A 115,343-nucleotide genomic window follows, 5' to 3' on the forward strand; every position below is an offset into this window, starting at 1 on the left:
TCATCAATGTGCCGAAGCGCAACATCGGGGATACGACGGTTGAAAAGCTCCAGTCTTTTGCCAACCAGCAGGGACAGTCGCTTTACAAGGCGATTCAGGAAGCTGGCTACATGGGACTTCCGGCGCGCACGACCAATGCTATCCTCGCATTTAACGACCTGATCACCAACCTGATCGAAATGACCGATTATCTGAGTGTGACGGAGCTGGTCGAAGAAGTATTGAAGCGTACAGGCTATCGCGAGTCGCTACAGGTGGAAAAGACGCTTGAAGCACAGGCGCGACTGGAGAACATTGACGAGTTTCTCTCCGTCACACAGGAATTCGAGCGTAAAAACGAAGATAAGAGCCTTCTGGCTTTCCTGACGGATTTGGCCTTGGTTGCAGACATCGATTCACTGGGTGACGAGGATGCACCGGAAGAGGTTTCTGCAGACGGACAGGTCGTACTGATGACCTTGCACAGTGCCAAGGGCCTGGAGTTTCCTGTCGTCTTTCTCATCGGTATGGAGGAAGGTGTCTTTCCGCACAGCCGCTCGATTTTCGATGAGTCGGAAATGGAAGAGGAACGGCGTCTGGCTTATGTCGGCATCACCCGTGCCGAGGAGCAGCTGTATCTGAGCTGCGCACGCATGAGAACCTTGTTCGGGCGCACCAATGCCAGTGCCCCGTCGCGCTTCTTGCAGGAGATCCCTGCTGAGCTGCTGGATGGCAACCTGTCACAAGACCGCGGCTACGGTGGACAGGGGGGAGGGTTCACCGGTCAGCGAGAGTCCTCTTTCCGTTCATTCGGCACGACCACTCAAACGGGGATGGCGAGACCCGGAATGGCTTCCCGTCCTGCTGGTGCCACTGCTTCGCCATTTTCACGTCCTTCTGCCCAACAGGCTGGCGATAAATTGCCAGGCCACGGTGGCGGTGCAGGGATAAACTGGAAGGTGGGCGAAAAGGTTAAACATGGAAAATGGGGCACAGGTACCGTGGTCAAGGTGAAAGGAGCGGGTGACGATATGGAGCTGGATATTGCTTTCCCAAGCCCTGTCGGAATCAAAAAGCTGTTGGCCAAATTTGCTCCGATTGAGCGTGAATAGAAGAGATACTGTCAAATAAAGGGTGGACGGATGAAATGGATCGATTGACGGCTGTAACGAAAATCGCGGAATTAACGAATAGTATTGAACGGCATAACCGTCTCTATCATGAAGAGGATCGGCCGGAGATTAGCGATCAGGAGTATGATCAGCTGGTGCGGGAATTGATAGAGCTGGAAGCCCGTTTTCCTGAGCTTGCCCAGCCTGATTCTCCGACCAAGCGAGTGGGCGGAGCGCCGTTGCCTTTCTTTGAAAAGGTCGTACATAAGACGCCGATGCTCAGTCTCGGCAATGCCTTTGGAGAAGACGATCTGCGCGATTTTGACCGCCGTGTACGTCAAGCGGTGGGCAGCCAGGCGGTGCGTTACGTCTGCGAGCTGAAGATCGACGGGCTTGCCGTGTCGCTTCACTATGAAAACGGACTGTTCGTCAAGGGAGCGACTCGCGGGGACGGCACGACGGGTGAGGACATTACCCAAAACCTGAGGACGATTCGCTCGATCCCTTTGCGCCTGAGCCGACCCTTGACACTGGAGGTGCGCGGAGAAGCGTATATGCCCAAGCCTGCCTTTGAAAAGCTGAACAAGGAGCGGGAAGAGCGTGGCGAGCCGCTGTTTGCCAATCCGCGCAACTCGGCTGCGGGTTCTTTGCGTCAGCTCGACCCCAAAATCGCTGCGTCCAGACAGCTGGATACATTTATCTACGGAATAGGCGAGTTGCAAGGGGAGAGTGTGGATTCGCACAGCGAAGGACTGGATTTGCTGGAGACGCTCGGCTTCAAGGTCAATCAGGAGCGCCGTGTTTTTGCGGATATCGAAGAAGTGATTTCCTTTATAAATACTTGGACTGAAAAGCGTCCGACTCTTCCCTATGAAATCGATGGCATGGTCATCAAGCTGGACAGCTACGCGCAGCAACAGGAGCTGGGCTTTACCGCGAAAAGTCCACGCTGGGCCATCGCCTACAAGTTTCCGGCCGAGGAAGCCGTGACCGTTCTCGAAGGAATCGAGGTTTCTGTTGGCCGTACGGGCACAGTCACGCCGACTGCTTTGCTCAAGCCTGTCAGTCTGGCTGGTACGACCGTGAAGCGTGCCTCCTTGCACAATGAAGACATCATCCGTGAAAAAGGATTGTTGATCGGTGATTATGTAGTGGTAAAAAAAGCCGGAGACATTATCCCGGAAATCGTTGCGGTACTGCCAGAGCGGCGAACGGGTAATGAAACACCGTTTTCCATGCCGACTCATTGCCCGGAGTGCGGCAGTGATCTGGTGCGCCTGGAGGAAGAAGTGGCCCTGCGATGCATCAATCCGATGTGTCCTGCCCTGATTCGGGAAGGAATGATCCATTTTGTTTCCAGAACGGCCATGAATATCGATGGCCTTGGAGAAAAAGTGGTGGCACAATTGTTTAACGATGGTATTATTCACAGTGTCGCGGATCTGTACTATTTGCACCAGCAGCGCGACGTGCTTTTGGGCATGGAGCGGATGGGTGAAAAGTCGGTCGACAATCTGTTGGCTGCGATTGAGGCGAGCAAGGAAAACTCGCTGGAGCGTCTCTTGTTCGGCCTGGGTATCCGTTTGGTCGGAGCCAAGGCTGCGCGGGTATTGGCCGAGCACTTTGGACATATAGACGCCATCATGCAAGCGGAGGAAGCCGATTTTACACAGATTGACGAGATCGGACCTAAAATGGCGGCCAGTCTGATCCACTATTTCCGCCAACCGCAGGCAGAGGCTGTGATCGAGAGGCTGAAGGCAGCCGGAGTGAATATGACCTATAAAGGCATCCGGATAGAGAGTGGCGATGACCTGCCATTCGCTGGAAAAACGATTGTGTTGACCGGCACGCTCGCTCAGATGTCGAGGCAAGAAGCGGAAGAAGCGATTGCCCGTCTGGGAGGCAAGGTGACTGGAAGCGTCAGCAAGAAGACCGATCTGGTCATCGCAGGAGAAAAAGCAGGTTCCAAGCTTGAAAAAGCGGAAAAATTAGGCGTGGCTGTGATGGACGAGGCTGGATTTTTGCAAGTTCTGGAAGGCAACGGATAATCTCGAAAGAAGCTGCGCAAGACAGGAAACGGAAGGAATGGTGATGGAGTATGAAAAAGTTCCAGCGATGGGGAGCTGTCTTGATTGCGATGAGCGTCATGACTGGCTGCAGTGAGAGCGGACCGAATAAGCCATCTTCTTCATCTGTTACAGCAGCAGCAATGCCGGGAGATCTGACCTATCAGGAGGTACTGGAAAAGGGAGGAACGGTTCACAACCTCTCCATGCGTGCGTCGGATCAAATATGGGTCGGCACCAATTCCGGTTTGTACTATTCGGCGGATCGCGGAGGCTGGGGACTGCTTTCATCCCAGATCGAGTATCAGGATATCGTAGGCTGGTACATTGATCCGAATGATCCCGATCACATCATTATTGCCGGACATACGGGAGTCATGCGCTCTGAAGACGGAGGCAAGCATTGGGATTCGATCGGCAAAGGGCTCCCTTCTCCAGCTAATATCCGCAGTTTTGTCGGTATTCAGGAGGAAGACCAACTTCGACTGTGTGCCTTTGTATCCGGTGAAGGCATCTATCATTCGGTAGATGGCGGCGAAATCTGGAGCATGTGGCTGCCGATGGATCAGGAAGTCTATGCCATGGACTTCAATCCGGTGGAAAACCGTTTGTACGTAGCCGCGCAATTCAGCCTGTTTTATCATGAGGATGGCCAATGGAAGTCGGAAGTGGTGCCACAGGCCCAGCAGACGTATTCGCTGGCTGTAGACCCACGCTCAGGTGTATTGGCAGTCGCTACGGAACAGGGCGTATTTGAAAAAGCAAATGGCGAATGGCGCCTGCTGAATGCCAAAGCGCCTGAAAGATTAATTGTAGTTGCCCCTGGAGAAGGAAAAACGAAGTGGATTGGAATTGGCGAATCCGCGCTGATCTACTCGTTAGCCAACGACAGGTGGACAAAATGGAACTGACGAGCTCAACTTCCAGACAGATAAGGAGTAACGTATGAAAGCGAAGTTTTTGGCACGATGCAAGCTGGCGGCGGCAGGACTTCTCGCGATCGTAGCAACGGGATGCTCGCTGCTTCCCACTGACAAGGAGCGTGTAGTGGAACCGACCGAGCCATCTCTGTCTCCGGTTATTGAAGTGTCGGAGGATTACTATGGAAGTATTCTGCCCTACAAACCCAACCAGACACGGGGAATGTTAAGTGAGAATAAATTCCGGATTGATTTCAGCCATCTTGAGCTGGGCATGATGGAATTTGCCAGGGATACCTACCCGACGTCCTCCTTTTTGTTCCAGGAAGGACAACAGATCCAGAAAGAGCAGGTACGTGCATGGATTGCCGAAGAAAAGGCAGGGGCTGCGACCGGACAGCGTAAAACGGGCTTGCTCGTTCACGTCATGGAGCACAATTACCTGAACAAGGAAACACAGCAGCTCGCCGGAATGGCATTGGGCCTATCTCTGTCGCCTGTGTATCAAGATGCTACAGGCCAGGAAAAACGGTACACAGTACAAGAGCTGCAGGAACGAGGTCAGCAATTAGCCACCAAGATTGTTCAATCGGTTCGGGGAAAAAATCTGCAGGTACCGCTCCTGATCATGCTGTACCAGGTGCCTGATGTCAGTTCATCGCTGGTTCCAGGGAACTTTATTATGTCCGGAACCGTGAATGCGAATGAATCGGCAATCTCAAAATGGCAGGCGATCGAAGAAGAGTTTTTCCTTTTTCCTAGCCCTGAAGTTGCAAGCAAATATGCCCAACAATCCCTGCAATACGACAAGTTCATGAGGGAGTCCCAGTCTTTTTTCCGGGATTTTATCGGTATGACTGGCGTCGGGCGTTTTATGGGCGGAAACCTCACAGAATTGACCATAACGGCTACAGCTGAATACGATTCTCGTACAGAGGTTCTGCAGTTTACCCAATTTGCTGCGAATAACATCGACCAGCTTTTTGACAAAAGCGTGCATGTCAATATGTATGTACAAGCGATGAACAAGCCGCTCGCGGTCTATATTCGTCCTGTAAAAGGTGAACCTTACATGCATATTTATCGATAATTAGATGGTAAAGGCTCGTAATGGGCGCTCTCGAAGCGTGTCCGTAACGAGTCTTTTTTCTTGCACAAAACCGTTCATTATGTGCAATCTTTGAACATATGTGTGCAAGTCATTCCCTTATTCCGGTTTGTTGTTTTGAGGTGAAATAGTAAACACTAGCGGGGTAGGGAGACGTATGTAATGGATTGGTACGATCATTGCATATGTATGTGGATGAATGGGTATGGAAGAAATTGATAAGGAGGCGTCATCATGCAAGTAGAATTTAAAAACGAGGCGTTTACCAATTTTGGCTTGCCGGAAAACAAAAAAGCATTTGAGCAAGCACTGGCAAAAGTGGAGAGTGAACTAGGAAGAGAGTACGACCTGATCATTGGCGGGGAGCGTATCTCGACCGAAAGGAAATCCCGCTCCATCAACCCTTCTCATACAAATCAAGTGGTGGGAATCGTTTCCCAGGCAGACCAGGAGTTGGCTGAAAAGGCCATGCAAACAGCAGCGAAAACGTTTGAAACCTGGAAAAAGGTGCCTGGCACCGATCGCTCCCGCTATCTGTATAAAGCGGCTGCTATTCTGCGTCGCCGCAAGCATGAATTCTCGGCATGGCTGGTAAAAGAGGCAGGAAAAAGCTGGAATGAGGCAGATGCGGATACGGCTGAAGCGATTGACTTTATGGAGTATTACGCTCGTCAAATGGATAAGCTGTCCCAGCGTCATGAATTGCCGCGAATTCCGGATGAAGACAACGAGCTGTACTACGTTCCACTGGGTGTAGGTGTCGTGATTCCGCCTTGGAACTTCCCATTGGCGATCATGGTAGGGATGACAACAGCTGCCCTTGTAGCAGGAAATACCGTTGTTTTGAAACCAGCATCCACTACACCGGTCATCGCTGCAAAATTCATGGAGATTTTGGAAGATGCAGGCGTACCGGCAGGCGTTGTCAACTTCGTGCCAGGCTCCGGCAGCGAGATCGGTGACTATCTGGTCGAACATACATTGACTCGTTTCATCAGCTTTACGGGTTCCCGCGATGTGGGACTTCGTATCAATGAGCTGGCAGCCAAGCATCGTCCTGGCCAAAAATGGATGAAGCGTCTCGTCGCTGAAATGGGCGGCAAGGATTCCATCGTAGTAGACAGCGAGTGCGATATTGAATTGGCTGCTCAATCGATCGTCGCTTCCGCGTTTGGCTTCTCTGGTCAAAAATGCTCGGCATGCTCACGTGCAATCGTGCATCAGGACGTGTACGATCAGGTGTTGAATCGCGTAGTCGAACTGACCAAGCAGCTCACTGTGGGAGATATCGCATCGAACGAATTCTACACCGGTCCGGTAGTGGACGACAAAGCGTTCAATAAAATTCTCGAATACATCGAGATCGGGAAAAAAGAAGGCAAGCTGATGGCTGGCGGAGAGAAAGGGCCAGAAGGAGGATATTTCATCCTACCGACTGTCTTTGCAGATGTAGATCCACAAGCGCGAATCATGCAGGAAGAAATCTTTGGACCTGTGGTGGCTTTCTCCAAGGCAAAAGACTTTGATCATGCGATGGAGATCGCGAATAATACCGAGTACGGCTTGACTGGTTCTGTGATCAGCCGCAATCGTGAGCATCTGGAGCGTGCGCGTGAAGAATTCCACGTAGGAAATCTGTACTTCAACCGCAAGTGTACAGGAGCTTTGGTAGGTGTCCATCCGTTTGGAGGCTTTAACATGTCTGGTACTGACTCCAAAGCTGGCGGACCTGACTATCTGCTGCTCTTCACGCAAGCCAAATTGGTTTCGGAAAAAATGTAATTTCGATTCAGGTATGAGAGCTGCCTCTGCAAAGGGGTGGCTTTTTCGTTGTACTATCGGAAAGTTTAAGTGCGCTAAAGCGCTAAAAAGATTAGCGGAAGATAGTATAAGTGCAACTAAGGCTCCGCCAAAAGCTTGGCGTAGCCAAGTATTCTAATGTCTGGTGAATGATTTTTTGGCAGCAGTGCCAAAAATAGTGGCAGTAGGCGGAGAGGCAGCGGAGAAATTTTTGTTGAATCATTCGTTCGGAAACCTGTAAAACTGATTACGCCCCGTTTCTTTAGCTAGATAAAGTGCTTCGTCTGCACGGTTCAAGAGTTCATCCACTGTAGTAGCGTTTAGCGGATACAGGGCAATCCCAATACTGGAGGTCACGGTAAAGGTTGCGTCTTGCACCTGCCAGGGCTCCTCAATGGCTTTCAAAATGCGGGCTGCAACCTCCTCTGCTTGAGTTGGGTGCTGCACATGGCGAATGACGACGACGAACTCGTCTCCACCAAGCCGGGATACTGTATCTTCGTCTCGTACACAGGCTTGCAGACGTTCCGCCAGCATTTGCAGGAAGGCATCGCCTGTGGCGTGACCCCAGGTGTCGTTGATTTGTTTGAAGTAATCACAGTCTAGAAAGAGAACGGCGACCATCTCATCATCGTCTTTGGTTTCGTGCAAAGCGCGCTCCAACTGGAGTTCAAGCAGGCGGCGATTGGGCAGCCCTGTCAGGACATCGTGGTAAGCCATGAATTCCAGCTTTGCTTCCAATTGCTTGCGCTCGGTAATATCGCGAGTGACGGCAAACACGTGCGTGCAAACCCCGTCGGTATTAATGACAGGAGTAAGAATGGACTCGCCAATGATGTCGTCTTCGTTCGTTTGATGCACGGGGTTTCGGCTTGTAACGGCTTTCTCGTACATGTGCACGAGCGCTGCTGCTTTTTCTGCGGGATAAACATCTTCGAATCGCTTGCCGTAGGCGGTTTTGTCCAACTGAGCGTATCGCATGGCTGAAGGATTCATCAAGACATAGCGGAACTGGTACTCTCCCTCGGACACCTCTTCGACCGACATGAGGAAAAGCATGTCCGATATATGTTCAAATAAGTCAGACAAAATGTCCCCGTATTGATTGATCAGAGTGGTGATGTTCCGCTTCCCGATCTCATTGGCTCCGAAGTTCATCATACTCATAGCTGATTATCTCCCAAGTTAGGCTTAATCTCTTTATTATAGTACACACAGCTAGGGAATGAAATGATCCAGGATGATGGAGAGCAGGCTTTACTGGAAGCAACCGGAAGTGGTAAAGTGGGTTTATCCAATTTTTTTGTACTATCGGAAAGTTTAAGTGCGCTAAAGCGCTAAAAAGATTAGCGGAAGATAGTATAAGTGCAACTAAGGCTCCGCCAAAAGCTTGGCGTAGCCAAGTTTTCTAAACGTGTAAGAATTTATCATCCATACAAATGCCTCGATCGAGGTTTGTTTTCGAAGAATATCAAGGAGTTGTCTTATGCGAAAAAAGCTACTGCCAGGTCTGATTCATCGTTTGCCTCAAAATGCGATGTCACGGACGATGGGAAAAATTACCGCGACAAAATTTAGCCGTCTGGCGATTCAACGATATATTCGGCACTACCAGATTGATGCTTCCATCGTGGAAAAACCAGTGAAGGAATACAAAACACTCAAGGAGTTCTTTACCCGCCGTCTGAAGTCGGGTGCTCGTCCGATTGCCGAGGGAGCGGATGTGGTAGTCAGTCCTGTGGACGGAACCATTTCCCAGCTCGGGGATATTTGTGAAGGCACACTGATTCAGGCCAAGGGCAAAGGGTACAGTGTCGAAGAGCTCTTGGGGGGCTGCGCCCATGAGGCAGAGCGCTATTACGGAGGCAAGTTTATCACGATCTATCTGAGTCCGCGTGACTATCACCGGATTCACATGCCTGTAACCGGGAATCTGATGGGGTACAGCTATCTTCCAGGCAGACTGTATCCGGTCAATCAACTGGGCGTAGAGCATGTGGATCGCCTGTTTGCCCGCAATGAGCGTCTCGTAACCTACATCCACACGGAGAATCAGGGAGAAGTGGCGCTGATTAAGGTAGGGGCTCTTTTTGTCGGCAGCGTAAAGGTCGTCTACAACACCGCGACGACCAACGTGAAGAAAGCAAGACAAATGGAGGGGCCGATTGACGGAACGCCGGTATATGAAAAAGGAGATGAGGTGGGCTGGTTTGAATTCGGCTCCACTGTGATCCTGCTCTTTGAATCCGGTCAGCTGGAATGGGCATCAGGTGTGGAGACAGGTGCTTCCCTGCTGATGGGCCAAAAATTGGCGACCATCCCGATCAAGTAAAAATGGACTGGCAAAGACCTAAGCCTAAGATCCTCGGACTTGGGCTTTTTTTAATGGTATGTTAATCCAGCCGTAGTGGTGGGCAGGAAACAGGAGAAAACGCTCCAGCTTCTTGGGCTACCCGCACAGGAGATGCACTGCCCGACTCCGTGAAAAAAACGAAACCGCGTCCAAACACGCTTAAGAGCGTGTTTCGTTTTTTTCACTCCGTCTCGGTAGGTAGCCCAAAGATCTTCGCTTATTTCTCCTGTTTCCTGTGGACAGCTTTGTTTATTCCCGTCTTTTTCAAGAGCGTGTGAAATACCATCTACGAAGCTGAACTTGAACAAGGTTTAAGCTTAGAACAAGCACCCAAGCTGGTGAGAGAAAAAAGAAGAAAAAAGCGAAAGTCTTTGGGATTCCTACCGAAGCGGAATGAAAAAAGAGAAACCTGCCTTTAGCGTCCACCCATGAGATCCATCCTGAACCGGCTGCTTTGGACGCGGGTTTCCCTTTTTTCATGGAGCTGGGCAGGAATACCCCCAGCAGGAATCCCAAGAACTTGGAGCGTTTTCTTCTTTTTTCTCTCCTCCACCACAGCGCGGTCGATAACCAAAAGGGTCTAAAGTTCTATTCCACTAAAGCGATAATGGTCAAAAGCGTGAGAAAAACGAAGGCTTTGCCAGTAGCCCTGTCGACATGCCGAGTTTTTCTATGCAGGATGGGGGAGGGGAAATTGACTCAACCAGCCTCTTTCAAGTAAGATCAAAGTTATGTGATACGATTCGGAGGTGGAAAACATGAGTGCCATTACTCGCAAGGAAGTGGAGCACGTAGCCAATCTGGCTCGCTTGCAATTAACCGAAGAAGAGGCGGAGCGTTACACGAAGGATTTGAACGCCATTCTTGATTTTGCCGCCAAACTGAATGAGCTGGATACGTCCAGCGTTCAACCGACCAGCCATGCGACGGATGTGAAAAACGTCATGCGTGAAGACGTGAATCGTCCATCCTTGCCGATCGCGGAAGTACTGAAAAACGCACCTGATCACGAAGACGGGCAATTCAAGGTGCCTGCCGTGTTCGAATAATTCGACTGGAGAAAGAGAAGGGAGGAACTTACTGTGTCGCTGTTTGACAAGCGATTGTCGGAGATACATAGCGCCTTGCGCGCGAAGGAGTTGTCCGTTACCGATCTGGTACAAGCCTCTGTAGCCAGCATCAAGGAACATGATGGAGAAATCAAATCGGTTCTGGAAGTGGATGAGGAGGGTGCCCTTGCCCATGCCCGCAAGCTGGACGAGCAGCTAGCCGGGGGAGAAGAGCTGGGGCTGTTGTTCGGTCTGCCAGCGGGAGTGAAAGACAACATCGTGACAAAAGGGATTCGCACGACATGTGCAAGCAAATTTTTGTCCAATTACGATCCTGTGTACGACGGTACGGTATCGCAAAAGGTGAAGGAAGCCGATGCGGTAATAGTCGCTAAGCTGAACATGGACGAATTTGCGATGGGCGGCTCCAATGAAAATTCTGGATTTTTCCCTGCAAAAAACCCATGGAACACCGATTATGTACCGGGCGGCTCCAGTGGTGGATCGGCTGCAGCGATGGCGGCGCGCCATTTTTACTTTACACTCGGGTCTGACACAGGCGGATCGATTCGCCAGCCAGCGGCTTTTTGCGGCGTTGTCGGCTTGAAGCCTACATATGGCCGTGTCTCCCGCTTTGGTCTGGTGGCCTTCGCATCCTCGCTGGATCAGATCGGACCGATTACGAAAAACGTGGAAGACTCGGCATTCGTACTCCAGGCCATTGCTGGACACGATGCTTATGATTCCACTTCTGCCAATGTGGAAGTGCCTGACTTCCTGTCCGCACTGACAGGCGATGTCAAAGGGCTGCGCATTGGTGTGCCCAAAGAGCTGATCGGGGAAGGGATCGATCCGGAGGTGCGCGAAGCGGTTCTGGCTGCATTGAAACAGCTGGAGAGCCTGGGCGCGACCTGGAGCGAGGTCTCCATGCCGCATACGGAATACGCGGTACCTGCTTATTACCTGCTCGCTTCCTCGGAAGCTTCATCCAACCTGGCTCGTTTTGACGGTGTGCGCTACGGCGTACGTGCGGACAATGCGGAAAACCTGATCGACCTGTACAAGGAATCCCGCAGCCAAGGCTTTGGACCAGAGGTAAAACGCCGGATCATGCTCGGCACCTACGCGCTTTCGTCCGGTTACTACGACGCGTATTACAAAAAAGCACAGCAAGTAAGGACCCTGATCATTCAGGATTTCAATAACATCTTTGCAGACTTTGACGTCATTCTCCACCCGACCACGCCGACCACCGCGTTCAAGATCGGCGACAAGGTAGATGATCCGGTGAAAATGTACCTGGAGGACATTTGCACCGTTCCCGTCAACCTGGCGGGTCTGCCAGCGATCAGCGTACCGTGCGGCTTTGCGAAAAGCGGTCTGCCAATCGGCTTGCAGATCGTCGGCAAGGCGTTTGACGAATCCACCGTGCTGCGTGTGGCACATGCCTACGAGCAATCCGTCGGCCATCACCTGCGCAAGCCGGAATGGGTGAGGGGGTAAGGAATATGAGCAAGTACGAAACCGTCATCGGCTTGGAGGTCCATGCCGAGCTGTCTACGAACAGTAAAATCTTCTGTGGCTGCCCGACCGAGTTCGGTGCACCGCCGAATACCCACACCTGCCCGATTTGCTTGGGTCATCCCGGTGTGCTCCCGGTAACCAACAAGCAAGCCGTGGAGTTTGCGATGAAAGCGGCGCTTGCGCTCAACTGCGAGATATCCCGCGAGACCAAGTTTGACCGCAAAAACTACTTTTATCCCGATTCTCCGAAAGCGTATCAAATCTCTCAGTTTGATCAGCCAATCGGCTACAACGGCTGGATTGATATCGAAGTGAACGGAGAGACCAAGCGCATCGGGATCACGCGTCTGCATCTGGAAGAGGATGCGGGCAAGCTGACGCACAGCGATTTTGGCGGAGAGTCCTTGGTAGACTTCAACCGCGTCGGGGTACCTTTGGTGGAGATTGTCTCGGAGCCGGATATCCGCACACCGGAAGAAGCGCGTGCGTATCTGGAAAAGCTGAAAGCGATTATCCAGTACACGGAAGTTTCCGACGTACGCATGGAGCAAGGCTCGCTGCGTTGCGATGCCAACGTCTCGATTCGCCCTTATGGTCAAGAAGAATTCGGTACCAAAGCTGAGCTGAAAAACATGAACTCATTCCGCAACGTACAGGCTGGACTGGAGTACGAGGTGAAGCGTCAGGCAGAGGTGCTCGATTCTGGAGGCAAGGTCGTACAGGAAACACGCCGTTGGGATGAAGCCAACCGCAAGACCTTGTCCATGCGCTCCAAGGAAGAAGCGCATGACTACCGTTACTTCCCGGACCCGGATCTGGTGCGTATGCAGATTTCCGAAGAGTGGATCGAGGCTGTCCGTGCAACCATTCCAGAGCTGCCAGATGCGCGTAAAGCTCGCTATGTGAATGAATTCGGACTGTCGCAGGCGGATGCCGAGGTACTGACAATCTCCAAGGAGACGGCTGATTTCTTTGATGAAACCGTGAAGACAGGTGCCGATCCGAAAGCGGTAGCCAACTGGCTGATGGTGGACCTGCTGGCTCATTTGAACGCCAATGACATGGAGTTTGCGGAAGTGAAAATGACGCCGCATGGCTTGGGTGAAATGATCAAGCTCATCGCAGACGGCACGATCTCTTCCAAAATCGCCAAAACCGTCTTCAAGGAAATGATCGAAACAGGCAAGGAGCCGAAACAGATCGTCGAGGAAAAAGGACTGGTGCAAATCAGCGACGAGGGTGCGCTGCGCCAAATTGTCGTCGATGCGGTCAACTCCAACCCGCAGGCTGTCGCCGACTACAAGGCGGGGAATCAGAAGGCTGCTGCTTTCTTCGTCGGACAAGTGATGAAGCAGACCAAGGGAAAAGCAAATCCGCCGATGGTCAACAAGCTCATTGCGGAAGTTTTGAAAGATATGTAACGGTTTTCATATGACAAAGGCGGGGCTGTCCTAAGGGATGGCCTCGCCTAACTATTTTCGATGAGAAGTTGCCGTGGTGAGGAAAAGAAGGTTTCCGATCTTCGCTTGGTTCTACGTCCGCAGGGAGGTAGAGACTGTCCGCTCCGCTGGGCAGGACTTCGCCATAAGCTACGCCTGGAAACCTTCTTCTCCTGCGTAGCCGGAGACTTTCAATACATCTAAAAAAGTCAAAGGAACTTGCTTTCAGCACCCCTTTGTGGTGTGAAAGGCAAGTCCCTTTGTTTGTTTAAGAGACCATTACTCGGACAAAGTCTCCAGCATTTGTTCCAACAAGACAACAGCTTCCTTTTCCACTTGTTCAATCGATTGCAGGATGGCAATTGCCTGTTGTCCATGAACAGGATTATTTGGCTCCCCACCAGCAGGGAACGGGAAGAGTCGGCTCAGCTCGGCGAATTGTTCTGAGATGCTCTCATACAGTGCAGCAGATTTGCGGAGGTTGGGACGAATGGCGTCAAAAGTCGAGTCTGTCCATGTATCGGCGATCTCTCCCCAGAAAAGTGCGGCGTTGCGTCTTGCGTCGAGAGCTACAGCGGTCGTGTAGGCATTGCCGTTGGGCTCGATGCTGCCCTTTTCATAGGCTTCCTTCCAGGCTGTATACGCCGCCAGTCCATTGACCACCTCATCACAGTTGCTGTCTTCCTGCTCGCGATAATGATGGAGGGCTATATGGATGGCTTGCTTGAGCATCGAATGCTGGTCGGTTTGAATAGGCTCACGAATCGACAGGACGAACAGCTCCTCGATCAATCCGCGTCCCAAATCCTCGTAGGCAATCGTCTGATCATGCCCGCAGTTGTCGGCTGCATGGAGAAGCTTTTGCTCATCATCGTAGCCGTAAATCAATCCGAACTCGGGGATGAAGAGATCCCAGGCAAGGACGGGATGACCGCGATCGATCGAGCGATGAATGAGTTCGAGCGCCTCAGGGAGGGATTGCGCGATTTCACGTTTTTTCCGAGCGCTGGCGCTGAGGAGGGCGGGATCGACGAGATTGGCATTGAGGGCTGGTCCATCTGCTGCCTTGCCTTCATTGATAACGTTTGATTCAAAACCAATATTGCGCAGGCCCTGCTGCAGCACTTTTGTAAAGTCAAACATGGTGGGACCGGCGATGTGTATACCATCAGGCACGACAGTTAGGCGAAACGCGTGACCACTTACGCCCATCACCATCGGGAAAGACATTTTTTTGCCTGTATTTTCGATCATTCCGTACAAAGCCATCGCGCAGGTCACCCACGTTGGCTGCCTCAGTGCTGCCGGTTTATCCAAGATCACTTTTTTCATCGTACCCGCTTCCTTTCGAGAGTTTACGTATTGGTCAACCACGACGCGCGTTTTTTCCTGAATCAGCTTTCTTCGAGAACGGGACAGGATCTGATAGACATTGCCCTGGGAGATCTGGAATAGCCGGGCTATCTCAGCAGGAGAGAGGTGATCGAAAAAATGCGACTCTACGATCTTACGCTCCCGGGCATTGAGACAGCTCAACAGATCCATGATGGTCTGGAGCAGCTCCCGGCGCATGAGGACGTCCTCAGGATTGGTGAGATTATCCGAGGCTTGTGACCAGGATCTGCCCAGCCTGCGCAAAATACTGTCCAGGTCTTCCCAATCGGTCGCTTCCACTTCCGATGCCTCACGCTGTATCCCGGTGAATACCTGCTCTCTTTTCTGTGGTCCTTTGGACAACCGCGTAAAGGCTTGATTGCGGACGATCCGGTGCAGCCAAGGCAAAAAACGGCGGCTGTCTGAGAGCTTACCCAGATGCAGGAAGGCGCGGATCAGGGCGTCCTGGACGATATCCTCTGCGAGAAAGGACTCCTGTGTGTACGAGCGCGCATACCCGTATACCTTTGCCCGATGACGCCTGACCAGCTCGCCAAACGCATCGCGGTCTCCAGTCTTTGCCCGTTCGACCAGGACTTCATCCTGTTCACCCTGATTTTCCTGTCTCGATCGCTGATTGAACATGGTTGTTTTCATTGCAAAAACTCCTCATCGGTAAGTTGACCTGAAACATAGACTCCTGAAGAGCAGGTTTCCTGACAAAATTGTAAAAAAATATGACCTCCCCTATAATGATACTGACATGATCGTGAGGAGGAAGAAAATGATGAAGCTGATTTCGGTGACAGGTGAACAGGTTCCTGCTAGCAAGGGTGGATCTCCTGCGGATACGTTTGACCGCTCGATTGCCACATGGGAAGTGGAAGGCAAACAAAAGACCACAACCGTCACGTATGTCCGTTACTTTGCCAAGGTATTGGCGGAGCAAGGCGTGTACGATCAGGAGGCACAGGGAGTTCCGGTCAGTCATCTGGTCGCCGTACTATACAAGGAAAAATACCCGCAAGCCACTGAAAGTCGTCATTATATCAATAATACAGCTGATTTTTTGGCTTTGTTTGCCGATTTTTCCCTCGCCGCCTTCAAAGAGCGCTACCCTGGTGCCGCTGGCTTAGCTCACGTATAAGAGCTGCGGGGAAGGGACGGAGGGAAAAGTCCAAAGATTCTGATGGACACCATGATGCAGTTTGCATAGCTCCCGGAATTTGAACATCTTGGAAGGCGAAGAGGGGGAAGCTGATTGATTGAGGTTCGAAAGGTAAGTAAAACGTTTGGAGCTTTTACGGCCCTGGAGGACGTTTCGTTTCGCGTGGAGGCTGGAGAGGTATACGGACTTTTGGGTGAGAATGGCGCCGGCAAGACGACGATGATGCGGATGATGGCGACGATCCTGAAGCCGACAGAGGGCGAAATCGAGGTGGCGGGCTATTCGGTCCGCATAGAGCCCGATGAAGTGCGCCGCCGGATTGGGATCTTGTTCGGCGGGGACGTGGGCTTGTACAGCCGATTGACGGCGAGAGAGAATATCGCATATTTCGGGAGCATGTACGGCATGGAGAAGCAAGCGATTGGGGAGCGGATCGAGCGGCTCAGCCAGATGTTTGAAATGGGAGCTTTTCTCGACAGGCGCGTTGGTCCCTTTTCTCGAGGGATGAAGCAAAAAGTGGCGATTGCCCGTACGCTTGTGCATGATCCTGATGTCATTTTGCTGGATGAACCGACGACAGGTCTGGATGTTACGGCCGCCAATATCTTTCGCCGGGTGATCGGCAGGCTTCAGGAGGAGGGGAAAACGATTCTCTTTTCCAGCCACAACATGGGGGAGATCGACAAGCTGTGCAAACGGATTGCCTTGATACACAAAGGCAGGCTCCAGTTTGCCGGAGCCTTGGAGCAGCTGCGCGCGCAATACGGAAAAGAGGACCTGGATGAGCTGTTCATGACGGTCGTGGAAGGGAGCGGTCGCTGATGCGCAATACGATCATCTGGGCCGTCTTTCAAAAAGAGATGCGGGATTTGTTCCGGGATCACAAGACGTGGCTCGGGACGTTTCTGATTCCGCTCGTGCTCGTGCCATTTGTCTTTTTCCTGATGGGCTCCTCCTACAGCAGTCAGGAGCAGGAGGCACGCGCCCACGTTCCGATTGCCGTCTACGGTTCTTCCGACTTGCTGAAACAGCTGGAAGCCATTCCTGGTGTCAGCTTTCATCAGCCAAGTGATCCCAATCAAGCCCTGCAAGCAGGTCAGCTGCGGGCCATCGTCAGGATTCCGGATCGCTTTGATGAGCGTTTGGAGGCAGGAGGTACGGCACAGCTGCACGTCGAATACGACAGTACCAATCAGAAGTCCGTTTACGCACGAGATGTGATTGAGGAGCGAGTCATGGCGTACAGCAAGCAAATCGCTGCTGAGCGTCTACAAGCGGCAGGGCTTTCTGAGACAGCTATCGAGCCGATCGAGGCTGTCTACGAGCAAGTCGCATCAGAGGAAAAGCGTTCGGGCGGCATGCTGGCAGGTATCATTCCGTTGATGCTGGTGGTGTCGCTAGCTTCCGGGGGGATCGCCGTAGCGAATGATCTGATTGCTGGGGAGAGAGAGCGTGGTACATTGGAAGCGTTGATGAGCGCCCCGATTCCTGCGAACCAGCTGCTGACGGCAAAGCTTCTTACGGTGATGATCATGAGCTGCACGAGTGCTACCGCTTCCCTGGTGTCCCTGACATTGATCCTTCACTTCGGACCGATTGCCTCTCAGGGTTTTGCGTTATCCCTTTTCACTCCTGTGACCTTGCTGGTGCTGATCCTGACTCTTTTGCTGCTTGCCGCTTTCTTTGCAGGGCTGGAGCTGATGCTGAGCATGAAGGCCAAGTCCGTGAAGGAAGGTCAGACCTACATGAGTGCGGTCATTTTTCTGGCGATGATCCCTTCGTATATGCTGATGCCGATCCATCCGGTGGATATTCCGCAGCATTACTACATGATCCCTGTATTCAACGGTGTATCGCTGGCCAAGGAAGTGTTTTACGGGAAAATCGACCCGATGCATGGGGTGATCGGATTGGGCACTTCCCTGTTGTATGTGGTTCTCATCATTGCCTGGACAGCGAGGTTGTTTCGCCGTGAAGGTGTGGTCGTCAAGCCCTGATCGGATGGTTTGATTATAGGGAAAGCTGGTGAGTGGTCTTGAATCCGCTCTATTTAGGGGTCATTTATGTCATCGTCTCTGCAGTCGGTTTTGGAGTCATGTCTATTTTTGCGGTCTATGCCTATGGAGCGGGCGCTTCCGTCTCCAGCTTGCTCTTCCTGCGTTTTTTGCTGGCTGCTGTCCTCTTTTTTGGACTGATGCTCCTGCGACGCGAATCGCTTGGCATCAACAAAAAGCAGCTGCTGTCCCTGATTTTGCTGGGAGGAGTGCTCTATACCCTGCAATCGCTCAGCTTTTTTTCGGCTGTCCAATACATCCCGACATCGTTGGCAGGGCTTGTACTTTACACCTTCCCCGTCTTCGTGGCGATCCTGAGCTTCTTCGTGGACAAGGAAGTGCTCCGTCTCAAGACCGTGGCGGCCATGCTTCTCTCTTTGCTGGGTCTGGGGCTGGTACTCGGGCTTTCCTTCGGTGGTATTCAACCGCTCGGTGTCGTGCTTGCTTTTGCTGCCGCACTTTTTTACTCGGTCTATATCGTGGTGGGCAATCGCGTAGGCAAAGGTCTTTCGCCGTATGTGACCTCCGGCTATATTGCGCTGTTTGCGTCCTGCTCCAGCTTAGTAGTGGCACAAGTGGATGGAGGCGTCGACCTTTCCTTTTTGGCGCAAGGCTGGTGGGCATTGGCGGGCATTGTTGTCTTTTCGACAGTCATGGCGATTAGCTGTTTTTTTCGCGGTCTGCAGCTGATCGGCTCGACCAAGGCTTCTGTCATCAGCATGGTGGAGCCTGTCGTGACGATCCTCTTTTCGGCTGTCTTGTTTGGCGAGCTGCTTGGCGGTTTGCAGTGGATTGGTGCCTGTGCCGTCATCGTGGGCGCTGTCCTGATTGTATTAGGCAAGCAGGAGACGCAGGAAAAACCGCTTGAGACTCAATATGAAACAGTGACTGTTCGGGGAGAATAATGAATGGAGGAATCGAACGCAAAAACCTCATTCATAGCAGAATGCACTGCACGCTAATTATTAGACCTTCCTAATAGTTGGGGTGCAGTTTTTTGTATGTGGCAAGAGTTCAATACAATACAGCAGTTTAGTATCAATAATTTCAAACAGATTGTTCGGGATTTTCAATTTTACTAATGGATTTTGGCCATTTATGATACTTCTATGGAAATCACCTTGGCTTGGACCGAAGGGGTTGTATGGGTAGAGACAGCATGATTTCGACGAAATAAGCTCTGGATTTCTTGCCTTGATTCAGAACCGCTACTTTTGAAAGAATCAGCTTTGATGGAAAGCTGTATCTCGCGGAGGATATTCATCACATGGCTCTGGTTAGCTTGCATGATGAATTTGCAACTGTGATAGATACGAATGGAGTTTTACAATTGCTAGAAGGGTAATCAGAGCTAATAAAGCGAGGAATGGGGAGGGGATTTTTCGTCTTGGCTGGTTGGAAAAGAAGGAATGATGGATGATTTCCTATTTTGGTATAATAAAAGTCAAAGCGCTGCTGTCCGGCATGAGATCACCGTGACAGAGCGCTTTTCTCGTTTATTTGTCCATTTGAGAGCGGATCAACCAACCGGCACCGTAGACTCCCGCGTCGTTACCCAGGCTGGCAGGGACGATTTGCGTAGATTCGACCACATAGGGAAACGGGATGAAACGGCTGAAGGCATCACGGATGCGGGTAAAGAGGAACTCACCTGCATGGGCGACGCCGCCACCGATGACGACCCTGGCTGGATTGAGCACCATACCGAGGTGAGAGAGGGCAAGCCCAAGGTACATGGCGGCCTGATCGACGATGACGAGTGCAGCAGTATCCCCAGCCTTGGCGGCATCCAGGACGTCCTTTGCCTGAATTTCACCTTGTGAATCCAGGATGTGTGCCAGCATCGGGCTTGCTCCGTTCAAGGCAGCCAGGCGACCTTCACGAATCAGGGCGGTGGCAGAGGAATACGTCTCCAGGCAGCCTGTTTTGCCGCAGTTGCACAAGGAACCGCTGTTGGGCGTCATCGTGATGTGACCGATTTCTCCCCCTACACCATTGATCCCGTGTACGACCTGACCGTGCAGAATAACGCCGCCGCCGATACCCGTGCCGATGGTCAAGAGGATCAGGTCCTTAGCGCCTTGACCGGAGCCCTGCCACATTTCGCCCAGTGCTGCGGTATTGGCATCGTTGTCCACTTCGACCAAGAGACCTGTGAGCGCTTCCAGCTTGGCTTTTAGCGGAACGGGCGATCTCCAATGCAGATTGACGGCTTGCTGGACGATGCCTGGTTTGGGATCGATGGGCCCTGGTACTCCGACCCCGATCCCGCCAGCCTGTTCAAGGGAAAAACCGTGCTGCTGCAAGAGGCTGCGCGTCATGTCGGCCGTTTTTTGCAGGATGCCGTCTTCTCCGGAAGTGAGAGGAGTAGGCTCCTGTGTCTTGGCTACAAGCTCCCCATCCGGTGTGATCAGAGCGATTTTAATCGCAGTTCCCCCTATGTCTACTCCCACGATGATTGGTTTCACAGCTCTCCCTCCCAGCTTTTGGAACATCATCTTTATTATCTTATCACGCGTCACCTAGCATAGCGATTCCCAAAATTGGCTATACAGGATATGATGAGAAGAGAGTATACCCGTGAGCTTATGGGAAGGAAGAAGGGATCTGCCTTGAAAAAAGCCAGATTAATCTACAATCCAAGCTCCGGCCGAGAGATTGTACGTCGGCGTTTGCCGGATATCCTGGATTTGATGGAGTCGGCCGGATACGAGACGTCATGTCATGCGACAAAAGGGAAAGATGACGCGACGAAGGAAGCGGCCCGCGCAGTGTCGCGTGGTTATGATTTGATTGTAGCTGCTGGTGGAGACGGTACCATTTATGAAGTAGTGAACGGAATGGCTGGGCAAAAAGCACGCCCGTCCTTAGGGATCATCCCTTGTGGAACGACCAATGACTTGGCCAGAGCGATTGGCATCCCGAAGTCCATCAGCCGTTCTTGTGAAGTGATCAAGCAGGGGAAGAAAAAGCGTATTGACCTGGGCAGGATCAATGATCGGTATTTCATCAATATTGCAGGCGGGGGGTCTCTGACCAATCTCACCTACGAAGTCCCAAGCAAGCTGAAAACCATGATGGGTCAGATCGCCTACTACGTCAAAGGACTGGAAAAGCTGCCTTCGCTGCACCCAATCCGGGTCAAGATGGAGAATCGCAAGGAAGTGCTGCTGGACGAGGAGATCATGATCTTTTTAGTCGCAAACAGTCATTCTGTCGGCGGCTTCGAAAAGCTCGCGCCCAATGCCGATTTGTCAGATGGAAAGCTGGATGTTATTGTGGTGAAAAAGGCGAACATCGCCGAATTTATTCGTATCGCGACCCAAGCGGTGCGTGGAGAGCACCTCAAGGATCCGCTTGTGAAATACTTCCAGACCGATTACCTCAAGGCTACCTCTTATGGCGGGGAGCTGGTTCAGATCAATCTGGACGGAGAATTGGGTGGACAGCTGCCATGCGTCATCGAGGCGTTGCCAGGGCACATCGAGATGTTTGTCCCATAGGACTTGAGAACAAAGGGGATGCCATCAACTGCATCCCTGTATACATAGCAATCCGGATATTAAAGGAGAAAAGATCGTGGCAAAGACAACAAAGAAGCGGAGAGGACCGCAACCGACAGCTAAAGCAGAGCTGGATGTACCTGTACGCGTCGGACAAACCGTGGAAGTGGAGATGACCGGGCTCAATCATGAGGGAGCGGGCGTCGGCCGCATCGAGGGCTATACGCTGTTCGTGGCAGGCGCCTTGGCTGGGGAGCGAGTGCGCGCGCGGGTAGAGCATGTCAAAAAGAACTTTGGCTTTGCCAGGCTGGTAGAGGTCGCCCGGGCCAGCGCTCATCGGGCGATGCCGCCCTGTCCCTTATACGATCGCTGCGGAGGCTGTTCGCTGCAGCACCTGAATTATGAGGAGCAGCTTCGTCACAAGCAGCAGATCGTTCGGGACAACCTGCGGCGGATCGGAGGCTTTCAGGTGGAGGGAGAAGGGGCGATTACCGTACTCCCGACACTGGGCATGAGCGAGCCGTGGCGCTACCGCAACAAGGCACAGGTGCCGATCGGGGAAGAGAATGGCGCCCTGGTAGGCGGCTTTTATGCGGAAAAATCGCATTCCATCATCGATATGAGCGAATGCCTGATCCAGCATCAGGCCAACGACGAGGCTGTCAACGTCGTAAAGAAGCTCGCGACAGAATTGAATATCCGGGCGTATGATGAGCTGCACCATACTGGACTTTTGCGTCACGTAGTCGTCAAGGTAGGCGTGAAGACAGGCGAAGTCATGGTGGTGCTGGTGACGACCGAGGAATCGATTCCCCAGCGGGATCGCCTCATCGCAGCGATTCGGGAACAGCTTGCTGGCGTGACCAGTATCGTGCAGAACATCAATCCGGATAAGACCAACGTCATTTTTGGCAAGAAGACCGTCACTCTGTGGGGCAGTGATGTCATTTACGACTACATCGGCCCGATCAAATTCGCGATATCGGCCCGTTCGTTCTACCAGGTGAACCCGACGCAGACCGAGGTTTTGTACAACAAGACCTTGGAGTATGCAGGTGCGACCGGAACCGAGACGGTCATCGATGCGTATTGCGGAATCGGGACCATCTCGCTTTTTTTGGCCCAGAAGTCGCGTCATGTCTACGGCGTGGAGATCGTGCCGGAAGCCATCGCGGACGCCAATCGCAATGCTAAGCTGAATGGCGTGGAGAATGTGACGTTTGAGACAGGCCCTGCTGAGGTGGTCATTCCGGCTTGGAAAGAGAAAGGGATACGAGCGGATGTCATCGTGGTCGATCCGCCGCGCAAGGGCTGTGACGAGGCGTTGCTCGCGACGATTCTGGAGATGCAGCCTGAGCGTGTGGTGTATGTGTCCTGTAACCCATCCACGCTGGCGAGGGATTTGAAGATGCTGGCTGAGCTGTATGAGGTGAAGGAAGTGCAGCCGGTGGATATGTTTCCGCATACGGGGCACGTGGAGTGCGTAATATTGATGGAATGGAGGGGCGAGCCTAAATAGGCTACGCCCCCTTTTTAAGTGGGTTTTGGAAGTTATAACTGATTTCACCGACTATTTGCTGTAGCCATTTCGACTATTTCCAGTATGGTCACCGTCGGAACTATGTTTGCTGTAGCCTAAGTGATCATCCATTTCAGCTTCAAAAACTTGTTGGAGCTCTCTTATTACCTGTCCCGATTAACAACATAGTCCAATAAATGCTTCAGGAATGGGGTTTTTAAAGACATCTCCTTCAACGCTTCCATCGCGCAGCAGTAGTGCTCCCACATCTCTTTCCTGGCATCTTTCTGACCAAGAACTGTTACAAAAGTCGAGCTGTTGTTTTCAACATCCTGGAGAGTGGGTTTACCGAGTAAAAGCCGATCTCCTTCCACATCAAGCAAATCATCCTTAATCTGAAATACAATCCCCGCATGATAGGCATATTTCTTTAAAGCAGCAATTTCCAACGCCTCAGCCTGAGCAAGAATGGCAGGCATAACGAGAGAAGCCTCAAATGCAATTCCGGTTTTGTAGTAGCATATCCGTTTCAATTGCTCCAGTGTTAATTCTTGACCTTTGGATTGCAAATCCATCGCTTGCCCCATACACATCTCTCCCGCTTTTTGGGACGAATACTGCATCATGGCAAGTACGGCTTTTGCATCGAATCCGTTTAGAGACGATTGTTCTTCAACCGACTTCATGAACAGAAACAGACCTGTTAATTCCGCAGTAGAGGAATTATGAACCATATGCAAGGTTGGACGCCCTCTACGGGTAGAGGAATTATCTTGCGATGGGAGATCGTCGAAGATCAAAGATGCGGTATGCATATATTCCAATGATCTTAGAAGTGGTACGATCTCCGGAAATGGCAATCCGTATTCGTTAACGCCCATGACCCAAGTCATGATGGGCCGTAGTCGTTTGCCATCTCCTTCGAGACTGTAATTTGCAGCATCGATCAGCGAATCCTTCATCGGGGGAATTCCGTCATGTTTGGCAATCTGCAATTGGTTGTTGATCTGTTCGCGGACCGTTTTGACTGTCTCGATAAAATACTCTTTTTCTTTCCGCTTGTTTTTTAGAGCGGTCACCATCTGATCCCTAAGCAGTTTATCGAAAAAATCCACATTGTCCGCTTCTCTAACCATTAGTTGGATGAGACGATTGAATTCCGGATCACCAGGAGCAAATACCTCCATCAATTCGTTATACTTTTCAATTCCGATGCGTTGTTTGCAACGTTTTAAACCGTTGATGGCACGATCCAGTATCACCTCAAGCGTTTTGGGATCGGAGTGATACACATGATGGATCAGATGGGAGATGACGGCCCAATATAATTCAAAAGGATTGATCAAATCCGAACGCTGATCCCGGTATTTTAAATAATAGGTATAGGGGGTTACCGCCCCTTCTCTCATATCGTCAAAAATATCCGCAAAATCATCTGCCAGCTGGTTGTAGATGCCATAATAAAATACTCGATGATCAAATCCCTCATCTACAGGAGCGCTAATGACGGAACGGACAATCAAGCGGGCAGAAGAGGATTTTAAGATAACGGGTAAATAAAGTTCTTCGTTGGTGTAATTCGCATTCGAAAGGTCCTTTATTCGGTCCAGATGCTGAGAATGAAAAAACACATACGACTGCTCGAAAAAGGGCTGCTGCGTATCCGATCGCTGTTGGCACTTCATATACTCAAAGGCTTCCCGGAGCTCCGAGTGTATATAATGAATCAAATCCCTGTTATCTCCGTTCCACTCTCCCAATTCCGGCACAGATCCGGTCAGAAGCGCGGTGCGTATCATACGAGAATACTTTTCTTTCTCTTGATCATTTAAGATCTCGGAATCGAGAAGATCGTCAATAAAAGGATAGGTCAGACCATAGGAGTAACCTAGCCTGATAGCTTCATCGAGTCTCCTCGTACGTTCCACAGGCAATATCTCATCGCCCATCTCTTCTATCGCATGCAGAATAACCCCGCCAATGATTTTGATCAGTTTGCGCTGGGCGTGCTCTGCGTTCATATCGTCCGGAATATGGGAGGATACAGCCTTTAGTTTTTCTATCAACCAAATCGCTGCGTTTTCTACGCCCTCCTTCTGGGCCCACCGATAAAAACCGGCCAGACTCAAATAGTCGGGTTGGTCTCCCCGTTTGGTAGCGGTGGATTGAATCAAGTAATTTTTGATGTCGGTAACTAGGCGCCGAATCCTTTTCTGTGTTACTGGGGAATCCAGAGCTTTACCCAAATCCCTCATAAAAATATAGGACACGCTTCGATCAAGGTAATCATCCAATTGACCGGTAACATTCAGCCAGTCGAGGTATCTATAATAATCCTGTGTATCCGGTTTTCTTTTTACCCGTGAAAAAAAGGAAAGCCATGATTTATGATGAATGTGGTTACTCTGCCACAATTGAAAATCCTTTGTTAGAGTAGGCACATAGGTCTTTTCCATAACCTGCTCATACAGCGATGCAAAATACTGAGCTGCCTTCTGCTCGGCCAGCCGGTACCACGAGTCGGCATGCTCTGTAAATGCCTCATTCTCTGTAAATTTACCATTCATAGGATAGATTACCTCAAAACTGTATATTTTCGTTAAATATTCTGAAAGAGCATTTCTCCAAGGACGGGAACGAATTTAAATTCATGCCGCATCAAATTCGCAGGATCATGTTCATACACTTTTATACGCGAAAGAGTCTTTTTGGTTTCGTAATCGTTAGAGGATCACATGAAGCCAGGGTTCGTAATTTCTTCAGCCTATGGATAGAGTGCTAAAGGGTCGGTTAGCAATAAGCAAAAATGGTTAACGTTGACTGTGGTATTAAATAATTATATTGCAGATTGTGACAGTAGAGTTCAAATGAAGGAACAATTAGAAGTCAAGTAATTCAATTGCAGTTCGGAGTAGTACATTCGAATGAATGGTTCAACGCATACTAGTCTTTACTAAATGAAAGAGAGTACCGCTTTTAGAAGTACTCTCTTTCTTCAAACATAGAATCACGATTTGTAGTACATATTTTAAAGGATTCTATTTCGCGTTCACATCTGGCTGATGAATACCAAAAATATTGCCTTCGGTATCCATATAATATCCTTGCCACGCCATTCCAGGCAGAGCATGCTTTGGATGGGCGACCTTGCCTCCATTTTTTAGGATTTTTGCTTCAGTTGAATCGTAATCTGCCACTCCCATTGTACAGGCATAGCCATTCAAAGCCTGGCCAGTTTCTGGGGAAGCACCCTGACGTTGCATCAAAGCTCCGTTAATTCCAGGCTCGTTTGCATTACCGGTAACAGCTCCAAAATAGGGCATACCAGCATAATCGCTCCAATCCTCAAACGCCCACCCAAATACTTCTCCATAAAACGTTTTAGCGCGTTCCATGTCAATTTTACTTATGCTACCCATGTGAATCACTAGGTAATTACAAACTCGAAAGGAGAAAGGAACATGCCAAAGAGTGATAGCAACTCTATAAAGGAGTTATTGCCGGAGCAACGTGAAGAACTACTCCAAACATTGAAAGCCCGTTTTGAGAAAAACATGAATCGCCATCTAGGTCTTGAATGGGCAAACATCCAAGCAAAGCTCGAAGCGCATACCGAAAAACTGTGGTCGCTCCATGAAATGGAGAGAACGGGCGGTGAACCGGATGTAGTTGATTATGACGTTCAGACAGGCGAGTACATTTTTTACGATTGCTCAGCGGAAAGTCCCAAAGGGCGTAGAAGTGTTTGCTACGATCGTGAAGCGCTGGAGTCAAGGAAAGAACATAAACCACAGAATAATGCGATTGAAATGGCAGCTGCCATAGACATTGAGCTGTTAACAGAAGAACAATACCGGGAGCTACAGAAGCTTGGAAATTTCGATTTGAAAACTTCGAGCTGGGTGAAAACACCTGCTAGTATTCGAAAACTCGGCGGGGCGATCTTTTGTGATCGTCGCTACGACACTGTCTTCGTATACCACAATGGAGCTGAATCCTACTATGCCGCTAGAGGGTTCCGCGGCTCGCTAAGGGTCTAAATTTTGGCGGGTAGTAGGAAGTATCGCGACGTGTTGCTCTTTGAAGTTTCTATTTTCCTATACGTTAAAAAACTGCACCCCAATTGTTAGTCTTGCCTAACATTGGGGTGCACTTCATATGATAGCCTCCTCATCCAAATCTACATCATTGATGATTCCCCCTTTTTTCGTTAGGGGCAGTGTAATGATTGGGCTGTTTTTCGTCCATAGAATTAAAAAGTATTATATACATTTTCACATTCTTTCGCGGTCGGCTCATAAAAACAGTGAAGCTTGTATCGTCCTACGTGCGGCTGATTATACCAGGTCGGCGGACATGGCTGGGGAGCTGCGGCCGTTCCCGGACGAAAATACCAGAGGGAGAATTTGGCCGGCCAATACCGTTCCCCATTCACGGCCCGTCGCGCCAGACGTCGTTCTCTATCTCTAGCCCTTTGGTAGTACATACCATGCTGCAAAGCTTCAAACGCATGCGGCTGGTTGATCATTTGGGGAATTGTCCGGATTCCTTTAAAATCGGAGCAATTCGCTCTTATTCGGTTAATTCCAACATTTCCAACAAGGAGCATTCCCATTTCACCTTCACCTTCAGCTTCGGCTCGAAGCAACCTTGCCAACATGTCAATATCACTGCTCCTGGCTTTTACGACGGCCATCGGCTCACCTCTTTAGATTGTTTTAGGCATATTATATTGTTGATGAAACGGATATGTTACGTTATCAAAGGTTAGTGTATTCAGTTATGGAGATCCGGTACCGGAACAAATCATTCTGCTCTCAGCTTTTTCGTTGGTTATGGCGACATTAAACGGGGAAAAAGACGAAGCCAAGTTGAGCGGGATAGTTAATAAGTTATTTGAACGATCTTTCTTACGGGGGTGAAACGAATACTGTTGCCCCAAGGGTTCACAGCCTTTTTTTATCAATGAACACTCACAAATATTTGGAAAAATCGGAAAACAAATGATAGAATGATACAAATGGAAATAATATTCTGATTTTTAATGTTATCCCTATGCATGTATCTCAAGTTAGGAATGATCTAGGTTCACGCACAAGTTTGTCAGTCCTTTTTTACCAGTAGATAAGGGGGAAAGCACATGATCAATCAGCGTAATCTTTTTTTAATCATTCTATCTTTGGCTCTAATGATTCTTACTGCCTGTAGTTCTAAAACGGTCAGTCAGACTGGACAATCGGGCGACCAATCGCTTGACCGCATAAAATCAGCCGGGGTGATCAACGTCGGGATTGAAGGCGCATACCCACCGTTCAACTATTACAACGATAAAAACGAGCTTGTTGGCTTTGACGTAGACATCGCCAATGCGATCGGTGACAAGCTGGGTGTCAAAGTAAACTTTGTTGTTACACCGTGGGATGCCATCATCGCAGGCTTATTATCAGAGAAATACGACACCATTGTCTCCAGCATGGGGATTACAGAAGAACGCATGCAAAAGGTGGATTTCTCCAAACCTTACTACCATACAGGTGCGCAATTATTCGTTCCAAACGATTCTCCTATCACGGATCCGACCAAAATCGAAGGATTAAAAATCGGTGCCTCAATCGGTACCACATTTGAATCAAAAGCAAAAGAATTAAAGGTAGACTTAGTCACTTACAAAAATGACATGCTAACCTTCCAAGATTTGGTGAATAACCGCATTCAGGGTGTCATTACAGATAAGGCAGTAGGTTCATCCGTTATCAAGGAAAAGAGTTACCCCTTTAAGGCAATAGGTGGACTGCTATATGAAGAAGAAGCAGCGTTCACGTTGCGTAAAGAAAATAACGCGCTGAAAGATGCATTAAACAAAGCACTGGAAGAAATTCAAAGTGATGGAACCTATGAAAAAATCAGCAAAACCTGGTTCGGTAACGATATCCGGTAGGAAAGGATTGTACCTGCATGCTTGATTTTTCCCTGGTCTCCGATTTTATTGGATTTCTGCTTGAAGCATCAGTGGTGACGATAGAGCTATCCCTCTTTGCGATCGTATTAGGTTTAATTCTTGGGCTCATAGCAGCATTGATGAAAATATCGAATATCAAGCCGCTCATGTGGTTGGCGGATTTCTACATCTGGGTGATTCGCGGAACACCCATTCTTGTACAAATCTTTCTGGTCTACTACGGATTGCCTCAGGTTGGAATTGAATTGGGTGCATTCTCATCCTCTGTCATCGCGTTGGGAGTGAATGCAGGTGCGTATATCGCGGAAATATATCGCGGTGGCATCATGTCCGTTCCGAAAGGTCAGACGGAAGCAGCCGAGTCGCTTGGGATGACCTATACCACCATCATGCGCAGGATTGTCTTGCCTCAGGCGTTTCGAGTCAGCATTCCAGCCTTGGGCAACCAAGCGATATCTATGTTAAAGGATTCATCGATTGCCTCTCTTGTCACGGTGTCTGAGTTGATGATGGTGTCTCAACGTTTTGCAGCGACCAACTATGCGTTTATTGAATTTTATATCACGGCAGCAGCTCTGTATTTGCTCATGACGACATTTCTTTCTTATTTCCTGAAAAAGTTAGAATTCCGCATGTCGCAAAGCGAGCGTTAGGAGGAAGCGAAAACAATGAGCAACCGTGCCGTAGAAGCAAAGCGTGACAATAATCAGTCAATCATTGTGGTGAAAGATCTTCACAAAAGCTTTGGTAACCTGGAAGTGTTAAAAGGAATTGATCTCATCGTCAATCGAGGCGAAGTAGTCTCGTTGATTGGCGCCAGCGGTTCAGGTAAAAGCACGCTGCTTCGTTGCTTGAACCGATTGGAAACGATCAGTGGTGGCGCCATTACCATCGATGGCATTCCACTAAATGAGTCCTTGAAACATGTGAGCCAATTTCGGCGTGAAGTGGGGATGGTCTTTCAGCAGTTCAATCTCTTTCCCCATATGACTGTTCTGGAGAATGTGATGGAAGCGCCTATTCAGGTAAACAAAGTGACCAAAGACGAGGCAAGGAAGATTGCGGTCAACCTGTTGGAGAAAGTAGGGTTGTCAGAAAAGCAAGACGTGTATCCGCGAAAGCTGTCAGGCGGTCAACAACAACGCGTGGCTATTGCAAGAGCGCTTGCCATGAACCCAAAAATCATGTTGTTCGACGAGCCGACCTCGGCACTTGACCCGGAGTTGGTGGGCGAAGTGCTCCAGGTCATGAAGCAGTTGGCCAAGGAAGGGATGACGATGGTTGTAGTGACCCACGAGATGCAGTTTGCTCGCGAAGTAGCCGATCGGGTGATTTTTATGCATAATGGGCTTATAGAGGAACAAGGAAATCCGCAAGAGGTTTTGGTCAATCCCAATAGCGAGCGCTTGAAATCGTTTTTGCGGATGATCAAATAAGAGAAAAACGCTCCACTTCGGTAGATGGCTAGGTCACACTTGCCAATATACCAGAAGTGGGCGTTTTTTTAGGACAGGCTCCTACAGGCTCAGAACCAGCTTATTATGTACGGCTCGAGAGACACACGTCATCATCACATCCTGCGCCGCTCGCTCTTTCTCCGATAAGACCGAGTCATAATGAGCGACCTCGCCAGACAAGACTTCCACGGCGCAGGTGCCGCATCGACCGACACGGCAGGAGTAAGGAGATTTGATGCCTGCGGCCAGCAGTGCCGCTAGCAGGCTTTGGTCGCTTCCAACCGAAATCGTCCGCTTGCTTTGCCAAAGCTCCACGAGAAAGGGTTCACGCAGCATGGGGGCGGGTGGCGCAAATAATTCAAAGTGAATGCTTTGCTGAGGGTACCCATAGCTCCTCGCTGCTTCCTGAAACTGATTCACCATGGTCTCAGGGCCGCAAAAATAGACGTGCGTACCTATTCTCTGCTGGCGCATACCATCCGGTCTCATCCGGGATGAATCCGGGTCAGCAGAAAGGTATAAGTGACAGGAATCCCTGTAGGTTTTCTGCAAGGTTTCATAAAAGGCGCACATCTCCCGGGACTTGGCTGCATAATGCAGCTCAAAGCTTCGTCCCTGGGCGACCAGCTCCGCCATCATCGAAAGGAAGGGGGTAATGCCGATTCCTGCCGCGTAAAAAACGTGATGCTTCGCACGGAAGCTGAGCGAGAAATGATTTTTGGGGTAGCTGATGAAAAGCTCGGTCCCTTCTGAGACCTGATGATGCCAGTAAGCAGATCCTCCTTGCGATTGTGCATGGAGTTGAACCGCGATCTCATAATGATCCGTAATGGCGGGTGCCTGGACCAAGGAGTAATGTCGTTCCAACGTTCCCGCAGCCGTATTCAGAAAGGTGGTTACATGAGAGCCCGCACTGAAAGCAGGCAAGTCTGCACCTTCTTTGGATACGAGAACAAATCGCTTCACGGAAGGCGTTTCTTGAATGATTTGTTTGACGAACACGTGGATTTTCGGTTGCATGACAGTCATCCCATTCTATCTGATTTCGAAATACGATCCCAAAGGGGGAATGAGCCAATTGGTACGGTAAGTGGAATTATCGAATGGAGGTGTAACCAAGGAATGCTTGCAAGCGCTTGGAATAATGCTCGGACACGCTTAGCTCCTCTCCGCAAAAATGGCACGAAATGACCGTCTCGTCTTCCGTTTGGTTCATCTTTTGACAGGCAGAGCAAAAAACCTGCCTGGTGTGCGGCCCCAGACCGTGACATTCCATCTCTTGTTCGGAAAATCCGGCGTCCTCTGCCAGTTGCCTCAAAGGCTCCAAAAGAGGCCATGAAACAAGCAAATAGAGATAGGTACCGATCCATTGGCGAAAGAGCAATGCGGTCAATTCAGACCGATGCAAGCTTTCCAACGTGACAGGATGGACTTCCACTGGGAGGCTGCTTGCCGCAAGCTCGTTTCTGAGATCATGAGAAGCAGACTCACCTGTCTCATCCATCAAGAGCAGGTATCGCTGTTTTTGCATGCTTTACCCCCTCTCTTTTTGCAGCTCATATTCCAAATACTGAATGACTTGTTGCTTGTACAGCTTCATCCCTTTATATTCTGCAATAAACGCGGGCAGCTCTACCAGAACATGGTACAGCTGTTCCAGATAGGCCCGGTTTTGCGCCAGTTCATGTAAGGTGATCAAGTAGCTGTGGATCGTAAAGAGAACAGCGTGGCTTCGTGGCAAACGGAAGAGCTTTTGTACCTCTACACGCAAGTACACCGTCTCTCCGGCATTTTCTGCTGTGACCTGTTTGCGCATTTGTCCCCACTGGTGAAAGGTTTCGAGGGAAGCATCCAGCCTTTTGCCTGCATTAAGCGACCAGTTTCTTCGGACCCAGGGTTGGCCAACCTCCAGCTTCATGATAAAGTTGCGAATTTTCTCATCTAGGTTCCCATTTGCGAATCCAGGAATCGGACTGTGAATCTCTACGAAATTCATCCCCAGATTGAATTCGAGCGACCAGTTGGCTGGAAAACAAAGCTGGCCTGCATCCAGAAATAAATCACCGTCTCGCTGTCCCATCAGAATCAAATCCTCCTGCACATGGCGGCCAACGAAATCGAGTGGCTCCCAGGGAAGCGTCGAAACATCTCCGAAGACGAATTGCTGCGTTTCATTGAGCTTGTGGTTGGAAAACGTCCAGGAATTTCCCTCTTTCGTTAAGGAAAAGTCCTCCGGATAGGTTTCATGCAGATGATGCAGCACAAGGCTTGCGATTTCCCATTGTGCAGGTATCGTATGGGGGAGTGACTGATAGCAGCGGTTGGGATGATTGGCTAGCAGCGACCGCTTGAGTGTCATTTCCTCCAGGTATTCCGGCGTAACCTCGATGGCAATCGGTGGATCGAGAAGCACCGAATTGTTGGAGTAGCGATACGTATCGCTATTGAAGGGGTAAGGAAATCGGGATAGTTGGTCGGACATGGAGTGGAGGGTACCTCCTTTCGTTTTCAGATTATTCTACCATTTTATTATAACGAAAGAATCCTCTTATTTGTACTCTCTGCGAAGAACCCTAATACAATTGTATGTTTCGTAAAATGTTTTTCTTGTGAATATGCTTTCCAAAACCTTCCGTTATTGACGGTTCTCCCGATAGATAGTATACTGATAAACAAATTTAATAAGACCTCACTTTCTACAGTGAGGTAGAGGCGCGATATTTAACAGTCCTTAGTGGAGTTCGAGAAAACGATGAGGCTAGGGAGAAGGAAATGTCGCCGAAGCTTGTAATATGCTCGGTATTACTTGCTGGGTCTGCAGTTAAGAGCTGCAGGACTGTCTCAATAAATTCCCCGATTTATTGAGTTGAGCTATCTCATTTGGGTTAAAGGGAGGTTTATGGGAAGACTATATAAATAGTGCGGCCAGAGACTTTCTCAGGTCGCTTTTTTGCGTTTTTCTCTAAGAATGTGTTGATCTTAGTAGCGTCATCCTACCATCATCAGAAAAATCAAAAGGAGAGAACAATCTTGAAAAAACTATCATCATTTCTCGCTATCTTTCTATCAGCTATGATCCTATTAACCGGGTGTGGGACAAGCTCGAGCAGCAGCCCAGCAGAGGGATCTGCGCCTGCAAGCAATTCGACCTTTAAGGTAGGTCTCGAAGCAGGGTATGCGCCATTCAACTGGACGCAAATGGACGATTCCAATGGTGCCGTAAAAATCGACGGCAGCTCCGAATTTGCGGGTGGCTACGATGTAGAAATCGCGAAGAGAATTGCGGAGAGCTTAGGTAAAGAGTTGGTCATCGTGAAAACAGAATGGGATGGTCTGGTTCCAGCTTTAACCTCTGGCAAAATCGATGCCATCATCGCAGGCATGTCTCCAACTGCTGAGCGTAAAGAGACCATTGATTTCTCCGACAATTACTACAAATCCAACCTCGTGATGGTTGTGAAAAAAGGCAGTAAATATGAAGGTGCGACTTCGATCCAAGATTTTAAAGGAGCAAAAGTAACGGCACAATTAAATACCTTCCACTATTCCGTGATTCCCCAAATTGAAGGTGTGGAACAGCAACCGGCACTGGACAACTTCCCTGCGATGCGCGTTGCTCTGGAATCTGGCGTAATTGATGGATACGTTTCTGAGCGTCCTGAAGCGGTGAGTGCGGCAGCAGCGAATCCGAACTTTGTGATGGTGGAATTCAAAGACGGCTTCCAGACCTCCGAAGATGATACGGCAATCGCGGTAGGTGTGCAAAAGGGCAGCGAATTGACTCAAAAGATCAATGAAGCACTGACTGGCATCTCTGAAGATGAGCGTACCCAGATTATGGATGAAGCTATCAAGAATCAGCCAGCAGCACAATAACAGAGTCGAGAAACCGGCTGCATGCACGTGCAGTCGGTTTTAACTGATCCTGAGAGCCTCCCAGGCAGACAGTAGCATAGAAAAGGAAGATGAATTGGAGGACAAACATGAGCTTCGAGTGGATTGTCAGAATACTTTCTGAAAACTGGCCCATGTTCCTGCGTGGAGCAGGGACCACACTGTATATCGCTTTGATCGGTACTATATTGGGGGCAGTGATCGGGCTATTGGCTGGGGTGATCCGCACGATTCCACTTCCGGAACGTGGAGCCAAACGAATCGGTCTGAAAGTGATAAATGCCCTATTCTCCACTTATATTGAATTTTTCCGGGGAACACCGATGATCGTGCAGGCGATGGTGATCTATTATGGTTCTGCTTTAGCCTTTGGCATGGATATCGATCGGTTGTTTGCCGCTGTCTTTATCGTGTCCATCAATACAGGAGCCTATATGGCAGAGATCGTTCGCGGCGGCATTGTTTCCGTTGATAAAGGCCAATACGAAGCCGCTCAAGCGATTGGGATGAACCATCTGCAAACGATGTTTCACGTTGTTTTGCCGCAGGTCATTCGCAATATCCTGCCAGCAACGGGGAATCAATTCGTCATCAATATCAAGGATACGTCCGTACTGAACGTGATTTCCGTAACGGAGCTGTATTTCACTACAAAATCGATCTCGGGGAACAACTTCCGGTATTTTGAAACGTTCTTTGTGGCTTGCGCGATTTACTTAATCATGACGGTGATCGTCTCCAGAGTACTTCGTTATCTGGAACGAAAGCTGGATGGACCAGAGAATTACACGATGACGGACAAGCAACTTGAAGCACGATAATGGGGGAAGGAGGAGTGATCATGGACACCATCATTGATATTCAGCATTTGAACAAGTCTTATGGAACCCATCAGGTACTCCGGGACATCAATTTTTCCGTGAACAAAGGGGAAGTCGTCACGATTATCGGATCCTCGGGGTCTGGGAAATCTACCCTTCTTCGCTGCATCAATCTCTTGGAAAAACCAAGTGGCGGTCAAATCATCTATCGTGGCGATAACATTTTGGACGAGAAGCATGATGTTTTTGCTTACCGCAGACATCTGGGTATGGTGTTTCAGCAGTTTAACCTGTTCAATAACCACAATGTCTTGAATAACTGCGTGGTGGGACAAGTAAAAGTGTTGAAGCGATCCAGGGAAGAGGCAGAGAAGGTAGCGATGAAGTATTTGCAGGTCGTCGGGATGGACAAATACATCAACGCCAAACCGAAACAGCTATCTGGCGGACAAAAGCAGCGGGTGGCTATTGCCAGGGCGCTGTCCATGGACCCGGATGTACTGCTGTTTGATGAACCAACGTCTGCGCTCGACCCGGAAATGGTCGGTGAAGTGCTGAAGGTCATGAAGGAGCTCGCCGGATCAGGTCTCACCATGCTGATTGTTACGCATGAGATGGAGTTTGCGAAGGATGTCTCTGATCGTGTCGTGTTTATGGACAAAGGCGTCATTGCAGAAGAGGGAAGTCCAGATCAGATATTCAATCATCCGACGCAGGAGCGGACGAGGGAGTTCTTGGCGCGTACGTTGAAACACGCGTAGTGCTGAAAAGCAAATATACACATGCAAATGGATTCGCATTACGAGACCAGATTGCGAGTACGTCAGATAAACGCAGGATTTTGCGTGTGTCTGGCGTTTTTTTTGTGGCCATTTCGCTACAAAGAATCCAGCAAAATACGGATGCAGTCATTCGTACATACGGCGGTACCAGGCTTTGTGGACCGGTCATTCAACCGGATAAGCCCCGATTTGATATACTGTACGATTTGTGTTCGGCTCCAGCCTACAAGCTGCCCGGCAAGCAGCTTATCCATGCGATAGCGAATGTCAGCGTGTTCGATGAAGATCTTCACTTCCTTGATCCCGCTCGTCTGACAGTCTATGATGTTGATGGACTCTGGACCCGTCGTCTCGATGGGTAGCTCTTCTTCCAGCACACGGGCATGTTCCCGGAACGACTTGTATATGGCCAGTTTTTTGTTCCACGTATGTCCTCTCACATTTGTAGATGAAGAAGCGGTATACGTTTTTTTCGTTAGAATTGTGACGACGAATGTCTGTATCCGTAAGCAGCGTCCAATAAAGCTCGATGGTATGCATGTCCTTCACCTCACGAGAAGATAAAGGAACGCGAAGGCCTATTTGAATGTATTGCAGGGTGAACCAAGAAGAAGACTCACCCAAAGGGCGAATCTCCGGAGCGAATCTCCGGGTCTTTTTCTGCTTGTCGCTTGATCTCAAGTAAAGTTCCGGCGGATCGTTTCCAAAAAAGTCTGGACCGCAGGAGCCATATACCGATTTTTCATATACGCCAAATAAATGGTTCGATCCAATGCAGGGGAAGCAATCGTTTTTCGAACAATGGAAGCATCGGTCAATTCAGACACATAATTTTCGGGGATGATGGTAATTCCCAGATTTTCTCTCACTAATGTCAAAGCCGTTTCAAAACGCTCAATTTCAAATTTGATCCTCGGAGTCACGTGTTCGAGTGAAAAGGCGCGTAAAATATCTTCTCTGGTCTGAAACCCTTCCGTACTAATGATGAAGGGTTCACCTTCCAGTTCCACGAGTCGAATAGATTCCTTTTGTGCCAGTGGGTGATCGCTGTGCAGCACCAGGACTAATTTTTCATCGTATAAAGGGATGGACTCGATATCGTCTTCATGGATGGACTGGTTTGTAATGAGCAGGTGAGTTTGATACTTTCGGAGTGATTCCTTCACGGCTTTTCCGCTCAGCACTTCAATCAGCTTGATGTTTATGGAAGGAAAACGCCCCTGATACTCCCGGATTACTTTGGGAATCCAATGCTTCACAGACTCGATAATGCCAATGATCAGCTCTCCGCTGCCAATCTGCTTTACCTCTTCCATCTCTTTTTTCAACATGTTCATCTGAGAGAGAAGCAGTACGGATTTCTTGTATAAAATTTTACCAGCGTCAGTCAGTTCGACCTTTCTGGTATTTCTTTCTAGTAACGGTGAGCCGATCTCTTGTTCCAGATTTTTGATCGCATTGCTTAATGAGGGCTGCGAAATATGCAGTTTTTGTGCGGCTTTGGAGTAGCTCAACAGATCGGAGACCGTCACAAAATAATGCAATTGCTTGATGTCCAAGAGAATCACCCACCTTTATTTATAGCATGAAGCTATTAATTTATTTAAATTATATATTAGAATTAATAAATTTGTCAGTATATAATCAAAAAACAAAATCACCTTCAGAAGGTTCAGAAAGGATGAAAAAGTTGCCAACACAAGTTTCAGCTGATGTATGGACCGGTCGAACTGATCATACGGAAAGAAGAAGCAGCTTTCGTTATCATCAGATAGTAGAATCGATGGATTTGGCTCAATTGCAGACTTCCAAGGAGCAAATATGTGCCATTATCGGGTTTGAATGTGACGAAGGAGTGAGACGCAATCAAGGGAGACTCGGTGCAGCCAAAGCTCCGAACGCTATGAGGCAAGCGCTTGCAAGCCTTCCCTGGAAACAGTCAGAAGGAAAGCGTGTCCTCGATGTGGGGAATATTCGTTGTGAAAAGGAAGCACTCGAAGAAGCTCAAGAAGAGCTGGGTCAGGTAGTCTCGGATCTCCTTGCCAAATCGGTGACCCCGATCATTTTGGGCGGAGGGCATGAAACGCTGTACGGACATTACCTCGGCGTCCGAAAGCATATCGGCCAAGAGGCTTCACTAGGAATCATTAATATTGATGCTCACTTTGATTTGCGTTCTTACGAAGTGCAGCCTTCATCCGGAACGATGTTTAGGCAGATACTAGAAAACGATCAAAATAGCCGTTACTTTGTGCTTGGCATCCAGCGTTTCGGAAATACACAGGAACTGTTTGATAAAGCTGACGAGCTGGGTGTCCGTTATCTATACGAGGAAGAGATGACAGAAGCACCGGATGACATCACTTCTGCATTGATCGAATTCATCGAGAAGCATGATCACGTGATGCTCACGCTTTGCACAGATGTATTGAATGCCGCTTTTGCTCCAGGCGTCAGTGCTCCGTCGCCTTTTGGATTGACGCCAATGCTCGTCCGTTCCTTGATCCGCACTGTTACCGCTCAAAAGAAAACGCTTTCTTTTGATATATGCGAAGTAAATCCGGTACTAGATGAAAATGGAAGAACCGTAAAATTAGGTGCTTACTTGACGAATGAAGCCATCATGGGATTTCTAGGGGGAGACAACTATGACATTAGCACTTAATCAAGTCAATACGATTTTTCTTGCTGTAGCCTTGCTCGTATTGGGCACATATCTGGTCAAAAAAGCGGGATTTCTGCAAAGGTTTTGTATCCCGGCACCCGTAGTTGGTGGTTTGATATTTGCCATCCTCCTTTGATTGGAATGATGGCAGGGGCTGTCTCGAAGGTGGACACGGTGCAGCAACTGCGTTCGGACAAACCCTTGAAGATATGGGAATCCAATCCGCGCTGGCGATCGGGATTGCGGCAGCTACCTTTGGTCTCGTAGCAGGGGGCTTGGTTGGCGGACCGACTGTCAAATATTTGGTTTCCAAACACGATCTAAAACCGACTGAGACCGATGAAGTGGTATTGCTGATTACATTCTGTATGGCAGTGGGGACGTATTTAGGGGAGCTGTTCTCGACGGCTACAGGCTTTGTACTCCCTGGTTATGTAGGAGCCATGTTTGTCGCGGTGATCGCACGCAACATCGTAGATAAATTCAAGCCGGATGCCACCGACATGAAGAGCATCAACCTGATTAGTGACGTGACGCTTGGCATTTTCCTTTCTATGGCACTCATGAGTATTAAATTGTGGGAAGTAGCGGATCTTGCACTTCCAATGCTGGTTATTGTGTTTGTACAAGTCGTCTTTATCGTCCTGTTCGGCATTTTCGTGTTGTTCCGCTTGCTGGGCAAAAACTATGATGCAGCCGTCATGGTCGCAGGCTTTACAGGGCATGGCCTTGGCGCTACGCCGAATGCAATGGCGAATATGGCTGCGGTAACACAACGTTTTGGTCCTTCACGAAAAGCGTTTCAGGTCGTTCCGATTGTAGGCGCCTTTTTGATCGATGTATTCGCTATGCCGATCATTATTACGACGATCAATCTATTTAAATAATATTTCAGTCTTAAAGTCGCTAGCTGACACCTGAACGTTCTAGGTGTCGGTTTTTTATTTATAATTAAATAATTTGTAATTTTGTTAAAAACACTTGAAGTACATTTCTGACTTGACCATTAGGTATTATCGGTAATATAGTAAGCATATTCTTTTTAATAAACGTAAATTCCAAGTGGAATGGAGGGAAATGAAATGTCAACATTGTGGACGATTGTGAACATCGTTGTTTTACTTGCCATCATTATTGGATTGTACACCATGCAAAAGAAACACATTTCGTTTTCCAAACGGGTGTTTGTCGGTTTAGGTGTAGGTATTTTGTTCGGACTCGTCCTGCAATTTATTTATGGAGCGAAATCCGACATCCTGCAGTCGACCTTGGACTGGTATAACATCGTCGGAAGAGGTTATGTGAAACTGCTGCAAATGATTGTGATGCCTCTGGTGTTCATCTCGATTGTCTCTGCTTTTACCAAAATGAAATTAACCCAGAACATCGGAAAAATCAGCACGCTCATCATCGGCCTGCTGGTCGGGACGACGGCTGTGGCCGCTGCGATCGGGATTGCGTCCACCTTGGCGTTCAATCTGGATGGAGCCCAGTTCCAGCAAGGGGATGCTGAAACCGCGCGAATCGGTCAGGTCGAACAGCGTCTGGGTGAGATCCAGAACATGACACTGCCGCAAAAGGTATTGGAGCTCTTGCCAGCCAATCCTTTCCTGGATTTGACCGGTGATCGTCCGACGTCTACCATCGCTGTTGTCATCTTTGCCGCTTTCATCGGAATTGCGTACCTGGGAGTAAGGAAGAAAAATGCTGAGCAAGCCGAGCTATTCGCCAAAATCGTGGATACGTTCCATGCGGTGATCATGCGCGTCGTTACGCTGATTTTGCGCCTGACTCCATACGGCGTGCTGGCGATTATGACGAGAGTGACAGCGACCAGTGATTACAATGCGATTTGGCAGCTGGGAAAATTCGTTGTGGCTTCGTATGTGGCTCTGGCGCTCATGTTTGCCGTTCATTTGCTGCTGCTGGCTTTTGCTGGATTAAACCCGATCACGTATATCAAAAAGGCATTTCCTGTGCTGACCTTCGCCTTTACCTCGCGTACGAGCGCAGGAGCCTTGCCGCTGAATGTCAAAACCCAGACACAGGAGTTGGGAGTTCCTGAGGGCATTGCCAACTTCGCAGGGTCATTCGGTCTTTCCATCGGGCAAAATGGCTGCGCGGGAACCTATCCGGCCATGCTCGCCGTAATGGTGGCGCCGCTCGCAGGGATTGATCCACTGACACCATCCTTTATTTTCACGCTGATCGTCGTCGTTGCCCTCAGCTCCTTCGGGGTAGCAGGTGTGGGCGGCGGAGCGACCTTTGCAGCGCTGCTGGTCCTGTCTACGATGAACCTGCCGATCGCGATCGTGGGCTTGCTGATCTCCGTAGAGCCGCTGATAGATATGGGACGTACTGCACTGAATGTGAGCGGAAGCATGACGACTGGTGTGCTGACGAGCAAAGTGACGAAAGAGCTGGATACTCAGGTGTATCATGATACGAAAGCACAATCTGTGACGGTTTAATAATGAAACCCGGCTGCTATCTCCATTCGTGGAAGGCGTAGCCGGGATTTTTTTATCTGACCTCCAATACAACGATGTCGGTTAAATAAGGTTTTATAAATAATCGACAAGATTGCCGATAAGGAAGATGATTGACCTTGGAGAAGATAGAGCATTTTGAAGCAACCGCCAATATTGAATTGCCGCAAGACTACAGAGATTTCCTGCTCCATATCGGCGACGGTGCGAGGCAAGACAGGCAATTTCCTCTGTCCTTGTCGCATGCGAAGGATTGTCTGGAATCGTCCATGATACAGGTGAAACGTGTTTTCCGCTGTTTGTAGAAGAGCTGGGTCAGGAAATATTGGTGAAGGGGCTAGGTGAGCTTGAGATTGCCGTAGGGGATGTCTTCAGGGTCAGAGGGCAATTGAATGGAGAGGTCTATCAGATATGGCGGTGATTCGCAGAGATGGTGAAGCGTATGCAGCAGAGGCTGTCCTTTTCAAATGAGGACAGCTTTTGTCGTTTTGAGTCTCGTTGACCAGAATAAATATCAGAAAATTGGAATAACATTGCAATGGCAATGAAACAAGCATACTGAGGAGGGAATCTATGAAAAAGTGGAGGTCGTTGGCTGTAATGGCCGCGGCTCTATGTGCTCTCGCTGCGCCAGTGCAGGCGGCAGTGCCAGGGGTACCTGCATCGGGTGAAGGAGCAACACAGGGGATAGTGGCGGTCTCGCATCCGGCAGCAGCAAAGGTCGGACTGGAGATTCTGGAACGAGGCGGCAATGCGGTAGATGCCGCAGCAGGCATCCAATTGGCGCTGAACGTCGTAGAGCCGATGATGTCGGGGATCGGTGGCGGCGGTTTTATGATGATCTACCTGAAGGATCAGAACAAGTTCACGGTGATTGACAGCAGGGAGATGGCGCCGAAGCATGCAGCTCCAGACATGTTCCTGGACGAGGACGGCAAGCCGATTCCGTTCGACGAGCGGCACACCAACGGCAAGGCGGTGGGCGTACCGGGCACGCTGCTAGGGGTGGATACGGCACTGAACAAGTACGGGACGATGAAGCTGCCCGATATCATCGATCCGTCCATCGAGCTGGCGGAAAAGGGTGTTCCGGTAAACTGGATTACAAGCGAGTACATCAACAGCGCAGTATGGAAGCTGGAAAAGCATGACACGGCCGGGAACGTATTCGTGCCGGGCGGGAAACCTTTGAAAGAAGGAGATCTCCTGGTACAGCCTGATCTGGCGAAAGCGCTGAAGCTGATCAAGCAAAAGGGCACGGACGCCTTCTACAAAGGAGAAATCGGGGAGGCGCTGGTAAAGGAAGTGCAGCGTACCGGCGGATCGATGACGATGGAGGACCTGCAGCATTATGTCGTCAAGGAGCGGGAGCCGGTGAGAGGAGACTTCCGCGGCTACGAGATTGTCTCAATGCCGCCGCCAAGCTCGGGCGGATTGACTGTCATCCAAATCCTCAAGCTGATGGAGGGCTTTGATAACCAAAAGGCTGGGGCCAACTCGGTGGAATACCTGCACAACCTGATCGAAGCCAATCACCTGGCCTATGCCGACCGAGCCAAATACATGGCGGATGATGACTTTTACCCTGTGCCGAAAAAAGGACTGATCCATGACGACTACATCAACGAGCGCAGAAAGCTGATTCTTCCGGACAGGGCAAATGCCGAAGTGGCGGCAGGTGATCCGTGGGCTTATGAAGAGAAAACAGCTGCTGCTCCACTCCCATTAAGCGAGGCAAGCGAGCACATATACACCACCCATTTCTCCGTGATGGACAAGTGGGGAAATTTGATCTCCTACACGACGACGATTGAGGATGTTTTTGGGTCGGGGATCATGGTTCCGGGGTACGGCCTCATGCTGAATAACGAGCTGACTGACTTTGACGCCGTGCCAGGCGGTGCCAATCAGGTAGAGCCAGGAAAACGTCCGCGCAGCAGCATGACGCCCACGATTGTGATGAAGGACGACAAACCGTTTATGGCGGTAGGCTCGCCGGGCGGTTCCACGATCATTGCGTCCGTGTCCCAAACGATTTTGAATGTCATTGAGCACGACATGCCTATTCAGGAGGCGATCCTGTCGCCGCGCATCTTCTCCAGCAACTATCCGAATGTCACCTGGGAGGCAGGCATCGATCAGGATGTGATACTGGCTCTGATGGCAAAAGGACATGTGTTTGCGGAGAAGCCGGGTAACATCGGGAATGTGCAAGCCGTCGTCTACGATTTTGAAACGGGCAAGATGTATGGAGGGGTGGACAACACGCGGGAAGGGACGGTACTCAGTGTTGACGGTGGCTCCTACCACACATCCAAACCTACGCCTGCACCACAGGCGGATAAAGGTGTATTTACACTGAAAGTGAACGGCAACACGTATCCGTACACGGCAGAGCAAAAGGTTTTGCGAAATGGGACAGCTTATATTCAGGCGGATAAATTGCTGCTCGGGCTGAACGGAGGGGCAGAGGCATTCAGGAACGACGCCGTGCAAATCAACGGGGAGCCGTTTTTACCCGTGAAAAAGGTAGCGGAAAAACTGGGGTATTCGGTCAGTTGGGATGCACAGGAATGGACGATCCAGCTGGAGATAAAGTAATCCTTCAAAGCCAGACACGGCCTCTTTAAATAAAGGGCCCTGTTTGGCTTTACATGCATTCCCTCAGGCGAAACGAGATGAAGAGATTTCCTGAAGCCTGTCGATTTCGATATAATGCAATCAAGACGATTGCAAGTAACAAGAAAAGGGGAATATCATGGCTGCATTGCTGGAAGTAGAGGGAGTTACAGGCGGGTATGTATCGAGTCGTGCCGTCATCGAAGATATCTCCTTTCACATACAGGAAAGAGAGATCGTGGCGCTCATTGGCCTGAATGGCGCAGGAAAGAGTACGATTATCAAACACATCCTGGGTCTGCTGGAGCCAAGGGAAGGCGAGATCCGCATAGCCGGAAAGACGTTTTCAGGCAGTCCGGAAACCTATCGGCACACCTTTGGCTACATTCCGGAATCTCCGATTTACTACGATGAATTGACCTTGTGGGAGCATCTGGAGCTTGCGGCGATGAGCTACGGCCTGGATAAAAAGGTGTTTGCCGAGCGTGTGCAGCCGCTGCTCAAGGAATTTCGCATGGAGGAAGCCCGAGATCGCTTCCCCCGGCAGTTTTCAAAAGGAATGAGACAAAAGCTCATGATCATGATGGCCTTGATGGTGCAACCGTCTTTGTACATCGTGGACGAGCCTATTCTAGGGCTGGACCCACTGGGAATCCGCACCTTGTTGACCTGGCTTGAGCGCTGCAAAGAGCAAGGCGCGGGCATTTTGATGTCGACACATATATTGGCGACGGCGGAGAAGTATTGCGATCGGTTTATCATCCTGCACAAAGGGCGGATCAAGGCACAGGGGACGCTGGACGAGCTGCGCCGCATCACGGGCATGCCGAACCACTCACTGGACGACATCTACTTGCATCTGGTCGAGGGAGAATGATGATGAATGTAGATCTCTTATTTCGCGAGCGGCTGCGGAGGTTTTCCAAGGAGGTCGTCCTCTACGGACAGTACATGGCAAACGGAGGCGTGCTTATGGTCGCCGTTTTTCTGACGGGACTGCTCGCTTATTACTATCCGAGCCTCGTCCAGGCGATTCCCGTGTGGTTTCCGGTACCAGTCGCACTTTCTTTCGTAATCGCTCTTTTTGTCACCAAAAGTCCTCATCGAACCTTTTTGCTGGAAGCGGACCTGCTGTTCCTGACACCCGCTGAAGCCAAGATGGATCGTTATTTTCGCAAGACGCAGATCTACAATTTCGTCGTTCAAAGCATCGGGCTATTCCTCGTCCTTTTACTGCTGATGCCCTTGTACAAAGCAACGATGGGGCCAGCTGGGGCTCAGCTGTGGTTGTATTGGGGAGTGCCCTTTATCTTGAAGGGCTGGAATGTGTACAGCAGCTGGATCACCATGCGCCTGCCTGACAAGAACCAATATGCCTTGTACACGCTGGTCAGATTTGGCATTACGTTTTACCTGCTCGCTTGGATGCTGAGCGAGGGACAGCTTTTGCCCTATGGGGTATTTATCTGGATGGGGCTGTTGATCTGGTTCCATATTCGGCTGCAGCGCATTTCAAAAGGACATGCCTACCAATGGTACCGATTGCTTGAGGTGGAGAACGGGCTGCGTCTGCGTTTTTATCAGATCGCCAACCAATTTCGGGATGTCCCGTCCTTGCAGCAGCGAGTGAAGTCTCGCAAATGGCTCATTTGGACAGCCAGACTGATCCCGTATCGCAAAGCAAACGCGGGACGGATCCTGTTCCTGAAATCATTCCTGCGCTCAGGTGATCTGGCCGGGATGTATATCCGGATCGTTGTCATCAGCTCGTTATTGATGTTGATCTTGCCGGGTGTGCTCGTCAAAGCGGCGTTCGCTCTACTGATTCTTTTTTTGTCTGCCATTCAGCTGAAGGGAATCGGGAGCCAAGTCCGGCACCAAAGTCGGTCATCCCTGCTTCCGATCGATGAGCAGCAGCAAAAGAGTGCGGCGCTATGGGGGCGGCGGGTGCTTTTGGTGGTTCAAGCAACCGTGCATATTTTGGTTGTACTTTTCGCAGTTTCATAGTAAAACGTGGAGATCAAATCGGGTTGCCAAGTGGGGACAGGGGCTGGTCCAGCGAACATTTGGGAACTCATGATGATGTTGGCTTACGAGGGATGGTATTTGCAAATTGGACTGGTGGTGTTGTTGAGCAGCTTCATTTTGTTTTATAAGCGACGCAAAAAGGTATAGGAAACGGACCTCTTATTGGAGGTACACCAAACAGCACATTCTGTTGTTCTACGATGGCTCTTTTCCTTTAAATCAAATCCCGCGAATCGGAAAACCGCGGGCGTTCTTCCACCGCACATGGAATCGATCCATACCATGCTGCATGATGAGTGACGCGAATCCGACAGCTTGATGAATTTGGTGTCTATCAAGCAGGAATCAAACATCTCCTCAAAGAATTGGAAAAACGGGAGGCGTGCTTTCCAAAAAAAGTCATGAGGAGGCTGTCGGATGAGTAAAAAAGTGTTGATTGTAACCGGAGATGCTGTAGAGGCTTTGGAGGTTTTTTACCCGTACTATCGTTGCCTGGAAGAGGGGTTTGAAGCGGTTATCGCTGCTCCTACGGTCAAAACGCTGCATACCGTATGTCACGATTTTGAAGCTCACAGTGAAACGTATACCGAAAAACCAGCCTACCAGCTTCCAGCCCATGCTTCTTTTGCAGAGATTAATCCTGAGGCTTTCGATGCCTTGATTATCCCAGGGGGACGTGCGCCAGAGCATATCCGGCTGAATGAGCATCTAAAGCCGATCGTCGCCCATTTCTTTGAGGCCAACAAGCCAGTGGCGGTCATTTGTCACGGTTCACAAGTGTTGACGATTGTCCGTGAATATCTGGAGGGCAGAGAAATGACGGCTTACCAGGCGTGCAGACCGGATGTAGAAGCATGCGGGGCCATCTATCAGACGGAGACCCTTCATGTCGACCGCAACCTCGTCTCGGGGCATGCTTGGCCAGATCTGCCTGGCTTCATGCGTGAGTTCATTAAGTTACTTCGCTAAGGATAACAAAACCTCCTATTGCGGCCTTCTTTATGGTTTTATGCCATATGGGGGGTTTTTTCTTTTTAATTGCGTGTTCAACTGTCCCTTTTCGCATTCGGCAAGTGTTATACATAGTGAACAGAGAAAAGACAATGGAGGTGAGGATGTGCAGGAGAATATAGAGGACCTGATACGGCGTGCGGTGCAAGAAAAAGATCAGGAGGCTTTTCGGTGGCTGGTACAGATTCATCAAGGCAAGATATACACGTATTGCTATCGATTGTTCTGGAACAGGCAGGAAGCCGAAGATGCCGTACAGGAAATCTTTATGAAGGTGTACCAAAGGCTGGGGGAGTATAAACCGACCGCTTCTTTTTCTGCCTGGCTGTACAAGATCGCCTACCATCATTGCCTGAATGAGTTGAGAAGAAAACAGCTCATGCAAAAAGTGAAGGATATATTCTTTTCCCGGACAGAGGTCGCAGCAGTATCTGCTGAAGAGATTGTCCAAGACAAAGTGTTTAGCGAACCCATCGCAAAGATACTCGAAAAGCTCACACTGGAAGAACGCAATTTGCTTGTAATGAGAATTTTTGATGAAAAAACCTTCGAGGAGATGGGGGAGATTATCGGCAAAAGGCAAGAAACTGTGAAAAAGCGTTATGAGCGTCTTCGGAAAAAAGTAAGAAATATGATCACCGAAAGTGAGGAGAATCTTTATGCGGAAACATACTCTCTCCCATGAAGAACAGGTAATTCAGCAGCATGCTTTGCCGATCGAAACGGATCACCTAGACATCGCCTCGAAGGTTATGCACCGGTTGAATGAAAATAAACGCTCCAAATTCTTCTTCGCGATTCGCAAGCCTGTCTCTGTCGTTCTGTCAGCGGTAACAATCCTTTTTGTGGGCAGTATTGTTGCATACGCTGCAGGTATCTGGAGCATCAAAAATGAAAAAGGAGACACCTTGTATACGGCGGAATCCCTTCAACCCAATTCCTATGCAGTAACGAGATTTGGCGTAACGGCGCAGCCAAGCAAACAGGAACAGGCTTATCTGGATGCTGTCAATGAAGTAGCAAGACATGTGCCGCCAGGACAGGGGGCCGCTATCTATATTCCCGATGAGAGCTTGAATCCTCAAGGGACGGTTTTCTATGTATCCCAGCAGATTCCGTTCTCCGCATGGGATGCCTTCCAACAGGAAGTTACCCACAGGAATGCTCCGGCTTTCGAATATCCGGCAGAACTCCCAGCAGGCTATAGTTTCAAGGAAGGTTTTGTCAGCAGCGAGGTTGCGACCTATGGCAATGAAGAAGCGATCGAAGCTGAGCTAAAGGCAGGGACGAAAAAATCCGGAGAAAAGGCAATCGTGAAAGAAGTCCCGCTCGAGAAGAATCCAAAGGGTGTATCCATCACTTATGCCAACGGAGAGGATACTTTTCATTATAGTGCTGCGCTGACAGGAAGAAAGAGAACCTTCGTGTCGCAGCAAGCAGAAGTAGAGTTGGTGCAAGCAGGCTCTGTGGATGCATTGTTCATCCGGGATTACCATGGAATGAGAGTGGAGTGGGTAAAGGGAGAGGAGTCTGACCCTATGCGAACACTCTATAAACTATCTGTGCCATCGAACAGTAAACTCACAAAAGAGGAACTTCTCGCGATTGCCAAGGGAGTAAAGAAATAGTCGCATGGCAAGAGCTTAATTTCCTCCCGTTCCTATGATATAGTGAGATCAGGATGCAACTAGGATTTCCCGTTAACAAGCAGCTTTTACCGGCGGTAGACGCGGAGATGTCCGTTACGTGAAATAGACCGTATCCATCGGGTACGCGGTCTATTTCTTTTTATGTACTATCGGAAAGTTTAAGTGCGCTAAAGCGCTAAAAAGATTAGCGGAAGATAGTATAAGTGCAACTAAGGCTCCGCCAAAAGCTTGGCGTAGCCAAGTTTTCTAATGGAAAGGACGGGGAGAATCGTGAAAACCTTCAAAAAAGTGTATATAGAAATCACCAGCATCTGCAACCTTGCCTGTACGTTTTGCCCGCCAACAGAGCGCAAGGCAAATTTTATTTCTGTGGAAGACTTCGCCAAAAGGCTGGACGAAATCAAATCGCACACCAAATACATCTATCTGCATGTCAAAGGGGAGCCGCTGCTCCATCCCAAGATCGATGAGCTGCTGGATATCAGCCACGAGAAAGGCTTCAAGGTCAACATCACGACAAATGGTACCTTGATCGCAAAAAATCGGCACAAGCTGCTTGGTAAGCCTGCACTCCGGCAGATGAACTTCTCGCTCCACAGCTTTGACGGACACCTGGGTTCGACCGACCGCGAAGGATATTTGCGGGAAATCCTCTCATTCGTCCGTGAAGCAAAAAAGCAACATGTCATCTTTTCGTTCCGTCTGTGGAATTTGACGCAGGACAACGAAACAAACATTCAAAAGAGTAGGAACCGCAAGACACTAGAGATCGTCGAACAAGAATTTGGACTGGACTACAAGATCGAAGAAAAGGTAGAGCCGGGCGGAGGAGTGAAAATCGCCAATCGTGTCTACTTGAACCAGGATCATGAATTCCAGTGGCCAAGCCTGACAGCGCCTGCAGATGAGGGAAAAGGCTTTTGCTACGCGCTTCGCAGCCAAGCGGCAATTCTCGTAGATGGGACTGTGGTGCCATGCTGTCTGGATGGTGAAGGAGTTATCAATCTGGGGAATATCAATCAGGCCTCCTTTTCTGAGATTGTGGAGGGAGAGCGGGCGAACAATCTCGTCGAAGGCTTTTCCCGCAGGGAGGCAGTCGAGGAATTATGCAGAAGATGTGGGTATCGCCAGCGGTTTGGGACGTAAATGCTTGCTAGAGAGGGAACAGACGTTGGATATCATGGTGTTGAAGATTGAAAAGTTGAGTATGATCTGGAGGAGGGTACAAGTTGACGGACACATCCTTCGTGTATGTTACCTATATCGCAACGACACCGGAAAAGCTGTGGGAGGCTTTGACAGTAGGGGAGATGACGGAGAAATATTTCTTCGGGAGCAAGATCGAGTCGGACTGGCAAGTAGGCTCAAGCATCAGCTACATTTGTATTGAAGCAAATGGGGTCGACAGTCAGATTGACGCTTAGGCACGAAAATCTGCATTCTATTGACCTGATGGATCGAGACGATACCTTTGAAGGGTTAAATAATGGATGGCCAGCTATTCTGAGCAATTTAAAAAGCTTGCTTGAAACGGGGAACACCTTGCCGGAGTTATCGATTTAAGGGAATGTCAGGTAAACTTTAGAGTGAATAAAGCAGCTAAAGCCTTTTACAGGAAAGGGTTTTAGCTGCTTTTCATTTTAGGGAACAGGCACTTACAAGTACCTATGCTACTAAAAAGTGCGTACTTCCTATGATGTGGTGCATGCTGCATAATAGCAAAACAGTCACAACACATCAGCCATTCATGATGAGCTAGGGCCCAGCTTGGTGATATGGCAAGTAAAATAGGAGGACGTTCGAATGAGCACTACCATCAACCAACTACAACAGCAAGCAAATCGTACGAACAACTCCAGATTCGCTTTGCTTGCTCTTGCTATCAGTGCATTTGGCATTGGAACTACCGAATTTGTGATCGTTGGCTTGTTGTCTACGGTTGCACAGGACTTGAATGTAACCATTACATTGGCTGGTCTTTTGATTTCCGGATATGCTCTGGGCGTTGCCGTGGGAGCACCTATTATTACAGCTCTTACTAGCAAAGTTCCTCGAAAAACGCTGTTGATTCTGTTAATGGTGGTTTTCGTTGCAGGAAATAGTGTAGCGGCACTTTCTGAATCTTTTCTGTTGCTGCTAATCGCACGTTTTGCTACGGCATTTTCACACGGTTTGTTTTTTTCAATCGGCTCCACAATCGCTGCTGATTTAGTAGCTGAGAATAAACGAGCAAGTGCTATTGCGACGATGTTTACGGGATTAACTGTTGCAACGGTTACTGGTGTTCCGCTCGGGACCTTTATTGGGCAGACGCTAGGTTGGAGAGCCACCTTTTGGGGTGTCGCGGCCCTTGGTGTGATTGCGCTTCTGGCTACAGCTATTCTGGTACCCAATGATCTAAGGAAAGCCAAGCCTGCCTTTCTCAAAGATCAAGTGAAAATCCTCACAAATGGTCGCCTACTCATGATTTTTGCCATCACTGCATTGGGCTATGGTGGAACCTTTGTTACCTTTACCTTCTTGAGTCCGATTCTGGAGGAAATCACGGGGTATCAGTCAAGTACAGTCAGTCTGATTCTTCTTGTATATGGCATGTCTATCGCCATTGGCAATACGGTTGGCGGAAAGGCTGCTGACAAAAATCCCCTAAAAGCGCTGCTTTGGATGTTTATCGTTCAAGCCCTGATCCTGTTCTTCCTAACGTTTGCGGCGCCGCACAAACTGATGGGGACGATTACGATTCTGTTCATGGGACTGCTTGCTTTCATGAATGTACCAGGCTTACAGATATACGTCGTTCAGTTGGCCGAAAGATACACCCCTCAATCCGTGGATGTAGCTTCTGCCATGAATATTGCAGCCTTTAATCTCGGCATTGCAATTGGAGCATTCGTTGGTGGAATAACCGTCGAAAAGCTCGGTTTGATCCACACGCCATGGGTTGGCGGAGTGATGGTGCTTGGTGCAGCCCTTTTGACCATGGTCATGGGACGGCTGGAAAAGAATCAAAAGCAAGCGGGATGAGATCAGTCCGTGCAAGAGCTATTTGTTTAAGATGCTGTCTTCTAAAACTGCATATTTATCGCCATATTCTTTGATGATATGTGTTTCACCCCAGGTACACATCGCATCCAAAATACTTTTAAGGCTCCACCCATAATCGGTGAGTTCATATTCCACTTTTGGGGGAATCTGATTGTAAGTAATTCGGTTCACGACTCCATCATCTTCCAATTCACGGAGCTGCTGTGTCAACATCTTTTGGGTGATTCCGGGCATGAGACGCTTTAATTCACTGGTACGTTTTTTACCACGCATGAGATGACAGAGGATGACGCATTTCCACTTTCCTCCAATTACTTGCAAAGTGGCTTCGACTGAAATGTTGTATTTCTTTTTCATGAGCGCATGCCCCCTTTAGTACGGGAACTTTTTAGTGCCTATGGAACGAAAAAGTGCGTACTTTTCTTCCGGTATAATGTACCGCATAATAGCACATGTCAAACGAGAATGACCAGATTTGCATGTGCGACTGCTTTCAATAAATATTCGACTAGATGGAGGGAATATAGAATGGCAAAACATTTGCAAGATACGACTACATTGTCCAACGGTGTAAAAATGCCTTGGCTGGGCCTCGGAGTATTTAAAGTTGAGGAAGGGCCAGTCGTAGAAGAGGCGGTAAAAGCTGCGATTAAACACGGCTATCGCAGTATTGACACTGCAGCTGTTTATCAAAACGAGCAAGGAGTGGGAAGAGGGATCCGCGAGGGCTTGAAAGAGGCTGGCATTTCCCGAGAGGATCTGTTCGTCACATCAAAAGTATGGAACTCCGATCTGGGATACGAGTCCACGTTGGCCGCTTATGAAACAAGTCTGCAAAAGCTGGGGCTGGATTATTTGGATCTCTACCTGATTCACTGGCCAGTAGAAGGAAAATTTGCAGAAGCGTGGAAGGCCTTGGAAAAGCTCTACAAAGACGGACGAGTGAAAGCGATTGGCGTCAGTAATTTTCACATTCATCATCTGCAATCCTTGATGAAGGATGCGGAAATAAAACCGATGGTGGATCAAGTGGAATTTCACCCTCGTCTGGCCCAGAAGGAGCTTCGAGAATTTTGCCGGGAACAAGGGATTCAGTTCGAAGCATGGTCGCCTTTGATGCAGGGTGAATTATTGGATCAGCCAGTGTTGAAGGAGATTGCAGAGAAGTATCAGAAGTCCGTAGCCCAAGTCATCCTGCGTTGGGATTTGCAGCACGGGGTTGTGACCATTCCAAAATTGATTAAAGAGCACCGAATCATAGAAAATGCCACATTGTTTGACTTTGAGCTGACCAAAGAAGATATGGATAGAATCGATGGATTGAATGAGAATCGTCGAGTCGGTCCAGACCCGGACAATTTTGATTTTTAAACAGAGAGTAAGCAAGAATATAGGAAAGAGGCTTGAGTAGCAGATCAAGCCTCTTTCTTTTTATATAACCATGCCTGCTAGGTTCTGGATACATACCTTTCGCCGAGAATAGTGTGCCACGAATAAGTTTCCGCAGTAAGCTCCTTCTGTAAAAATGCTTCGACCTCATTTTGCTGGAGATCGTACATGACCTCGACTTCCTTTGAAAATAAAAGGGCTTCCTGCTCCAATAGCTTGGCTAGAACAGGAATCGACTTCGCCTGCATATTCTCTGTTCCCAACGCTTGCTCCAATGCCTTCACATAGGTCTCCAGCTTCTGCGCACCGACGACCTTGATCTCTTTATTTTCTTCATCGACCAACACAATGGTCGGGAAACCACGCACACCAAGTGAGCTGGCCAGCGCGAAATCCTGGTCCAGCAACTGCTGCCCGTATCCCTCTTCAGCTTCCTTCACAACCGAGTCACCATCGAGTCCGATTTGGTTGTCGATATCAATCAATACCCGCTTTTCGCCGATATTTCGATTAAAGGCAAATACAGCTTCTCTCGCACGACGCAAAAATGTTCTGGCAGCTGCTTCATCGGTTTGCTGGATCACTTTAAACACGCGGGACGAGGGATAAGAAGACTGGATGGGATTGTCGAGCCACTGAGAGCCGTCTATCGGCATACGGGAATGCTCGCCAGCTTCTCGCCAGTGACCCGCAACATCCGCAGGGCTGCCAATGCCATTTTTGACATCGGCAAAGCCATCCCAATTCTTCAGCAAACCACCTACAACAGTATGGAAGGTGAAAAGGTGTCCGTACTGAACTTCAAACCTGCGAAGTACAGGCTCAAGCGCCCAACAGTGCGAGCAGATAGGGTCCGTGACGTAATACAGCTTGAGCTTTTTTTAGGGGTTGATTCCATTCAAACGTTTGGAAGTTGCTTTCACCGGCTTCTCCACAGACGCCTGTCGATACATCGCAGATCATTTGCTTGAAACTCATGGGTAATCTCCTCTTTTCATGAGCAAATTTTTAATCGATCAAGAGTTAACTATAAAAAGTATATTAGATATAAAAAATATATCAACACTGCAAGAGACATCCCATTCTTCAATTGCTACAATTAAATGGGGGAAATGCTAGAGTTGTTGCAAACTAGGAGAGATATCATTGAAAGTAATTATCGTGGATGATGAGAGGCTAGCGCTGAGAAGAATGGAAAAGCTCCTGGAAGAGCAGAGCGACGTGAACGTTCCAATCAGCTTGATCGGTTCCTATCAAGATCCCTACGCCGCTTTGGAAACAGCGCAACGCGAAAAACTGGATATGGCGTTCCTGGATATTCAGATGACTGAAATGGACGGATTGGAATTGGCTGAACGACTATTGAGCATTCAGCCCCAGCTTCATATTGTCTTTGTCACCGCTTATCAGGAGTATGCAGTCAAAGCATTTGAAATGAATGCACTCGACTATTTGCTCAAACCCGTCCATCATCGCAGGCTGGCAGTCACCTTGCAACGGGTAGCAGAATCAGCCTTGAAGTCCCCTGCTCATTTACCGAGCACAGCTAAAGCAACCCTCTGCTGTTTACAGAGCTTGCATTACCTCGATCATCAGGGCAATGTGCGGTACTTTCCCTGGAAGACATTGAAAGCACAAGAACTGTTTGCCTATCTCGTGCATTATCGGGACAAGACGGTGAGCAAGCAAATCCTGATCGATTTACTTTGGCCTGATTACGATACCGACCGCTCGCGGACGCAATTGCATACAGCCATCTATCAGATTCGAAAAATGATTAAAAGCATTGGCTTTAATCTCGAAATCAAATATAAGGATGAAGGCTACAGGCTTGTTTGGGGAGATGTAAAGCTGGATGTGGAGGAATGGGAAAATCATGTGCGGCACGCTCCAGAGGTCACCGCGGAGACATTGGAGCAGCATCTGACCATTATGGCCCTGTACACAGGCGATTTTTTGGAGGAGCATCCGTATCTGTGGGCGGAATACGAGCAGGAACGCATTCGATTGCTCTGGCTGAACCATGTGAAACAAATCGCAGAATATTACGTTGCAACTGAACAATACACGGAGGCAATTTTGACGTACCAGAAAATACGGGAAAAAGTGCCAGGGATGGAAGACGGCTATTTCGGCTTGATGAAGCTGTACGCGATGCAGAATCATCAAGGGGAAGTAAGCAAACAGTACCAGCTTATTTCCACCAAGCTGAAAGAAGAGTTCGACGTGGCTCCGAGCAAGGAAATAACGGACTGGTATCAACAATGGAAAAAAGACTGTCAACGAAGACAGGGATAGGGGGAGAGAACCGTGAAAATGAGAATGTTGTCGATGCTTCTGATAGTCGTGGGAATCATGGTGCTCAGCTACCCTTCCCTGGCAGAGGAATACCATGATTATCAGCAGCAAAAGCTGGTCCGAGAGTGGAAGGACAGTATGCACAATATCCACAACGGGGGAGATGCCATGAGCCTGCTGATTCTTTCAGCAGGCTTTTTCTATGTGACCAATGATCGAAAGCATGGGGAAACAGCCATTCTGCTCGGGTCCTTCACACCAATTCCGTTCAAGCTGTTTACGATCATGTCAGGCTGTATGAACTATTCCTTCTGGAAGCTGTTTGGTTATGCTGCCATTGGACGTGCAGCCAAGTTCTATGTGGTAGGAATGCTGTTCTATTTGTACGGGCGTGCGGCGGAGAATATGGTAGATGGAGCGTTTAGCATGATTTTGGCTGGCCTCGGTATCCTGTTATCCGTATGCTTGCTGCTGATTCGCAGATATCGAAAAAGAAAAATGGTAGAGCATAAGGTTGAAGGATAGTTTCGTCAGGTTGAACGCTGATGGGCTATCCTTTTCTATTTCATGAGTGTATCCCTTGGGGTTGGGCATACTTTAACCAAATGAATGATCGATCGTCGGAGGAACTGGCACCATGAGGCAAACGTTTCAGCAATGGGTATCCCGAACAGGCGACTTGAAGGTAGAGCATATTGACGGTGAAAAAGGGCGTCTTCGTCTCTATTATTTAGTCAGTATGGCAGAACAAAAAGTGATTTATCAGCACCTGATTCCCAATCTGCAGCAGCTCGATTTTGAGACGGTGACGATGCCGGATATCGAGCGGAAAATCGGCCTAACCGTCGACCATCGATTGACGAATCAGGATCAGGTCATTGAGCATTTGCTCCTCGGAAACATCTATATTCACCTAGATGGGGCAGCGTATGGCCTGTTTTTTCCTTCAGATGGTACCCAAAATCGGCAAATAACTCCTCCTAAAAATGAAACCAACATCCTTGGCCCGCAAAATGCGTTTGTGGAATCGCTGGAGACGAACTTATCTCTGATCCGAAAATACATCAAATCACCGCGATTATCGTATGAACGGATGGTCATCGGTGAAACAGCACCTGTTGAAGTAGGACTTCTCTACATGGAAGGGATTACGAACGTAGATAATGTCCAAACGTTGAGGCAACGTATTCAGGAGCTGAAAGTCGATAGCGTTATTGATGTCAGTATCCTTTCTCAATATATAAAGGACAACGAATTTTCCATGTTTCCACAGCTCGTCCTGACCGAAAGACCAGATCGGACGGCTGCTGGACTGCTTCAAGGGCAGGTAGCTGTGCTGCTGCAAGGAAGTCCAAAGGCTATGCTTGGGCCGGTGACCTTTATTCAGCTTTTCCAAGCAACAGAGGATTCCTACTTTCGGTGGAGCATCGCGAGCTTTCTGCGGTTGCTTCGGACGCTAGCCATTTTCTTTGCCTTACTGTTAACGCCATTCTACGTCGCAATTTTGACATTCCATTATGAAGTCATACCGGCAGATCTCTTAATTTCGCTCGCTCAGTCTCGATCTCGGGTCCCGTTTCCGCCGTTGATGGAAGCGATCATAATGGAAGGGATCATTGAGCTTTTGCGGGAAGCAGGCGCGAGACTACCCACGAAAATCGGTCAAACCATCGGTATCGTGGGAGGTATCGTTATCGGTCAAGCCATCGTGCAGGCCGGATTCACCAGCAACATCTTGATTATTATTGTTGCACTTGGCGCACTTTCGTCATTCAGCTCCCCGAATTACTCCCTCGGTGCCGCCATTCGAGTACTTCGTTTCCCCATCATTCTAATGGCAGGACTTTGGGGGGGACTTGGTATTGCTATCGGTGTGAGCTTCTTGGTTACACATCTACTGCGGATAACCAGCCTAGGTCGACCTTATCTTCAGCCAGTATATCCATTACGAATTACAGATTTAAAAGACAGCATTATCCGTGCTCCCATTACTTTCTTTGGATTGCGTCCACAATTATTTCGCCCAACAGATGATTTTCGTTTCGATCCTGCCAAGGCAAGGCAGATGGAAGATATTGATGAGTAGGTGAGGAGTTCATGCAGATCAACGTCTATCCCAAGATATCCAATCAAATCCCTGCTTATCTCTTGTTCTTTTTGATCTATTCGAATCAGGTCGGAGTCGGAGTGCTGGGCTTTCAGCGAGTGATTGCAATAGAAGCGGGGCATGATGCCTGGATCGCAGTAGTGATTGCTGGCATAGCTGTTCACCTCGTCATGTGGGCGATCATCAATACGCTAAAAAGATACCCGTCCTCGGATTTGTACGGGATTAATTGCGATGTATTTGGTCAGCTGTTCGGCAGTCTGATCAATATCCTGTACATGCTGTATTTTACATTGATTGCGATCGTGATCCTTCGAACCTATACGGAAGTTATCCAGACGTGGATGTTTCCCGAGATACCAACCTGGTTCGTTTCTGCAACCGTATTAGGGCTTGCGCTTTATACATTACTGGGAGGAATACGGATTATCACAGGCTACACGTTTATTAGCGTCGTCACGACTTTGTGGGTGATCTTTTTTTGTACTTTCCTTCCCAATATGCCAGATGGTCCTATCTTTATCCCGTACTGGAGGCAAATGTACCGGAAATTCTCAGTGGCGCGGTCCAGATGTCTTTTACGATCGTCGGCTTTGAAATTCTCTATATGGTGTACCCATTTGTGAGTAACAAAGAAAAAGTCGGTGCCTTTTCACAGTCGGGTGCCTTGCTCACGAATCTGATCTATCTATTTCTCATGGTCCTGGCGATCACTTTTTTTAGTAAAAATCAGTTGATGAAGACAACCTGGGCAACATTGAACCTCCAGCAGATGGTGCATTTACCTTTTCTCGAACGCTTCGAGTTTATCATCTTATCTATCTGGCTCATTGTGATCATGCCGAATGTTATGCTGTACACCTGGAGTGTTTCGCGAGGCTTGAAGAGGATGTATCAATGGCAGTACAGGAGGACCATTTTTGTCGTGGTACTTGTCATCTTTGCCGGAGTTCTGGTGTTTTTGACCCGATCACAGATCAATTCCTTGAACAACTTCGCCTCGCAAGTTGGTTTATATGCGGCATTTATTTATCCCATTCTCCTGTACATAGGAGTTGTTATAAAGGGTGCATGGCGCAAACATCGCGAGAGGGGGAACACAGGATGAGGAAGGGGTGGCAATGGATGCTTTTGGCTATGATCGGTCCACTGCTGATTAGTGGCTGTGAGCCTACGCAGATCCTTGACGAGACGACTTTGATTACCGTAATGGGATTTGATGTGTTGGAGGATAATCGGATTCGCGCGACAGCCTCAGCACCCGTTGTAAGCTCCTTGGTTAGTCAAAAGGAGCAAGTGGTTTCAGCCACAGATACGACATTGAATGGAATAATGAATAAATTGGATCTGCAGCTGGACCGCCGACCAAAGCTGGGGCAATTACGTATAGCCCTTTACAGCAAGGAAATGGCGAAAAAAGGGATGATTGAATTCGTAGGGGTTATGGACCGAGTTGAAGTGGGCTTACGACCCTATCTCGGAATTGTTGACGGAAAAAGCTATGATCTGGTACAAGCCGATTATCCGACTCAGGGTAACATCGGTTTGTATCTCTACTACACGATATACAAGAACGTAAGAGGAGAACAGCTTCCTTCATCTACGTTACATGAATTCATGCGAGACTATTACAGCGAAGGCAACGATCCATACTTGCCCTTCATCGAACGAAAGGGGAATGATATCAATATCAAAGGGGTCGCGTTGTTCAAGGGAGATCAGTATGTGGATTGGGTAAAGCCGGAGCAGGCTTTCTATATTAAGCTGGTCCGCGACCAGTTTCGGGCAGGTTTTTTCCAATTATCCATCCCGACAGCAGGGCTGGGTATCCAGGATCAACGCAAGAGCAATAAGCAGGAGACGAGTCCCATTGCCCTTGAAACCATCAATAGTAAAAAAAATATCAAGCTTGTATCCCAACACCCCCCACCTTTGACGTTTCCGTAGAGATTAAGGCGCGCCTGGACGAAATGGGCAATAAACCGGATCTGGAAAATACAGAAATAGTAAAAAAGATTGAGCGCGAGGTGGACAGGAAGATGGAAAAAGAGATGAGGGAGCTCGTTGCCTTGCTTCAGAAAAAGGGGGTGGACCCGATGGGGTTTGGGGAGCACTATCGGTCACAAAACCGGTCAGCTCACTTTGAAAAGGAGAAATGGCGCGAGATGTACAAGCAAGCCAAGTTTCGCTTTCATGTAAAAACCCAGATAATCCGCTTGAGCATTACGGACTGACATCACATCAAGTGGGTAAAAAAGATCAGAAGCAATCCGTTCTGGTCTTCTTATTTTTATACACATTTCTATCGACTGCTGGATTACATGGTTTGTCATGGAATGACTTAAAAAAAGGAGTAAAATTGCCGATAAATGTTTATAGAGGTAGGTTTAATGAGATACTTTTGCGGGAAATAGAAGGTAAACGTTACCAACTCTTTTTCAGTCTTTTCGGTATAGTATCAAAATTTCAACTGTGCTTTAAGCCACTGACCGCAATTTCGTACAGGGAGTCTTGGTGTACTACAAGAGTTACACACCTTTCTGTTTGGGTGGTTCGTTATCTGCCAAACGGAATAGGTGTTTTTTCAGTATCGAAAAGCAAAAGTAAGTTTCTTTCATCCATTCTTTATGATAGAAGGTGCGCATCCATGAAATGGTTTTATCACATCTCCATCTCCAAAAAACTGATTCTTGTCTTTACTGCAGTGTGTTTATTCATGGGGGGAATTGGCTTCCTAGGCTATATCTCGCTTAACAGGATCAACGAAGATATGAAGGGCATGTATCAAGATCGTTTATTGCCTGTGATTCAACTGAGCACCCTAAATAAAGCCATCTCTGAAAATACGGTGCTGCTCATGAACGCAGCCTCATTAAACCAGGACTACGACAAGCTGGAGCAAGCCGTGAATGAAAATATCGCCAAGATCAACACGGGTTTGACCACTTACGCTGAGCTGCCGCTTTCCCAAGAGGAGCACGATGTGCTAGGGACTTTAACGACTTTGTCGTTTGCCTATCAAAACAGCATCACTGAAGCGCTCAAGCTGTTGAAAAACAATGACAGCATGGGACTTATAATGAAATTGAACGGAACTGCGACGCAAAAAACAGCTATCGAAGAGAGAATCACCATGCTTGTGGAGTTGCAGGACAAGCAAGCACAGGAGCTTTACTTCCAGTCACTTGAGCGCTTCACCCAATCAAGGAACTTGACGATGATTCTGATCGGTGCAGGGATTTTGCTCTCTTTGATCTTTGGTATTCTTTTGACCAGAATGATTGCCAATCCGATCAATGAAGTGAAAAAGCATCTGGTGGAAATGGCCAATGCAGGCGGTGATCTGACGCAGCGTTTGCAGGTGAAATCACGTGACGAGGTAGGGCAGCTGTCGCATGAGTTTAACTCCATGCTTGCGAGCATTCAAGGAATCATTAAAGAAGTGTTGAAGGACTCCAGACTTGTAGCCGAAACTTCTCATGAGCTGGCCGAAAAAGCCCAACAAACAAGTCGTTCCAGTGAGGAGATCGTCCTCGCTGTTCAGCAAATCGCATCTGGTGCCGAGACACAGGTGGAAAGCATCTCCGAAACATCGGCTTCGATGACACAAATGTCATCCGGCATTCAGCAGATTTCTGCCAGTACGCAAGAAGTAACTTCTTCGGCAAACCTCGCTAGAGAGGTAGCGGAGAACGGAAGAAAGACCATTGATGAATCGATCCAGAAAATGGAGTCCGTCACGACCAATGTTCTGCAAGCCTCCAATATGATCAAGCACTTGAATGAAAGCTCTCAGGCAATCGGAACCGTGATCAATGTCATTAGCGGCATCGCAGCACAGACGAATTTGCTCTCCCTGAACGCAGGGATTGAAGCGGCTAGAGCTTCTGAGCATGGCCGGGGCTTTGCGGTTGTGGCGAGCGAGATCCGCAAGCTTGCTGAAGAGTCACACCAGGCAGCGGAGCAGATTGCCGTCATGATCAAGCAGATTCAGGAAGAGACGAACAAAGTCTCTGCATTCATGATCGCGGAAACGAAAAACGTACAAGCCGGTCTGGAAGCAGCCGAAGAAGCAAGACAAGCCTTCCAACAGATACATGCATCCATCGAGACCGTCACAAGACAAATGACCGAGGTATCAGTTGCCACTGTTCAAATGTCAGCGGGTACAGAAGAGGTTCTCACCTCTGTTGGCACGGTGGTGCAAGTGGCTGAGGATGCTTCCAATCAGACGCACCAAGCACAAGTGGCTGCCGAAAATTCTCGTGAGGTCATGGAGCAAATGGCAGAGTCGATTTCTTCCATGGCGGAAATTTCCCAGCGTCTGCAAAGCTTGGTTGTACAATTTAAAGTGTAGTCTATTGAGAAGGGGGAAACTCCTTCTTTTTTTCTGCCTTTTCATCCATGTGTGGGTTGGCCATGGATGAAGCTTTTCCTCTCATGGAAAAAAAGTTTTGTGATGGAATTTTCAGAGTTGCAGTGCTACAATCAGATTTGTCTTGTTTTTCCTCTGGGTTAACTGGGAAAAGAAAGAACAAAGCATGATTTTATTGTAATTGGATGGGTGGGGGATCTTATGTCATTGAAAAAATGGACCAGCGCACTGCTCGTTACGGCCTTGATGAGCCCGGTATCGGCCTTTGCGCAAGGGACAACTCAACAAGCACCTGGACAAGCTGCCAAGCCAGGCCCGGTAGCAGGGGCAGCTCAAGTCATGCCTGCTGATACGGTATTGTCCAACGGCGTCGTGTACACCGTGGACCGCAACCGTAACTTTGCCGAGGCAGTGGCGATTCGTGGAGATAAAATCGTCTACGTAGGCAGCAACGAGGGAGTCAAAAAATACGTTGGAAGCCAAACCAAGGTAACCGATCTTCAAGGTAAAATGGTCTTGCCAGGCTTTATTGACAGTCATACGCATGCGAGCAAAACAACCGGACTTATCTTTTCTATCGATTTGTACGACGGCGGTTCTATCGAAGAGTATGTAGAGATTATTCAAGCGTTTGTGGCAGAGCATCCAGATGAGAAAACCTTGCAAGGACGGGGCTGGAGCAATCCTGTGGCACCTGGCATCGGGCCGCTCAAGGAAGCGTTGGACGAGATCGTTCCTGACGTGCCGCTTGCCCTCACTTCTGATGACGGACATTCCCTGTGGGTAAACTCTGCGGCGTTGGAGCTGGCAGGAATCACCAAGGATACACCGAACCCTGAAGGCGGAATCATCGAGCGTGATCCAAAAACAGGCGAACCGTCTGGAACCTTGCGTGAAAGTGCAATGGATCTGGTCTTGCACAAAATCGGCGGATACACCGTAGATCAGTACAAAGCCGGTATCGAGGAGTATCAGCACAAGGCGGCAGAACGCGGTGTGACCACAGTTCGTGACCCGGATATGCTGCGTTACCCGAATGTACTGGAAGCCTATGAAGAGCTGGCCAAGGAAAACAAGCTGACGATTCGTTACCGCAACGCTGTCACAGCCAATCCTGACAAGGGGCCAGAGCAGGTAGCAGAGTTTGAAAAAATTAGAGAGCGCAATCAGTATCCACTGTTCCAGGTGAACGCGGTCAAAATCTTCATGGACGGGGTTGTAGAGGGAGCTACGGCATATCTCGAAAAGCCTTATGAGCATAAGCACACCAATGGAGAGCTCATCTGGAAAACAGACGTTTACAACAAGACTGTAGCTGCTGCAGACAAAGCAGGCTTCCAGCTGCATGTTCATTCCATCGGCGATGCTTCTACACGTATCGTTCTGGACGGCTTTGAGCACGCGGAAAAGCAAAACGGCGCACATGATGCCCGTCACTCGCTCGTCCATTTGCAGCTGGTGAACAAGGAAGATATCGAGCGCTTCAAAAAGCTGGGAGCTGTAGGCATCGTGCAGCCGTTCTGGTTTATGCAGGAAGCGGGGTACTACGACGAGATCGAGGTTCCATATCTTGGGGAAGAGCGTGCCCAGCAGGAGTATCCGATGAAGAGCTTTATCAATCAAGGAGTTCATATGGCATCTTCCAGCGATTACATCGTGACACCTGAGTTCAACCCGCTTCATGGCATTCAACAAGGCATTACACGGATCGAAGAGGGCGAGACAGATCCAGGGAAAATTGCGAATCCGGATGAACGTGCTACACTGGCCGACATGATCGCCAGCTTTACGATTGATGGTGCTTACGCCAATCACGTAGATGCGATTACAGGTTCGATCGAGGTAGGCAAGAAAGCGGATCTGGTGGTATTGGATAAAAACCTGTTCGCAATTCCGGCTACCGAAATCAAGGATACCAATGTGATCCTTACCCTGGTTGAAGGCAAAGAAATATATCGTTTGCAAACCGAAAAGAAATAGAAGCATGAGGATGATCATCGACGACTAGTCAGCCGATGATCAAAAGAATGGAGGCCTGATCCCTAGGGATGGCCTCCATTTGCTTTTTTTATTCATTTTTTCCTTTAAAACCAAGGAGAAGGACTTCAAATGTCTCCTGAAAAACCTGTGAAAGGCGATCCATCAGCATATCGACGGTCTCCTCAGAGAACGTGTAGGTCGCGACGATCCCATGCAAGGTATACACATAGATCCGGGAATTCGTCAGCAGTCGTCTGTCATGATCTTCCAATCCAAGACTTTTTTGCAAAGCGCTCATCAGCTTGGCGAAGAGTTGATTCCTGATCTGGTTAATCTCCAGCTCCGGCTTTTGTTCATCCACTCTGACAGACTTAACATTGAAGAAGATCGTGTACATATTGCGATGCGTCAAGCAAAAGCGAATAAACGACAGGCTGATTCCGATAAGCTTGTCATCGGGAGAAGTATCCTGTTCCAGTATCTCGTCTATTTGTTTCATCAAGGCGAGTAGCGGGGGCATGGACAGCTGATGCAGTAGCGCCTCTTTATCTTTGAAATAAATGTAAATGGTAGTATGTGAGCACCCAGCTTCTTTCGCAATTTCACGCATGGTGACAGCATCGTATCCCCGACTCATGAAAAGCTCTCCTGCTGCTAAAAGAATGTTTCTCTTGGTTTCTTCGGCTCTTAATTCTTGTCTGGTTGGCATTCTCCGATTCACCTCAATGTCATCCTTCGCATGGTACAGAGGAATTGATTGCACATACGTTTGGAATGTGTTGGCTTTTAAAGTAGCATTTTGGTAGCTGCAAACAAGAATACTAAATCCTTTGAAAAAAATCCAGTTTTGGAATGTCGGAAGAAGCATGAAAAAAGATCCAATCAGACCAGCTGATGGATCTTTTTCGTTTTTGATTATGAAGCGCTTCAGGTGCAGCGACTATTTCCAAAGCAGGATGCCTTCGCTCTCTTCCTCACGATGGGCAATCTCTCTTACCTTGTCGAATTCGAGGATGCGTATCGCACCACGATTGGAGAGCTCGATGAGTCCGTGCAGCTTCCATTTGTGCAGGACCTTGTTCACCGTGATGCGAGAGGCATCGATGTAGCGGGCAAAGGAGGTTTGATCAATGGGAACGTTTTCATTTTGATGCACAGAATGAAGGCGAATCAGATAATGAGCCATCTGCTGTTCCACGGGACTATCTTGAAAAGCGATAATTTCTGCCAGTAGCCGAAACTTGTAGATCTGGGAATTCGTAAAGATCAAGGCAGCATGGGGATGATCGCGACAAACATTGGATAGCGCTTCGTCGGAAAAGTAGTACAGGACGGACGGACTGGTCGTAATGGCTGTCGTCAAATAAGGACCATTGTATGCACCATGCTCACCGGACAAGGTGCCGATAGATACGTAATCGATTGTCCGTTCATGCCCATTGTCAGATAAAAGTATAATTTTGATGCCGCCTCGGTCGAGGTAATAAAACCCTTTTCCCTGCTCGCCCTGTCGGTAGATGACGGTGTTTTTCTTGACTTCCATTTTTTGCCCGTACATGAGGAACGGAGTCCATTGATAGCGAATATTGTTCATGTCATCCCTCCATATTTTCTCTTCATTACCGTGCACAGGTCGAAGAAAAAGTATCTTCCGCGTCGGGAAAGACCGTGGTGCGCAGGAGATCGGGATCGATGATCGTAAACGTGCGGTTTCTGAATTCCACGATGCCGCTCACTTTCCATTGCTTTAAAATCTTGTAGACGGTGATTCGCGTGAGGCCGGCGCAATCAGCCAAATCCTGCTGGGTCAGAGGGACTTCGTAGTTTTTGTATTCATCGCAAATATTGAGCAAGAGGGTGGCAATATGCTCCTCGGAGGTCAGTGCCTTCATGTTGATCGCAAACAGAAGTGTGCGCATTTTCTGATGGATCGTCTGGGTTAAAAGATATAATAGCTCGGGTTGAACGGTGAGCATCTCCTGAAACTGCTCACAGGAAAAGTGATACACGACCGAGTTTTTAGCGGCGATTGCCGAAGTGAAATGGGTTTGCTGATCCATCGATTGGATGCCCATGATTTGGCCGGGGACCACGATGTTCAGCAGACGGTCATTACCTTTTACAGTGGTGGAAACAATCTTGACCAATCCCTTGTGAAGGTAGTAGAACCCTTCTCCCAACGTTCCCTGTTTATAGATAACCGATTTTCGTTTCCAAAATTGTCTAGTGCCGTATTTCAGGAATGACTCCCACTTCACGTCTGTTTCAAAAGGGGTAACCAAAAGAGAACACTCCTTCCACTTGGTTTTGATGATGGCGAAAAACGAAAATACCTTTCTTTAAAAAGTTTAGTTAGATTGAATTTGTGATATATTTTGCAGGAGCAGAGCTTCTTCGGTAACTTCGTTGATCGAGGCAGTCAAATCCATGATTCCTTTGGTTTGTTGCTGGGAAAGCGTCTTGGAATCCAGCACCATATCAGAGATAGAGGACATTTCCTTCTGGAGGGAAGAGAGCTTTTCAGAGATGTCTTTAGCCAGATCACTTGATCGAATGGCAAGCCGACGCATTTCACCTGCAACGATCGTAAAGCCTTTTCCGTGTTCTCCGGCTCTCGCAGCTTCGATAGATGCATTGAGGCCCAAAACCTCGGATTGTTTGGCAATCTGCGATATTGATTTCAGGACTGAAAAGGTGTTATTCAACTGTTCTTGCATATTTGCCATGACCTGATAGAGCTCTTCGCTATGAGCGGACAGGACTTCTGCTCCATCCTGCATCACTCTGGACTGTGCAAAAACCTCTTCTACAATCTCAGACAAATGCTCGGCGATTTGGGCCAGTTTATTTTGTCGATCCAGACTGACGCCAAAAACCAGGGAACCAGTGACAGCACCATCTTCTACGATCGGGAGAGCACCAGCGATGTAGGCGACTCCATAGACGGAGGAATCCATCACTTTACTGATCGGCTTCTCTTCTCTCAAAATACTTCTGGCGAGACTTCCTTCCCGAATGGGATCGTTGACTGATAAGCCAAAACGCAAAGAGTTCCCGGCGATATACGACAAAAATTTTTCTCGATTGGTTACTCCCAAAGTAAAGTCCTCCTCAAAGCACATGACCATCCTATGCATGAGGGGAGAGACTCGAACGACTTGATCGAGCAGGCTCATTACGCTCAGACTCCTTCAAAATCATCGTATTTAAGAAAATGAGCCAAATAAGAGAAAAAATATTGAGAATCATCTATAATAACATTATAAATTCAATATTTAGAAATTTTCAATTAGGAAAGAAGATGGAGGTGTAAAAAAACAGGAAATACGTTAATCAATTTACAGCCAGTGCCGAATCCTAGTAGATTTTGTCCAAAAAAATTCATTAAATGTTAAGCAATTTACATAGGTATTCCATTGGTTTCAGTACAATCAGAAGAGTTTAAATAATAAGTAAATACTGAAAGAATGCTTGGTTTGGCCATTCATACCACAAAATTCAATCATTCGGGGGTAGACAATGAAAAGATTCAAGAAATGGGGAGCATCACTGTTGGCTGTTTCCATGACCATGTTGTTGACAACTGCCTGTGGCGGCGGGGCTTCATCGACAGCTACGCCAGCACCAGCGCCAGCAACGGGTTCTACTACTGGGGATGCAGCAAACAAGCCAACCTACAACTTCAAACTGGCACATATCACACCGCCTACACACATGTGGCATTTGGCCGCTGAAAAATTCAAGGAAGAGCTGGATCAACGCTCCGGCGGACGCATGAAGCTGGAAATTTATCCGTCCAGCCAGCTGGGCACGGAAGCAGACATGGTGCAACAGATCGCTTCTGGTTCTGTTGATTTTGGATTTATTACTGCTGCCTATCTGAGCTCTCGTGCTCCTTCCTACGCTGCATGGCTGGCTCCATATGCGTTCAAGGATCTCGATGAAGCCAACAAAGCGCGCAAAGAAGAAGTATCCAAAAAGATTCTGGGTACGCTGGAAGAGCAGGGATTGGTCGGACTCGACTACTTCTTCGCCGGACAGCGCGTCATGCTGTTTAAAGACAAAGAAGTACTGAAGCCTGAGGATATGGCTGGACTGAAGCTTCGTGTAACGCCAAGCCCGCCATTGACTGACTTCTACACGTCTGCAGGTGCTGCGACCGAGGGACTTCCATTGCCTGAGGTGTACTCTGCTGTACAGACCGGGGTAATCGACGGTATGGACATGGACCTGGATGCTGCGATCACCAATAAGTACTATGAAGTCGTCAAATATGGCGCTGTAACTAATCACATGGTTTGGCCGGCGGTAGCAATGGCGAGTAAAGCGAACTTCGACAAGATGCCAGATGAGGACAAGCAAATCATCCGTGATGCCATCGATGCTGCGGCTAACTTCTCTGCTACGACGAGAGCAGGGCAAGAAGAGGAATTCAAAAAGACGCTCAGTGACAACGGCATGAAAATGTATGAAATCGATCCAGCCCTGTTTGCTCCATACGCAAAACAATTTGATGAAAAATACGGTCCAAAAGATCCTCTCATTCAAGAGTTTATCGATACATTCCGCAAATAGTTCATGAGGGGGAAACAAAGATGAAAGCATTGAGCGATGGCATATCCAGAATCGAAAAGCTCTTGGGCATTGTGCTCATGTTCGCAATGGCCGTCGTCGTCATACTAGCAGTCGTATTTCGCTATTTGCTTAATGCGCCCTTTTCATGGGCGGGAGAAGTGTCGGTATATCTGTTGATTTGGGTCAGCTTTATCGGCGGCAGCCTGGGACTGAAGTACAAGTCCCAGGCCGCTGTGACCATCCTGCTCGATTACTTGCCCAAGCAGGCACAGAAGATGCTGTTGATTGCAGGAAACATCTTGGTCCTGCTGTTTTTTGCCCTGCTGCTTTACTACAGCTACCAGTGGGTGTTTTCACCAGGAGTTGCCTTTCAAAAATCAAGCGCACTTTTGATGCCGATGTGGATTCCTTTTAGTGCGGTGCCGATCGGGCTTACTTTTGCTACCGTCCATATTCTGTCTAATCTCATCGATCTATTCCGAGAGGAGGAAGTCCGTTGACAGTTTTAGTGATTCTACTCTTCCTTCTATTCCTGTTGATGGGCATTCCGATCTCTCTGGTTTTGGGTATGATCACCATCTGCTATTTCTTTCTGGTGGGGAATACGACGCTCCTTACCTCTACGCCGATGCGCCTGTTTTCCGGATTGGAGAATTTCGGCTTGTTGGCGGTTCCATTGTTCATGCTGGCTGGTGAATTGATGAATGGAGGAGGGATTACCACTCGTCTGGTTCAATTCGCACGCGTGTTTATCGGTCACGTACGCGGGGGGCTGGCCTATGTTACGGTTGTTGCAAACATGTTCCTCGCTTCCATCCTGGGATCGGCCAATGCGCAGGCAGCGATGATGAGCAAAGTCATGGTGCCGGAGATGGAGAAGGAAGGGTATAACAAGGAGTTTTCCTCTGCCTTGACCCTTGCTTCATCGATCATTGCTCCAATTATTCCGCCCAGCATGATTTTTATTATCTATGGAACCTTGTCCGGCTCTTCCATTGGCGGTTTGTTCATGGCCGGGATTATTCCCGGAATCATTTATGGAATCGGTTTCATCTCACTCATCGCGTACATGGGCTATAAAAACAACTACCCCAAAAGTGAGCGCGCTACTGCAAAAGAAATGGTGAAGAGTACAGTCAGTGTATTGCCTGCGCTCTTGGTTCCTATTGTCATTATTTTCGGGATTTTAAGCGGTGCTTTTACAGCGACGGAGTCCGCAGGGATTGCCTGTTTGATTGCCTTTATCGTAGGGGCGTTCCTGTATCGGGAGCTTGACTTGAAAAAGCTTCCGCAAATTTTCATCAATACCGTAATCAGCACGGCTACAGTCACCTTCCTGATCGCAATGGCTAACATTTTTGGCTGGATGATTGCTTTTGAACAAATTCCGCAATTGATCGCCAATTCGATGCTCTCGATCTCGGACAGCCCGTTTGTCTTCTTGCTGCTGGTCAATATCTTCCTATTGCTGATCGGGATGATTCTGGACGGAATTGCAGCCTTGATTATTCTGGTTCCGGTCCTGATGCCGCTGGTGACAGCCTTCCAGATCGATCCGATCCATTTCGGGGTAATCATTTGTATCAACCTGACCATTGGACTTCTGACACCTCCAGTCGGAACGGGACTCTTTATCGTCTCCTCCATCGCGGAAGTGAGGTTCGAGCGATTGGTCAAAGCCACTATGCCATTCTTGATTGTGGCGATTGTCATTCTTTTCATCATCACCTACTGGTCAGACGCTGTTCTGCTGGTGCCGCGATTGCTGGGGCTGACGACGTAGTCTGAATACGATCAGCAAAATACGAATACAGATGGCAAGGAAAAGGAGGTTGTCGAAGTGAAGCTGTTAGGCATATCAGGAACAATCATCGGAGCCAAGACGAGCATCCTCGTGCAAAAGGTATTGGATGAAGTGAAGCAGCTGGCCCCAGAGATTGAAGTGGAAATGCTGGACCTGCGGGATTACAAGATGTCCTTGTGTGACGGAAGGGATCCTGCGACATACCCGGATGATACGAAAAAAGTGATCGACCTCGTTTCATCGGCTGACTTCTATCTCATTGGAACGCCGATTTTCCAGGGTTCGCTGACCGGGGCATTGAAAAATCTGTTCGACCATATCCCGCCACAGGACCTGCGCAACAAGGTGATGGGCTTTGTAGCAAATGGCGGAACCTATCAGCACTATCTCGTGATTGATAATCAGTTGAAGCCCATCGCTGGCTATTTCCGTGCATACGTGGCTCCAGGCTTTGTGTATGCGCATGCGGATCATTTCAACAAGCAAAACGAGATCGTCGACGAAGACGTGCTGAGCAGAATAAGCAATCTGGCCCAAGAGCTGGTGCATATGCAAAAGGCACTGAAGGGAACGGTCAGCACAACAAACCATTAAAACAACGTAATAACAGGCAAGAGAGAGGTGCAGCCATTTGGAGACTGCATCTTTTCTGTTTACCCAAAGAAAAAAGGGGAGTGGGAAAGCACATCCAGCCCGGTGTAATCGGTCATGAATGGGGCTTTCAGAGGTTCCTTTTGGAAGGGAAGCTGGTATACAGTGGGCTTCTGTCATTTGCGGCAGGAGCTTCGCAGTTTTCGTGTAGATCGGATCATCGATTTGGAGCCATCCGATCACAGCTTTCAACGTCCGGCTCATTTTTCAGCCAAGGATTTTTTGTTGGGTCAGCTCTTGCCAGGTTCCGATCAGGCGTCATCTTTGCTGAAGGTCTGTATACATGGGGAAAAGCAAGTGTTGGATGAACTGTGCAAGCACTGGTTATTTGGCCACACGCTCATCAAAAGAACGGCAAATGTTGCAGAGTTTGGACTCAACATCGAATCAGTGCTGACCTATGTACCGTATTTCTTATTTCCCTACGGCAAGGCCATTCGGATTGCAGAGCCGCAGATTTTGATCAGCAGGATGGTCGAGGTCATGACAGGAATGGCTTCGTACTACCAGGAGATGCTCTCTGCCAACAGTGATCTGGAAGCAATGGAGAATCAGTTCGTTCACAGGAAAGAGGATGAGTCGGATGGAAAAATTCGGTACAAGTACTGCTGCAGGCGGCATCGATTCTGAAGACCTTTGATGGCTGTGAATGGTATGTGGTGAACATCTCTGTCGGCCACTCATCGCTGGGTTTGGCGAGCAGACGAGGTATCGACTGGTTGGAGGAGTAGGTTTGTCATAAATCGATGAGAAAGGAAAAGCCTGGGCTGTTATACGCTTGGGCTTTTGGTTTTGTATGACCGGATTGCGATGATCATTCCTCCTACAGTGATGTGCCCCTAAAATTTCTTTAATATATGGCAATTAAAGCACTATTCCCCTGTCGATACTAGAAGTGACTTGAAACACCAGGCCTCTTCATATAAACTGAAGCTAATGTCCGGACGAAATATTTTGTAAATAAAGGGAATCGTTGCTTGTACTCGTGTCTTGCATGCTTGCGCACGGGATATTAGCCTGTATACGTTTCCGGAGTAAGTGGATGTAAGTGCTGATACAATGTACATCAAGATAAAGAGTGAATGGGGGGCATTCTATGGATCATATCATCTTTGAAGTAGGAACGGCTCTGATATTAGTTGCTATCGCGTCACTAGTCGCAAGCAAGTTGAAATTTTCCATCATTCCTTTTTTGATTGTTTTGGGGATGCTCGTTGGGCCACACGCACCAACCATTGGGATTCTTGATTTTACTTTCATTGAAAGTCAAGAAATCATTGAATTTATGGGGAGAATTGGTGTATTATTCCTGTTGTTCTATCTGGGTCTTGAATTCTCCGTCCCCAAATTAATCAAGTCAGGAAGAAATATCGTCTACGGGGGCACCATTTATGTCCTCCTGAACTTTTCATTGGGTTTGGCATATGGGTACTTCGCTAATTTTCCAATCTATGAAACATTAATCATTGCTGGAATGGTGTCCGTCTCTTCCACTGCGATCGTAGCCAAAGTATTGGTTGACTTAAAGCGGACAGGGAATTCGGAGACGGAATTGATTCTAGGAATGATTTTGTTTGATGACATATTCCTGGCTGTATTCTTGTCCGTCATGTCTGGACTGCTGCTTGGCGGTGCGACTTCCATCGGAGGCATGCTGCTCTCCGTCGGCATCTCGATCGGTTATATGCTGCTGTTCTTCGTGATCGCTCGCAAGGGTACCAAATTCCTGAACAAAATCCTGAACATCTCTTCCAATGAAATTTTTATCATTGTTGTTTTCTCCGCATTGTTTTTCGTTGCCGGTTTTTCGGAAACGCTACATGTAGCGGAAGCAATTGGCGCCTTGTTATTTGGTCTGGCACTTTCGGAGACCGACCATAGCAAACGCATTGAAAAACTGGTCGTGCCTTTCCGTGATTTCTTTGGTGCCGTCTTCTTCTTTAGCTTTGGATTGAGCATTGATCCCTTGACTCTGGGAGATGCGATTTGGTTAGCTTTGATAGCAGCATTTTTGACTATCCTAGGTAATGTCATTTCTGGTATGATAGCGGGACGAAATGCTGGACTTTCCCACAAGGCATCATTAAATATCGGTCTTACCATCATGGCGCGCGGAGAATTTACGATTATCGTGGCAAACCTGGGGATTGCGGCAGGTCTCATGCCCATCTTGAAGCCTTTATCCGCTCTCTATGTGTTGATATTAGCCATATTAGGGCCATTGTCTGCGAAAGAGTCGAAGCATATCTATAATGGCTTAAATAAGATATTCAAATGGAGCAAGCCACAGGAAAAAGTGAAAAATCAAGCCTAACGGAACGGAGGATGCGCAAAGATGGATATTATTCGCGAATCAGATTTGCCTGGCATTGGGAAAAAGTTTCAAGTGGAATCCAGATCAGGAGATAAAATGGTCATTGTCATTCATGATGATGGCAGACGGGAAATGTATCATTTTGATCAAGACGATCCGGATGAAAGCATTTCGATGGTCACCTTGGACGATGATGAGGCGAGACAGATAGCCGCCATTATTGGTGGCATGACGTACAAGCCGAAAGCGCTGGAAACGATTGAGGTTTCCCTGGATGAGCTCATCATCGAGTGGTACAAGGTTGAGTCGCATTTTAAATGTATCAATAAATCGATTGCAGACCTGCAAGTGCGTCAGCGCACAGGTGCGACGATTTTGGCCATCGTAGAAAAGAATAAGCAAAAGATTAATCCCGGACCGGACGATCTGCTCCAAGCTGAAATGACACTGGTGATGGCGGGAGAAAGAAAGCAAATCAAGCTGCTCAAAGAGCTCTTGGTACATGGCTAGGAGACATACCAACCTAAACAAAATGAAGTGCACCTGACTGGAGGGTCGAGCGAATCGATCCCGCCTGTATAAGAGGTGCACTTCATTTTTTGCTATGGCAAACCTTTTACTTCGCCAAATCCAGCAGGCTTTGGGACAAGGAGCTCAGCTCCTCCACACTGGCTGTAATTTCTTCTGTAGCTGCTGCTTGAGAATGAACCATCTGGGCGCTTTCATTCATCTTCGTAGACACGTCATTAATGGCAGTATTGATATCCTTCAGACTTTGCTCAATATTTTTAACGGCATCCCGGCTATGCTGGGCCAGTTTGCGAATTTCATTCGCTACGACGTCAAAGCCTCGGCCGTGTTCTCCGGCACGTGCTGCTTCAATCGCTGCATTCAATCCGAGGAGATGTGACTGGTTGGAGATTTCGTCAATCAAGCGGCTGATTTCAGAAGTTTTCTTGGCGTATTCCTTCATGTCTGCCATCAGGTTGACGATGAATTCCTGCGTGGATGAAATCGCTTGCGCTTTCTCAGCAATATCGGCAATCGAAGCAGAAATCTGTTGCAGCGAGGCAGCCAAATGCTCAGCCGAGGAAGAGATTTTTTCTTGTTGATCCAAAGACCAGGCGATGCCGAAGGAGCCAACGATCACATCGTTCTCGTCCTTGATCGGCATGGTGACGCATTTGAAGGGTATACCGCGATATAAAATGAGGAACGGCCATCATTACAAATCCCTGAACACTGGCAATCATCTTCTACCATTAATATCGGAATCTTAGGTCAAGAAAAATAGAGCGATTGACAGAAGAGGGCAACATGTGCAGTAAAAGTCAATTGTATTGAGAATATTTTCTGTCTATATGACATTTGTCATATCCTTCTCTTGACGTTTATGACTACATCAGACGGGCATTCCTTTTTACAATAAAGGTAAAGAGACTGTGGCTGGCGTTAGTTGACTTCTTAAGACGTCTAAGCGAAGAGGAGATATGTCATGCATCAATCCAACATTGCGCAATTGAAAAAAAAGATTGCTCCTTTTGAGCGAACAGATACCAAAGCAAGCATCAGACAGATATTCAATACACTGGTTCCCTACGTGCTGCTCTGGTACGCAGCGTATCTTAGCCTATCCGTATCTTACTGGCTTACGCTGCCGATCCTCATCGTCGCAAGTGGTTTTATGATCCGGACATTTATTCTTTTTCACGACTGCTGCCATCAATCGTTCTTCAACAACCGATTGGCCAACGATATACTGGGCACGATTACAGGTGTCCTGACCCACGTTCCGTATGAGCAATGGAAAAACGCCCATGCGATCCATCATGCCACCAGCAGCAATCTGGATAAACGCGGAGTGGGCGATATCTGGATTATGACTGTAAACGAATATGAATCAGCTCCATTTTGGCTTCAAATAGCCTATCGCATTTACCGCCACCCTATTGTGATGTTTGGACTGGGACCGATCTATGTCTTTTTGTTTCAGTACCGTTTCAATCGCAAGGGAGCTAAAAACAGAGAGCGTCTCAATACGTATTTGACCAATGTTCTGTTGATTGCCTATTACCTTGTCATGTGCTGGGCTGTGGGCTGGGAAACATTCCTCCTGATTCAGGGACCAATCTTCTATTTGTCCGGACTGTTTGGAATATGGTTGTTTTATGTACAGCATCAGTTCGAGGATTCCTACTTTGAGAATGAAGAAGAGTGGAGCTACGTCAAGGCTGCAGTGGAAGGAAGCTCCTACTATCAATTGCCGAAGCCTTTGCAATGGATCACCGGGAACATCGGTTTTCATCATGTACACCATCTGAGTCCAAAAGTTCCGAACTACAATCTGGAGAAAGCGCATCATTCGACTCCGCCATTGCAGCAAGCTACTACCATTACGTTGAAATCCAGTTTGAAGTCTCTTCAATTTCGACTATGGGATGAACAGAACAAAACGTTTGTCAGTTTTCGCGATTGGAAGCCCAGAGCCAGTCAAGTGGCGCTAGCGGAAAAGCCGCAGACACGAAAAAGCTCTTGATTGGAAGGAAAATAAGCCTGCACAACCGGACTGATTCGTATACACTTACGTTATTGGGACTTTCAATGCCCGAGAGGTTTTATCGGAAAAGGTGGAAGCGGATGCAGAAGTGGTTTCAAATTTTTCACAAAGGTACCGGGCTGAATCCCTATGTGTGGGTTGTATTCTTTATATTGCCTTTCTACTTTATCTTTCGGTCGTCTTCCACGTACGAGGTGGCATTTGGAATCTCCATGATTCTTGGTTTCTTTGTCTGCTATGTGTTTTCTTTGCTGACAAAAGGCTGGCAGGTCTACGTGTGGACCAGTCTTCAAATTGTCATCTCGATTACGATGACCGTGTATTTCGGCTACGTGTACTTCTCGTTGTTTCTCGCTTTTTTTATCGGGAATATTCAAAATAAAGCAGGCTTCATCACACTGTATACGATTCATCTGGTCGGTACCATCGTGACGATCAACCTGGGCTTTATCTTGAGAAACCCGGATATCATTACACAATTGCCGTTCGTTCTCGTCAGTTTGATCGCTGTGATCTTGCTACCTGTCACCACCTATAACCGCAACAAGCATGAACAGCTGGAAGGACAGCTGCAGGACGCGAACAAGAAGATATCGGAGCTTGTCAAGCTGGAGGAAAGGCAGAGGATTGCCCGTGATTTGCACGATACACTGGGGCAAAAGCTATCCTTGATCGGACTCAAAAGCGACCTGGCAACCAAGCTGATCAGCAAGAATCCGGCGCAGGCCCAAACCGAGTTAAAGGAAATACGTCAAACGGCTAGGATCGCGCTAAAAGAGGTACGGGAAATGGTCACAGAAATGAGGGGGACGAGGCTGGAGGATGAGTTCTTTCGGATCAAGCAGATCTTTAACGCAGCGCAGATTGAACTCACGCTGGAAGGTGAGCCTAACCTGACGAACATCTCGTTGATCACGGAGAACGTCGTAAGCATGTGTCTGAAGGAAGCAGTGACCAACATCGTAAAGCACAGCAATGCGACCAGCTGCCAGATCCGGATTCAGCCATCACGTACAGAGCTGGTCGTCTGTGTGAAAGACAATGGCATAGGCTTGGCTACCGAGTCCGCTTACGTGAAAGGAAACGGCTTGCGAGGGATGCAGGAACGTCTGGAATTCGTGAACGGGAGCATGGAAATTTTCACCGATGAAGGGACGACCATCGTGATCAGGGTACCAAACGTCCTCAAAAGACCAGAGAAGGAGGCAGGGAGATGATACGGATCGTCATTGCGGAGGATCAGCGGATGCTGCTGGGGGCTCTGGCATCCCTGCTCGATCTGGAGGATGATATGCAGGTTGTCGGGAAAGCGAGCAACGGGGAAGATGCCGTGAAGCTGGTGATGCTCCATAAGCCAGACATCTGCATCATGGATATTGAGATGCCTGTGAAAAGCGGCTTGGATGCAGCGGAAGAGCTCAAGGGCTCTGGGTGCAAGGTCATGATCTTGACTACGTTTGCACGTCCGGGGTATTTCGAGCGGGCTTTGAAGGCAGGTGCTCACGGCTATCTGCTCAAAGACAGTCCCAGTGAGGAACTGGCCAGCTCGATTCGCAGCATCATCGCTGGAAGACGCATCTATGCTCCGGAGCTGGTGGATGAGGCTTACGGGCAGGAAAATCCATTGACTGAGCGGGAGAAGGAAGTGCTGCTGCTGATGGCAGATGGCAAGAACACCAAAGAGATCGCCAGTGAGCTATACCTCACGACGGGAACGGTGCGCAACTACATTTCCGTCATTCTCGACAAGCTGGATGTGAGCAACCGGATTGAAGCGATCATGCGCATTAAAGAAAAAGGCTGGTTCAAATAAAAAGTGTCAAGTGTTCGCTGCGGTGAACATCTTGACTCTTTTTTTGGTTTGTGAGGATGTTACGAATACGAACTGACAATATGAAGCGTATTGCTGTAGGAAATCGTCCGTTCCTGTATGTCTTCAATTTGCAGCTGTTGGGCAATCGAAACCGAGATAATGGCTACAGGGAAGAGTATCCCGTACCGGAGTCATCGACCGCGATTTTGACCCCCAGCTGTTTGATGCTTTGTAGGATTTCAATGGCGTGACTTTCATTGATCGTCATGCTTTCCGTGATTTCCAGCTCCAGATATTCCGCCGATAATGCAGTCTCATCGAGAATCTTCTTGATGGTATCGACCAGATTTTGCTGGAAAAATTGACGCGTCGACAAGTTACGGAAACGCCGATCCCTGTTCATGCCAGGCTTCATCGTGATAGGCCATATAGGTGATGTACTCTTGATCTTTTTTCTGCTGTCGATTATTAGGTAATTAAAAAGGAAAACTGACACCTACATAGTAAAATATTCCCTTAACTCGTGCGCGACTATATTGTGGCGATTTTTGTAATTGTGCCGATAATTCTCTATGCAAATCCCATCATTCAGATCAAAAATCAGGTATAATAATACCTACATTCATACGACCCTTTTTATGAAACAGCCAAGAAAGGCGGAGAAAAGATGAAAGTAGCGATTGCACAACTTACTTCCACTTTAGATAAGACACAAAACCTGCAAAAAGCGGTTGAATACGTAGGAAAAGCAAAAGCAGCCGGGGCGGATTTTGTCATTTTTCCCGAGATGTACAGCGCGGCGGCTACGCCAAAGTCTGGTGTGCGCCCTTCCGAAGTAGCAGAACCGCTGGATGGCCCATTTGTAAGCGGATTGGCTCAAGCTGCACGTGAGCAAGGCATCTATGTCGTCTGCGGGGTGTACGAAAGCATTGAAGGGGATCAGGATCGAGCCTATAATACGACTGTGTTTTTCAATCGTTCTGGAGAGCTCATCAAGGCTTATCGCAAAACCCACCTCTATGATGCGTTTTCCTATATGGAATCGGACTACATCGCCGCTGGGAACACTCCCTATGAAATCATCGAGACCGAATTCGGCAAGATCGGACTCATCGTGTGCTACGAGGTTCGCTTTCCGGAAATCGCTAGACAGTTTGCCTTGCAAGGAGCGGATCTGCTGTTCGTACCGGCTGGCTGGGTAGCTGGACCGATGAAGGAAGATCATTGGGAGACGTTGGTTCGGACGAGAGCCATCGAAAATACGATGTTTGTCTGTGCAGCGGATCAAGTGGGGAATATTTTTGCAGGGCGCAGCATGATTGTGGACCCGATGGGCGTAATCGTAGCGAGCGCAGGTGAAGAAGAGACCTTGCTGGTAGCCGAGCTGGATCTGGACCGCATCCAGCGCGTGCGCGGCAAACTACCGAGCGTAGCGAACAGACGTCCAGAGCTATATACGAATTAAGTAGGAAAAAGGCTATAAAAGGAGAGCGACAGAGTCTTCCATACAGGGAGGAGCTGTCGCTTTTTTTGGACCCAAGCGGGCAGATGTCCGTGACCATTTTTCTCTCCTTTCAATATGATGCTAACAAAACAGAATTCAAGAAAATCGCAGTTCTGTAAGCGTTACCATCATTGGAAAGGTGGAATGTCCTCATGTATTGGATTATTGGTGGTTTGGTCGGTCTGCTCGTTTGGTGGGGAATGAACATGCTCATGACTGGTAAGGCAGGAGGGAATGGCTGGCTTGCTTCGCTGATTGTAGCGCTTTTAGGGAGCTGGCTGGGCGATCTGATTCTTGGCGACTGGCTGTGGATGCTGGCTGGCTTCAATGTCTTCGCAGGGGCGATAGGGGCTATTGTCCTCATGTGGCTGTGGAACATGCTGGGCAAACAGTTGAGACAATAAGAATAGGATAGAAAACAGGCTGCACGGAAGACGGTTCGTCTTCAGCTGTGCAGCCTGTTGTTTTGGCATACCTATTCAGCTACGGATGCATACTTGAAGTACGCGCCGCCAAGCGGGAAGATCACGAAATCTTTCACCTTGTCATTTTTTACATAAGGGTTTCCACGGAAATTCATCGGCGCAAGCGGCATTTCTTCCATGAGGATTGTCTCAGCTTCGAGCAGGATTTGCTTGCGTTTTTCCAGATCCGGCTCGGAGTAGCTTTGGTCGATCAATTCCTTGAACTTCGGATGTTCCCAGTCTGGATGGTTGTTACCACCCGTTTTGTCGCGGAACATCTCCAGGAAGTTGATCGGATCATTGAAGTCGGCTCCCCACTGGAAGCGAATCATGTCAAAGTTGGCCTGAGAGCGCATATCCCGGTATACCTTCAGTTCCGCTGTGTACAGCTTCACGTCTACACCCAGAGTTTGCTTCCATTGGTCTTGCAGGGCTTCCGCCAGTTTTTTGTTCATGTCCGTGGTGTCAAAGGTATACGTAACACTTGGGAATGTGGTCAGCCCCAGCTCTTTCATCCCTTCTTCGAGCAACTGCTTGGCTTTCTGCGGATCTTCCTTGAAAAAGCCCTCCGGTTTCAGGCCCATCGACGACGGTACCCAGCCGTATGCGGCGGGAACTCCTGTCTGCAGGATGTTGTCAATAATCGCCTGGCGATCGATAGAGTAGGAAAAAGCTTGTCTGATTTTTTTGTTGTTAAAAGGAGGCTTCGTCGTATTGAAGACGACAGATTGAGTTCCTGGATTGCTGGCTACCATCAGGGTTCCCGCATCCTTCAAAGAAGGAATGACATCAGGAGGCAGTGTCGAAGCAGGATAGCCGCCCCAGTCAAGGTCGCCGTTTTCAAACATGGAGAACGCGGTATTGTTGTCATCGATCATGGAGATTTCCAGGCGATCCAGCTTGACGTTCTCCTTGTCCCAATAGTTGTCGTTTTTAACGAAGGCAATTTTGACCTTATGTTCCCACTCTTCCATGATGAAGGGTCCATTACCTACAATTGTAGCTGCTTCAGCAGCCCATTGAGGATTGGACTCAACGGTTTTTTGGTGCAGAGGAAACAGGGTCGGGAAGAAGGTCAATTCACGGAAAAACGGCGTAGGTGATTTCAGCGTAAACTCTACGGTATGGTCATCCAAGGCTTTGACACCGACATCATCCGCGCTGCCTTTTCCAGTGTTGTACTCCTCTCCTCCTTTAATGTAATAAAGCTGATAGGCGTACTCGGAGGCTGTTTTGGGATCCAGATTGCGTTTGATCGCGTACACGAAATCGTGGGCGGTAACCGGATCGCCATTGCTCCATTTGGCATCTGGGCGGATTTTAAACGTATACTTCGTGAAATCAGGAGAGGCGGTAAAGCTTTCGGCGGTGGCATTCGTCAGCTCTCCATTGAGGTCATAGCTGGTCAAGCCTTCAAAAGCGGCATAGATCATATCGAAAGAATCGGCATCGACAGCAATCCCCGGATCGAGAGACGGTGGTTCGCTATTGATACTCCAATGCAAGACCATTGGCTTGGCTTCGGCCGCTGCTCCTGATTGAGAATTTTCATTAGGTTGTGCAGTGCCCTGAGAGGTGGAGCACCCGGTCAAGATCCCGAACAGCAAGGCGAGACCCGTGGCACAGGCAAGTGCTTTTTTCATGATGATTTCCCCCTATTGATCTCTTTCTTACATGTAAGAATATTTCTTTATGTTTAGTAATGTCAAACGAAAATATGTTATTTAGCGAAAAATGTAGGCTAGATAGGGAAACATGTGTCAAATTCAGAACGAACTGAGATGGGCAAAAGGTCTCAAGCCTTAATCTTGCGAATCCTGCACGCGCATGGACCTCAGAAGGTATCCGCCATTGCGGAGCGTTTGGATATCACGCCAGGAGCGGTCACCAGTCTCGCTGACAAGCTGATTGCTGGGGGGTATGCTTTTTCATGGGCGGGAGAAGGGACAAACAAATACGCTTGGGATTCCTGGCAAATCATTGGCTTGCTTGCCGTCAGCGTCCTCTCCCTGCTGCTCTTCCTCTGGGTAGAGACGAAGGTAAAAACGCCAGTCTTGCCGTTGAACTTGTTTAAGAACAGTATCTTTACCGTATCCAACCTGGTCGGCTTTTTTCTCAATGCGGGGATGATGGGCGCGATCATTTACGTGCCGTTCTTTGTGCAAGGGGTAAAAGGGATTTCTCCGACGATGGCAGGGTATGTGGCGATGCCGATGTCCATCGCAATGCTGGTCACTTCCGCATTGTCCGGACAAATCATTACCAAAACAGGAAAGTATAAAAAGATGGCAGTCGGTGGCTTGCTGGTGATGACGGTCGGCATGGTCCTGATGTACTTCATGGAACCGTCCACACCTATCTACCAGCTCGTACTGTACATGATCCTACTGGGCTTGGGTATGGGGATTGCGATGCCAGTCTTCTCTCTGACGGTTCAAAATGCCGTTGCTCCTCAGCAACTAGGGGTGGCAACCGCTACCTCGCAGCTTTTCCGCAATCTCGGGGGAACGATCGGTATTGCCGTGATGGGAAGCGTGATGAGTGCGAGCATGACAACGAAAATGACTCCATTGTCCGGGACGATGGGGCAAGGTACAGCATCAGCCTCAGCCGACCCTGCCCTGGCTGAAAAGCTGGCTCTTTTTTCAAACCCGCAAAACCTGCTGGATCAACCGAAAATCGAGGCAGCACTCCAGAGCCTGCCGCCAGAGTCACAAGCCTTGTTTACACACATGCTGGATGTGATTCGTGAGGCGATGAGCTACGGCATCACCACGACCTTTTTGACAGGCGCAATCGTCGCAGCTTTCGCTGTGGTTCTAGCGCTGTTCCTGAAGGAAATTCCACTGCGTTCTGGAAAGGGGAAGGAACAGAAAGCTGCGGAGGGGCATGCTGTCCTGAATCAAACGAAGGAAATCCAAGTATAAGGCAGAACGAAAGAAAAGAGGCTATCCCAATGGGAAGCCTCTTTTTGTTCATTCACGCCATCACTCGAGAACAAGCTTACTGCCCGATAATGAGACGCTCTTTAGGATGGTGGTAACGAACAATTCGGTCGTTGCGCTTGAGGAAGAGCAGCAGGTTGATAATCCCGATCCGCCCGATGACCATCATCAGGATCAGGATCAGCTTGCCAGGGACGCCCATCGCGGATGTGATGCCTGAAGACAAGCCTGTCGTACCGAAAGCGGAGCATACCTCAAACAAGACGTGCTGGAAGGGGAGATCCTCCAGCCAGACGAGCAGGATGACTGCCGAGAATACCAGGAAGATCGCGACAAAAAAGACGATAAACGAGCGTATGATGTCGTCTTCCACGAGCTCCCGGCCAAAGACCTTCACGTCTTTGAAGCCGCGCATGTGCGTAATGACGGTTGCGACCAGTACAAAAAAGGTCGTCGTCCGGATCCCTCCGCCTACGCTGCTGGGGGAGGCGCCAATAAACATCAGGCTGGCCAGCATGAGCAGTGTAGGAGTTGTGAACAGGCTGATATCGATTGTAGAGAGTCCGCCACTTCTGGAGGAAATCGAGTGAAATAGGGAGTAGAACAGCGTTTCATGCCATTTCATTCCTTGCAGAATTCCATTTCGCTCAAACAGGAAAATGAGCACAGCTCCCAAGACAACCAGCGAAAAGAACGTGAGCGTCGTCACCTTGGTGAACAGCGAGAAGGTGAAGCGCATTTTCGCTCGACGATAGGCCAGATACGTACGGATTTCCACCAATACGGGAAAGCCGATCGCGCCACACACGATCAGAAGCATGATAATTGCCTGATAGATGTAGTCGTGGGCAAAGCTCTGCATGGAATTGCCGTACAGGTCAAAGCCGGCGTTGGTGAAGGCGCTGATGGAGGCAAAAAAACCATGAAAATAGGCTGTATACCAATCATGATGATAGCCGCTCAGTAAAAAGTGGGTCCCCAAGAGAATCGTCCCTACCAGTTCAATCAAGAGAGCCAGCACCAGGATGTTTCGCATCAGGCTGACCAATCCGGCCAACGTAGAACGATTGTGGTCAGTCGCAATCCAGATGCGCTGCTCCAGACCAATTTTTTGCCCCATTAACAGCCAGAAGAAAGTACCCAAGGTCATAATGCCGATCCCGCCTACTTGAAACAGCAAGGTCAGATAGAGAAGGCCCCATTGGTTGAAAATCTCGTGCACGGCAACGACTGTAAGTCCTGTAACGCTGATTGCGCTGGTCGATGTAAACATCGCATCGATAAACGAGATCGACACACCGGGATTATGGAATATGGGTGTGTATAGAAGAATGGTGGAAAGAAGAATCAATCCGACGTAGAAAAACACGATGATCTGGACAGACGTCAAACGACGTTTTTGGTAGGATGACGATAACAAGGACAAGCCCCCCGAACAACACTTTACTCATAACGGTAATCATATCGAAAAAGAAGTCATCAAGCAAAGCCTTTCATGAAGGGGCGTCCACCGTCCTACAAAACGACAAAGTAAATCAGTGCAGCCAGCGCAATGCGATACAGGGCGAACGGGATCAGCTTGATGCGGTTGATCAGATGCAAGAAAAAGCGAATAGCCAGCCAAGCGAATAGAAACGCGCTGATAAAACCGACGATAAAAAACGGAAGGGCATCCATCGTAATATACTGCCAATTTTTCAAGAGTGACAAAAAGCTGGCACCCGCCATGATGGGAACTGCCATGATAAAGGTAAAGTCAGATGCAGCACGGTGATTTAATCCCAGCAAAACACCGCCAGAGATCGTGGAGCCCGAGCGGGAAAAGCCTGGCCAGAGGGCAATACATTGAAACAAACCAATGATCAGGGCTTGCTTGTGTGTGATCTGGTCTACCGATACAGCTTTAGGCTTGGCGGGGCGGACCAGGTCAGCCGCGATCATCAGCAACGCACCGACGACCAGCCCTATTACTACGGTATGGACGGAAAAGAGATATTCATCAATATAGTCGTTAAATAGTACACCCAATACCCCTGCTGGAAGAAGACCGACAATGACTTGGGACAAACGCAATTTTTGTCCAGTACGGCCGCTGTCAGAAGGAAGCTTTTTCAGACCGAACATATTCAAAAAGCGATCCTTGAATATGATCACAGCTGCAATGATGGATCCGAGCTGGATGACGACCTTGAACGTATTCGCAACAGGCTGCGAAAATAATTCCTTGGATTGAAGAAGTGTATCATCGACAATAATCATATGTCCCGTAGACGAAACAGGGGCAAATTCGGTAAGTCCCTCTACAAGGCCCAACACGAATGCCACGAAGATTTCCCAAAGATCCATGGATACTCACCTTTCTGATGATAAGCTAGATTGATTTAACCTAAAGTTGTCCCCATCCACTTTAATACAAATGAAGCGAAATAGGTACCCTTTCCTGCCAAGACGTTCTACCCAAACGCGTCCTGGAAAGGTAAGATGATGAAAAGCAGATGAAGATGATGACAAAAGGAGAAATGAAGATGCCACACCTGTTGGTTCGAGGAGTCAAGGCAGAACAAATGGCGGTAATCAGCCAGCCCTTAACGGAAGAATTGGCAGCGATTTGCCAGTGCGGGACCGATAATTTTACCATTGAATGCTTGCAAACGACTGGCGTCTTTGACGGCAAGATCGTCGATTCCTATCCCTTTGTTGAAGTAGCTTGGTTTGAACGTGGTCAAGAGACGCAGGATCAATTTGCACAAGCCGTAACCAAGCATGTCCTCTCCTTGGGTGTTCCAGAAGTGGAGGTCGCGTTTTTCGCCTACCAAAAGGAAAGCTACTACATTAACGGTAAACATTTTTAGACAAATGCTAAAACCATACGAATGCTCGTGTCGATTTCCCGGGAAAAGGTTGCACATGATCTGACAAATAGACAGTCAGGCAAGGGAATGACAGAGAAAAAAGACAGGATCGAGGCGACATGGCTTCATCCTGTCTTTTATCTTACTGGATTTCTTCATCAACCTGTACCGGAAAGGGTAAATTTTACAAGGCTTTTACATACCGTTCCGGCAGTCGGGAAATGGTATTCTTTTACAGGCTTTTGTTCAACTCACTCAGCTCTTTTGCGGTGAGATTGCGCCAATGGCCGATTTTCAGGCTTCCCAGCGTAATGTTCATGATCCGAATGCGTTCCAGCTTGCGAACCTGATAGCCGAAGGTAGAGCACATCCGTCTGATCTGGCGGTTCAGTCCCTGGGTCAGGACGATCTGAAAGACGCGATCGCTTATTTTTCTTACGGTGCAAGGGTTGGTCATGGTACCCAGGATGCGGACACCTCCGGCCATTCCTTGCAGGAATTGAGGAGTGATCGGTTTGTCGACCGTTACGATGTATTCTTTCTCGTGATTGTTTTCGGCTCGCAGGATTTTATTGACGATATCGCCATCATTGGTCAAGAGGATCAGGCCCTGAGAGTCCTTGTCCAGGCGACCAATCGGAAAGATGCGTTCAGGATGGTTCACAAACTCAACGATGTTCCCTTTGACATGCAGCTCTGTCGTACAGGTGATGCCAACAGGCTTGTTCAAAGCGATGTAGACCGCTTCTTTTTTGGAGCCAATGGGCTTGCCATCCACACGCACATCATCGCCAACGACGACGGCGCTTCCCAATTCGGCCACTACACCGTTGATGGTCACTCGTTTGCTCTCAATCCACCTGTCGGCTTCGCGCCTTGAGCAAATGCCAGTCTCGCTGATAAACTTGTTAATTCGCATCAACTGATTCCTTTCCTTGCGATTGCAGCTTTTCGAGCAGCTTTTTACGCCAAGGCTCGGCAAGCTCAGCTACTTCAATCATGCGCTGCATCGTTTCCTGTGAAGGATGCTTGTCATGGAAGTACAGGTGGTGAATAGAAGCCACCGTAATGTGTGCGGGGTGGGCAGATAGCTGCGTGATCGCGGATGTTGCCGTGATTCTTCCTGGCTGCAGGACGCGAAAAAAGTATCCGGTGTAGCCTGTCTCCACGATCCTTTTTAATAGTAAGTTATTTCCATTTCGCTTGTTGATAGTCGCGCAAGGATACCGCCCTTGCGAAATTTGGAGTACGGCCTCTCCGATCTGGTAGATGTCTCCGATGCACACCTGGTCTTCCCGCATGCCCGTTACGGTCAAATTTTCTCCAAAAGCAGAATTTGACAAAGGCTGTCCAAATTCTTTCTCCCACTGGGCATAATGTTCAAAGGGATACAGACACACCACGCGGTCCGGTCCACCGTGGTACTGAGGGTTTGCCACCTGATCCTCTTCGATTTGTCCGGAATGGACGATTAACTCATCAGCTTGTGTTTTCCAGATGCCAGAACGGAATTCGCTTCCGTTATAGATTTTGTCCTGAGGTATTCCTTTACTCAGATAAACCAGCTTTTGATTTGTCATCACCATCATCCTCGTCCTACAGTTCTTCTGAAACGTTGATTTCCTTACTATAACACAGGAGAGAAGGTGTGAATAAGACACTTGCGAGTGGTTCTGGTATGATAATGGAAAGGAAGATTTAGGAGGCTTAAATCGACATGCAATCATCTGGCGTGGTCTTGCACACGGATAAATATCAGATCAATATGATGTACGCGCATTGGATCAATGGCACGCACAACAAAAAGGCCGTCTTTGAAGCTTTTTTTCGCAAGCTCCCCTTTGGAAATGGCTATGCCGTATATGCTGGACTGGAGCGCATCGTCGCCTATATCAAAAATCTGCGCTTTGAGGACAGCGACCTGGCTTATCTGAGTGAGCAGGAGGAGAATTACGACCCCGCGTTCCTGGATGAGCTGCGAAATTTTCGTTTTAGCGGTTCCCTTTACTCCGTCAAGGAAGGGGCGCTGGTGTTTCCCAACGAGCCGTTGATTCGTGTCGAGGGCAGGATGCTGGAAGCGCAGCTGGTTGAGACGGCTTTGCTCAATTACATGAACTATCAGACCCTGATCGCCACGAAGGCTTCACGGATCAAGCAGATTGCCGGCAACGACGTTCTGATGGAATTTGGAACACGTCGGGCACAAGAAGCGGATGCTGCGCTGTGGGGAACCCGTGCCGCTTACCTGGCTGGCTTTGATGCGACCTCCAATATGCTGGCTGGAAAAATGTTTGGAATCCCGGCAAAAGGGACACATGCCCACTCCTGGGTGCAGAGCCATGAGAGTGAGGAGGAAGCGTTCCAACGCTTCGCGGATGCGCTGCCAGGACAGGTGACTCTCTTGGTGGACACCTATGATACGTTGAACAGCGGCGTGCCCCATGCGATCGAGCTGGGCAAGCGATTGCAGCAGCAAGGGAAAAAGCTGGCTGCTGTAAGGCTGGACAGCGGCGACCTCGCCTATTTGTCGATCAAGACACGCGAGATGCTGGATAAAGCTGGGCTGGAGGATGTGAAAATCGTCGCCTCCAACGATCTGGATGAGCACACGATTTTGAACCTCAAGGTACAGGGCGCCCGTATTGATAGCTGGGGGGTAGGTACACAGCTGATTACAGCGGCCGATCAGCCTACTCTGGGAGGCGTCTACAAGCTGGTAGCCAGAGAAGGAGAGGACGGCAGCTACTTGCCGACGATCAAAATCTCGGGTAATCCGGAAAAAGTGACGACACCGGGGATCAAGGAAATGTATCGGCTGATCGATCCGGGTACGGGCAAAGCCATCGCTGACTATTTGTGCTATCCAGAAGAGCAGCAGGTGGCAAAAGGGGAGCCGATCGAGCTGATCAATCCTAGCCATCCGTATCTGAACAAGAAGATCACCAATTATCAGGCTGAGCCGCTGCTGGTGCCTGTTTTTGTAGATGGCGAGCTCGTCTACAACATGCCTACCCTGGAAGAAATTCGCGCCTACCACCGGGAGCAGCTGTCATTGTTCTGGCCCGAATACCTGCGTATGCTGAATCCCGAGCATTACCGCATGCACATCAGCGAGCTGGTGTGGACGACCAAGACCAAGCTGATGAAGGAATATTTGCAGAAGTAAAGGATAATCACTTTCCGATCACAGTCAAAAAACGTGGTCGAGAAAGTGATTATTTTTGCATGCAAATGCATAAACATACAAAAATAACGTTACACTCAACTCGGTTTTTTTCGAAGAAACGTGGCTGATCATCAATCAGATGCAATTTGGAAATAAATTAATTTTTAGAAATATTGAATAATTAATTGTTTGATGCTCAAACTTCGTTTATAATTATTGACGTTTCTATCTTTTTCTTTATTTCTTTACAGAGGTAATATGGAATATTTTACAAGGCAAAAAAAGAGAGAGTCAAAGAAGGGTGGAGAGTGAAAGCATGCATGCTACAGAGAGAGAAATCGTAGGAAAAGAAGACCTGAATCCATTTCAAATCGTCCAAAAACAAATTGATGCTGCCGCTTCCCTGTTGGGCTTGCCCAGCCACGCGGTAGAAATTATGAAGCATCCCAAGCGGGTGCTGTGTGTCAGCTTCCCCGTCAAAATGGATGACGGAAGTGTGCGCGTTTTTGAAGGCTATCGCTCCCAGCACAACGATGCGATTGGCCCTACCAAGGGTGGAATTCGTTTTCACCCGGATGTTACTCTCGATGAAGTCAAAGCACTCTCCATGTGGATGTCTTTTAAATGTGGGGTTGTTGGATTGCCGTACGGCGGTGGAAAAGGCGGAGTCATCTGTGATCCCCACGACTTTAGCAAAGGCGAGCTGGAGCGCGTAAGCCGTGGATTCATGGAGGCGATCGCGGATATTGTAGGACCTGAGAAGGACATTCCGGCGCCAGATGTCTACACCACTCCACAAATTATGGGCTGGATGATGGATACATTCAGTCGTTTGAAGGGTTCTTATTCTCCAGGCGTGATTACCGGAAAACCACTGATTATCGGCGGGTCCAAAGGTCGTAGCGAAGCGACGGCACGTGGATGTGTATTCACGATTCTGGAAGCCATGAAAGAAGCAGGACGCAAGCCAGAGGAAACGACTGTAGCGATCCAAGGCTTTGGAAACGCTGGACGAATTTCTGCCAAATTGCTGGCAGAGCTGGGTTTTGTCATTGTCGCGGTGAGCGATTCGCGCGGCGGAATTTACAATCCAGCAGGTCTGGACGTCGATCAGGTAGGACAATTGAAGGATACTTCTTCGATTTTGGAGTACGCGGCAGGCAAGCAGATCTCCAATGAAGAGCTTTTGGAGCTGGATGTCGATATCCTGATTCCTGCTGCCTTGGAAAACGTCATTACCGGAGCGAATGCTGATCGTATTCGCGCACGTGTCATTGCAGAGGCTGCCAATGGCCCAACTACGCCTGATGCTGACGCGATCCTGCGAGAGAAAGGCATCGTCGTCATTCCGGATATTTTGGCCAATGCAGGCGGCGTGACTGTCTCGTATTTCGAGTGGGTACAGAATTTGATGAATCACTATTGGTCCGAAGCAGAAGTAAACGACAAACTGCAGACAACGATGGTAGATGCATATAAGGCTGTTCGCAATCTGTCTGAGCAATATGGAGTTGATCTGCGCACGGGAGCTTATATGATTGCTCTATTGCGCATTACGCAAGCGATGGAAGCACGAGGCTGGGTGTAAGCGATTCCCCGGATTTTTCAGTAGCTGTGCAAGAAGGGAAAGACCACTTGTCTCGTTTGATTATGACAGGCGGTCTTTTTTTGCTAATTTGTTGCGAGAAAATGAATATAATGGCAGGAAGTTGAGTATTGTTGTCGAAATTCTCGGGATTACGTCATACTGCTTAGTCAAGCATAGAGAGGAGGATATTTCGAATGCCAATTAAAGTGCCAGATGGATTGCCTGCAACCGAGATTTTAACCAATGAGAACATTTTTGTGATGCCGGAGAGTCGGGCGTTCACACAAGATATTCGACCTTTGCGGATTGTCATTTTAAACTTGATGCCTGTCAAGGAAACCACAGAGACACAGCTGCTACGTCTGGTGGGAAATACACCGCTGCAGGTAGAGGTCGTACTGCTCCATATGTCTAGTCACACTTCCAAAAACACGTCAGAAGAGCATTTGTCTTCGTTTTATCATACATTCGCGGATATTCGGAATCAAAAGTTCGATGGGATGATCATCACGGGAGCTCCCGTTGAACAGCTCGAATTCGAGGATGTCACCTATTGGAATGAATTGAAGGAAATTCTGGATTGGAAGATGGAGCATGTGACGTCTACGCTTCATATTTGCTGGGGGGCACAGGCGGGCCTTTACCATCATTTTGGAGTGCCAAAGCATCCGTTGCCTGAGAAAATGTTCGGCATCTTCCCTCATACCTTGAACAAGCAGAATGTAAAGCTGTTCCGCGGATTTGACACGTATTTTTACGTTCCGCACTCCCGTCATACGGAGAATCGTCGAGAGGATATCGAGAAGGTCGATGACCTCGAAATTCTCTCCGAATCCGATGATTCCGGTGTCTACATCGTAGCGACCAAGGATGGGCGACAGATTTTCGTGACCGGTCACTCCGAGTATGATCCATACACCCTGCAGGATGAGTATAAGCGTGATGTAAACAAGGGGCTGGACATCGCGGTTCCCCAAAATTACTATCCGAAGGACGACCCAAACCGCGAACCGATCGTGACTTGGCGCTCTCATGCCAATCTGCTGTTCTCCAACTGGTTGAACTACTACGTGTACCAGGAGACGCCGTTCGATTGGGGTAACACCAAATAGAAAAAAGAATGGATCTTGAACCATCCGAGCTATTCGGGTGGTTTTTGCATTTTGAGGCTTTTGACACTCAACGATTTGTTCCTATTTTGCCGATAATGAAAATAGTGGAAAAATGCTGTTCATAAAGGAGAGAGATTCGTGTCTAAGACAAGAACATTCAGAACCTGGCACAAACGGGTAGTTGCGGCTATTTTTAGTTGTGCGTTGCTCCTATCAGGAGTCGGTCATGCGCCTGCACATGCAGAGAGCCATGCAGCTGTGCAGCAAGCGAAGGACAAGAAGGAAAAGCAGGCCAAGCTGACGAGATTGGTGAGCGATACGAAGAAAATCACGTTAAAGAAAGCAGGGACGCAGCAGATTTCCTTGCAAGCAGTCTACACGGACAAGACAAAAGTGGATGTCACGAAACTGGCCGTGTGGGAATCATCGGATGAAGAAATCGTCACGGTGGAAGCAGGACTGGTAACAGCTCTTGGTTCCGGCAAAACCAAAATCAAAGCAAGCTACGAAGGAAAGAGCTTCACGATTCCAGTCGAAGTGGACGTAGTCACCAGGCTGACCGCTAATGAGAAAAAGGTAGCCCTCAGTCTGGAAGGAACCAAACAGGTAACGCTGACTGCTGTCTATGCGGACAAGACGACCGCAGACGTGTCAGAGCTGGCGGAATGGGAAAGTGCGAACACCGAAATCGTGACAGTCGAAAACGGCCTCGTCACAGCGGTTGGCTCCGGTAAGACGAAAATCAAGGCGACCTATGGTTCGAAGACGATTACACTCCCAGTCGAGGTCGATGTAGTCTCCAAGCTTCTGGCGAGCACCAAAAAACTGTCGTTCAGCCAGGCAGGAGCTACTCAGGTGGTGACCTTGACCGCTCAACTGTCGGATGGAACAAAGGTGGATGTGACGGAAAAGGCAGTATGGTCGACGGATCGAAGTGAAGTGGCTTCGGTAGAGGGTGGCACCGTGACCGCGGTAGCGCCAGGAAAGGCGAGAATCAAAGCGAGCTACGGCGGCAAAACGGTGACGCTTCCTCTGGAATTCAAGGAAGTGGTCAAAATCCCTGGGCTGGATGTACGCAATCTCACCATGAAAGTGGGCGAGACCAAGCAAGTCAACGTGGTCTTGAGCGGCTCTGACAAGACAAAGGAAATCGTGACGGAGCAGGCGGAATGGAATTCCTTGCATGACGAGATTGCTACCGTAGAGCTAGGAAAAGTGACGGCAGTCAAAAAGGGGAAAACGACGATCGTTGCCATCTATGGCGGCAAGCTGCTGAAGGTACAAGTGCATGTGAAATAAAGTTTGATCCAGATGAGGCTGTCCCTCCTGTAATAGATGGAGGGGCGGCCTTTTTTAGCTGTCGGAAAACCATCACGCTAGAGTACAAAAGTTGTTGTCCTCCATCTAAGCACGCACATAGGATTAGGCATGCGCATATAGATGTCTAATGATGTGAACAGGGATAGAGGAGGCAGCCTATGATATGGATTGCTGGACGACAGGTAAATCCCTCTATGCTAGCAGCAGAGTGGGGATTGAACGATGTGCAGCATGAGACGGTCCAGAGAATGGCCGCCAGTCGGGAGATCTTTGAGTACCCGTCTGCGGACGTGCTGCGTTTCGAGCTGAAGCTGAGAGATCATCTGGTTCAATCATCGCGAGCGCTTTACATGAGCGGCATCGCCTTTTCCGATTTTGAAAATTCGCGAAGCAACCCCAGGTACTGGGAGCAGACGGAGCTGGGCGGTTTTCGCTTGCGTCCGGGAGTACCACCCTCTGAGGGCATTAAGGATATCTTTCAAAATGGCCGGCTCTATGCGACAGAGTGCGCCACTGCAATGGTGATTATCCTGTACCATGCTGTGATGCAGTCGATCCGGCTAGCAGATTTTGAACGCTTGTTTGCAGACATCGTGCTGTACGATTGGCGTTATGACAAGGATTTGGATTTGCGAACACTGCCTACGAATACGATCTTGCCCGGAGATATCGTCTACTTTGCCAATCCAGACTACGATCCGCAAACACCGCAGTGGCAGGGGGAGAATGCTGTCTACCTGGGCAATGGGCTCTACTACGGACATGGTGCGGGTATTCGTACGGCCTCTTCGATGATCCCATTTTTAAATGAGCAGCGAAGAGCAGGGGCGACCCGGTCCGCCTATCTGGTCAATCAGGCGACACGCCCCGGCTTTGCTTATCTTTCTCCTTTTGACAACGGTAGGAGCAGTTTTCCTTACACTAACAGGAGGGATGGTTTTCCGTACGATCCTTTCGAGGACATGAGCGGCAGGATTAGGGTGGAGATCGGGTCCAGCTATTGGGAAGAATAGGCATGAAAAAAAGCCTCGATTACGGGCTGGAACCGAGGCTTTTGGTTGATGGCATTAAAAACGGAGCAGCGAAAACATGGAGAGATTGTGGGAGGCCTTGCCGTCAGTCAGAAGCTGGCTCGCTGCTTCTCCCACTGCACTTGCGAATTTGAAGCCGTGACCGGAGAAGCCTGCTGTGGTCACCACATGCTCGTGCTCGGGATGACGATCAATGACGAAATGCTCATCGGGTGTCATCGTATAGATGCAGACCTTTCCTTGTGTAAGGCGGCCTGCGGCTTGCGGCATGTACGACTCGAGGAATGAGCGAACGTCTCCCTCGTCCGATGAAAAGGTACCGAATGTGCGGTCCAGCTGATCCGGATCGATCGGCTGTCCGGCATCGTGACGTCCGATTTTTACACCGGAGCCGTCAAAGCTGGGAAAGCCGTAAAACATCGAATCTCGGAGGGTAAACACAAAGGCAGGGAACTTGGCGGACTGGTACAGGTCTTCATCTGCTTCAAACCAAGCTACGGTCTTGCGAGTAGGCACGAGTGGCAGATGTAGACCGAGTGATTGAAGGATGGACGGATTCCATGCCCCGGCGCTTACTAGCACCTTGGCTCCGCGATAGCTCGCGTTTTCTGTCTGGACGATCACGTGATTGGGTTCGACCTGCAATCCCGTTACCCGTGTATGGGTGCGCAGGACAGCACCGTGCTGGATGGCGAGCTTCCGGTAAGCCCTGATGCATGCTTCCGAGTAGAGGACGCCGGAGTCCGGTTCGAGGCAAGCGTAGAAATCTTCAGGCAGCGTGATCCCCGGCCAGCGTTCATGGACTTCTTGTGCTTGCAAAACTTCCAGAGGCAGTGAGAACTGCTGGGCTGAACCCTGTACCTCCTGCAAGAACTGACAGCCGACTGGCCCCGCGCTGAGCACACCGGTCTGGGCAAAAAGGGGAACCCCTGTCAAATCCTCCAGCTCCTTCCACAGCTCTTTGGCACGTAGAACGAGGGGGACGTACTGGACCCCTTCTCCATAGGCGTAACGAATGATCCGTGTGTCACCGTGATGGCTGCCCATCGTATGGGGCGGGTCATAGGCGTCCAGCAGCAGCGTGCGCACGCCTTTTTTGGCCAGATCGTACCCTGCAGCCATTCCCACTGATCCGGCGCCAACAATGATTACATCAAAGCTCTCCATCCGTGCTCCCTCCAAGCTTTTGAAATGATGAGTTGGTATCATGGCTGTAGACTCATGTATTCGTGCATGTTTTCAAATCTTACTGATTATGATAGTGGTATCTGCGATGACACACAAGATCTTGTCAAACGGCGGATCAAAAGACTTCTCTTTTCACACGCATCCATCATGGTATATTGATAGAGTGGAAAAAGACGATACGCTGAGATGAGTAGCGGGGGTACATATATGGAAGAACTGTTATTAGGCAGTTTTTTATCGGCGATGGCGACCGGAGCGGGAGCACTGCCGATTCTCTTTTTTAAAGCTGTAACCCACCGGTGGCGGGATATTTTGCTTGCCTTTACCGCTGGAATCATGATGGCCGCAGCTACATTTGGCCTGATTCCGCAAGCACTGGAAAGCGATTCATTCCTCATAGTCTGTATAGGTGTCGTGACTGGAACGCTGGTTCTGACCGTTCTGGAAAGCATCGTTCCGCATATCGACTTGGAGCATACTCGAATCAACATCGCGATGGATACACAGGCACTGCTGATTTTATCCGCTATTACCCTGCACAATATTCCAGAGGGACTGTCTGTCGGTGTCAGCTATTCCAGCGAGCAGGCGGGGCTGGGGGGCTTGATCGCCTTTGCGATTGGTCTGCAAAATGCTCCGGAGGGCTTTCTCGTCGCCCTTTTCTTGATCAACCAGAGGGTAAGCAGACTCAAAGCATTCTTTTTGGCTACCATGACGGGTGCTGTTGAGATCGTCGCTGCTGTGCTGGGATATTCTCTCTCCGGAATCATAGATGGCCTTGTTCCGTACGGTCTGTCGTTCGCGGCAGGTGCCATGCTGTTTATCGTCTACAAGGAGCTGATACCGGAAAGTCATGGTGACGGTCATGCCCGTTCAGCTACATTTTCCTTTATTGTAGGACTTTTGGTGATGATCGGCCTGACAGATTGGCTGAAATAGCACTGTTTTTTACAGACTTCCGATTTTTCCTCAACTTCCTCTCACAAATCGAGCCAAATTTACCGAAACCATATATAGATAGATTTCGATTACGGAAGTAGGGAGTGTCACAATGGAAAAATCGACCGTGATAGGTATCGTACTAGGAATCGTGGCTGTGGTTGTCGGAATGATATTGAAGCACGCGAGTCCTATGGCGTTGTTAAACGCCGCCGCATTCATGATTATTATCGTGGGTACGATAGCCGCCATCTTTAATGCCTTTCCTCTGACAGAATTAAAGCGAGTACCCGCTTTGTTCAAAATTCTCTTTACCGAGCAAAAACTCCCTGCAAAGCGTGAACTGATTGGCCAATTCATGAACTGGGCATCCATTGCGCGCCGCGAGGGATTGCTCGCATTGGAAAATACGTCGGATGAAATTGAAGATCCTTTCCTTCGCAACGGGATGAAAATGATCATCGACGGAGGAGAGCCGGATTTTGTTCGCGATGTATTGAACGAAGAGATTCATGCTATCGAAGAGCGTCATCAAGCTGGCGCCCTGATTTTCAGCCAGGCTGGTTCCTATGCACCTACTCTTGGGGTATTGGGGGCGGTAGTCGGTCTGATCGCTGCGCTGGGGAACTTGAGTGACATCGATGCGTTGGGGATTTCCATCGCTGCGGCATTTGTGGCTACATTGCTGGGTATCTTCACCGGATACGTTCTATGGCATCCATTTGCCACCAAGCTGAAACGCAAATCCAAGCAGGAAATCGAGATCAAGAAAATCATGGTGGAAGGACTTCTTTCCATCCAGGCAGGGGTATCTCCAGCTGCTATTGAACAAAAACTGCTCGTATACATTCCGTTCTCAGAGCGTTTAGAAATGAAGGAAGAGAAGAAGGAGGAAGGAGCTGCGGTAAATGGCTAAACGACCGAAGAGACATGCTCAACATGAAGAGCATATGGACGAGTCTTGGCTGATTCCGTACGCTGACCTGCTCACACTTCTGCTTGCCTTGTTTATCGTGTTGTTTGCATCGAGTGAAATGGATGCTAAAAAGTTCGACCAGATGGTTCGATCCTTTAATGTAGCAATGAATGGCGGAGTCGGTGTATTGGACCAGCCTAGTCCGGTTCCACTTGATCCGATGCTGCAACAGCAAACCCTGCACAAAGGTGCACAGGAAGCAGAGAAGACAGAAGAAGAGCGGAAGCTGGAAGAAGCGATCCGCAAAGAAACAGAGGATCTGAAAAAGCTGCAGACACAGCTGGAGGGCTACATCCAAAGCAATCAGCTGCAGGACAAGCTCCAGACCAAGCTGACGGACGAAGGACTGCTCATCACGATCCTGGACAATGCACTGTTCGATTCCGGTAAGGCAGATTTGAAACCGGAAGCAAGAAAGCTCGCGGCTGAGATGGCTGTCATGCTCGTCCCTCATCCGAAGAAAGTCACGGTTACGGGACATACCGACAATGTACCGATCAATCGTGTTGAATTTCCTTCCAACTGGGACCTGAGCGTGAAGCGTTCCGTAAACTTCCTGAAGGTGCTGCTGGAAAACAACAACCTGGACCCGACAAAATTCAGCGCAACGGGCGTGGGTGAATATCATCCTGTAGCAGACAATAAAGATGCAGCGGGAAGAGCGAAGAACCGTCGGGTAGAAGTAGCGATCCTGCGTGATCTGGCCTCTCCGCCAAACAACAGCATGAATCATACTAATCCTTAATTCTTGAGTAGACTGCGCACCGATTCGCGCAGTCTTTTTTTTATACTATCGGAAAGTTTAAGTGCGCTAAAGCGCTAAAAAGATTAGCGGAAGATAGTATAAGTGCAACTAAGGCTCCGCCAAAAGCTTGGCGTAGCCAAGTTTTCTAATAAAGGGCATCTTGAACCGGTTGCTTTGGACGCGGGTTTTCCTTTTTCGTGGAGCTGGGCAGGAATACCCCCAGCAGGAAGCTCAAGAGGGGCTTCTCTTTCTTTTGGGAACCTTGACAAAACGAATGAAAAGAGGAAATAATGATAAATAACAAGTAAATAACTCGGAATACTATATGATTAAAACAGAGGTGATTGTGATGGAACGGACGATTCACATCAAGAGCGGCGACATCACCTTGGCAGCGACACTCCATGAGCCAGATTTCATGGTGGCAAAAAAAGCTGGCAAGGTCCCGCTGGTCTTGATTTGCCACGGCTTTGTCGGCAGCCGGATCGGTGTAAACCGCCTTTTCGTCAAAGCCGCCCGGGAGCTGGTGGCGCATGATGTGGCTGTTCTGCGCTTTGACTACGGAGGCTGCGGAGAGAGCGAAGGAGAGTACGGAGCGGGAGGGTTGGACGTCCTGCTGCAGCAAACACGTGATGTCATCGAGTATGCTGTGTCTCTGGAGCACGTCGACACGAGCCGAATCCTATTGCTTGGGCATAGCCTGGGAGGAGCAGTTACGATGCTTGCTGCCAGCCAGGACCCGCGTATTCATTCCCTGGTCCTCTGGGCCGCAGTAGCAAGGCCTTTTGAGGATATCGCCCGGATCGTGGGCGAAAAGAGCTATCAGGAAGCACTGCAGACAGGCAGTACCGACTACCTCGGCTATTCGCTTCAAGCGCGCTTTTTCCAATCGATGAGCAGCCACAGCCCTCTGCGACAGGCTCAAAGGTTCGAGGGTGATATCCTGCTTTTGCATGGCAATCGCGATGACGTGATTGCGGTCGACGCCATGTTTCATTACGAGCGAGAGCTGCGACTGCGAAAAAGAGGCCGTTGTGAGACGGAAATCGTGGTAGGTGGGGACCATACCTTCTCGTCGGAGGACGGCTATCAGCGACTGATCAGCAGTACGGTTCACTGGATCAATCGGCAAGTGGGGCAACAGATCGTAGCGGTGTAGGTAGAAAAGGATCGGATACTGAAGAGAAAAGGGATAGCCAATGGGCTATCCCTTCTTAATTTGCTCCAGCAATCCCCGACAACCAGCCTCCACGAGATCGTAAACGTACTCGAATCTGCCTGTGTAATACGGATCTTCGACATTTCGCTCCGCAGCTTGGGGCGCAAAGTCGAGCAGGCGGAAAATCTTTTATGGCGAAAGACGGCTTCAGCCATCGGTGAGCGGCAAATATTGCCTAGACAGACGAAGAGTACATGTGTCATGCATGACTACTCCTTTCCGTTTCAGAGAGTTGGTTGATGCTATCAACCACTCGTGAGCTCTGTATGGTAGAATACCATAATAACATTTTTTCAGGCAGAAAAAGGTGAGGTGGACCTTATTGAAAACGTATCTATACCGCCTCCGTTTTGTCGTAACTGTGATCGCCGCGACGGTGCTCCCCATTTTGATCACGGGGATCGTCCTGCAAAAAGCGGCCGAGCAAGCATTATTGGAGGAAAAAAAGCAAAAGCTGACGGCGATCACCGAACAGATGGATTTTGCCCTCACACAAACGTATGCAGAAATGCTGGTGGAGATGGGGGGAGCAGAAGCTTCGCGCGATGAACAAATCCGCATGCTCAGCAGTAAACTGGAACCGCTTACAAATCGCATAGCCGCAGCTCACCCAGGTATCGGCGTAGGATATTATGCTGCCGAGCTGGATGCGATCGTGACCTATGGCCCCGGCACGGAAAGCCTGCATGTCGGCAAGTCCATTTCTGCAGACCACCCTGGACGAGAGGTCATGGAAACCCGCGAGCCAGCAGTCGTGATCGGGGAGCAGGTCAGGGGAAATATCATGAATGCAATGATTCCGATCATACGTGACAATCAGATGATCGGATATGTATGGGCGAATGAACTCATGTCCAACATCGACGTACAGTTGGCAGGAATGAGACAGAGTATTACGATCATTTTAGGAATTGGGTGCGTAGTTGCAGCCATCGTCAGCGGATTGCTGGTCCATCGACTGGAGGTCATCCTGGCGGAAATTAAATCCGGACTGAAGCGGCTTAGCTACGATCTGTCCTTTCGGATGAAGCGACTGGACGGGGAACCAGGAGAGATTACCGGAGCGATCAACAAGTTGGCAAAGGATCTTCAGGAAAGCCGCAGTCATACAGAAACCATGATGGACAGTATGGAAAACGGAGTCATCGCACTGGACCAGGAGGGGCACTTGACGGCCTGGAACGAATCGGCTACCCGCCTATTGGGTTTGCCAGCAGAAGTAAAGGGCAGGCAGTATGCGCAAGTCTTTACGGACAGTCCTCTGCTGTTGGAAATGATCGCATCTGCCTTGCAGGAAGCGAAAACCAATCATGATACAGAATGGTGGCATCCGCATCCTGAGCGTGGATTGCTTTGTCTCAATATCACGACGTCCATTTGGCGCGGTCCGCTGGATGAAGTGCTGGGTGTCATCATCATGATCGAAGACCGCACAGAATGGAAGCAGTTGGAATCCCGTCTGGCTCAGGCTGAGAGATTGGCGGTAATTGGCGAATGGGCAACCAGCATCGCGCATGAAGTGCGCAACCCGCTCACCTCGATCAAGGCGTTTACCCAAATCATCGAGGAGGATTTGCCGAGCGAGCATGACAGCCGGGAGTATACCGGAATCATCATGGAAGAGGTAGAACGCCTCAATCGCTTTGCGGACGAGCTGCTGTTGTTTTCTCGTCCATCTGAAGAAACACATGTAGCGGTCAATCTGGATCGGGTCATCCGCCATTCACTCAAGCTGACCGAACGCACTGCAGCCAACAAGGAAGTGTCGATCAAGCTCGATACAGGGTCAGAGCTGCCACAGGTGATGGCTTCACCGGAGCTGCTGAAGCAGGTCTTTCTCAACATCCTGCTCAATGCCCTGCAGGCAGTCCCGAATGGCGGTGCGGTACACTTGAAAACAGAACGGCAAGCGGACCACGTACGCATCCATATAAGCAACGAAGGCTCTGCGATTGCGAAAGAAAATCTGGATATGGTCTTCGAACCCTTTTTCACGACGAAATCATCTGGGACTGGATTGGGTCTGGCTATCTCTCAACGGATCGTACAAGCATACGGCGGTCACATCTATGTAGAGAACACTTCGGAAGGCGTCCGTTTTACTGTGGAATTGCCGGTGAGGAAAGAGGGAGAATGATGAAAAGACGTGTGTTGGTCGTAGATGATGAAGTCAATGTGCGCAAAGCCCTGTCGACGACCCTTCGCAAGATCGGCTATGAGACAGGGGAAGCCGCGAGTGGAGCAGAAGCCTTGGATAAGCTCGGGACCTTTCTTCCTGAAGTGATGCTGCTGGATTTGCGCATGCCGGAGTTGGATGGCATGGAGACCTTGCGCCGACTGATGCAAGGAACAGGAAGAAAGCCCAAGGTAGTCATGATGACCGCTTATGGCTCCGCGAGTGATGTGATGGAAGCAATACGCTTGGGGGCCTTTGATTATATTCAAAAACCGTTTGATCTGGCTGCGGTCAAACAAGTGGTGGCAAACGCACTCATGCACACTGAACCAGAAGAAGACGGCCAGAGTGTTCATTCCGATGAAGAAGCAGTGGAAAGCTCCGGTCTGATCGGACTCAGCGCTGCCATGCAACATGTGTACAAGCTCGTTGGAAAGGTGAGCATGTCCAAGGCTAATGTCTTAATAGAGGGTGAGAGCGGGACAGGCAAGGAGCTGATTGCCCGCGCCATTCACGCCAATAGCCCAAGAGCGGATCAACCCTTGATTCCGGTCAACTGTGGAGCCATACCGGAAAACCTGCTGGAGAGCGAGCTGTTTGGTTATGAGAAGGGCGCTTTTACAGGTGCGGTCGGACGCAAGCAGGGCATGTTTGAGCTGGCAGATGGGGGGACGCTTTTTCTGGATGAGGTGGGAGAGCTCAGCCCTTCCTTGCAGGTAAAGCTATTGCGCGTCCTGCAGGATCGCATCCTCGTCAGAGTAGGGGGAGTGGAGCAGATCCCGATTGACGTGAGAGTCATTGCGGCGACCAATCGCGACCTGCGCGAGCGGATACGCCAGGAGCTGTTTCGTGAGGATTTGTATTACCGGCTGAACGTCGTGCCGATTCACATGCCGCCGCTAAGGGAGCGAAAAGAGGATATTCCTTTGCTCATTCGCCATTTTCTCGCCAAGTACAGCAGAGAAGCGGGAAAGGAAGGACTGTATCTTGCACCCGCAACGACGGATCTGCTGATGGCGTATCACTGGCCAGGCAATGTACGTCAACTGGAGAACACGATCGAGCGAGCAGTTATCCTCGCCAGTGGACCCTCCATCCTGCCTGAGCATGTGCGTGGTCATTTGCAGGAGACCAATCATACGGAGAAAAAGGCTCCGTTGCAAGGGATTCGTTTTGAAGATCGAACGATGCGGGAGATTATCCAGGAAGTGGAGCGGGAGGCGATCGCACGTGCCTTGCGCAAGGAGCGGGGCAATAAGCTGCAAACGGCAAAGCGCCTGGGAATATCCAGACGGGCTCTGCTGTACAAAATCGAGATGTATGGCTTGGATACGGCAGAGGATGAACAAGACAAATCACCTTTCGAGTGAGTAAGTTGGTGTCATTGGTGTATAAAAAGTAGTCAGCCTTGATTGGGAGCGCGATGAAAGCGCATTCAATTATGTCGAATATGATACATTTTCAGCTTTGGCATACCTCTTGCAATTGCTAAAAAGCGAACGCAATCATTCGTTTTTTAGGAAAGGGGTATGTCTTTTGTTTAAAGTTTTAACCAGCGCATCTGTTAAAATGGTACAGCGTTATTTGCCAGATGCTTTCCTGTTCGCCGTCATCCTGACGTTCATCGTTTTCCTCGGAGGGATCTTCATCAATGGTAAGACACCGATGGAGATGGTCAACTTTTGGGGAAGCGGATTTTGGGGCTTGCTCGGCTTTACCATGCAAATGGTCTTAATCCTGATTACCGGACATACACTTGCAAGCACTGACATTTGCAAAAAAGGGCTTCGTTCCTTGGCAGGTCTCGCGAAAACGCCTGGTCAGGCCATTGTATTGGTTACGTTGATTTCCTGTATGGCGAACTGGATCAACTGGGGCTTTGGACTCGTGATCAGTGCGCTCTTGGCTCGTGAACTGGCAAATCAGGTGGCAAAGGTCGACTATCGTCTGCTGGTCGCAAGTGCATATGGAGGCTTTGTCGTCTGGCACGGTGGACTCGCAGGGTCAGTACCGTTGACGATTGCAACTGAAAAACATAGTATGCAAGACGTGATTGGTATCATCCCGACATCTGAGACGATGTTCTCTGTGATGAATCTGACGATCGTGATTGCGATTATGATTGCTTTGCCTATCGTGAACCGTTTGATGATGCCTGCCGAGAAGGATCGTATTGTTTTCCGTGGAGATGGGATCGCAGCTGAGGAAACAGCTGCAACAACGGAAGGCATGGACAGCGACAGCCCGGCAGCAAAGCTGGAGAACAGCCGAGTTCTCTCCATTCTAGTATCCGCCTTGGGTATCGTCTATTTGATTTCGTACTTTGCTGAAAAAGGCTTCCTGCTTAATCTGGACATCGTGATTATGGCGTTTTTGTTCCTCGGTATTCTCTTGCACGGTACGCCTCGCAAGTTTTTAAATGCAATGAATGAAGCTGTCAAGACGACGAGTGGAATTGTGGTTCAGTTCCCGTTTTACGCCGGGATTATCGGGATGATTACGGCTTCCGGACTTGCTGCTACCATGTCCCAATGGTTCATTAGCATTTCGACTCCAACTACATTCCCTTTGTTTACGTTCTGGAGTGCAGGTCTGCTGAACATCTTCATTCCATCAGGCGGCGGACAATGGGCGGTACAAGCACCGATTATGCTGCCAGTGGCAACAGAGCTGGGAGTATCCCATGCCAAAGTCGCGATGGCGATCGCTTGGGGCGATGCCTGGACCAACTTGATCCAGCCATTCTGGGCCTTGCCCGTACTGGCTTTGGCTGGTCTGGGAGCAAGAGACATCATGGGCTACTGTCTGATGATGCTGCTGGTTACAGGGGCCATTATCAGCCTGGGCTTCCTGGTATTCTAACTTTTCCCACATTCTTTTCAGATCAAAGAAGATGGTGTAGAATCAAATTATTGTGTTTTCTAGGGTTCCGCAGATATTTCGATCTGGTCAGGTCCAAGAGAAAACCCGCGGTCCACAGACCGTGTACACGGAGGGATAAAAGCCCGGGAGGATATCGATTTGATATTCTTTCCGGGCTTTTTTGTCCTTTTCATTTTGGGAATGATACGAAGGAGAGAGGAGTACGTTTAACGTATGAATAAGACATGGGTACTGGTAGTTGTGGCTGGTATTTTTGAAGTGATGTGGGTTGCGGGATTGAAGCACGCGGACAGCGTTCTGACGTGGACTTTGACTGCTATAGCCATTTTTATCAGCTTTGCCGTATTGATTTACGCGGGTAAAAAACTGCCAACCAGTACGGTGTATGCCGTATTCGTAGGTTTGGGAACGGCCGGGACTGTCATCAGCGAAATGCTGTTTTTCGGGGAGCCGTTTCGATTGAGCAAACTGGCACTTATTGCTGTATTGCTAGCCGGTATTATCGGATTGAAGCTGGTGACCCCTGATCAACCAAAAGAGGATGAGGCGAGAAGGGAGGGGAGAGCGTCATGACGTGGATTTCTCTCATTTTTGCCGGGCTGTTTGAGGTTGTGGGTGTAATGGGAATGACACTCGTCAATCAACAGCGCTCTGTACGTTCTTACCTGATCCTGGCAGGCGGATTTGGACTCAGCTTTGCACTCTTGTCCTACGCCATGACGGGAATCGCGATGGGAACCGCGTATGCCGTATGGACAGGAATTGGCACAGTGGGAAGTGCATGTGTAGGCATGCTTTTCTACGGAGAGTCAAAAGATAGAATGAGGCTGTTTTGCATCGCATTGATTGTAGTGTCTGTTATTGGTCTGAAGCTTCTCGGGTAAAAGGGTCAATCTGCTTCGTCATGGGGAATTGAAGGAGGAAGGGTACTGGATGGGGACACTGTGGGAAGCCCTGAAAAAGGGGAATACGTCATCAGCGACAGCAGCGATTGGAAATACCGGATTGGCAGTCGTTAAAGGTGTTGCAGCAGCCTTCAGCGGCAGCGGAGCAATGTTTGCTTCTGCGATGCACTCAGTCGCGGATGCGATCAACCAGGGTTTCGTGTTCTTTGGCAGTGTTCTGGGTGAGAAAAAGCCGACTCCGAGGTTTCCTACCGGATTTGGGCGGGTTATCAACCTGTTTTGCATGATTGCGGTCATCGTGGTAACTATCATGGCCTATGAGACCATTATAGAAGGCTTTCACCTGTTGAAGGTCCCTGCCGTGGCTACCCATTTCTGGCTGAACGCGTCGATCCTGGTATTGGCGATTGTCGTGGATGGCTATGTATTGATTAAAGCAATGAAAGAAATTATTCACGAGGCCCGAGTAGACGCCAAAGGATGGAACATCGTGCCCCTTTCCTTTCGCAATGTAGGACGTGCAGCTCCGCCTACTCGGCTGGTTTTTTATGAGGATCTGGTGGCAACGCTGGGGGCTGTTTTGGCTTTGGTTGCGGTTGTGTTGACACAGTTTACGAGCTTCACGATTTTTGACGGGATTGCGACCATTTTGATTGGCTTTCTGATGATTGGAGTCGCATTTCGCGTCGGTTACGACAACATGGTAGGATTGATCGGTGTGGCTGCGCCCAAGGAAGTGGAGACGCGCGTAGCACGGATCATTCTGGATGATCCGGACGTGACGGATATCAACCGTATGCGCATTGTCCAGGAAGGCCGTTTCTACCATGTGGAGAGCTATATTGAGCTGCGGCCGGGACTCCTGCTTTCTGTCGCAGACGATATCAAATTCCGCGTGCGCGACAGCCTGCTCAAAGATCAGGATATCAGTGATGTCACGCTCGGCATACTCGAGGACAACGGAATCATCGACTGGGAACCGGCTCCAACCCCAGATGCGTCTGGCCGTGAAAAAAGCCGCTGATGAAATCCACGAAATAAATACAACCCCCGCCGACCGACTGGTCAAGCGGGGGTTGTTTATTTAGCAGGATCATGAGACGGTAAGAAGCTCTTCCGTCATACCCTTTTCATCGGTATTGATACGAGTAATCAGTACGCGATTGACGCGGTGATTATCCATTTGTTTCACGGTAAAGAGATGGTTCTCTACTTCGATGGAAGCATCAACGGCGATCTCTTCCTCGAGCTGGCTGTACAACCAGCCACCGATCGTATCCACGTCTTCCGACTCCAGATCAAATGGCAGATAGTCATTCAGATCGGTCAGCATCATCATACCTGATACAGAGAAGCCATCTTCCAAAATTTCGATGTCCGGACGTTCATCCTCGTCGAATTCGTCCTGAATGTCTCCGACGATTTCCTCAAGAATGTCTTCCATCGTAACCAGACCAGCGGTACCGCCATACTCGTCAATGACAATGGCCATCTGCGTACGTTTTTTCTGCAGCAGACGCAGGACCGCACTGATTTCCATCGACTCAGGAACGGTTGTGATCGGACGGAGCAGTGTATCCAGCTCGACATGTCCATTTTCCAGTGCAGCCAGATAAAAATCGGTAGCATGGACAAAACCGATGATATTGTCTTTGTCTTCCTCCGCTACCGGCAGGCGCGAGTGCCGCTGGGTACGGATGATTTCCAGGTTTTCTTCAAAAGAATTGGTGGTGTACAGGCAGACGATGTCGATACGCGGAACCATGGTTTCCCGCACCAGCGTTTCCGAGAAGTCAAAGACTTGCTCCACCAATGCCAATTCGGTCTTGTCAATATGTCCGCTCTGGTGGCTTTGATTCACCAATATACGAATCTCTTCTTCCGTATGGGCCGCTTCGTGTTCGGAAAGAACTTCCAGACCCAGACGTTTCATCAGGGCATTCGCAGTTCCATTGAGGAACCAGATGGCCGGGAAAAGCAATTTATAGAAGAACATCAATGGCGCTGCAACCCACAACGAGGTCTCTTCCGCTTTCTGAATAGCCAAGGATTTTGGTGCAAGCTCGCCTAGAACAATGTGCAGAAACGTGATGATGGCAAAAGCGATACCGATCGAGATGGCAGAGATCAGGTATTCAGGAAGCCCTGATGAACCCAGTAAAGGCTCTACGATCATGTGGGCGATGGCCGGTTCCCCGACCCAACCCAAAGCCAGCGAGGATAAGGTGATCCCCACCTGACAAGCGGAAAGGTAGGCATCTAGCTGGTGTGTGACCTTTTGCGCATATTTCGCTCGTTTGTTCCCATCATTAACTAACTGCGTAAGGCGTGTTTGCCGCACCTTGACGAGTGAAAATTCGGCGGCAACGAAAAAGCCGTTCAGAAAGACAAGGAAAATCACTAGAAGCAGGTTGAGCACTATCGGGACGGTGTCCAAAGTACAGGTTCATCCTCTCTGGATTGTTTTTTAATGTACAACATGTAACGTTGTGACACTATGGAATGTTTAGAAAATACACCTTCCATCATACCCTTTTTCTCGAAATCCGACAAAACCTTAAAAACACGATTGAGGGCTTTAAAACCCCTTTTACTCAAGAAAAGAGACAGTCAGATGACCATTTCTCAGGTTTTTGCGCTCAGAGGAGGCCTCAGACGGTCAAATCGTCTGAAAATGGGGAAAATGATACCACCTGAGGCATTTCAAGCCTATTAACGATGTAAAATTTGCTGACTGTAGACGAAGAATACGGACAGAACTCCGGCCAAAGCCAGATAAGCAATCAGGACCTTCCACTTTGTGGATGCAGGGGCCACGTAGTAGGTCGTCAAGCGATGCATCTGCTCCTCTACTTCCTCCAGACGCTGACGAGCTACCTGCTCTCCTTCCAGCAGTACGGAGGAGGGAGCAGGGCGATTGGGATCACTGTCGATAAAGTGCACGGGCTCGCGCTCCCATTGCCGGAAGAGGTCAACCAGGCGATTTACATACACTTTGTCCAGTCGCTCCCGATCACGCGCAAAACGTTTATCATCCTGCAAAAACGGAATCAGGAAGCCTTTATTTGGCGGCAATTCTGCGTACCGGGCAGCCTCTTCCTGCAGATGCATTCTCTTGTCCCACGAAGATTCCAAGGAAGGCCACTGTACGATTTCCTGTAAAAAGTCGCGCAGCTTCTCTTTTTCATAGTGCAGCACCTGGTGCTGGTAGCCTTCGCGCAGACGGCTCCACCAGGTAATCAGCCCGATGACGAAGATGAAGACCATGAGTGGTCCAGGGGAAAAGAAAAGCATGGCTCCCAGACCGATCAGGCCGACCAGCCAGATCTTGGTGGACAGAACGGAGACGATGCGTCCACCGTCCAAAGGCGAAATCGGCATCAAATTGAACAGATTGAGCAGGGCACCGAGGTAGATGACCAATGCCCAAAAAGGGTCTTGCGTGTACCAGTAGAGCGGCAGGGCAGGCAAAAAGGAGATCAACCCGGCCAGAGGGCCTCCGTAGGCGAGATAGGCCTCCGTGCCGGCATCCCGTGGATGATCCTTCATAGAGATCAACGCTCCCGCAAAGGGGATAAAGATGGCTGGAGATGTGGCAATGCCTTTTCGCTTGGCAGCCACCAAATGGCCCATTTCATGCACGAAAATCAAGTACACGAGGGCAACTGCAAATTTCCACCCGTAGAACATCGCGTAAGCCCCAAGGCTGATAATCATCGACAAAAGCGTCGATCCAAACTTTGAAAACTTCAGTATACTTGCGATCCATTTTAGATTGGCCAGCAAAAAGGCGCCTATGGCCAAGAGGACGGAGCCTCGTTTTTTCATCAGGGTACCTCCTACTGTAATCGGTGCAAGAGAACAGCTTTAGCCTTCCAGGAGAGGATTGGAAAAGGAAAACCCGTACTCCCCATATAACGGATTGTAGCGAAGCTCACCGCCATCAAAGTACCAGAAGTCGGATGGGCGTATGACGAATCGCAATCCCTCTACTTCAAAAATGGCATCGTCCGCCATGTATTCGTCTTTCTCAATCGCATAGAACAGTCCGCCTGTCCCCGGCCCGCTCGTTCTGACATATAAGCGCAGCGTATCACCGGGCAGAAAACCGGCATAGCGCTGGTAAGCTGTGGAAAATGCGGGTTCTATCTCAAGCTTGATGCTCATGGACAAGCTCCTCTCATTTCTTTCCCTCCCATTGTACCATAAATCGAAAAAAGCCCATTCCGGGTGAGTGCGAATGGGCGGGTTATGCGGGTTCATTAATCCTTGCCTTTGCTGACATCAAATGTAGGGTGCATAAACCGTGCGCCCTTGATTCTTTTGTCCTCCAGAAGCTCCTGATTTTCATTGGAGTTCCAGCCGATGTCGTTGGTTGGGTGTACCCATTGGTCACCAGCCATCACGGAGGGGTCGGTCTCTGTACTCCATTGATTGAGCGGGGAATCGGCAGAGTCGTAAAAGCTGTCACCGATGATCACGCCAAACTCATTGACAAAAGGCTGCTGAATGGAACGCGTGGAGTTCTTGTAGTCAGGAGCGCTGATCTGATGGGGGATGGTCCCGTCAATCGAGATGTCCTCGACTTCTTTGCTCGCTTCGCCGTTTTGTATCCGCTCGTCCATATTCATCCTCCTATAACCACAGTTTGCTACTGCTATGTTGCGTCAAGCAGTCTCTCCTTATTCCTGCTGCGTGCACGATGTCCAGCAGCGCCCAGCCCAAAGAAAGGGTTGGTGCATACGCTACGGATATACGAGATTGTGAGTCAAGAAAAGGGGAGATCAGATGCTTGCCAGCGTCGTCATACCAACTAGAGATGTAGCTGATCAGCTCCTGTACACTTTGTTTAGTCTCAACCTGCAATTAACTTCATTCGAGCAATTTGAAGTGATCATAATAGACAATGCTTCTGCAGATGAAACACCGCAAAAAGTGGCACAGTTTGCCGCCAACTATCCACTTCGCTATGTTCGTTTTAAAAGGAGGCTGCCCTTTTACCGTCTGGTGAATGAAGGGATTGCACAAAGTCGTGGTCAGGTGATTATTTTTCTTGCCAGCAATTGCATGGTTCCACGGGAGTTTATCGGGACACATCATCAGGCGCATCATCACGACAGCCAGCTCGTATTGCTTGGGCTGGACAGCAAGCGGATCTATTCGGTCTACGATCCGCTTTTTAACGAACAGCAGCACGCGGAGTGCAGCATGTGGCTGGAGCAGTATCCGCAAATCAAAAGACCTCATTCTCCAGCGCGCAGGCTTCCTTTGCTGGAAGAAAATCAGATCGCCAGCGGACTGCCATTTCATCTCGGTCTACCTTGTCCGGATGCAGAAGCCCGTCTCGCTGTATGTCGGGCTTACGGTTCCAAGCTGGATGGACATCACGCTCCCTGGATGCTGTTTCAAACCCAGCATGTGTCCTTACGTCGGGAGGGCTTGCTGCGCCAGGGGCCATTCAAGGCATTGCCGCGTGTCGAGATGGAAAGGGAGATGGCCCGCAGGCTGTTAAGAAGCGGGTTTCACTTCCAGTTTGCCAACAAATTGACCTTACTTAAGCAAGAACGCGTCTTGGGGAATATCCCCTTTCGCAAAGCGTCGAAGAAAAACCGCCGAACCCCGTAACGGGGTGTATCGGCGGTTTACTTCCTATTAGCGGTTTTCTTTTAGGCGTTCTTGTGGTTCACTATTGATGGAGCCGTCAGAGCGGACAGCCTCCGACCGGGCTTTTGGCCCGCGGATTTCAGCCGTTTTTCCAAAGTCTTTCTCCTTGTTGCGTACCATATCTTCTCCTCCTCTTCGTTGAAGCTCTCGTTGTGACAGCAAGCGACCCTTACCTTGTCGCATGTCTGTAGTATGACCCAAAAGGCGGAGTAGAATGAGCGCGTTGCAATCTATACAGGAAAGGATTGATCTCTTATGGCGAAGAAACAAAAACGTCAGCCACAGCATACACACGCAGGGAAGGCTGAAGCAACAGACACGAAAAGTGGTTTGAATGTCAAAGATATTCTGGGCGAAGATGCGTTGAGTAAACTAAAGCAGCTGGAAAAAGATATGAAGGCAGAGAGCGAGCGCAAAGCGCAGGAAGCTGCTGAACAGAAGCGGCGTGAGCAGGAGGAACGCGAGCGCAACAAGAGCTTTGGCGAGCTGTTGGAAGAGTACGGGAAAAAGGGCGGAGGCAAGTTCAGCTGATGCGCGATGACGAGAGAAGACACGATGAACAACGTCCCGATACCTCTAAAAACGGCATGATGAAAAAACGGCAGCTTCAGGTCAAAGAAGAGCGTGTCAAGGAGCGGGGACGAGAGGTCTTGAACCGTTTAGGCAAAAAGGAAGAGAAGCAGTGATTTTTTTTCCTCCTTCCCCATATAGGTAAAGATAGGGAAGGGGGGAGATCATGGGGGTACTCCTGCTCCTGATCAGCCTCCTTTGCGTGTCGGTCGGTACATGGAGGTTGATTGGCATCTACAAGGCGGAGAAGACCGACAGCAAGCTGCTTTGGTGGACCGTAGCGAGCCTTGGAATTGCGCTTTTTTTTCTATTGAAGCTGATGACAGATACGTAGCCCATGTAAAAACATGCACCTGTAGCCGAAGCCGCAGGTGCATGTTTTCTTGTTTATTCGTAACGCAAGGCTTCGATCGGATCCAGCTTGGCTGCCTTGTTCGCCGGATAGAGGCCGAAGAAGATCCCGATCGCGCTGGAAAAGGCGAAGGCAATGATGACGCTGTTCCAGGAGAGCAGCGGAGGTAGATTGGCAAAATGGGCGATCAGGGCAGCGATACCGAGACCGAACAACACGCCGATCAATCCCCCGATCAGGCAGACGATCACGGATTCGATCAGGAACTGAATCAGGATATCTCCCCTTCGCGCGCCTAATGCCTTTCGAATCCCGATCTCTCTCGTCCGCTCCGTGACGGAGACGAGCATGATGTTCATGACGCCTACCCCGCCGACCACAAGCGAAATTCCCGCGATGACACTGAAGATCATCGTCAAAGTGCCTGTCAGTTGATTGAACTGATCGGCAGATTCCTGCATGGAGCGGGCCGTGTAGTGGTCTTTCTTTTGATGCTTGCGGCTGAGATATTGCTTTGCCTGCTGCATCGCGGGATCGACGGAAGCTTTATCGACGGCTGTCCCCATAAACATCTGGACATAAGGCTCTTCCTGCAGGCTTTGGGAATAGCGGATCGGCACGAAAGCTCCAAAGGTTTCAGCACCCATGTCAAATTTGAATTTTTCCTCTTTGTACGTTCCGATCACAACGAGAGAGTTATTTCCCATACGAACACGTTGGCCAATGGGATTCATCTGACCGAACAGCTTGGTGCCCAGTGCTTCCTCTAGTACGACCACCGCGCGCTGCTCTTTGTCATCCGCATGATTGAAAAAACGTCCCTTTGATAACTGGACTGTTGTCTGCAACATCGGAAGATATTCAGGTGTGGTAGCAACGAGGTTGACTCGTTCTACTTTTTTCGGTCCTTTCATCTCGACCGTACTCGGATTGTAAGGAACAATATATTCAATTGCGGGGCTAATCTTTGCCAGTATTTCTGCATCTTCGACCGTCAAATCGTCTGTGGAGTGTTCTTCCTTGGTATCCCAATTGATGAAGACGTTGAAGTTGTTTCGCCCGAACTTATCCATTTCCTCGTTGATCGCCTTCTGACCGCCTTCACCGAGTGTCGTGACGGCAATCACAGAAGTAATACCGATGATGATGCCTAGCATGGTCAGACTGGAGCGCATTTTGTTGGCCCAAATGCCTTCTACTGCTGTATAAAAGCTCTCCAAAAGATTCATGTGACAATCACCTCGTCTGACGGCGTAGCGAAAAGCCGCTCCGTAACCCGTTCATCCCGGATAATCACGCCGTCCTTGAATGTCACGATCCGTTCCGCGTGCTGGGCAATGTCCAATTCATGCGTAACCAGGATGATCGTAACACCTTGCGCGTGCAGCTCCTGAAACATCGCCATGATTTCGATGCCGGAGCGACTGTCCAGGTTGCCGGTAGGTTCGTCAGCCAGTAGAATGGCGGGGCGGTTCACCAGCGCTCTGGCAATGGCTACACGCTGCTTTTGTCCACCAGAGAGCTGTGTTGGCTTATGAAGCATGCGCTCTGCCAATCCCACTCGTTTGAGTGCTTCGGTGGCACGACTTCGACGCTCAGTCCTGCTGATATTGGCGTACATCATCGGCAGCTCCACATTGTGCAAGGAAGTGGAACGCGCCAAGAGATTAAAGGATTGAAAGACAAAGCCGATTTTTTGATTGCGGACATGAGCCAGTTGCTTGTCTTTCAGACTGCTTACTTCGATTCCGTCCAGCATGTAGGTTCCTGTGTCAGGACGATCCAGACAGCCCAGCATGTTCATGAATGTGGATTTTCCTGATCCGGATGGCCCCATGATGGCTACGAACTCGCCTTGTTCTACCAACAGGGAGACCCCTTTTAAAATAGGCAGCTCAGAATCGCCCGTCTTGTATGATTTCGTCAAGCCTTCTACGTGAAGCATCGTCGGCTGACCTCCTTTCTTGCGGAATGGCTACATGCCAGTCGGCGCTGCGCCACCATTCATCGGCAGGATGGATGCACCTTCTGACAGAGCATCCGTTTGACTCAGGATGATTTGCTCGTCACCAGACAACCCATTCTTGATATGGGAGAACAGTTCATTTTCCATCCCTGTCTCAACTTCTTGCTTTTTTGCGATTCCATTGGAAGCAACCCAGACAAATGTACTTCCATTTTCATCCTGTTGAATGGCTTCGATCGGTACCTGCAGGGCATCATCGATTTTTTCTACCGAAATATTGATGTCTACATGAAAGCCTGGCTTAAGTGCGGATAGCTCGCCGGTTGGCTTGAGCATCACTTTGACGCGTGTCTTTTCACCCTGACCAGAACTGCTTTGGGTCGTCGTTGCGATGGGGGAGATACGTGCCACTTCGGCATCCAGCTTTTGTTTACCCAACGTGATGCCTTCGATCGTTGCGTTTTGCCCCAGCTTTAGCTTGTTGACATCTGATTCATTAATGTCAGCCTGGATCAGCAGGTTGTCGAGATTGGCGAGCGTCAGGAGTTCCGTCCCTTTGTTGACGTATTGTCCGTTGTCAGCCGCAACTGCGATGACCGTTCCATCCGCTGGAGCGATGACGACGCTTTGGACACGTTCCTTCTCCAGCTGTCCTCTTTCGACCTGAAGCTTGTTGATTTGCGCTTGATGAGAGGCAATCTCTTCCTTGCGAGGTCCCTTTTGTTTGAGAGCAAGCTGCTGCTTGGCTACATTGAGAGAGGACAGGTTGGAGTCTAGCTGGGATTTGGCTTTGTCCAGCTCCTGCTGCGTGGAGGCGCCTGATGCAAACAATTGATTCATGCGGTCGTATTCTTTTTTGGCTGTATCGTAATCGCGTTGGGCTTGTAAGACGCGTTCTTGCTCCTGAGCTAGTTCTTCTGGTTCATTACCAGTTTGCGCTTTGGCCATATTGGCTTGAGCAAGACCGATTTGCGCTTCTAAGTCAAGAATTTTGCTGTCTACATCAGAGGTATCGATTTTCGCAATAACCTGTCCTTTTTGTACCTTGTCACCTTCCTTGACTACAAACTCACGCAAGATTCCGGTGACATTGGCATACTGTTTCTGCTTGTCCTCCACTATGACGGTGCCAGAGGTGAGAATTTTGCTTTCCAGAGCGGATTTGCTTGGCGTTGCGATCTGGACGGGCATTCCCATGGCCTGCTGTGATCCCATCATATTCATCCCGACTGTCCCCACACCCAGGAGGACGACGACGGATCCGATAATCCACCAACGTTTTTTCATGATCAATCTCCTTGTTTCTTGTTTCATAGTGAAAATACAACATTCCCAAAGCTCAAATGATTCTACGACAGAATTGTAAATAAGTTACACTTTTCTTTAGATCATTCGCGACTCTCTCGCTTTTTGTCATGTTTTGACGGAAAGTACTTTACGGGCAATTTGCATGATAAAATAGGGAGTAATGACGTTCCTTGGAGGGGAGTCTTGAGTTAGATGATTCACTTTGATTATTCCCATGCACGTTCATTCATTCCAGCGGATGAAATGAAGCAGCTCGCCCAGCCTGTCTTCCGTGCTCATGAAATGCTGCACAAAAAAACAGGACCTGGCAATGATTTTTTGGGCTGGGTAGATTGGCCGATGACGTATGATGTGGCTGAGTTTGATCGGATCAAACAGGCGGCAGCACGGATTCAGGCTCACTCCGATGTGCTTTTGGTTATTGGGATTGGAGGTTCTTATCTAGGGACAAAAGCAGCACTTGATTTTCTCAATCACAGCTTTTACAATCTGCTTCCCGCGTCTAAGCGCAACACGCCTGAGATTCATTTTGTAGGCAATAATATAAGTCCGGTCTACCTTGCGCATTTAACCGATGTGTTGGAAGGAAAACGTGTCTCCATTAACGTCATATCAAAATCGGGAACAACGGTTGAGCCTGCTATTGCTTTTCGACTCTTCCGAGATTGGCTAGAACAAAAGATAGGCAGAGAAGCAGCAAGAGAGAGGATCTATGTGACCACAGACAAATCTCGCGGTGCATTGCGAAAGCTGGCCGACGAGGAAGGCTACGAGACCTTTGTCATTCCTGACGATATTGGCGGACGGTATTCTGTTTTGACACCTGTTGGACTTTTGCCCATAGCAGTAAGCGGAATAGATATTGATGCGTTGATGCAGGGTGCGCTCGATGCCCGAATGGAATATTTGGTACCAGATATCCAGGAGAATGTATGCTACCAGTACGCAGCAACCCGAAATCTTTTGTACAACAATGGAAAGCAAGTCGAGCTGATGGTCAGTTACGAACCGCGCTTCCGTTCTTTTGCTGAGTGGTGGAAGCAGTTGTTTGGCGAGTCAGAGGGCAAGGAAGGCAAGGGGATTTTCCCTGCACTGGCTGAATTTTCCGCAGACCTGCACTCGATGGGGCAATACATACAAGACGGGCAGCGTTTGCTGTTTGAGACGGTCATCACAGTGAAAAGCCCCGCCCTAGATGTGAATATTCAGCCTGATGT

111 protein-coding genes, 5 pseudogenes and 2 riboswitches (2 of these 118 running past the window's edge) are annotated in these 115,343 nt (G+C 49.0%); of the genes and pseudogenes, 81 read left to right on the top strand and 35 right to left on the bottom strand.

What is annotated here, in order from left to right; translation table 11 throughout:
- From pcrA to pruA, 5 genes are all read left to right on the top strand, one after another.
- Positions 1–1,091, top strand: partial view of a DNA helicase PcrA gene (gene pcrA / locus EDM52_RS11100; protein ID WP_122909052.1) — the 3' portion only. Its footprint begins 1,237 nt before the window's first position; the window shows 1,091 of its 2,328 coding nt (coding positions 1,238–2,328); its start codon lies off the left edge, out of view; its stop codon occupies positions 1,089–1,091.
- A gap of 35 nt (positions 1,092–1,126) precedes the next feature.
- Entirely contained in the window at positions 1,127–3,142 is a 2,016-nt protein-coding gene (gene ligA / locus EDM52_RS11105; protein WP_122909053.1) for an NAD-dependent DNA ligase LigA, read from the top strand.
- Positions 3,143–3,192: 50 nt separating this feature from the next.
- A complete protein-coding gene (locus tag EDM52_RS11110; RefSeq protein WP_122909054.1) occupies positions 3,193–4,071 on the top strand; it encodes a WD40/YVTN/BNR-like repeat-containing protein in 879 nt (292 codons plus the stop codon).
- A gap of 34 nt (positions 4,072–4,105) precedes the next feature.
- Positions 4,106–5,170: a CamS family sex pheromone protein gene (locus tag EDM52_RS11115; RefSeq protein ID WP_122909055.1), complete on the top strand. Its 1,065-nt coding sequence runs from the start codon at positions 4,106–4,108 to the stop codon at positions 5,168–5,170.
- A 252-nt stretch (positions 5,171–5,422) separates the two neighbouring features.
- Complete coding sequence (gene pruA / locus EDM52_RS11120) at positions 5,423–6,970, top strand: L-glutamate gamma-semialdehyde dehydrogenase (RefSeq protein ID WP_122909056.1); 1,548 nt, start codon at positions 5,423–5,425, stop codon at positions 6,968–6,970.
- A gap of 237 nt (positions 6,971–7,207) precedes the next feature.
- Here the strand turns inward: pruA and EDM52_RS11125 are convergent, their stop codons facing one another.
- The gene (locus tag EDM52_RS11125) at positions 7,208–8,155 is read right to left on the bottom strand and encodes a diguanylate cyclase domain-containing protein (protein WP_245996796.1); all 948 of its coding nucleotides are present in this window, start codon (positions 8,153–8,155) and stop codon (positions 7,208–7,210) included.
- A 319-nt stretch (positions 8,156–8,474) separates the two neighbouring features.
- On the opposite strand from EDM52_RS11125, the gene asd reads away from it, so the two are divergent.
- The 4 genes from asd to gatB all read left to right on the top strand — a co-directional run bounded on the left by asd (position 8,475) and on the right by gatB (position 13,335).
- Entirely contained in the window at positions 8,475–9,320 is an 846-nt protein-coding gene (gene asd, locus EDM52_RS11130; RefSeq protein WP_122909057.1) for an archaetidylserine decarboxylase, read from the top strand.
- A gap of 779 nt (positions 9,321–10,099) precedes the next feature.
- Positions 10,100–10,390, top strand: coding sequence for an Asp-tRNA(Asn)/Glu-tRNA(Gln) amidotransferase subunit GatC (gatC, locus tag EDM52_RS11140; RefSeq protein WP_122909058.1), 291 nt, complete (start codon positions 10,100–10,102; stop codon positions 10,388–10,390).
- 33 nt (positions 10,391–10,423) lie between these two features.
- Complete coding sequence (gatA, locus tag EDM52_RS11145) at positions 10,424–11,893, top strand: Asp-tRNA(Asn)/Glu-tRNA(Gln) amidotransferase subunit GatA (protein ID WP_122909059.1); 1,470 nt, start codon at positions 10,424–10,426, stop codon at positions 11,891–11,893.
- Positions 11,894–11,898: 5 nt separating this feature from the next.
- A complete protein-coding gene (gatB, locus tag EDM52_RS11150; protein ID WP_122909060.1) occupies positions 11,899–13,335 on the top strand; it encodes an Asp-tRNA(Asn)/Glu-tRNA(Gln) amidotransferase subunit GatB in 1,437 nt (478 codons plus the stop codon).
- Positions 13,336–13,632: 297 nt separating this feature from the next.
- On the opposite strand, the gene EDM52_RS11155 is transcribed toward gatB, so the two are convergent.
- Positions 13,633–15,384 carry an RNA polymerase sigma factor gene (locus EDM52_RS11155; RefSeq protein ID WP_122909061.1) on the bottom strand — a complete coding sequence of 584 codons (1,752 nt, stop codon included), beginning with the start codon at positions 15,382–15,384 and terminating at the stop codon, positions 13,633–13,635.
- A gap of 127 nt (positions 15,385–15,511) precedes the next feature.
- On the opposite strand from EDM52_RS11155, the gene EDM52_RS11160 reads away from it, so the two are divergent.
- The 4 genes from EDM52_RS11160 to EDM52_RS11175 all read left to right on the top strand — a co-directional run bounded on the left by EDM52_RS11160 (position 15,512) and on the right by EDM52_RS11175 (position 18,854).
- The gene (locus EDM52_RS11160; protein ID WP_245996798.1) at positions 15,512–15,874 is read left to right on the top strand and encodes a hypothetical protein; all 363 of its coding nucleotides are present in this window, start codon (positions 15,512–15,514) and stop codon (positions 15,872–15,874) included.
- A gap of 114 nt (positions 15,875–15,988) precedes the next feature.
- Positions 15,989–16,717 carry an ABC transporter ATP-binding protein gene (locus EDM52_RS11165; RefSeq protein ID WP_122909062.1) on the top strand — a complete coding sequence of 243 codons (729 nt, stop codon included), beginning with the start codon at positions 15,989–15,991 and terminating at the stop codon, positions 16,715–16,717.
- A complete protein-coding gene (locus EDM52_RS11170) occupies positions 16,717–17,892 on the top strand; it encodes an ABC transporter permease (RefSeq protein ID WP_122909063.1) in 1,176 nt (391 codons plus the stop codon). Before EDM52_RS11165 ends, EDM52_RS11170 begins: the two co-directional genes overlap by 1 nt.
- A 38-nt stretch (positions 17,893–17,930) precedes the next feature.
- The gene (locus EDM52_RS11175) at positions 17,931–18,854 is read left to right on the top strand and encodes a DMT family transporter (protein ID WP_122909269.1); all 924 of its coding nucleotides are present in this window, start codon (positions 17,931–17,933) and stop codon (positions 18,852–18,854) included.
- Positions 18,855–19,445: 591 nt separating this feature from the next.
- On the opposite strand, the gene EDM52_RS11180 is transcribed toward EDM52_RS11175, so the two are convergent.
- Positions 19,446–20,417, bottom strand: a complete 972-nt coding sequence (locus EDM52_RS11180) for an ROK family glucokinase (protein WP_122909064.1) — start codon at positions 20,415–20,417, stop codon at positions 19,446–19,448.
- 144 nt (positions 20,418–20,561) lie between these two features.
- Between EDM52_RS11180 and EDM52_RS11185 the strand changes: the two genes are divergently transcribed.
- Together EDM52_RS11185 and rlmD are read left to right on the top strand one after the other, a co-directional pair.
- Positions 20,562–21,452, top strand: a complete 891-nt coding sequence (locus EDM52_RS11185; RefSeq protein WP_122909065.1) for a diacylglycerol kinase — start codon at positions 20,562–20,564, stop codon at positions 21,450–21,452.
- A gap of 76 nt (positions 21,453–21,528) precedes the next feature.
- Positions 21,529–22,971, top strand: coding sequence for a 23S rRNA (uracil(1939)-C(5))-methyltransferase RlmD (rlmD, locus tag EDM52_RS11190; RefSeq protein WP_122909066.1), 1,443 nt, complete (start codon positions 21,529–21,531; stop codon positions 22,969–22,971).
- A gap of 164 nt (positions 22,972–23,135) precedes the next feature.
- Here rlmD and EDM52_RS11195 read toward each other — a convergent pair whose 3' ends face one another.
- Both EDM52_RS11195 and EDM52_RS11200 read right to left on the bottom strand, forming a co-directional pair.
- The gene (locus tag EDM52_RS11195) at positions 23,136–25,538 is read right to left on the bottom strand and encodes a polyprenyl synthetase family protein (protein ID WP_122909067.1); all 2,403 of its coding nucleotides are present in this window, start codon (positions 25,536–25,538) and stop codon (positions 23,136–23,138) included.
- 471 nt (positions 25,539–26,009) lie between these two features.
- Positions 26,010–26,390 carry a VOC family protein gene (locus EDM52_RS11200; RefSeq protein WP_122909068.1) on the bottom strand — a complete coding sequence of 127 codons (381 nt, stop codon included), beginning with the start codon at positions 26,388–26,390 and terminating at the stop codon, positions 26,010–26,012.
- A 42-nt stretch (positions 26,391–26,432) separates the two neighbouring features.
- Here EDM52_RS11200 and EDM52_RS11205 point away from each other — a divergent pair, with 42 nt between their 5' ends.
- Entirely contained in the window at positions 26,433–27,011 is a 579-nt protein-coding gene (locus EDM52_RS11205; protein ID WP_122909069.1) for a DUF4256 domain-containing protein, read from the top strand.
- Between the two features lie 212 nt (positions 27,012–27,223).
- On the opposite strand, the gene EDM52_RS11210 is transcribed toward EDM52_RS11205, so the two are convergent.
- Positions 27,224–27,667: a cell wall hydrolase gene (locus tag EDM52_RS11210; protein WP_122909070.1), complete on the bottom strand. Its 444-nt coding sequence runs from the start codon at positions 27,665–27,667 to the stop codon at positions 27,224–27,226.
- A gap of 444 nt (positions 27,668–28,111) precedes the next feature.
- Here EDM52_RS11210 and EDM52_RS11215 point away from each other — a divergent pair, with 444 nt between their 5' ends.
- Genes EDM52_RS11215 through EDM52_RS11225 form a run of 3 tightly spaced genes read left to right on the top strand, consistent with a single transcriptional unit; the run spans position 28,112 to position 30,366 of the window.
- Positions 28,112–28,909: a transporter substrate-binding domain-containing protein gene (locus EDM52_RS11215; RefSeq protein ID WP_122909071.1), complete on the top strand. Its 798-nt coding sequence runs from the start codon at positions 28,112–28,114 to the stop codon at positions 28,907–28,909.
- A 17-nt stretch (positions 28,910–28,926) separates the two neighbouring features.
- The gene (locus tag EDM52_RS11220) at positions 28,927–29,583 is read left to right on the top strand and encodes an amino acid ABC transporter permease (RefSeq protein ID WP_122909072.1); all 657 of its coding nucleotides are present in this window, start codon (positions 28,927–28,929) and stop codon (positions 29,581–29,583) included.
- 60 nt (positions 29,584–29,643) lie between these two features.
- A complete protein-coding gene (locus EDM52_RS11225; RefSeq protein ID WP_183185031.1) occupies positions 29,644–30,366 on the top strand; it encodes an amino acid ABC transporter ATP-binding protein in 723 nt (240 codons plus the stop codon).
- A gap of 81 nt (positions 30,367–30,447) precedes the next feature.
- On the opposite strand, the gene EDM52_RS11230 is transcribed toward EDM52_RS11225, so the two are convergent.
- The 3 genes from EDM52_RS11230 to EDM52_RS11240 form a co-directional block, all read right to left on the bottom strand.
- Positions 30,448–31,407, bottom strand: coding sequence for a PDR/VanB family oxidoreductase (locus tag EDM52_RS11230; protein ID WP_245996801.1), 960 nt, complete (start codon positions 31,405–31,407; stop codon positions 30,448–30,450).
- 76 nt (positions 31,408–31,483) lie between these two features.
- Entirely contained in the window at positions 31,484–31,918 is a 435-nt protein-coding gene (locus EDM52_RS11235) for a dimethylamine monooxygenase subunit DmmA family protein (protein WP_122909075.1), read from the bottom strand.
- Between the two features lie 3 nt (positions 31,919–31,921).
- Positions 31,922–32,869 (bottom strand): heme-dependent oxidative N-demethylase family protein, encoded by a 948-nt coding sequence (locus EDM52_RS11240; RefSeq protein ID WP_122909076.1) that lies wholly within the window; start codon positions 32,867–32,869, stop codon positions 31,922–31,924.
- Positions 32,870–33,086: 217 nt separating this feature from the next.
- A riboswitch (Lysine riboswitch) is annotated at positions 33,087–33,269 on the top strand.
- 148 nt (positions 33,270–33,417) lie between these two features.
- On the opposite strand from EDM52_RS11240, the gene EDM52_RS11245 reads away from it, so the two are divergent.
- The 3 genes from EDM52_RS11245 (at position 33,418) to EDM52_RS11255 (ending at position 35,863) form a co-directional block, all read left to right on the top strand.
- Positions 33,418–34,263 carry a transporter substrate-binding domain-containing protein gene (locus tag EDM52_RS11245; RefSeq protein WP_245996803.1) on the top strand — a complete coding sequence of 282 codons (846 nt, stop codon included), beginning with the start codon at positions 33,418–33,420 and terminating at the stop codon, positions 34,261–34,263.
- A 107-nt stretch (positions 34,264–34,370) separates the two neighbouring features.
- Positions 34,371–35,102, top strand: a complete 732-nt coding sequence (locus EDM52_RS11250) for an amino acid ABC transporter permease (protein ID WP_122909077.1) — start codon at positions 34,371–34,373, stop codon at positions 35,100–35,102.
- A 20-nt stretch (positions 35,103–35,122) separates the two neighbouring features.
- Positions 35,123–35,863, top strand: coding sequence for an amino acid ABC transporter ATP-binding protein (locus EDM52_RS11255; RefSeq protein ID WP_122909078.1), 741 nt, complete (start codon positions 35,123–35,125; stop codon positions 35,861–35,863).
- Positions 35,864–35,979: 116 nt separating this feature from the next.
- Here the strand turns inward: EDM52_RS11255 and EDM52_RS11260 are convergent, their stop codons facing one another.
- Positions 35,980–36,324, bottom strand: coding sequence for a S4 domain-containing protein (locus EDM52_RS11260; protein ID WP_148038746.1), 345 nt, complete (start codon positions 36,322–36,324; stop codon positions 35,980–35,982).
- A 237-nt stretch (positions 36,325–36,561) separates the two neighbouring features.
- Positions 36,562–37,443 (bottom strand): LysR family transcriptional regulator, encoded by an 882-nt coding sequence (locus tag EDM52_RS11265; protein ID WP_122909080.1) that lies wholly within the window; start codon positions 37,441–37,443, stop codon positions 36,562–36,564.
- 122 nt (positions 37,444–37,565) lie between these two features.
- Here EDM52_RS11265 and hutG point away from each other — a divergent pair, with 122 nt between their 5' ends.
- The 15 genes and pseudogenes from hutG to EDM52_RS11335 all read left to right on the top strand — a co-directional run bounded on the left by hutG (position 37,566) and on the right by EDM52_RS11335 (position 51,369).
- Positions 37,566–38,549 carry a formimidoylglutamase gene (gene hutG / locus EDM52_RS11270; protein WP_122909081.1) on the top strand — a complete coding sequence of 328 codons (984 nt, stop codon included), beginning with the start codon at positions 37,566–37,568 and terminating at the stop codon, positions 38,547–38,549.
- Positions 38,533–39,436, top strand: a pseudogene (locus EDM52_RS11275) (sodium/glutamate symporter). Before hutG ends, EDM52_RS11275 begins: the two are co-directional and overlap by 17 nt.
- A 195-nt stretch (positions 39,437–39,631) precedes the next feature.
- Positions 39,632–41,020: an L-cystine transporter gene (locus EDM52_RS11280; RefSeq protein ID WP_122909082.1), complete on the top strand. Its 1,389-nt coding sequence runs from the start codon at positions 39,632–39,634 to the stop codon at positions 41,018–41,020.
- Positions 41,021–41,157: 137 nt separating this feature from the next.
- Positions 41,158–41,343 (top strand): SMI1/KNR4 family protein, encoded by a 186-nt coding sequence (locus tag EDM52_RS25655; RefSeq protein ID WP_183184988.1) that lies wholly within the window; start codon positions 41,158–41,160, stop codon positions 41,341–41,343.
- Positions 41,292–41,459 carry a hypothetical protein gene (locus EDM52_RS24625; RefSeq protein ID WP_183185039.1) on the top strand — a complete coding sequence of 56 codons (168 nt, stop codon included), beginning with the start codon at positions 41,292–41,294 and terminating at the stop codon, positions 41,457–41,459. The genes EDM52_RS25655 and EDM52_RS24625 overlap by 52 nt, the downstream gene beginning before the upstream one ends.
- A gap of 152 nt (positions 41,460–41,611) precedes the next feature.
- Complete coding sequence (ggt, locus tag EDM52_RS11290) at positions 41,612–43,639, top strand: gamma-glutamyltransferase (RefSeq protein WP_122909084.1); 2,028 nt, start codon at positions 41,612–41,614, stop codon at positions 43,637–43,639.
- A 157-nt stretch (positions 43,640–43,796) separates the two neighbouring features.
- Positions 43,797–44,534 (top strand): ABC transporter ATP-binding protein, encoded by a 738-nt coding sequence (locus EDM52_RS11295; protein WP_122909085.1) that lies wholly within the window; start codon positions 43,797–43,799, stop codon positions 44,532–44,534.
- 2 nt (positions 44,535–44,536) lie between these two features.
- Positions 44,537–45,664, top strand: a complete 1,128-nt coding sequence (locus EDM52_RS11300; protein ID WP_245996804.1) for an ABC transporter permease — start codon at positions 44,537–44,539, stop codon at positions 45,662–45,664.
- Positions 45,665–45,670: 6 nt separating this feature from the next.
- Positions 45,671–45,832: an LPXTG cell wall anchor domain-containing protein gene (locus tag EDM52_RS24630; protein WP_183184990.1), complete on the top strand. Its 162-nt coding sequence runs from the start codon at positions 45,671–45,673 to the stop codon at positions 45,830–45,832.
- Positions 45,833–46,102: 270 nt separating this feature from the next.
- Entirely contained in the window at positions 46,103–46,654 is a 552-nt protein-coding gene (locus EDM52_RS11310; RefSeq protein WP_122909088.1) for a DJ-1/PfpI family protein, read from the top strand.
- Positions 46,655–46,802: 148 nt separating this feature from the next.
- Positions 46,803–47,381: an RNA polymerase sigma factor gene (locus EDM52_RS11315; protein WP_183184992.1), complete on the top strand. Its 579-nt coding sequence runs from the start codon at positions 46,803–46,805 to the stop codon at positions 47,379–47,381.
- The gene (locus EDM52_RS11320) at positions 47,356–48,324 is read left to right on the top strand and encodes a hypothetical protein (RefSeq protein ID WP_122909089.1); all 969 of its coding nucleotides are present in this window, start codon (positions 47,356–47,358) and stop codon (positions 48,322–48,324) included. The genes EDM52_RS11315 and EDM52_RS11320 overlap by 26 nt, the downstream gene beginning before the upstream one ends.
- Before the next feature lie 291 nt (positions 48,325–48,615).
- Positions 48,616–49,491 (top strand): radical SAM/SPASM domain-containing protein, encoded by an 876-nt coding sequence (locus EDM52_RS11325; RefSeq protein WP_122909090.1) that lies wholly within the window; start codon positions 48,616–48,618, stop codon positions 49,489–49,491.
- 83 nt (positions 49,492–49,574) lie between these two features.
- Positions 49,575–49,769: an SRPBCC domain-containing protein gene (locus tag EDM52_RS24925; protein WP_221175544.1), complete on the top strand. Its 195-nt coding sequence runs from the start codon at positions 49,575–49,577 to the stop codon at positions 49,767–49,769.
- Positions 49,770–50,148: 379 nt separating this feature from the next.
- A complete protein-coding gene (locus EDM52_RS11335; RefSeq protein WP_122909091.1) occupies positions 50,149–51,369 on the top strand; it encodes an MFS transporter in 1,221 nt (406 codons plus the stop codon).
- An 18-nt stretch (positions 51,370–51,387) separates the two neighbouring features.
- On the opposite strand, the gene EDM52_RS11340 is transcribed toward EDM52_RS11335, so the two are convergent.
- Positions 51,388–51,747 (bottom strand): winged helix-turn-helix transcriptional regulator, encoded by a 360-nt coding sequence (locus tag EDM52_RS11340; protein WP_122909092.1) that lies wholly within the window; start codon positions 51,745–51,747, stop codon positions 51,388–51,390.
- A 171-nt stretch (positions 51,748–51,918) separates the two neighbouring features.
- Here EDM52_RS11340 and EDM52_RS11345 point away from each other — a divergent pair, with 171 nt between their 5' ends.
- A complete protein-coding gene (locus tag EDM52_RS11345) occupies positions 51,919–52,761 on the top strand; it encodes an aldo/keto reductase (protein ID WP_122909093.1) in 843 nt (280 codons plus the stop codon).
- A gap of 77 nt (positions 52,762–52,838) precedes the next feature.
- Here the strand turns inward: EDM52_RS11345 and EDM52_RS11350 are convergent, their stop codons facing one another.
- Together EDM52_RS11350 and EDM52_RS25530 are read right to left on the bottom strand one after the other, a co-directional pair.
- Positions 52,839–53,648 (bottom strand): DsbA family protein, encoded by an 810-nt coding sequence (locus EDM52_RS11350; RefSeq protein WP_338068310.1) that lies wholly within the window; start codon positions 53,646–53,648, stop codon positions 52,839–52,841.
- The gene (locus EDM52_RS25530; protein WP_338068305.1) at positions 53,602–53,757 is read right to left on the bottom strand and encodes a hypothetical protein; all 156 of its coding nucleotides are present in this window, start codon (positions 53,755–53,757) and stop codon (positions 53,602–53,604) included. The genes EDM52_RS11350 and EDM52_RS25530 overlap by 47 nt, the downstream gene beginning before the upstream one ends.
- A 168-nt stretch (positions 53,758–53,925) precedes the next feature.
- Here EDM52_RS25530 and EDM52_RS11355 point away from each other — a divergent pair, with 168 nt between their 5' ends.
- The 8 genes and pseudogenes from EDM52_RS11355 (at position 53,926) to EDM52_RS11395 (ending at position 63,539) form a co-directional block, all read left to right on the top strand.
- Positions 53,926–55,077, top strand: a complete 1,152-nt coding sequence (locus EDM52_RS11355) for a response regulator (RefSeq protein ID WP_122909094.1) — start codon at positions 53,926–53,928, stop codon at positions 55,075–55,077.
- A 12-nt stretch (positions 55,078–55,089) separates the two neighbouring features.
- Positions 55,090–55,602, top strand: a complete 513-nt coding sequence (locus tag EDM52_RS24635) for a YqaA family protein (protein WP_183184994.1) — start codon at positions 55,090–55,092, stop codon at positions 55,600–55,602.
- 112 nt (positions 55,603–55,714) lie between these two features.
- Positions 55,715–57,163, top strand: coding sequence for a spore germination protein (locus EDM52_RS11370; protein WP_122909095.1), 1,449 nt, complete (start codon positions 55,715–55,717; stop codon positions 57,161–57,163).
- Between the two features lie 11 nt (positions 57,164–57,174).
- A pseudogene (locus EDM52_RS11375) lies at positions 57,175–58,292 on the top strand (GerAB/ArcD/ProY family transporter).
- Entirely contained in the window at positions 58,289–59,131 is an 843-nt protein-coding gene (locus tag EDM52_RS25435; RefSeq protein ID WP_122909096.1) for a Ger(x)C family spore germination protein, read from the top strand. Before EDM52_RS11375 ends, EDM52_RS25435 begins: the two are co-directional and overlap by 4 nt.
- 23 nt (positions 59,132–59,154) lie before the next feature.
- A complete protein-coding gene (locus EDM52_RS25440; RefSeq protein WP_276330111.1) occupies positions 59,155–59,418 on the top strand; it encodes a Ger(x)C family spore germination C-terminal domain-containing protein in 264 nt (87 codons plus the stop codon).
- A 413-nt stretch (positions 59,419–59,831) separates the two neighbouring features.
- Entirely contained in the window at positions 59,832–61,541 is a 1,710-nt protein-coding gene (locus EDM52_RS11390) for a methyl-accepting chemotaxis protein (RefSeq protein WP_183184996.1), read from the top strand.
- A gap of 219 nt (positions 61,542–61,760) precedes the next feature.
- On the top strand, positions 61,761–63,539 hold the full coding sequence (locus EDM52_RS11395; protein ID WP_122909098.1) for an amidohydrolase: 1,779 nt from the start codon (positions 61,761–61,763) through the stop codon (positions 63,537–63,539).
- An 88-nt stretch (positions 63,540–63,627) separates the two neighbouring features.
- Here the strand turns inward: EDM52_RS11395 and EDM52_RS11400 are convergent, their stop codons facing one another.
- From EDM52_RS11400 to EDM52_RS11415, 4 genes are all read right to left on the bottom strand, one after another.
- A complete protein-coding gene (locus tag EDM52_RS11400) occupies positions 63,628–64,248 on the bottom strand; it encodes a TetR/AcrR family transcriptional regulator (RefSeq protein WP_122909099.1) in 621 nt (206 codons plus the stop codon).
- 231 nt (positions 64,249–64,479) lie between these two features.
- Entirely contained in the window at positions 64,480–65,133 is a 654-nt protein-coding gene (locus EDM52_RS11405) for a Crp/Fnr family transcriptional regulator (protein ID WP_122909100.1), read from the bottom strand.
- 25 nt (positions 65,134–65,158) lie between these two features.
- Complete coding sequence (locus EDM52_RS11410; protein ID WP_122909101.1) at positions 65,159–65,821, bottom strand: Crp/Fnr family transcriptional regulator; 663 nt, start codon at positions 65,819–65,821, stop codon at positions 65,159–65,161.
- Between the two features lie 66 nt (positions 65,822–65,887).
- Positions 65,888–66,637, bottom strand: coding sequence for a methyl-accepting chemotaxis protein (locus tag EDM52_RS11415; RefSeq protein ID WP_183184998.1), 750 nt, complete (start codon positions 66,635–66,637; stop codon positions 65,888–65,890).
- A gap of 421 nt (positions 66,638–67,058) precedes the next feature.
- Here EDM52_RS11415 and EDM52_RS11420 point away from each other — a divergent pair, with 421 nt between their 5' ends.
- From EDM52_RS11420 to EDM52_RS11450, 7 genes are all read left to right on the top strand, one after another.
- Positions 67,059–68,114 carry a TRAP transporter substrate-binding protein gene (locus EDM52_RS11420; protein ID WP_122909103.1) on the top strand — a complete coding sequence of 352 codons (1,056 nt, stop codon included), beginning with the start codon at positions 67,059–67,061 and terminating at the stop codon, positions 68,112–68,114.
- Positions 68,115–68,134: 20 nt separating this feature from the next.
- Entirely contained in the window at positions 68,135–68,614 is a 480-nt protein-coding gene (locus tag EDM52_RS11425; RefSeq protein WP_122909104.1) for a TRAP transporter small permease, read from the top strand.
- Positions 68,611–69,897: a TRAP transporter large permease gene (locus EDM52_RS11430; RefSeq protein WP_122909105.1), complete on the top strand. Its 1,287-nt coding sequence runs from the start codon at positions 68,611–68,613 to the stop codon at positions 69,895–69,897. The genes EDM52_RS11425 and EDM52_RS11430 overlap by 4 nt, the downstream gene beginning before the upstream one ends.
- Positions 69,898–69,954: 57 nt before the next feature.
- Positions 69,955–70,512: an NADPH-dependent FMN reductase gene (locus EDM52_RS11435; RefSeq protein ID WP_122909106.1), complete on the top strand. Its 558-nt coding sequence runs from the start codon at positions 69,955–69,957 to the stop codon at positions 70,510–70,512.
- Positions 70,513–70,626: 114 nt separating this feature from the next.
- Positions 70,627–71,199 carry a helix-turn-helix transcriptional regulator gene (locus EDM52_RS11440; protein WP_122909107.1) on the top strand — a complete coding sequence of 191 codons (573 nt, stop codon included), beginning with the start codon at positions 70,627–70,629 and terminating at the stop codon, positions 71,197–71,199.
- 466 nt (positions 71,200–71,665) lie between these two features.
- Positions 71,666–72,883 carry a cation:proton antiporter gene (locus tag EDM52_RS11445; protein WP_122909108.1) on the top strand — a complete coding sequence of 406 codons (1,218 nt, stop codon included), beginning with the start codon at positions 71,666–71,668 and terminating at the stop codon, positions 72,881–72,883.
- A 21-nt stretch (positions 72,884–72,904) separates the two neighbouring features.
- Positions 72,905–73,393, top strand: a complete 489-nt coding sequence (locus EDM52_RS11450; RefSeq protein ID WP_122909109.1) for a cation:proton antiporter regulatory subunit — start codon at positions 72,905–72,907, stop codon at positions 73,391–73,393.
- 106 nt (positions 73,394–73,499) lie between these two features.
- Here the strand turns inward: EDM52_RS11450 and EDM52_RS11455 are convergent, their stop codons facing one another.
- A complete protein-coding gene (locus EDM52_RS11455) occupies positions 73,500–74,057 on the bottom strand; it encodes a methyl-accepting chemotaxis protein (RefSeq protein ID WP_122909110.1) in 558 nt (185 codons plus the stop codon).
- A gap of 321 nt (positions 74,058–74,378) precedes the next feature.
- Between EDM52_RS11455 and desA the strand changes: the two genes are divergently transcribed.
- From desA to EDM52_RS11470, 3 genes are all read left to right on the top strand, one after another.
- Positions 74,379–75,419: a Delta(5) desaturase DesA gene (desA, locus tag EDM52_RS11460; RefSeq protein ID WP_122909111.1), complete on the top strand. Its 1,041-nt coding sequence runs from the start codon at positions 74,379–74,381 to the stop codon at positions 75,417–75,419.
- A gap of 101 nt (positions 75,420–75,520) precedes the next feature.
- Positions 75,521–76,657 carry a sensor histidine kinase gene (locus EDM52_RS11465; protein WP_122909112.1) on the top strand — a complete coding sequence of 379 codons (1,137 nt, stop codon included), beginning with the start codon at positions 75,521–75,523 and terminating at the stop codon, positions 76,655–76,657.
- Positions 76,654–77,253 (top strand): response regulator transcription factor, encoded by a 600-nt coding sequence (locus tag EDM52_RS11470; protein WP_122909113.1) that lies wholly within the window; start codon positions 76,654–76,656, stop codon positions 77,251–77,253. Before EDM52_RS11465 ends, EDM52_RS11470 begins: the two co-directional genes overlap by 4 nt.
- 163 nt (positions 77,254–77,416) lie before the next feature.
- Here EDM52_RS11470 and EDM52_RS11475 read toward each other — a convergent pair whose 3' ends face one another.
- The gene (locus EDM52_RS11475; protein ID WP_122909114.1) at positions 77,417–77,668 is read right to left on the bottom strand and encodes an EAL domain-containing protein; all 252 of its coding nucleotides are present in this window, start codon (positions 77,666–77,668) and stop codon (positions 77,417–77,419) included.
- 252 nt (positions 77,669–77,920) lie between these two features.
- Between EDM52_RS11475 and EDM52_RS11480 the strand changes: the two genes are divergently transcribed.
- Both EDM52_RS11480 and EDM52_RS11485 read left to right on the top strand, forming a co-directional pair.
- Positions 77,921–78,718, top strand: a complete 798-nt coding sequence (locus tag EDM52_RS11480) for a carbon-nitrogen hydrolase family protein (RefSeq protein WP_122909115.1) — start codon at positions 77,921–77,923, stop codon at positions 78,716–78,718.
- A gap of 191 nt (positions 78,719–78,909) precedes the next feature.
- A complete protein-coding gene (locus EDM52_RS11485; RefSeq protein ID WP_122909116.1) occupies positions 78,910–79,161 on the top strand; it encodes a hypothetical protein in 252 nt (83 codons plus the stop codon).
- A gap of 71 nt (positions 79,162–79,232) precedes the next feature.
- Here the strand turns inward: EDM52_RS11485 and EDM52_RS11490 are convergent, their stop codons facing one another.
- Positions 79,233–80,864, bottom strand: a complete 1,632-nt coding sequence (locus tag EDM52_RS11490; RefSeq protein WP_122909117.1) for a peptide ABC transporter substrate-binding protein — start codon at positions 80,862–80,864, stop codon at positions 79,233–79,235.
- 138 nt (positions 80,865–81,002) lie between these two features.
- On the opposite strand from EDM52_RS11490, the pseudogene EDM52_RS25830 reads away from it, so the two are divergent.
- Positions 81,003–81,131: pseudogene (locus EDM52_RS25830) on the top strand (MarR family transcriptional regulator); the annotation flags it as partial.
- 12 nt (positions 81,132–81,143) lie between these two features.
- Positions 81,144–82,148: pseudogene (locus tag EDM52_RS11495) on the top strand (MFS transporter); the annotation flags it as partial.
- Between the two features lie 76 nt (positions 82,149–82,224).
- Here the strand turns inward: EDM52_RS11495 and EDM52_RS11500 are convergent.
- Positions 82,225–83,586: a TrkH family potassium uptake protein gene (locus EDM52_RS11500; protein WP_122909119.1), complete on the bottom strand. Its 1,362-nt coding sequence runs from the start codon at positions 83,584–83,586 to the stop codon at positions 82,225–82,227.
- A gap of 95 nt (positions 83,587–83,681) precedes the next feature.
- A complete protein-coding gene (locus tag EDM52_RS11505; protein WP_122909120.1) occupies positions 83,682–84,512 on the bottom strand; it encodes an undecaprenyl-diphosphate phosphatase in 831 nt (276 codons plus the stop codon).
- A gap of 179 nt (positions 84,513–84,691) precedes the next feature.
- Here EDM52_RS11505 and EDM52_RS11510 point away from each other — a divergent pair, with 179 nt between their 5' ends.
- Positions 84,692–85,018, top strand: coding sequence for a DUF1904 family protein (locus EDM52_RS11510; protein WP_122909121.1), 327 nt, complete (start codon positions 84,692–84,694; stop codon positions 85,016–85,018).
- Positions 85,019–85,250: 232 nt separating this feature from the next.
- Here the strand turns inward: EDM52_RS11510 and rluF are convergent, their stop codons facing one another.
- Positions 85,251–85,937: a 23S rRNA pseudouridine(2604) synthase RluF gene (rluF, locus tag EDM52_RS11515; RefSeq protein ID WP_122909122.1), complete on the bottom strand. Its 687-nt coding sequence runs from the start codon at positions 85,935–85,937 to the stop codon at positions 85,251–85,253.
- The gene (locus EDM52_RS11520; protein ID WP_122909123.1) at positions 85,927–86,598 is read right to left on the bottom strand and encodes an MOSC domain-containing protein; all 672 of its coding nucleotides are present in this window, start codon (positions 86,596–86,598) and stop codon (positions 85,927–85,929) included. The genes rluF and EDM52_RS11520 overlap by 11 nt, the downstream gene beginning before the upstream one ends.
- 137 nt (positions 86,599–86,735) lie before the next feature.
- On the opposite strand from EDM52_RS11520, the gene EDM52_RS11525 reads away from it, so the two are divergent.
- From EDM52_RS11525 to EDM52_RS11545, 5 genes are all read left to right on the top strand, one after another.
- Positions 86,736–88,184, top strand: a complete 1,449-nt coding sequence (locus EDM52_RS11525; RefSeq protein WP_122909124.1) for a nicotinate phosphoribosyltransferase — start codon at positions 86,736–86,738, stop codon at positions 88,182–88,184.
- A 316-nt stretch (positions 88,185–88,500) separates the two neighbouring features.
- On the top strand, positions 88,501–89,772 hold the full coding sequence (locus tag EDM52_RS11530; protein WP_122909125.1) for a Glu/Leu/Phe/Val family dehydrogenase: 1,272 nt from the start codon (positions 88,501–88,503) through the stop codon (positions 89,770–89,772).
- 194 nt (positions 89,773–89,966) lie between these two features.
- On the top strand, positions 89,967–90,884 hold the full coding sequence (gene metA / locus EDM52_RS11535; RefSeq protein WP_122909126.1) for a homoserine O-acetyltransferase MetA: 918 nt from the start codon (positions 89,967–89,969) through the stop codon (positions 90,882–90,884).
- Positions 90,885–91,022: 138 nt separating this feature from the next.
- Positions 91,023–92,183, top strand: a complete 1,161-nt coding sequence (locus EDM52_RS11540; protein ID WP_245996807.1) for an Ig-like domain-containing protein — start codon at positions 91,023–91,025, stop codon at positions 92,181–92,183.
- 179 nt (positions 92,184–92,362) lie between these two features.
- Positions 92,363–93,217, top strand: coding sequence for a protein-glutamine gamma-glutamyltransferase (locus EDM52_RS11545; RefSeq protein WP_122909127.1), 855 nt, complete (start codon positions 92,363–92,365; stop codon positions 93,215–93,217).
- Between the two features lie 54 nt (positions 93,218–93,271).
- Here the strand turns inward: EDM52_RS11545 and solA are convergent, their stop codons facing one another.
- Entirely contained in the window at positions 93,272–94,402 is a 1,131-nt protein-coding gene (gene solA, locus EDM52_RS11550) for an N-methyl-L-tryptophan oxidase (protein WP_122909128.1), read from the bottom strand.
- 228 nt (positions 94,403–94,630) lie between these two features.
- On the opposite strand from solA, the gene EDM52_RS11555 reads away from it, so the two are divergent.
- From EDM52_RS11555 to EDM52_RS11570, 4 genes are all read left to right on the top strand, one after another.
- On the top strand, positions 94,631–95,362 hold the full coding sequence (locus EDM52_RS11555) for a ZIP family metal transporter (protein WP_122909129.1): 732 nt from the start codon (positions 94,631–94,633) through the stop codon (positions 95,360–95,362).
- A 112-nt stretch (positions 95,363–95,474) separates the two neighbouring features.
- On the top strand, positions 95,475–96,278 hold the full coding sequence (gene motA / locus EDM52_RS11560) for a flagellar motor stator protein MotA (RefSeq protein WP_122909130.1): 804 nt from the start codon (positions 95,475–95,477) through the stop codon (positions 96,276–96,278).
- Positions 96,271–97,083: a flagellar motor protein MotB gene (gene motB / locus EDM52_RS11565; RefSeq protein WP_122909131.1), complete on the top strand. Its 813-nt coding sequence runs from the start codon at positions 96,271–96,273 to the stop codon at positions 97,081–97,083. Before motA ends, motB begins: the two co-directional genes overlap by 8 nt.
- A gap of 349 nt (positions 97,084–97,432) precedes the next feature.
- A complete protein-coding gene (locus EDM52_RS11570; protein ID WP_122909132.1) occupies positions 97,433–98,242 on the top strand; it encodes an alpha/beta hydrolase family protein in 810 nt (269 codons plus the stop codon).
- Between the two features lie 193 nt (positions 98,243–98,435).
- On the opposite strand, the pseudogene EDM52_RS25665 reads toward EDM52_RS11570, so the two are convergent.
- Positions 98,436–98,505, bottom strand: a pseudogene (locus EDM52_RS25665) (arsenate reductase/protein-tyrosine-phosphatase family protein); the annotation flags it as partial.
- Positions 98,506–98,624: 119 nt separating this feature from the next.
- On the opposite strand from EDM52_RS25665, the gene atoS reads away from it, so the two are divergent.
- From atoS to EDM52_RS11605, 6 genes are all read left to right on the top strand, one after another.
- Complete coding sequence (gene atoS / locus EDM52_RS11580) at positions 98,625–100,439, top strand: two-component system sensor histidine kinase AtoS (RefSeq protein ID WP_122909133.1); 1,815 nt, start codon at positions 98,625–98,627, stop codon at positions 100,437–100,439.
- Positions 100,439–101,848 (top strand): sigma-54-dependent transcriptional regulator, encoded by a 1,410-nt coding sequence (locus EDM52_RS11585; RefSeq protein WP_122909134.1) that lies wholly within the window; start codon positions 100,439–100,441, stop codon positions 101,846–101,848. The genes atoS and EDM52_RS11585 overlap by 1 nt, the downstream gene beginning before the upstream one ends.
- 166 nt (positions 101,849–102,014) lie before the next feature.
- Positions 102,015–103,340 (top strand): short-chain fatty acid transporter, encoded by a 1,326-nt coding sequence (locus EDM52_RS11590; RefSeq protein ID WP_122909135.1) that lies wholly within the window; start codon positions 102,015–102,017, stop codon positions 103,338–103,340.
- A 48-nt stretch (positions 103,341–103,388) separates the two neighbouring features.
- Positions 103,389–103,492, top strand: a riboswitch (guanidine-I (ykkC/yxkD leader).
- A gap of 82 nt (positions 103,493–103,574) precedes the next feature.
- Positions 103,575–103,934: a DMT family transporter gene (locus EDM52_RS11595; protein WP_122909136.1), complete on the top strand. Its 360-nt coding sequence runs from the start codon at positions 103,575–103,577 to the stop codon at positions 103,932–103,934.
- Positions 103,931–104,245, top strand: a complete 315-nt coding sequence (locus EDM52_RS11600) for a DMT family transporter (RefSeq protein WP_122909137.1) — start codon at positions 103,931–103,933, stop codon at positions 104,243–104,245. Before EDM52_RS11595 ends, EDM52_RS11600 begins: the two co-directional genes overlap by 4 nt.
- A 49-nt stretch (positions 104,246–104,294) precedes the next feature.
- Entirely contained in the window at positions 104,295–105,290 is a 996-nt protein-coding gene (locus tag EDM52_RS11605; protein WP_122909138.1) for a cation diffusion facilitator family transporter, read from the top strand.
- Between the two features lie 69 nt (positions 105,291–105,359).
- Here the strand turns inward: EDM52_RS11605 and EDM52_RS11610 are convergent, their stop codons facing one another.
- The 4 genes from EDM52_RS11610 to EDM52_RS11625 form a co-directional block, all read right to left on the bottom strand.
- Positions 105,360–106,703 carry a hemolysin family protein gene (locus EDM52_RS11610; RefSeq protein WP_122909139.1) on the bottom strand — a complete coding sequence of 448 codons (1,344 nt, stop codon included), beginning with the start codon at positions 106,701–106,703 and terminating at the stop codon, positions 105,360–105,362.
- Between the two features lie 275 nt (positions 106,704–106,978).
- Positions 106,979–108,094, bottom strand: a complete 1,116-nt coding sequence (locus tag EDM52_RS11615; RefSeq protein ID WP_122909140.1) for a site-2 protease family protein — start codon at positions 108,092–108,094, stop codon at positions 106,979–106,981.
- A gap of 39 nt (positions 108,095–108,133) precedes the next feature.
- A complete protein-coding gene (locus EDM52_RS11620) occupies positions 108,134–108,433 on the bottom strand; it encodes an iron-sulfur cluster biosynthesis family protein (RefSeq protein WP_122909141.1) in 300 nt (99 codons plus the stop codon).
- A 95-nt stretch (positions 108,434–108,528) separates the two neighbouring features.
- Positions 108,529–108,891 (bottom strand): DUF3905 domain-containing protein, encoded by a 363-nt coding sequence (locus EDM52_RS11625; RefSeq protein WP_122909142.1) that lies wholly within the window; start codon positions 108,889–108,891, stop codon positions 108,529–108,531.
- A 163-nt stretch (positions 108,892–109,054) separates the two neighbouring features.
- On the opposite strand from EDM52_RS11625, the gene EDM52_RS11630 reads away from it, so the two are divergent.
- Entirely contained in the window at positions 109,055–109,891 is an 837-nt protein-coding gene (locus EDM52_RS11630; protein ID WP_122909143.1) for a glycosyltransferase family A protein, read from the top strand.
- Positions 109,892–109,918: 27 nt separating this feature from the next.
- Here EDM52_RS11630 and sspK read toward each other — a convergent pair whose 3' ends face one another.
- Positions 109,919–110,050 (bottom strand): small acid-soluble spore protein K, encoded by a 132-nt coding sequence (gene sspK / locus EDM52_RS11635; protein WP_122909144.1) that lies wholly within the window; start codon positions 110,048–110,050, stop codon positions 109,919–109,921.
- A 135-nt stretch (positions 110,051–110,185) separates the two neighbouring features.
- Here sspK and EDM52_RS11640 point away from each other — a divergent pair, with 135 nt between their 5' ends.
- From EDM52_RS11640 to EDM52_RS24645, 3 genes are read left to right on the top strand one after another with little or no spacing between them, the layout of a single operon-like run.
- Positions 110,186–110,461 (top strand): DUF3886 domain-containing protein, encoded by a 276-nt coding sequence (locus EDM52_RS11640; RefSeq protein WP_122909145.1) that lies wholly within the window; start codon positions 110,186–110,188, stop codon positions 110,459–110,461.
- Positions 110,461–110,616: a hypothetical protein gene (locus EDM52_RS24640; protein ID WP_183185000.1), complete on the top strand. Its 156-nt coding sequence runs from the start codon at positions 110,461–110,463 to the stop codon at positions 110,614–110,616. Before EDM52_RS11640 ends, EDM52_RS24640 begins: the two co-directional genes overlap by 1 nt.
- Before the next feature lie 50 nt (positions 110,617–110,666).
- Complete coding sequence (locus tag EDM52_RS24645; RefSeq protein ID WP_183185002.1) at positions 110,667–110,834, top strand: hypothetical protein; 168 nt, start codon at positions 110,667–110,669, stop codon at positions 110,832–110,834.
- A 53-nt stretch (positions 110,835–110,887) separates the two neighbouring features.
- Here EDM52_RS24645 and EDM52_RS11645 read toward each other — a convergent pair whose 3' ends face one another.
- The 3 genes from EDM52_RS11645 to EDM52_RS11655 are packed head-to-tail and all read right to left on the bottom strand — an operon-like array spanning position 110,888 to position 114,105.
- Positions 110,888–112,081 (bottom strand): ABC transporter permease, encoded by a 1,194-nt coding sequence (locus EDM52_RS11645; protein WP_122909146.1) that lies wholly within the window; start codon positions 112,079–112,081, stop codon positions 110,888–110,890.
- A complete protein-coding gene (locus tag EDM52_RS11650; protein ID WP_122909147.1) occupies positions 112,078–112,797 on the bottom strand; it encodes an ABC transporter ATP-binding protein in 720 nt (239 codons plus the stop codon). Before EDM52_RS11650 ends, EDM52_RS11645 begins: the two co-directional genes overlap by 4 nt.
- 30 nt (positions 112,798–112,827) lie before the next feature.
- Complete coding sequence (locus tag EDM52_RS11655; RefSeq protein WP_122909148.1) at positions 112,828–114,105, bottom strand: efflux RND transporter periplasmic adaptor subunit; 1,278 nt, start codon at positions 114,103–114,105, stop codon at positions 112,828–112,830.
- Positions 114,106–114,318: 213 nt separating this feature from the next.
- Here EDM52_RS11655 and EDM52_RS11660 point away from each other — a divergent pair, with 213 nt between their 5' ends.
- Positions 114,319–115,343, top strand: the 5' portion of a protein-coding gene (locus EDM52_RS11660; protein ID WP_122909149.1) for a glucose-6-phosphate isomerase. 325 nt of this gene lie beyond the right edge of the window; the window shows 1,025 of its 1,350 coding nt (coding positions 1–1,025); its start codon is at positions 114,319–114,321; its stop codon lies beyond the right edge, outside the window.

Origin of the sequence: Brevibacillus invocatus (assembly GCF_003710915.1) — a bacterium.
Taxonomy (GTDB): Bacteria; Bacillota; Bacilli; order Brevibacillales; family Brevibacillaceae; genus Brevibacillus; species Brevibacillus invocatus.

Excerpts from the sequence above, each read along its gene's own strand:
- ligA (WP_122909053.1), top strand. The coding sequence starts at position 1,127 with ATGGATCGATTGACGGCTGTAACGAAAATCGCGGAATTAACGAATAGT.
- EDM52_RS11110 (WP_122909054.1), top strand. The coding sequence starts at position 3,193 with ATGAAAAAGTTCCAGCGATGGGGAGCTGTCTTGATTGCGATGAGCGTC.
- EDM52_RS11115 (WP_122909055.1), top strand. The coding sequence starts at position 4,106 with ATGAAAGCGAAGTTTTTGGCACGATGCAAGCTGGCGGCGGCAGGACTT.
- pruA (WP_122909056.1), top strand. The coding sequence starts at position 5,423 with ATGCAAGTAGAATTTAAAAACGAGGCGTTTACCAATTTTGGCTTGCCG.
- EDM52_RS11125 (WP_245996796.1), bottom strand. The coding sequence starts at position 8,155 with ATGAGTATGATGAACTTCGGAGCCAATGAGATCGGGAAGCGGAACATC.
- asd (WP_122909057.1), top strand. The coding sequence starts at position 8,475 with ATGCGAAAAAAGCTACTGCCAGGTCTGATTCATCGTTTGCCTCAAAAT.
- gatC (WP_122909058.1), top strand. The coding sequence starts at position 10,100 with ATGAGTGCCATTACTCGCAAGGAAGTGGAGCACGTAGCCAATCTGGCT.
- gatB (WP_122909060.1), top strand. The coding sequence starts at position 11,899 with ATGAGCAAGTACGAAACCGTCATCGGCTTGGAGGTCCATGCCGAGCTG.
- EDM52_RS11155 (WP_122909061.1), bottom strand. The coding sequence starts at position 15,384 with ATGAAAACAACCATGTTCAATCAGCGATCGAGACAGGAAAATCAGGGT.
- EDM52_RS11160 (WP_245996798.1), top strand. The coding sequence starts at position 15,512 with ATGATGAAGCTGATTTCGGTGACAGGTGAACAGGTTCCTGCTAGCAAG.
- EDM52_RS11170 (WP_122909063.1), top strand. The coding sequence starts at position 16,717 with ATGCGCAATACGATCATCTGGGCCGTCTTTCAAAAAGAGATGCGGGAT.
- EDM52_RS11195 (WP_122909067.1), bottom strand. The coding sequence starts at position 25,538 with ATGAATGGTAAATTTACAGAGAATGAGGCATTTACAGAGCATGCCGAC.
- EDM52_RS11200 (WP_122909068.1), bottom strand. The coding sequence starts at position 26,390 with ATGGGTAGCATAAGTAAAATTGACATGGAACGCGCTAAAACGTTTTAT.
- EDM52_RS11205 (WP_122909069.1), top strand. The coding sequence starts at position 26,433 with ATGCCAAAGAGTGATAGCAACTCTATAAAGGAGTTATTGCCGGAGCAA.
- EDM52_RS11210 (WP_122909070.1), bottom strand. The coding sequence starts at position 27,667 with ATGGCCGTCGTAAAAGCCAGGAGCAGTGATATTGACATGTTGGCAAGG.
- EDM52_RS11215 (WP_122909071.1), top strand. The coding sequence starts at position 28,112 with ATGATCAATCAGCGTAATCTTTTTTTAATCATTCTATCTTTGGCTCTA.
- EDM52_RS11220 (WP_122909072.1), top strand. The coding sequence starts at position 28,927 with ATGCTTGATTTTTCCCTGGTCTCCGATTTTATTGGATTTCTGCTTGAA.
- EDM52_RS11230 (WP_245996801.1), bottom strand. The coding sequence starts at position 31,407 with ATGCAACCGAAAATCCACGTGTTCGTCAAACAAATCATTCAAGAAACG.
- EDM52_RS11235 (WP_122909075.1), bottom strand. The coding sequence starts at position 31,918 with ATGCAAAAACAGCGATACCTGCTCTTGATGGATGAGACAGGTGAGTCT.
- EDM52_RS11240 (WP_122909076.1), bottom strand. The coding sequence starts at position 32,869 with ATGTCCGACCAACTATCCCGATTTCCTTACCCCTTCAATAGCGATACG.
- EDM52_RS11250 (WP_122909077.1), top strand. The coding sequence starts at position 34,371 with ATGAGCTTCGAGTGGATTGTCAGAATACTTTCTGAAAACTGGCCCATG.
- EDM52_RS11255 (WP_122909078.1), top strand. The coding sequence starts at position 35,123 with ATGGACACCATCATTGATATTCAGCATTTGAACAAGTCTTATGGAACC.
- hutG (WP_122909081.1), top strand. The coding sequence starts at position 37,566 with ATGAAAAAGTTGCCAACACAAGTTTCAGCTGATGTATGGACCGGTCGA.
- EDM52_RS11280 (WP_122909082.1), top strand. The coding sequence starts at position 39,632 with ATGTCAACATTGTGGACGATTGTGAACATCGTTGTTTTACTTGCCATC.
- ggt (WP_122909084.1), top strand. The coding sequence starts at position 41,612 with ATGAAAAAGTGGAGGTCGTTGGCTGTAATGGCCGCGGCTCTATGTGCT.
- EDM52_RS11295 (WP_122909085.1), top strand. The coding sequence starts at position 43,797 with ATGGCTGCATTGCTGGAAGTAGAGGGAGTTACAGGCGGGTATGTATCG.
- EDM52_RS11300 (WP_245996804.1), top strand. The coding sequence starts at position 44,537 with ATGAATGTAGATCTCTTATTTCGCGAGCGGCTGCGGAGGTTTTCCAAG.
- EDM52_RS11310 (WP_122909088.1), top strand. The coding sequence starts at position 46,103 with ATGAGTAAAAAAGTGTTGATTGTAACCGGAGATGCTGTAGAGGCTTTG.
- EDM52_RS11320 (WP_122909089.1), top strand. The coding sequence starts at position 47,356 with ATGCGGAAACATACTCTCTCCCATGAAGAACAGGTAATTCAGCAGCAT.
- EDM52_RS11335 (WP_122909091.1), top strand. The coding sequence starts at position 50,149 with ATGAGCACTACCATCAACCAACTACAACAGCAAGCAAATCGTACGAAC.
- EDM52_RS11340 (WP_122909092.1), bottom strand. The coding sequence starts at position 51,747 with ATGAAAAAGAAATACAACATTTCAGTCGAAGCCACTTTGCAAGTAATT.
- EDM52_RS11345 (WP_122909093.1), top strand. The coding sequence starts at position 51,919 with ATGGCAAAACATTTGCAAGATACGACTACATTGTCCAACGGTGTAAAA.
- EDM52_RS25530 (WP_338068305.1), bottom strand. The coding sequence starts at position 53,757 with ATGAGTTTCAAGCAAATGATCTGCGATGTATCGACAGGCGTCTGTGGA.
- EDM52_RS11370 (WP_122909095.1), top strand. The coding sequence starts at position 55,715 with ATGAGGCAAACGTTTCAGCAATGGGTATCCCGAACAGGCGACTTGAAG.
- EDM52_RS25435 (WP_122909096.1), top strand. The coding sequence starts at position 58,289 with ATGAGGAAGGGGTGGCAATGGATGCTTTTGGCTATGATCGGTCCACTG.
- EDM52_RS25440 (WP_276330111.1), top strand. The coding sequence starts at position 59,155 with ATGGGCAATAAACCGGATCTGGAAAATACAGAAATAGTAAAAAAGATT.
- EDM52_RS11390 (WP_183184996.1), top strand. The coding sequence starts at position 59,832 with ATGAAATGGTTTTATCACATCTCCATCTCCAAAAAACTGATTCTTGTC.
- EDM52_RS11395 (WP_122909098.1), top strand. The coding sequence starts at position 61,761 with ATGTCATTGAAAAAATGGACCAGCGCACTGCTCGTTACGGCCTTGATG.
- EDM52_RS11400 (WP_122909099.1), bottom strand. The coding sequence starts at position 64,248 with ATGCCAACCAGACAAGAATTAAGAGCCGAAGAAACCAAGAGAAACATT.
- EDM52_RS11405 (WP_122909100.1), bottom strand. The coding sequence starts at position 65,133 with ATGAACAATATTCGCTATCAATGGACTCCGTTCCTCATGTACGGGCAA.
- EDM52_RS11420 (WP_122909103.1), top strand. The coding sequence starts at position 67,059 with ATGAAAAGATTCAAGAAATGGGGAGCATCACTGTTGGCTGTTTCCATG.
- EDM52_RS11425 (WP_122909104.1), top strand. The coding sequence starts at position 68,135 with ATGAAAGCATTGAGCGATGGCATATCCAGAATCGAAAAGCTCTTGGGC.
- EDM52_RS11440 (WP_122909107.1), top strand. The coding sequence starts at position 70,627 with ATGAATGGGGCTTTCAGAGGTTCCTTTTGGAAGGGAAGCTGGTATACA.
- EDM52_RS11445 (WP_122909108.1), top strand. The coding sequence starts at position 71,666 with ATGGATCATATCATCTTTGAAGTAGGAACGGCTCTGATATTAGTTGCT.
- EDM52_RS11450 (WP_122909109.1), top strand. The coding sequence starts at position 72,905 with ATGGATATTATTCGCGAATCAGATTTGCCTGGCATTGGGAAAAAGTTT.
- EDM52_RS11455 (WP_122909110.1), bottom strand. The coding sequence starts at position 74,057 with ATGCCGATCAAGGACGAGAACGATGTGATCGTTGGCTCCTTCGGCATC.
- desA (WP_122909111.1), top strand. The coding sequence starts at position 74,379 with ATGCATCAATCCAACATTGCGCAATTGAAAAAAAAGATTGCTCCTTTT.
- EDM52_RS11465 (WP_122909112.1), top strand. The coding sequence starts at position 75,521 with ATGCAGAAGTGGTTTCAAATTTTTCACAAAGGTACCGGGCTGAATCCC.
- EDM52_RS11470 (WP_122909113.1), top strand. The coding sequence starts at position 76,654 with ATGATACGGATCGTCATTGCGGAGGATCAGCGGATGCTGCTGGGGGCT.
- EDM52_RS11475 (WP_122909114.1), bottom strand. The coding sequence starts at position 77,668 with ATGAAGCCTGGCATGAACAGGGATCGGCGTTTCCGTAACTTGTCGACG.
- EDM52_RS11480 (WP_122909115.1), top strand. The coding sequence starts at position 77,921 with ATGAAAGTAGCGATTGCACAACTTACTTCCACTTTAGATAAGACACAA.
- EDM52_RS11485 (WP_122909116.1), top strand. The coding sequence starts at position 78,910 with ATGTATTGGATTATTGGTGGTTTGGTCGGTCTGCTCGTTTGGTGGGGA.
- EDM52_RS11490 (WP_122909117.1), bottom strand. The coding sequence starts at position 80,864 with ATGAAAAAAGCACTTGCCTGTGCCACGGGTCTCGCCTTGCTGTTCGGG.
- EDM52_RS11505 (WP_122909120.1), bottom strand. The coding sequence starts at position 84,512 with ATGGATCTTTGGGAAATCTTCGTGGCATTCGTGTTGGGCCTTGTAGAG.
- EDM52_RS11510 (WP_122909121.1), top strand. The coding sequence starts at position 84,692 with ATGCCACACCTGTTGGTTCGAGGAGTCAAGGCAGAACAAATGGCGGTA.
- rluF (WP_122909122.1), bottom strand. The coding sequence starts at position 85,937 with ATGCGAATTAACAAGTTTATCAGCGAGACTGGCATTTGCTCAAGGCGC.
- EDM52_RS11520 (WP_122909123.1), bottom strand. The coding sequence starts at position 86,598 with ATGACAAATCAAAAGCTGGTTTATCTGAGTAAAGGAATACCTCAGGAC.
- EDM52_RS11525 (WP_122909124.1), top strand. The coding sequence starts at position 86,736 with ATGCAATCATCTGGCGTGGTCTTGCACACGGATAAATATCAGATCAAT.
- EDM52_RS11530 (WP_122909125.1), top strand. The coding sequence starts at position 88,501 with ATGCATGCTACAGAGAGAGAAATCGTAGGAAAAGAAGACCTGAATCCA.
- metA (WP_122909126.1), top strand. The coding sequence starts at position 89,967 with ATGCCAATTAAAGTGCCAGATGGATTGCCTGCAACCGAGATTTTAACC.
- EDM52_RS11545 (WP_122909127.1), top strand. The coding sequence starts at position 92,363 with ATGATATGGATTGCTGGACGACAGGTAAATCCCTCTATGCTAGCAGCA.
- solA (WP_122909128.1), bottom strand. The coding sequence starts at position 94,402 with ATGGAGAGCTTTGATGTAATCATTGTTGGCGCCGGATCAGTGGGAATG.
- EDM52_RS11555 (WP_122909129.1), top strand. The coding sequence starts at position 94,631 with ATGGAAGAACTGTTATTAGGCAGTTTTTTATCGGCGATGGCGACCGGA.
- motA (WP_122909130.1), top strand. The coding sequence starts at position 95,475 with ATGGAAAAATCGACCGTGATAGGTATCGTACTAGGAATCGTGGCTGTG.
- motB (WP_122909131.1), top strand. The coding sequence starts at position 96,271 with ATGGCTAAACGACCGAAGAGACATGCTCAACATGAAGAGCATATGGAC.
- EDM52_RS11570 (WP_122909132.1), top strand. The coding sequence starts at position 97,433 with ATGGAACGGACGATTCACATCAAGAGCGGCGACATCACCTTGGCAGCG.
- EDM52_RS11585 (WP_122909134.1), top strand. The coding sequence starts at position 100,439 with ATGAAAAGACGTGTGTTGGTCGTAGATGATGAAGTCAATGTGCGCAAA.
- EDM52_RS11595 (WP_122909136.1), top strand. The coding sequence starts at position 103,575 with ATGAATAAGACATGGGTACTGGTAGTTGTGGCTGGTATTTTTGAAGTG.
- EDM52_RS11600 (WP_122909137.1), top strand. The coding sequence starts at position 103,931 with ATGACGTGGATTTCTCTCATTTTTGCCGGGCTGTTTGAGGTTGTGGGT.
- EDM52_RS11605 (WP_122909138.1), top strand. The coding sequence starts at position 104,295 with ATGGGGACACTGTGGGAAGCCCTGAAAAAGGGGAATACGTCATCAGCG.
- EDM52_RS11615 (WP_122909140.1), bottom strand. The coding sequence starts at position 108,094 with ATGAAAAAACGAGGCTCCGTCCTCTTGGCCATAGGCGCCTTTTTGCTG.
- EDM52_RS11620 (WP_122909141.1), bottom strand. The coding sequence starts at position 108,433 with ATGAGCATCAAGCTTGAGATAGAACCCGCATTTTCCACAGCTTACCAG.
- EDM52_RS11625 (WP_122909142.1), bottom strand. The coding sequence starts at position 108,891 with ATGGACGAGCGGATACAAAACGGCGAAGCGAGCAAAGAAGTCGAGGAC.
- EDM52_RS11630 (WP_122909143.1), top strand. The coding sequence starts at position 109,055 with ATGCTTGCCAGCGTCGTCATACCAACTAGAGATGTAGCTGATCAGCTC.
- sspK (WP_122909144.1), bottom strand. The coding sequence starts at position 110,050 with ATGGTACGCAACAAGGAGAAAGACTTTGGAAAAACGGCTGAAATCCGC.
- EDM52_RS11640 (WP_122909145.1), top strand. The coding sequence starts at position 110,186 with ATGGCGAAGAAACAAAAACGTCAGCCACAGCATACACACGCAGGGAAG.
- EDM52_RS24640 (WP_183185000.1), top strand. The coding sequence starts at position 110,461 with ATGCGCGATGACGAGAGAAGACACGATGAACAACGTCCCGATACCTCT.
- EDM52_RS24645 (WP_183185002.1), top strand. The coding sequence starts at position 110,667 with ATGGGGGTACTCCTGCTCCTGATCAGCCTCCTTTGCGTGTCGGTCGGT.
- EDM52_RS11645 (WP_122909146.1), bottom strand. The coding sequence starts at position 112,081 with ATGAATCTTTTGGAGAGCTTTTATACAGCAGTAGAAGGCATTTGGGCC.
- EDM52_RS11650 (WP_122909147.1), bottom strand. The coding sequence starts at position 112,797 with ATGCTTCACGTAGAAGGCTTGACGAAATCATACAAGACGGGCGATTCT.
- EDM52_RS11655 (WP_122909148.1), bottom strand. The coding sequence starts at position 114,105 with ATGAAAAAACGTTGGTGGATTATCGGATCCGTCGTCGTCCTCCTGGGT.